This window comes from Chelatococcus albus (assembly GCF_030067675.1).
Classification (GTDB): domain Bacteria; phylum Pseudomonadota; class Alphaproteobacteria; order Rhizobiales; family Beijerinckiaceae; genus Chelatococcus_A; species Chelatococcus_A albus.
This window is the reverse complement of record NZ_JASJEV010000006.1, coordinates 222,246-304,073: the sequence shown is the minus strand read 5'-3', so window position 1 is coordinate 304,073 and position 81,828 is coordinate 222,246. Positions and strand designations below refer to the sequence as shown.

Here is an 81,828-nt window from a genome sequence, read left to right as displayed (position 1 = left end):
GCTTCGACGACAACAGGGCCGAGGGTCGCGCGGCGACAGCCACCGACCGGGCAGGGGCCGGCAGGGGCCGATCCGCCCCGAAAGAACGACCGTGGCCGCAGAGGGGGAGGGCTCATGAGCTTCGCGCTGACCGAGGAACAGATCGCCATCCGCGATATGGCGCGCGGCTTCGCAGACGAGAAGCTCGCACCCGAGGCCGTGCGCTGGGACGAGGAAAAGCACTTCCCCGTGGACGTGATGCGCGAGGCGGCCGCGCTCGGCATGGGCGGGGTCTATGTCCGCGAGGACGTGGGCGGTTCCGGCCTCTCGCGCCTCGACGCGGCGCTGATCTTCGAGGCGCTCGCCACGGGCTGCCCCACGATCTCGGCCTATATCTCCATCCACAACATGGCGACCTGGATGATCGACCGCTACGGCTCGGACGAGCAGCGGCACCGCTTCGTCCCCAAGCTCGCCACGATGGAGCATCTGGCGAGCTACTGCCTGACCGAGCCGGGCGCCGGTTCCGACGCCGCCGCCCTCAAGACGCGCGCGGTGCGTGATGGCGACAGCTATGTCGTCAATGGCGTCAAGCAGTTCATCTCCGGCGCCGGAACGGCCGACATCTACGTCGTCATGCTGCGCACGGGCGAAGGCGGAGCGGCGGGTATCTCGACCCTCGTCGTCGAGAAGGACACGCCCGGCCTTTCCTTCGGCGCCAACGAGAGGAAGATGGGCTGGAACGCCCAGCCGACGCGGCAGGTGATCTTCGAGGACTGCCGCGTGCCCGTCGCCAACCGCCTCGGCGAGGAGGGCGCGGGCTTCAAGATCGCCATGGCCGGCCTCGACGGCGGACGGCTCAACATCGGCGCCTGCTCGCTCGGCGGGGCGCAGGCGGCCCTCGAGAAGTCCATTGCCTACATGGCCGAGCGCAAGGCCTTCGGCAAACGTCTGTCCGACTTCCAGGCCCTGCAGTTCAAGCTCGCCGACATGGCGACCGAGCTCGAAGCCGCGCGCACCTTCCTGTGGCGGGCAGCGGCGGCGCTCGATGCCAAGGCGCTCGATGCGACGCGGCTCTGCGCCATGGCCAAGCGCATCGCCACCGACACCGGCTTCGAGGTGGCGAACGCAGCGCTGCAGCTCCACGGCGGCTACGGTTACCTCGCCGACTACGGCCTCGAGAAGATCGTGCGCGACCTGCGCGTGCACCAGATCCTCGAAGGCACGAACGAAATCATGCGCCTCATCGTGGCGAGAAGCCTCGTGGGGCGGGGCAACTGAGCGCGGCAGCGGATGCGAGCCTCATGGCTGCCGGCGCGAGACGGGCACGACGGGAAGGAACGCACGCATGACCACCATCGCCTTCATCGGCCTCGGCCACATGGGCGGCCCCATGGCCGCCAATCTCGTCAAGGCCGGGCATGAGGTCCTGGGCTACGACCTCGTGGCGAGCCTGCGCGACGCCTCGGCGCAGGACGGGGTGAGCATCGCCGCCTCGGCCAAGGAGGCCGTGGCGCGGGCCGAGGTCGTCATCACCATGTTGCCCATGGGCAAGCACGTCCTCGCGGTCTGGGCGGACGTGCTGCCTGCCGCTCGGAAGGGCACATTGTTCATCGATTCCTCGACCATCGACGTGGAAAGCGCGCGCAAGGCCCATGCGCTCGCGGCGGAAGCCGGCATGGCCTCGCTCGACGCCCCGGTGTCGGGCGGTGTGGGCGGGGCCAAGGCGGCAAGCCTCACCTTCATGGCCGGCGGCTCGGATGAGGCCTTCGCCAGGGCCAAGCCCGTGCTCGAGGCCATGGGCAGGAAGATCGTGCATTGCGGGCCGGCCGGAAACGGCCAGGCGGCGAAGATCTGCAACAACATGATCCTCGGCATCTCGATGATCGGGGTCTGCGAGGCCTTCGCCCTCGGCGAGAAGCTCGGGCTGTCGCATCAGGCGCTGTTCGACGTGGCCTCGACCTCGTCGGGCCAGTGCTGGTCCCTGACGAGCTACTGCCCGGTGCCGGGACCGGTGCCGACCTCGCCGGCCAACAACGACTACAAGCCGGGCTTCGCCGCCGCGCTCATGCTCAAGGATCTCAAGCTGTCGCAGGAGGCGGCGCTCGCCGCCGGCGCCGCGACGCCCATGGGCGCGGAGGCGGCGCAGCTCTATGCGCTCTATGCCGGCGCCGGCCACGGCGAGGCGGATTTCTCCGGCATCATCCACTTCCTGCGCGGCCTCGGCGCCGTGGAAGCGACGAAGGCCTGAGGCACGGACTCAGAAGAGGGCCACGAGGCCCGCGACCGCGAGGTAGCGCAGGAGCTTCGCCACACCAACGACGAGGACGAAGAGCGGCAGGGGCGTGCGCAGCACGCCCGCGACGACGGTGAGCGGATCGCCGACGACCGGCGCCCAGGACAGAAGGAGCGACCACACGCCCCAGCGCCGATACCAGCTGACGGCACGCTCGAAGTGTTCGGGCCTAACAGGAGAGCGCCGATGCTCGCGGTAGCCGGCGAAAAAGCGGCCGATCCCCCAGTTGACACAGGAGCCGAGCGTGTTCCCGAAGGTCGCGACGGCGACGGCCACCAGGGCGGGGGCGCCGCCGAAACCGACGACCGCCGCCAAGGCTGCCTCCGACGAACCCGGCAGGAGGGTGGCCGACAGGAGGGCCGCGAGGAACAGACTGACGAGTTCGGTCATCTCGCGGCGCCGGCCGGCACTCCCTGATCATCGTCGCCGAGGTCGCCCCCAAGGGCAGGGCGCCCCAGCCAAACCACCAGCGGTGCGACGAGGCCAGAGCCGGGCCGCCCCCTGCGACCAAAAGCCTCTTGCCGGCGCTTCCGCTGCGTGGCGCCTACAGTGTTGCATTCCCCCTACAGATTCCAAGGGCGCGCCGGGCTAGCGTGCGGGCGCCGCGCCATCGGCGTGCAGGGGGCACGCCAGCGCCGAGACAGATTGCGGGAGAAGTTGCCTGTCCATGGTGACCCGATCGCCCACGACACCGCTCGACCCCGCCGCCGACGCGGCGACGCTCCTGCGCCGGATCGGCTTCGCCACGCTCGTCGTGGCGGTGCCGGTGGCGGCCGTCGTGGCCCGGCGCGCGACGGTCGTGCTCGTGCCGCTCGGTGCGGCGCTCCTCGTGATCGCGGCCCTCCTCGACGGCGCCAGCCCCGGTCTCGGCACGACGCTCAGGCGCATCGTGCCGTCGCGCGGCGGCCTCCTCGCCCTCGCCCTGATCGGCTGGGCGGCGCTGTCGATCCTGTGGTCGCCCTTCCCGGCAACTGCCGGCGACAAGATCGTCAACGTGCTGGGAGCCGTGCTGGTAACCCTGGCGGGCGTCGCCGCGCTGCCCGAGCGCATGCGCGCCTCCAATCTCTACCTCACCGGCATCGGCGCCGGCGCCGCCGCGGTGTTCGCCATCGCGGTCGCCCTAGCGATCTCGGCCGCAGACGAGGCCGAGCATGCCGACGCGAGCCTCGACCGCGGCCTCGTCAGCCTCGCCGTCACCATCTGGCCGGCGATCGCCTGGCTCGTCTCCCGCGACCGACGCATGATGGCGCTGACGCTCGCCGCGGTCGCGGCGGCCGCCGTTCTGCTCGGGCCCTCGCCCACGCCCGCCTTCGCCCTTGCCCTGGGCGGGCTCGCCTATGCCGCGACGACGATCCGCCCCGCGGCGGTCGCCAAGGCGTTGGCGGCCGGCATCGCCGGCCTCATCCTGGCCGCGCCCCTCCTGCCGTTCGTGCTGCGCCCCTTCGCCAAGGCGATCTTCGGCCTGACCCATCCCACGACCGCCGCCGTGCGCGCCTGGGCCGACGTGGTCCGCAGCGAGCCGATGCGCCTCGTCACCGGCCACGGCCTCGACACCGCCCTGCGTGGGCGCTCCGTCGGCCTCCTGCCGACGGATGCACCGATGAGCCTCCTGTTCGAGGTCTGGTACGAACTCGGGCTCGTGGGCGCGGCCGCTCTCGCCGCCCTCTTCTACCTCACGGTGCGGGCGGCCGCCGGCGTGCAGGGCCTCCTTCTCCCCGCCCTCATGGCAGCGTTCGCCGCCGTCTTCAGCCTCGGCTGCCTCGGCATCGGCATGGCGCAGAGCTGGTGGCTGTCGACGCTCGGCATCGTCGCCATCGCCTTCGTCGCCGTCGAGCGCGGCCAGTTCCGCACCACGCGCCCGAAGGCGCGGCTCTGGCAGGCGGCGAACGACCGCTAGGCCGGCGAGGCGGCTCAGGCCGCCACCGGCCGCCCTTCCCGTACTGCGTGGCAGGCGACGCCCTCCTCGAGCGGCGGGGCCTCGCGCCGGCAGCGGTCGAAGACGAAGGGGCAGCGCGGGTGGAAGGTGCAGCCCGAGGGCGGATTGATCGGGTTGGGGATCTCGCCCTTCACCGCCTCGCGCATGCGCCCCGTCATGGCGATGTCGGGCACGGCGTTCAGCAGCATGCGCGTGTAGGGGTGGCGCGGCCGCGCGAAGAGCGTCTTGCCGTCGGCGATCTCGACGATGCGGCCGAGATACATGACGCCGATGCGGCTTGCCATGTGCCGCACCACGGCGAGGTTGTGGCTGATGAAGAGGTAGGTGAGGCCGAAGCGGTCCTGCAGGTCGCGCATCAGGTTGAGGATCTGCGCCTGCACCGAGACGTCGAGCGCCGAAGTCGGCTCGTCGCAGACGATGAACTCGGCCTTGGAGGCGAGCGCCCGGGCGATGGCGATGCGCTGACGCTGGCCGCCGGAGAACTCGTGCGGGTACTTCCTGCCGTCGGCGGGATGGAGGCCGACGAGGGACAGGAGCTCGCCCACCCGATCGGCCACCTCGCGTTCGCTCTCGGCCAGGCGCAAGGCGCGAATCGGCTCGGCGATGATGCGCTCGACCCGCCAGCGCGGATTGAGGCTGGCGTAAGGGTCCTGGAAGATCATCTGGATGCGGCGGCGGAGCCTGCGCACCTCGGCTGCGCGCGAGGTGTCGGCAATCGGCACGCCGTCGATGATCACCTCGCCGCCGCTCGCCGGCAGCAGGCCGACGACCATGCGCGCGACCGTCGACTTCCCTGAACCCGATTCGCCGACGAGGGCGAAGGTCTCGCCGCGGCGGATGTCGAAGGTGATGCCGTCGACCGCCTTGAGGAACTGCTTCGGCGCCCCCTCTATGACGCGGTTGAGCCAAGGCTTCGACACGTCGAAGGTGCGCTTGAGGTCGCGGATCTCGACAAGGGGCTTCTCGGTCACGGCAGGGCCTCCGCCTCGGCGGAATCATAGAGATGGCAGGCAACGCGATGGCCGGCGTCGGCGGGCGCCGCGGGAACGATCGGTTCCGGGCGATCGAGGCGGCAGCGGGCGAAGGTGCGGTCGCAGCGCGGATTGAAGGCGCAGCCCGGCGGGATGGCGGAGAGCCTCGGCATGGCGCCGGGGATCTGCACGAGGCGGTCGGCATCCGTCTCGAGCGAGGGGATCGCACCCATGAGCCCGCGTGCGTAGGGATGCAGGGGGTGCTTCACCACATCGGCCACCGGGCCGATCTCGGCGATGCGCCCGGCATACATGACGGCGACGCGGTCGGCCGTCTCGGCGATGACGCCCATGTCGTGAGTGACGAGCATCACCGCTGTGCCGCGCTCGGCGCACAGGCGCTTGATGAGGGCGATGATCTGCGCCTGCACCGAGACGTCGAGGGCCGTCGTCGGCTCGTCGGCGATCACGAGGTCGGGCTCGGCGCAGAGCGCGAGCGCGATGACGACGCGCTGGCGCATCCCGCCCGAGAACTCGTGCGGATAGCCGTCGATACGCTTCTCGGGCGCGGGAATGCCGACCTCGGCGAGAAGCTCGATCGCCCGCTCGCGCGCCTGGCGCGGCGACAGGTCGAGATGCGTGCGGATCGTCTCCGTGAGCTGGTCGCCGACCCGGTAAAGCGGGTTGAGGCTCGTCAGCGGATCCTGGAAGATCATGCCGATGCGCTTGCCGCGGATGTGGCGCATGGCCTGTGGCGACAGGTTGTCGATGCGCTCGCCGGCGAGGCGGATCTCGCCGCCGGCGATCCGCCCGGGCGGCTCGATCAGACCGATGACGGCCGAGCCCGTCACCGACTTGCCGGCGCCCGACTCACCCACGACGCCGAGCACCTCGCCCTCGGCGATGTCGAAGGATATGCCGTCGATGGCCTTGAGGATGCCGCGGCGGGTGGCGAACTCGACCCGGAGGTCGCGTACGGAGAGGACGGGTTCGGTCATCGGCTCACCCTCATCTCAGCTTCGGGTTGAGCGCATCGCGCAGCCAGTCACCGAGGAGGTTCACGGCCAGCACGAGGCCCGCGAGGGTCACGCCCGGAAAGGCCACGATCCACCACTCGCCCGAGAACAGGAATTGCTGGCCGATGCGGATCAGCGTGCCGAGCGAGGGCTGGGTGGGCGGCAGGCCGACACCGAGGAAGGAGAGCGTCGCCTCCGTGATGACGGCGAGGCCGAGGTTGATGGTGAGGATGACGAGCACCGGCCCGACGACATTGGGCAGGACGTGCCGCATCATGATGAGGACCGGCGACAGGCCGACGAGACGCGCGGCCTGAATGTAGTCCTTGTTCTTCTCGACCAGCGTCGAGCCGCGGATGGTGCGAGCGTATTGCACCCAGAAGGACAGGCCGATGGACAGGACGAGCACGCCGAAGGCCGTGTCCTCCCGGCTCGCGCCCTTGAGGAGGGCGTGGACGACGCCGTCTACGAGCAGGGCGATGAGGATCGCCGGGAAGGTGAGCTGCACGTCGGCGATGCGCATGATGACGGCGTCCACCCGCCCGCCGACATAGCCGGCGACGAGGCCGAGCGTGATGCCGATGGCTGCGGCAAAGGCCACACCGAGCGCTCCGATGAGGAGCGACACACGCAGGCCATAGAGCACGGCCGAGAAGAGGTCGCGCCCCTGGTCGTCGGTGCCGAGGAGGAAGCGCGCCTCGCCCCCCTCCACCCAGCGCGGCGGCAGGTGCGAATCGAGAAGGTCGACCTTGGCCGGGTCGAAGGGATCGGTCGGCGCGATCCAGGGCGCGAAGAGCGCCGCGGCGACGAGCACCACCGTCACGACGGCCGCGACCATGGTCATCTTCGAGGCGAGGAAGCTCGCCACGAGATCGTTGTCCTTCAGGCGGGCGACGAGCCCCGGCGCCCCTTCTGCCGGTGCCGGCGCGGACGCTGCCTCGGCCGGCGATTCTGCCTTTTCTCCGGTCGTGAACGGCATGGCGGACCTCAGGATGCGGTGACCGTCGACTTCAGGCGCGGATCGACGGCCGCGTAGAGGAGGTCGACGACGAGGTTGATGACGACGAAGAGGAAGGCGATGAACAGGAGATAGGCCGCCATGATGGGGATATCGACGTTCTGCACCGCCTGCAGGAAGAGGATGCCCATGCCGGGCCACTGGAACACCGTCTCCGTGATGATGGCGAAGGCGATGACCGAGCCGAGCTGCAGGCCGGCGATGGTGATGACGGGAACAAGCGTGTTCTTGAGCGCGTGGCCGAAGTGGATCGCCCGCTGCGACAGGCCGCGGGCGCGGGCGAACTTGATGTAGTCGGTGCGCAGCACCTCGAGCATCTCGGCCCGTACCAGCCGCATGATCAGCGTCATCTGGAAGAGGCCGAGGGTGATTGCCGGCAGGATCAGGGCGCGCAGACCCGTCCAGGTGAGGAGGCCTGTCGTCCACCAGGAGCCGACCGCGACCACGTCGCCGCGGCCGAAGGACGGCAGCCAGCCGAGCAGCACCGAAAAGACGTAGATGAGCAGGATGCCGGTGAGGAAGGTCGGCAGGCTGACGCCGACGAGCGACACCGCCTGGAACACCTGCGCCAGCCAGCCGTTGCGCCTGAGCGCCGTATACACGCCCATGGCGATGCCCACGGCAAGCGCAAAGGCCGAGGAGACGAGCGCGAGTTCGAGCGTTGCCGGCATGCGCTCGGCGAGGAGTTTCGTGACGGGCTGGCGGAACTGATAGGAGATGCCGAAATCGAGGGAGGCCGCCTTGGCGACGTAGCGGCCGAACTGTACCACCACCGGATCGTCGAGGCCGAGGCTCTTGCGGATCTGCTCGCGCTCGGCCGCCGAGGTCTCGACGCCGACCATCTGGTTCACCGGATCGCCGACGAAGCGGAACATGGTGAAGGCGATGAGGGCCACCGCCAGGAGCACGCCGATCGACTGGATCAGGCGGCGGATGATGAAGGCGATCATGCGAAGTCCGTTCGACGCTCACTGAGGGACGCCGGCGCCGCCCCGCAGGGGACCGGCGCCGGCGCGCGCTCATTCCTTGCGGATCCAGGAGAGGATCAGCTGGTTGTCGGCGCGCTGCACGAGCTTGACCGTCTTCGCGACGCCCCACACCAGCGCCTGCTGATGCAGCGGGATGTAGCCGACGTCCTCGACGAGGGCGACGCGATAGGCCTCGGCGATCAGGTCGTCGCGCTTCTTCTTGTCGGTCTCGGCGCGGATCTTGCCGATCAGCGCCTCGACCTTCGGGTTGCAGTAGTTGCCGTAGTTGGTAAGGCCGCCGTTACCCTTCTCGTCCCGGCAACCCATGATCTGCGTCAGCACGTTGAGGCTGTCGAGGGTCGAAGGCGTCCAGCCGAGCAGGTAGAAGGACGTGTCGTAGCCGCCCGTCTGGCCCGCCTTGGCGAAGTACTTCGCCTTGGGCTGGGCATTGAGGCTCACCTTCACGCCGATGCGTGCCAGCATGCCGACGACCGCCTGGCAGATGCGCTCGTCGTTCACGTAGCGGTCGTTCGGGCAGTCCATGACCACCTCGAAGCCGTTCGGATAGCCCGCCTCGGCAAGGAGCTTCTTCGCCGCCTCCGGATCGTAGGGGAAGCGCTTGAACTCGCCGGCGCGGTCGAAGAGCAGCGGCGAGATCATCAGGGCGGCGGGCGTGGCGAGGCCGCGCATCACCTTGTCCCTGATCGCGGCGATATCGACGGCCTGGTAGAAGGCCTTGCGCACCCGCGCGTCCTTGAAGGGGTTCCTGCCCTTGACGCTTGCCCCGCGCAGTTCGTCCCGGTTCTGGTCAAAGCCGAGGAAGATGGTGCGCAGCTCCGGCCCCTGCATGACCTCGGCGATGCCGCTCGCGTTGACGCGCTGGATGTCCTGCAGCGGCACGGGGTCGATCCAGTCGACCTCGCCCGAGAGGAGGGCGGCGACGCGCGTCGCGTCCGAGCCAATGGGGGTGAAGACGACTTCCGTCAGGTTGTGCCTGGGGCTATCCCACCAGTTCGGGTTCGGTCGCCACACGGTCTTGACGCCCGGCTGGTGGCTGACGACGACGAAGGGCCCGGTGCCGTTCTCGTTGAGCGCGGCGTAGCTCGGCGTTTCGGCCGCCTGCGGCGTCGGCGCCACCGCGTTGTTCGCCTCGGCCCACTTCTTCGACATCATGGGCCAATTGTCCCACTCGGCGATGAGCATCGCGTCGGGGGCCGTGAGCAAGAAGTCGACGGTGTGGTCGTCAACCTTCACCACCTTGGCGTCCTTCGGCACGATGGGCAGGAAATTCGAGCCCTGGGTGCGCACGCGCTGGGCGGAGAAGATCACGTCATCGGCGGTAAAGTCCTCGCCGCCGTGGAACTTGACGCCCCTGCGCAGGTAGAAGCGCCAGCGCAGTCCATCCTCGGATACCTCCCAGCGCTCGGCGAGCGCCGGCTCGATCTCGAGTTTCGGCCCGCGGCGCACGAGCCCTTCGTACACCGCCTTGTGCAGGCCGTTGGTGAAGCTCTCGTTGAGCGTATAGGGGTCGAGCGACTTGTAATCGCCCTGGAAGGCGAAACGGAAGGTCTTGGCCTCGGCGCCAGCGGCGGTCAGGGCGAGCCCCATGGCTGCGGCGGCGAGAAACCGGCGAAACGGCCTCACCATCATCGGATCCACTCCTCCCTCATGACATTCACGACGTTCGCCGCAGGACGATGGCCATGGCTGCCGCTCCCGCCCCTCCCGCGGCGGCCGGCACCGCGGGAGGCACAAGAGTGGCACGGCCGGTGCGGCCCGCCCGAGCATGGGTTCGCGGGTGGCATGCCTCCCGGCGGATATCCGCCGGGAGGCATGCGCTCACTCCTTCGTCACCCAGTAGAGGTGGAACTCGTTGTCGGCGCGCTGTACGAGCTTGACCTTCTTGGAGACGCCCCAGGCGAGCGCCTGCTGGTGCAGCGGAATGTAGCCCGCCTCCTGGTTCTGGACGATGTCGTAGACTTGGGCGATGAGCGCGTCGCGCTTCTTCTTGTCCGTCTCCATGCGGACCTGCTTGGTGAGCTCCTCGACCTTGGGATTGCAGTAGTTGCCGAGGTTGTTGTTGCCGCCATTGCCCTTCTCGTCGCGGCAGCCGTAGAGGTTCACGAGGATGCTGAGGCTGTCGAAGCTCGAGGGCGTCCAGCCCAGCAGGTAGAGCGAGGTATCGTAGCCGCCGGAGGCGAGCACCTTGGCGAAGTACTTCGCCTTGGGCTGGGCATTGAGGTTCACCTTCACGCCGACGCGCGCCAGCATGCCGACGACGGCCTGGCAGATGCGCTCGTCATTGACGTAGCGGTCGTTGGGGCAATCCATGCCGACCTCGAAGCCGTTCGCATAGCCCGCCTCGGCGAGGAGCTTCTTGGCGCCCTCCGGATCATAGGGGAAGCGCTTGAACTCGCCGGCGCGGTCGAAGAGCAGCGGCGAGATCATCAGAGCCGACGGCACGGAGGCGCCGCGCATGACCTTCGTCTTGATCGCCTCGATGTCGATGGCCTGGTAGAAGGCCTTGCGCACCCGCACGTCCTTGAAGGGGTTCTTGCCCTTCACGCTCGAATACTTGAGCTCGTCGCGATACTGGTCGAAGCCGAGGAAGATGGTGCGCAGCTCCGGGCCCTGCAGCACCTGGGCGTTGGCGCTGGCATTGACGCGGTCGACGTCCTGCAGCGGCACGGGATCGATCCAGTCCACCTCGCCCGAGAGCAGCGCGGCGACGCGCGTCGCGTCCGAGGCGATGGGGGTGAAGATCACTTCCGTCAGGTTGTGCTTCGGCTTCTCCCACCAATTGGGATTGGGCTTCCAGACGGTCTTCACGCCGGGCTGATGGCTCTCGATGATGAAGGGCCCGGTGCCGTTCTCGTTGAGCGAGGCGTGGCTCGGCGTCGAGGCGGAGGCCGAGGTGGGCTTGGCGGAATTGTTCGCCTCCGCCCACTTCTTCGACATGATGTACCAGTTGTGCCACTCGGCGTTCAGCGTCGGGTTCGGCGAGGTGAGCACGACGTCAACAGTGTGATCATCCACCTTGACGAACTTGGCGTCGGCAGGCACGCGCGTCTTCAGGTCCGAGCCGTCGGCGCGCACGCGCTCGGCGGAGAAGATCACGTCGTCGGCGGTGAAATCCTCGCCGTTGTGAAACTTTACACCCTTGCGCAGGGTGAAGCGCCAGCGCAGGCCGTCCTCCGACACCTCCCACTTCTCGGCGAGGCCGGGCAGAATCTCGAGGTTGGGCCCGCGCTTGGTCAGCCCCTCGTAGACCGCGGCATGCATGCCGAGGGTAAAGGTCTCGTTCAGCGAATAGGGATCGAGGGACTTGTAGTCGCCCTGGAAGGCGAAGCGGAAGGTCTTGGCCTCGGCCGTGCTCGCCACGAGGGCGAGGCCGACGGCTGCGGTGGCGATCAAACGCCGGATGGATCGCGACATGGGTACCCCTCTGGTGCGCCCCCGTCTTGCGCGGGGTCTTGTTCGTCTGGTCACGACGGATGGCATGTGCGGGGCGGCCGCCCCGCGAAGGGGGCAGCATAGACAGTCCTTGTCGCGCCGGTCCAGCGCGGTGATATGCGCCTGAGTTATGGCCTATAACGTCGACAAAGGGCAGCCGGCGGGTGTCACGGCATGAAATGGGCGCGTGCCATGCGCATGAAGCCGTTGACCGGCGGACGCGCCTCCTCTTTGCTTCAGTTTCTCGACGCGCACCCCTGCGTGCCGCGCAATGCTCCAGAGAGGACCACATGCCATCCGCCGACCGCATCGCCGCCATGACGGACGAGATCTCCGCCTGGCGCCGCGATTTCCACGCCAATCCCGAGCTTCTCTACGACGTGCACCGCACGGCGGGCATCGTGGCCGAGAAACTGAAGAGCTTCGGCTGCGACGAGGTGGTGCCGGGCATCGGCCGCACCGGCGTCGTCGGTGTCATCCGCGGCAGGACGAACGCCTCCGGCAAGGTCATCGGCATGCGCGCCGACATGGACGCCCTGCCCATCGAGGAGCAGACCAACCTTCCCTACCGTTCGAAGGTCGCGGGCAAGATGCACGCCTGTGGCCATGACGGCCACACGGCCATGCTGCTCGGCGCCGCGAAGTATCTCGCCGAGACGCGCGACTTCGACGGCACCGCGGTCGTCATCTTCCAGCCCGCCGAGGAGGGCGGCGCCGGGGGCGAGGCCATGGTCAAGGACGGCATGATGGAGCGCTTCGGCATCCAGGAGGTCTACGGCATGCACAACATGCCGGGCCTGCCGGTCGGTGCCTTCGCGCTCCGGCCGGGCCCGCTGCTCGCGGCCGCCGACCGTTTCATCGTGACGATCGAGGGCCGCGGCGGCCATGCCGCCAAGCCGCACGAGACCATCGACACCGTCCTCGTGACGACGCACATCATCACGGCGCTGCAGTCGATCGTGTCGCGCAACGCCGACCCGCTCGAGGCGGCCGTCGTGTCGGTGACCTCCATCCATGCCGGCGAGACCTTCAACGTCATTCCGCAGACCGCGCAGATCAAGGGCACGGTGCGAACCCTGACTCCCGCCATGCGCGACCTGTGCGAGGAGCGCTTCCGCGCCATCGTCACGACCGTCGCGCAGGCTTTCGGGGCGAGTGCCGCCATCGAGTACAACCGCGGCTATCCGATCACCTGGAACCACCCGGAGCAGACCGCCTTCGCCGCCGGCGTCGCCGGCGAACTCGTGGGCGCCGAGAAGGTCGACACCGCCGTGCCACCGACCATGGGCGGAGAGGACTTCTCCTTCATGCTCGAGGCACGGCCGGGCGCCTTCATCTTCGTCGGCAACGGCGATACAGCAGGGTTGCACCACCCGGCCTACGACTTCAACGACGACGTCATCCCCGTCGGCGTCGGCTACTGGGCGCGCCTCGCCGAGACGGCGATGCCGCTGCGCTGAGGCTGTGGCGGAGCGGGGCCCGGCCGCGCTCCGCCACCCATGCGAGGGGCGGTGGCCGTCGAGGCCGAGCTTGCGCGTGGTCGCCGTCAGGACGGCAACGATCACGGCGGTCGACCAGCCGGACAGCATGATGCCGTTCAGCGCCGTCAGCGGCCCGACGACGCGCCATTCGGGCCACGGAACGACGTCGCCGCAGCCGAGCGTCGTGTAGTTGACGAAGGCGAAATAGAAGGCGCCGACCTCGCGCGGCACGACGCCGGCGAGATCGTAGGTAGAACAGCGCCCACAGCGCCACCTCCACGGTGTGCGCCGCCATCAGCACCGCCACCGTCCCCATCATCACGGCGATCAGCGTCGGCACCGGCCGCTGCCTGCCCGCCGTGACCGCCGGCCGGCGCAGGGCAAAGAGCGCCATCATGGCAATGGCGTGCACCGCGATATTGGCGAGGCTGCCCCCCCGCCGAAGACGAGCTGCCGCAGCATGAACCCTGCCCCCGCGATCCGGCGAGCCTGTCGCGCCACGGCACTCTCGACAAGCCCGACGGTCCCGTCGGGTTCGAATGGCGGCGGCAGCGACGGCATCCCTGCCTCAATCCCCGCCGTGGGGCAGGGTGAAGGACAGGGTCGCATGCAGGCCGAGCTTGTCGACCTCCCTGTTCCCGGTCGTCGGCACGGAGGCGGAGACTGCGAGGACATTGAGGCCGTCGTTGCGCAGGACGATGACCGCCTTGCCGTCCTTGTCGGTCCTGAAGGACGTGCCGTGGCCCTCGTTGACGTAGTCGGCGAGGACGTTCGCGCCGGCGAGCGGCTTGCCGTCCATGAGCACCCGCACGGGCAGGTCGTCGCCCATCCTGAGCGTCAGCGGGTCGGCGAGGGGCACGATCTCGAGCGGCAGGCCCTGTGGGGCGAGAGGGCCGCCGGTCGCGGCGAGGACCGTCGTGTTGAACTTCAGCGAATGTTGGGCGGTCTCGGCATCGGCGACCTCGCTCCTGCCCTTGTTGATCCACTTGCCGGCCCTTGTCTTCGACCAAAAGCCGCCGTCGAAGGTGACGGAGAGGACAGCCGCCTCCCGCGCCGGCTCGACGAGAACATATTTCTCCTGCGGCTTGAGGCTCACGGGAACCGGCTCGCCCCCGGCACTGCGGGCGGTGGCCTCCTTCACCTTCTCCGGCGCGTAGGCGTCGTCGGCGGCCCCGTGGCCGTAGACGACCGCGAGGTCGCCGTGGCGTTGGGCGACGAAGATGCCATGGGCCCGGGCGGCACCGGGGACGAGCGCCAGGGCGGCGGCGAGGGCGGCATGAACGGTCTTGATGCGAACGGCTTTCACGAACGACTCCTCCTGTCGGCTGGTCGAAATGGCCGGCTTCAGGCGGCGACGGCCCGCCGCCAGCACGGGAAGGGATCGGGCAGGCCGGCGTAGTGCGCCGGGTCGAAGCGCAGTGCCGTGGCGCTGCCCACGAGGCAGGCATCGAGGGCCGCGCGGATCGCCGCCTCGTCGAGGCCCAGGCCGATGAAGACGAGCTCCTGCCGCCGGTCGCCCCAGACGGGATGCCAGTGGCGCGCGATGAGCCGGCGCCACCCGGCTTCCGCTGGCCACTCGGCCTTCGGCACGGCTGCCCACCAGAAGCCCATGGGCCCGGTGCGGCAGACGGCCCCGGCGAGGCTCATTTCGCCCACCCACTCCGGCCGCGTGGCGAGCCAGAAATGGCCCTTGGCGCGCAGGAGGCCCGGCCAGGTGCCGCCGAGGAAGGCGGCGAGTCTCTTTGGGTGGAAGGGCCGGCGGGCGCGATAGACGAAGCTTGCGATGCCGCATTCCTCCGTCTCCGGGATATGCGCGGCGTGGCCGTGGAGTTCCTTGAACCAGAGGGGATGGGTCATCGCCTTCGCCTCGTCGAAGAGGCCGGTGTCGAGCACGGCCTCGAGGGGCACGCGGGCGAAATCCGCCTCGAGGAGGCGCGCCTCGGGGTTGAGCGCCTTGACGAGCCTGCGCACCTCGGCCCGCCGCTCGGCGGACACGTCCGCGACCTTGTTGACGACGATCACGTCGGCAAACTCGATCTGCTCCACGAGGAGATCGACGAGCGTGCGCGCATCCGCCTCCCCCGCCGTCTCGCCGCGGTCGCGCAGGAAGTCGCGGCTCGCATAGTCACGCAGGAGATTGACGGCGTCGACGACGGTGACCATGGCGTCGAGCCGCGCCACGTCGGAGAGCGAGCGCCCGTCCGCATCGCGGAAGGAGAAGGTTGCAGCGATCGGCAGGGGCTCGGCAATGCCCGTGCCTTCAATGACAAGATGGTCGAAGCGCCCGGCCTCGGCGATGCGGCGCACTTCGGCGAGCAGGTCGTCGCGCAGCGTGCAGCAGATGCAGCCGTTCGACATCTCCACCAGCCGCTCGCCGGTGCGGGCGAGGTCGGCATCGCCCGCACGCAGCAGGTCGGCGTCGATGTTCACCTCGCTCATGTCGTTGACGATGACGGCGACGCGGCGCCCGGGGCGGTTGTTGAGGATGTGGTTGAGGAGCGTCGTCTTGCCGGCGCCGAGGAAGCCGGAGAGCACGGTGACGGGCAGGCGGCGGTCACAAGGCATGGTGAGACCCTTTAATGAAACGATATAACGTTGCATATACAGGAAGCGACGCGGACGCAACGGGTCTCGCCGCGGCATCAGTGCCTTTCGGGCGGACTGGCCCCGGCCGTCCTTTCCGCAAAGGGAGAACGACGGCCGGAAGAACCGCAGCCCGGCTCCACAGGCTCGCGCCCATGGCGCCGGGCCGCAGGCCGCCGCCGGAGTCCGCAGGGGCGGCGGCTCATTCGCCAGGGCTCATCAGCCTGTGGCGAAATCGATGATCAGCTTGACATTGAGGACGATGATGACGGCGGCGATGAGAGCGGCGAGCACGGTCAGCCAGCGCGGGGCGACGAGCGGCCCCATCTTCCGCCGGTCGGCCGTGAACAGGACGAGCGGCACGACGGCGAAAGGAAGCTGCAGGCTGAGCACCACCTGCGACAGGATGAGGAGCTTCGCCGTGCCGCTCTCGCCATAGGCGATGGTGACGACGGCCGCCGGCACGATGGCAACGGCGCGCGTGACAAGCCGGCGCAGCCACGGAGCGAGGCGGATGTCGAGGAAGCCCTCCATGACAATCTGCCCCGCCATGGTGGCGGTGACCGTTGGATTGAGGCCGCAGCACAGGAGCGCAACCGCGAACAGCGTGGGCGCGAGAGCCGATCCGAGGAGCGGCGCGAGCAGCGTATGCGCCTTGTCGAGCTCTTCCACGCCCGTATTGCCGGTGCGGTTGAAGGCCGCCGCAGCGAGAATGAGGATCGAGGCATTGACGGTGAGCGCGAACATGAGCGCAAGCGTCGAGTCGATGGTGGCGTAGCGGATCGCCTCGCGCTTCTCGCTCGGGCTGTCGCCATAGGCGCGTGTCTGCACGATGCCGGAATGCAGGTAAAGGTTATGCGGCATCACGGTGGCGCCCAGGATACCCAGGGCGAGATAGAGCATGTCCGGGTTGGTGATGACGTCGGTCGTCGGCGCGAAGCCGCGGATCACGCCGCCCCAATCGGGATTCGCCATGACGATCTGCACCAGGAAGCAGACGGCGATGACGCCGAGCAGCGCGATGACGAAGGCCTCGATCCACCGGAAGCCCTTGTTCTGCAGCCACAGGATCAGGAACACGTCGAGCGCGGTGACGAGCACGCCGATCTCAAGCGGGATGCCGAAGAGCAGGTTGAGGCCGATCGCCGTGCCGATCACCTCGGCGAGGTCGGTGGCGCAGATGGCGATCTCGGCCAGGAACCAGAGCGGCCAGGCCACGGTTCGTGGAAAGGCGTCGCGGCAGGCCTGTGCCAGGTCGCGCCCCGTGGCGACCGCAAGGCGCGCGCAGAGCGCCTGCAGCACGATGGCCATGATGTTCGAGACGAGCGCGATGACGAGGAGCCCGTAGCCGAATTTCGCTCCACCCGCGAGCGACGTCGCCCAGTTGCCGGGGTCCATATAGCCGACGGCGACGAGATAGCCGGGGCCGAGGAAGGCGAGGAGCCGGCGCCAGACCGGTCCGCCACGCCGCACCGCGATGGACCTGTGCACGTCGGACAGGGACGGGTCGCGCCGCTCGCGCAGCCAGCCGGACGCTCCCTGCGTCACGAACTCCGACACCTCTGTCCCGCGCATGCCCCGGGGACCTCCGTGCAGTTGCAAATCATTTGCATGACGGGGACATAGGGCGATACCGTCAAGGCGGCCCTTGCCCGGCCGGGTGCAGGCGCATGACGGAGCGTGGAGTGATGTCGAGATGCCCGGCCCTCAAGAGCCTACCGCCCTTCCCGAGCACGCTGCCGGCTTGAGGCGGAGTACGGCTGCGCGGCCACCCCTGGACGAATCACGCACCGGACATTACGCAGCGGAACCCGCCGCCCTCGACATAGTCCGCGTTTTCTCCTGGCTGCCACTCCGGTGGCTGCCACCCAGGCCACGACCGTCACTCTCAGCGTTTGCGAACGACTCATTGGCACGGATATCGCTTTGCACGGAGCTTTTCATGCCGGACATGACCTTTCGTGTCGTCCATTACCAGGACATCTGGGGCTTTCGTCTGAACAACCACTATTTCGGGCCCTTTCGGGACAGGCAGGCAGCCATCGACGCGGCCTTCGCCGAGGCGCGCAGGCGCCGTGCCGAAGGCCGCACCGTGGAGGTCCTGATCCAGGGAAGCGACGGCGGCTTCCGGGCCGTGCCGTTCCACCAGCAGGAGGAGCGCGCAGGCGCCCGGCGCTCCGCCTGACGGGCGCTGCGCTACCGCGTCACGATGCGCACGACCTCGCGCGTCGCCGGGTCGACAATGACGATCTTGCGGTCGCGCGAAACGAAATAAGCGTAGGAATGCGGCGACGGCGGCGACATGCGCGTGATCGGCCTGAGCACGATGTAGTCGGGCACGATACTGCCATGGCGCACGATGCCGGCGCTCTCGCCCGCGTCGGCGTGCTCCTCGACGACGTAGCGGCGCACGACCGTCTCCTCATCCGGGATCAGGTCAGGCTCGGCCGGTTCGGTGACGATGGTCTCGGTGATCGTCCTGGTCGTGGTCTGGGCCGGCGCGGGGATGGCACCGAGGGCGATGCCGGCCGCTGCGGCACTCGCGAGGAAGATGGCCTTCAGTCCCTTCTCCTTGCCGTGTCAGCCCTGGAGGGAACGTGCGCGACGAGAAACGGTTCCACGTCGTCCGGTGGACGTGTCTTTGATCTAGTCCGGCTTTCCCCGGCGCGAGAGCTGTGGTAAGCGGAGGGTGATTGCAGGAGTCCATTCGCCTGATGCGCTCGTTCCGCCGCTGGAACAGCCTTGTCGCGCTCTTCCTCGCCTATGTGATCGCCGCCCAGGCGATTCTGGCGGGACCGGCGTCGGCTGGGCATGTCGCACTGGCAAGCGAGGCGTTTGCAATCCTCTGCGCCTCCTCTGCCGGCGGCGACGACGCGCCGCAGGCGCCGGGCGAGACGCGGCACGACCCCTGCTGCCTCGCCGCCTGCAACGCGGCCCCGGCCGGGATGCCGGCAGGGGAGGGATCAGTGCTCGTCGTGCCGGTGTCCCGGATCGACGCCCGTCCCCTGCCCAACCCGCTCATCCTGCGCGCAGTGCCCCCGCTCCTGCCCCTCGGGGCGCGGGCACCTCCGTCCCTGGCCTGATCACCCGTTCAACCGGCCCGCAGCAGCAGCCGCGGCGCCACGATCAGATCCGTGTCACGGAGACCAGGATGTCCCGCATGTTCATCGCGGCCACGGCCGCGCTCTGCCTCACCGCCAGCGCCGCCGCCGCCCATGTCACGCTCGAGACGCGCGAGGCGCCCGTCAATTCCACCTACAAGGGGGTGCTGCGCATCGGCCACGGCTGCGACGGCGCGGCGACCCGGACAGTGCGCGTGCGCATCCCCGAGGGCGTCATCGCGGTCAAGCCGAGCCCCAAGGCCGGCTGGACGCTGACAACCACCAAGGGGCGTTACGCCAAGACCTATGACTACTACGGCACGCCGATGAGCGAGGGCGTGACCGAGATCACCTGGACGGGCGGGCCCCTCCTCGACGAACACTATGACGAGTTCGTCTTCCGCGCCCGCCTCACCGACAGCCTGAAACCCGGCAGTGTCGTGTACTTCCCCGTCGTGCAGGAATGCGAAAAGGGCGTGCACCGCTGGATCGAGATCCCGGCGGAAGGCAAGTCCGCCGACGATTACAAGGAGCCTGCTCCCGGCGTGAAGCTCACGCCCGCTCAGGCCACGCACTGAGCGAGCGGCCCGGGGTCGGATTTTCGCGCTCACTTCGGTCCCGGGCACTCGCAGCACCGGCAGCGGGCCACGACCCATCCGTCGCGGAGAAGCCGATGCAGCCTCTCGTCACCCTCGTCATCGCCCTGTTGGTCGCCGTCGCCCTGCCAGCGGCGGCGCGTGCCCATGCGAGCCTCGTCGGTGCGGAACCGGCGGACGGCGCCGTCCTGGCCCAGACGCCCGAGACACTCCGCCTGACCTTCAACGAGCCCGTGGCACCGCTCGTGCTCACCCTCGTCGATGCCGCCGGCGTCCGGCACCAGCTCGCGGGCATGCCTGCCGGCGACGGGCTTCTCGAGGTGCCCCTGCCGGCCTCCCTCGGCACCGGCACCCACGCCTTGAGCTATCGCGTCGTCTCGGCCGACGGGCACCCCGTCGGCGGCACGCTCGTCTTCTCCGTCGGTGAGCCGGGCGCCGTGCCTGCGCCCTCCCCTGCCGGCACGGGCGACCTCGGCCTACGCATCGCCGTGTGGCTCGCGCGCGTCGCACTCTCGGTCGCCCTGTTCATCGGTGTCGGCGGCGCCTTCTTCACCCTCTGGATCGCGCGCCGGGCCGATCCCCCCGCCGGCGCCGCCGTGCGTGGCGCACTGGGGCTTGGCCTCGTGGTGCTGCCGATTGCCGTCGGGCTGCAGGGCCTCGACGCGCTCGCAGCCCCCTTCGACGCCCTGACGCAAGGCGCCACCTGGCGCGCGGGCCTCGGCTCGAGCTTCGCCCTCACGGCGCTCGCGGCGGGGTGCGCCTGCGCCCTCGCGCTCGGCGCCCTGGCAGCGCCTCCCTGCCGTGGCCGATGGCTCGCCCTCGCCGCCCTGCTCGTGGCGGCGGCGGCGCCCGCCCTCAGCGGCCATGCGAGCGTGGCCGCACCGCAATGGCTGACGCGCCCGGCGGTCTTGGTGCACGCACTAGGCCTTGCCGTCTGGCTCGGTGCGCTTGCGCCCCTCTTCGCCGTCCTGCGGCGGGTTGGCGCGGAGCAGACGGCCGTCCTCGCCCGTTTCTCGCGCCTCATCCTGCCGACGGTCGGCGCCCTCGCGGCGGCCGGTATCGTCCTCGCCATCGTGCAACTCGGGCGCACCGACGCCCTGTGGACCACAGCCTACGGCGCAGTGTTCATCGCCAAGCTCGCTCTGCTCGTGCCGCTCCTTGGCCTCGCCGCGCTCAACCGGCTGCTGTTTGCGCCACGCCTCATGCGTGGAGGGGAGGAGGCGGCGACGGCCTTCGCCCGCTCCGTCGCTGGCGAGATCGCGCTCGTCCTCGCCATCCTCGCCACCGCCGCCCTATGGCGCTTCACGCCGCCACCCCGTGCGCTCGCCCTCGCCGGCGCGGCGCCGGCCACCCTGCACATCCACACGCCGGCTGCCATGGCCGACGTGACGGCCGTGCCAGGACGCGCCGGGCGGCTCACGGCCACCATTGTGCTCACGGGGGGCGACTTCCGGCCTCTCGCCGCGCGGGAGGTGACCCTCGTGCTCGCCCAGCCCGCAGCCGGGATCGAGCCCATCGAGCGGCGCGCACATCCGACGCCGGACGGCGTCTGGCGCGTCGAGGACCTCGTCGTCCCCCTGCCCGGGCGCTGGCGCGTGCGCGTCGACGCGCTCGTTGGCGATTTCGACAAGGCCATGCTCGAAGGCGACATCGACATCCGGCAATGATGCCGCTGCCCGCTCACCGGTCCGCCGCAGCCCGGTAAGGACGCGATCGCCGAACCCTTGCGGGCCTCACATGATGGCGGCAGGCGCGGCGCCCTCACGGCACGACACCTCTTCGGCCCTGAGGGCGCGATTGAAGACCGGCTGTCTGGTGGACACGCTGCGCATCTCGAACTCGCTCTCGCCGGGCTTGAGGCGATACCGGATCTCCACCCGGCACGCCTCGTCACCTCCCTTGGTGAGGACGAGCGTTTCGATGTGACGCGACCAGAGGGCGTCGCGCCGGTAGCTGTCCGGCACGCCGCGATACCACCGCACGACGGAGATGCCCCGGTGGAACGCCTCGGCGAGCGGCACCGTCGTCATGGACCCCACTGGTTCTTGCTGGATCGCCGCCAGTCGGTATCCGTGACGCGGCCGTCCGCGTTGAGGGAGAACATGATCGTGCGCGACTGCCGGAACAGGCGGCGCGTCGGTCTGACCCGATCCTGCACTTCGGTGAAGCGCACAATGGCGCTCTTCGACCCCGGCTCAGCCTCCGCGCCTCCCTCCTGCGCGGCAGCGCCACTGCCGGCGCCGTCCGACAGGATCATGCCAAGGAGCAGCACCGCATGCGCGCCCGCCGCTCGCGCGCCGGGAGGGCGACCGCCGAAGGCAGCGCGGCTTGTGGCTGAGGGCATGGACCATCGAACAGGCTTCGACGCGCCCACGCCAGCCGTCCCCGGGCCGAGGCGCAACGCGATACCGCTGGCTCCTTGCGCGACGGCGCGGGCCGGGCGCCGGCGCAACCGCCCCGCGTCCCGCGTCAGTCCTTGGCGCGCTCGACGTAGGAGCCATCGGCCGTCATGACGACGATGCGCGTGCCGACGGAGATGTGCGGCGGCACCATGGCGCGCACGCCGTTCGACAGGATCGCCGGCTTGTAGGACGAGGAGGCCGTCTGGCCCTTGACCGTCGGCTCGGTCTCCACGACCTCCAGCACGACGCGCTGCGGCAGCTCCACCGCGACGGCGACGCCCTCGTGGATCGACAGGATGCAGGCCATGCCTTCCTGCAGATACACGGCCTGGTCGCCGAGCACGTCGGCGGCGACGTGGATCTGCTCGTAGCTCTCGGGATTCATGAAGACGTAGCTGTCGCCGTCCTGATAGAGGTAGGTGTGCTCGCGGTCCTCGACGAAGGCGCGCTCGACCTGCTCGGTGGTCTTGTAGCGCTGCGTCGTCTTCACGCCGTCCGAGAGCCGGCGCATGTCGATCTGGGTGGTGGGCGTGCCCTTGCCGGGGAAGAAGCTCTCCGCCGAGAGGACGACATAGAGATTGCCCTCGACCTCGAGGATGTTGCCCTTGCGCACGGAGCTGGCGATGACCTTCACGGATGGAACCTCGGTTGTGTGTGACCCGAACGCGGCGAGGTCCAGCCTTCAGCAGCACCCCACGCCTCGCGAATATCGGCGCGCACCATAGCGATCTTGACACGGAGCGCCAGTCATCTTCTCACAGCCCCGCCCTTTCGGGACCCAAGGACCGCCATGACGACACCCTCCCCCTGGTGGCATCCGCATGTGCATGCCGATCGCCGCCCCTTCCTCGCGGCGCGCGGCCGCATCCGCACCCGGCTGCGCCGCTTCTTCGAGGACCAGGACTTCGTGGAGGTGGAGAGCGCGGCCCTGCAGATCTCGCCGGGCAACGAGGCCCATCTCAACGCTTTCGCCACGGAGCTGCACGGCCTCGACGGCTCGCGCACCCGGCTCTATCTCCACACTTCCCCCGAATTCTCCTGCAAGAAGCTCCTCGCCGCCGGCGAGCGGCGCATCTTCGAATTCGCCCGCGTCTTCCGCAACCGCGAGCGCGGCGCCCTGCATTCGCCCGAGTTCACGCTGCTCGAGTGGTACCGCACGGGTGAGCCCTACGAGGCGCTGATGGCGGACTGTGCCCGCATCCTCGCGCTCGCGGCCGAGGAGACCGGGACGAGGAGCTTCAGCTTCCGCGACCGCGCCTGCGACCCCTTCGCCGAGCACGAGCGGCTGACGGTGGCCGAGGCCTTCGCCACCCACGCGGGCGTCGACCTTCTCGCGACGGTTTCCGGCGGCGAGGGCGACAGGGACGCGCTCGCCGCCGCGGCCGAGGCCATCGGCGTGCGCATCGAGGAGGAGGAGGGGCAGGAAGATACCTGGTCCGACATCTTCAGCCGCATCCTGGTGGAACGGGTCGAGCCGAGGCTCGGCCTCGGCCGCCCCACCATCCTGTGCGAATATCCCGTCTGCGAGGCGGCGCTCGCTCGACCCAAGCCCGGCGACCCGCAGGTGGCCGAGCGCTTCGAGCTCTATGCCTGCGGCGTCGAGCTCGCCAACGGCTTCGGCGAGCTGACCGACCCGCACGAGCAGCACCGCCGTTTCGAGATCGAGATGGCGGAGAAGGAGCGGGTCTACGGCGAACGCTATCCGATCGACGAGGATTTCATCGCCGCCCTCGCCCACATGCCGGAGGCGAGCGGCATCGCGCTCGGCTTCGACCGTCTTGTCATGCTCGCCACCGGCGCCGGGCGCGTCGACCAGGTGATGTGGACGCCCGTCGCCGAGCCGCAGCCGGGCGAAGGGGTCCAGGATTGAACGGCAATGCCCTGCAAGGACCTGTGACAGCGCGCAGGCGGCGTCACGGGCGAAACGAGACGACATGACTTCCGCAGCCAAGACCCTGCGCAGCCCCGCCGACCTCCACGCCGCCGGCCTCGTGCCGGGCGAGGCGCTGGCGCGGCTTGAAGCCGTGGCGGCGCGCTATGCCGTGGCGATCACGCCGACCGTGGCCGATCTCATCGAGGCGGCCGATCCTGACGATCCCATCGCCCTGCAGTTCGTGCCCGACGCCACCGAACTGGAGACGACCCCGGAGGAGCGCGCAGACCCCATCGGCGACCATGCGCACAGCCCGGTCGAGGGCATCGTGCACCGCTATCCCGACCGCGTGCTCGTCAAGCTCGTGCACGTCTGCCCGGTCTACTGCCGCTTCTGCTTCCGGCGCGAGATGGTCGGGCCGGGCCAGCCGCACGCGCTCTCGGGGGAGGCGCTCGCACGGGCCCTCGCCTATGTCGCCGAGCATCCCGAGATCTGGGAGGTCGTCGTCACCGGCGGCGATCCGCTCGTCGTCTCGCCCCGGCGGCTCGAGGAACTGATGCGCGGCCTTGCCGTGATCGGGCATGTCAGAATTGTCCGGTTCCATACGCGTGTGCCGGTCGTGGCGCCGGAGCGCGTGACGCCCGCGCTGATCGAGACGCTGCGGATCGGCGGCAAGGCGACCTACGTCGTCGTGCACGCGAACCACGCGCGCGAGTTCAGCGCGGCCGCGCGCGCCGCCATCGCGCGGCTCGCCGACGCCGGCATCCCGCTCCTCGGCCAGTCCGTGCTGCTCAGGGGGGTCAACGACGACGTGGCCACGCTCGGCGCGCTGATGCGCAGCTTCGTCGAGAACCGCATCAAGCCCTACCACCTGAACCACGGCGACCTCGCGCCGGGCACGGCCCGCTTCCGCACCACGATCGCGGAAGGCCAGGCGCTGATGCGCGGCCTGCGCGGCGACTTTTCCGGGCTCTGCCAGCCGACCTACGTGCTCGACATCCCCGGCGGGCACGGCAAGTCGCCGATCGGGCCCGGCTACGTCGTCGAGGCCCGTGGCACGGGCACAGGCGGCCCATCCCACTACGTCACGGACTACCGCGGCGCGGTGCATGCCTATCCCCCGCCCGGGGACCATCTCGACCAGGATACCGGCGCTGCGGTATCTTCGTAATGTTGGCGTAATCCTCGCGGTTCCTGTGCGAGCGTGGGGGGCACAGCAGAACCGGGGAATCATGCGCGTTCTGATCATCGAAGACGATCGCGAGCTGGCGGCCTGGCTGCAGGAGACGTTCGAGAAGGCAATCGGCACGACGGACAGCGTCGGTTGTCTGGACGAAGCGCGCGCCGCGCTCGCGGTCAGCACCTTCGATCTCGTCGTCGTCGACCGGCGCCTGCCGGACGGCGACGGCCTCAGCCTGCTGCCGGAGCTGAAGGCGCTGCAGCCGCAGCCGGCGACGCTGATGCTGACTGCGCTCGACGATCCCGAGGACATTGCCGCCGCCCTCGACCGGGGAGCCGACGAATATGTCGGCAAGCCCTTCGAGCCGGCCGAGCTCATCGCCAGGGCAAGGGCCGTGCTGCGGCGCTTCTTCCTCGACAAGGGCACGATGGTGCAGGTCGGCAACCTGCGCTTCGATGTTGTGCACCGCTCGGCCTTTCGCGACGGCGAACCGCTGCTCCTGCCGCGCCGCGAGCTCGCAATCCTGGAGCTGCTCATCCGCCGTGTCGGCCGCGTTGTCCTGCGCGAATCGCTGGAGGCCTCCGTCTACGGCTTCGACGACGAGATCCAGTCGAACGCGCTCGATTCACACGTGTCGCGCCTGCGCCGCAAGTTGCGCGAGGCGCAGTGCAGCGCCACCATCAAGTCGGTCCGCGGGGTTGGCTACCTCATGAGCGCCCAATGAGGCTCGGGCGCTCGATCACGTTTCTCGCCACCATCGCCATCGCCACCGTCTCGGCCCTCGTCATGGTGGGCGCCACCATCGTGACCATCGTCGTCGTGATGGCCATGGACGAGGACAATTCGAGCATCGGCGCAACCAGTGCCGTGCAGACGCTGAAGGAGGCCATCGCGCGCGACGCGCAGGGCCGCCTGATGGTCGAGCCCAACGGCAAGCTCGCGGCGCTCGCGCGCAACTATCCCTCCTTCTGGTACGTCGTCAGCGACGACCGCACGACCCTGTTGTCGGGGGAGGTGCCCGGGCAGAACTCGCAGGAGACGCCCGTCCGCCAGAGCCGAATCAAATATGCCCAGTTCGAGTTTCTCTCTGACGAAAAGCGCCTCGTCGGCGTCGCCGTGTCGGAGGAGACGCGCGCCGGCCAGGTGCTGATCGAGGCCGGCGGCCTGCCCCTCTCGATGCTCGAGAACACGCTGATCGTGCTGAGCAACAACGGGCCGCTCCTCGTCCTCTACGGGCTGATCCTCCTCGCCACCATCGCCAGCGCCGTCCTCGTCATGCCGCGCCTCATCGCCCGCCCCGTGCGTCAGGCAGCGGCGGAAGCCGAGGCGATCGACGGCGTGCCCGGCGGCCGCCGCCTCGCCGACGCCGGCACGCCGGCCGAGCTCAAACCGCTCGTCGGTGCCTTCAACCGCGCCCTCGAGCGCATCGATGCCGCTGCCGCCTCGCAGCGCAATTTCCTCTCCAACGCCGCCCACGAGCTGCGCACCCCGCTCACCAAGCTGCGCATGAAGCTCGAAGGCGTGCCGGACGAAACCATCCGCGCGAGCCTCGTAGCCGATGTCCAGCATCTGTCGGCCACGGTCACCACGCTCCTGCATCTCGCCCGGCTCTCGGGCCAGCCGCTCGCCTTCGCGCCCGTCGACCTCGTGGCGCTGTGCCGCGCCGCGGTGGCGGAAGTCGCGCCGACAGCGCTCGACCGGGACATCGACATCGATTTCCGGGCGGACGACCCCGTCGTCGTCGTGCGCGGCGCGGAGGCGGCGATCCGCGCCGCCGTGACCAACCTCATCGAGAATGCGCTGCGCCACGCCAAGGCGACGCCCTCCATCGTCGTCGAGGTGACGGCGCCCGGGCGCATCCGCGTCATCGATTCGGGATGCGGCATCGCGGTCGAAACGCGCGACGTGGTGCTGCGCCCCTTCATCCGCGGTGGCCACGACGACACCGAAGGGGCGGGCCTCGGGCTTGCCATCGTCGCCCAGGTCATGAGCATGCACGGCGGCTCCGTGACCATCGACGAGACGCCGGGCGGGGGCGCCACCTTCACCCTCACCTTTCCCGCGTGAGGTTCTCCGTTACCGGTAATGATGGGGCAATGCTCACCGGCGAGAACCACCCCGTCACGTTCGGCCTCCGGTCTCGCCGGTCGCCGGCTTCGCCTCGGGAACGGGTCAACGCTCACTCCCCCAGATGCTCGGCGTCTTCCCTGGAGGCGCCTCTCGGGCCGAAGCGGCGCCGGCCGCCGAGGCCGGACGTGACAGCCTCGCGCCTCGCGGCGTGACAATCACGTTCGACAAGTTTCGGAGCCTCTCGATGACGTTCACGCGTCCCCTGACCCTCGCGGCGGCGGGCATCCTCGCCGCGGCGCAGGCTTTCGCCGCCGACCTGCCGCGCCGCACGACCTATGTCGCTCCCGCCTATACGCCGCCGGTGTTCACCTGGACGGGCGGCTACGCCGGTCTGCACGGCGGCTTCGTGCAGAAGCGCGCCACCGGCCTGAAGAACCAGAACGGTTTCGCCGGCGGCGCCCAGCTCGGCTATAATTACCAGATGGGCGGTTTCGTCGTCGGCGGCGAGCTCGAAGCGAGCTACCTCGGCGGCGGCAAGTCCAAGCGCAATGCGGCTTCGCTCGTCTCCATCGAGCAGAAGTGGCTCGGCGCCGCCAAGCTGCGAGCCGGCGTGGCGCTCGACCGCACGCTCATCTTCGCCACTGCCGGTGTCGCGACGAGCAAGTTCGACGTGCAGGGCGTGGGCAACAAGGACAAGTGGAAGACGGGCTACCTCCTCGGCGCCGGCGTCGAACACGCCTTTACCGACAACCTGACGCTCAAGGCCGAGTACAACTACCTGCGCTTCGGCGACCAGAAGGTGGCGCTCGCAGGCGGCGGCGTGCGCAAGAGCGAGCTTTCCGACCACGTCGTCAAGGCCGGCCTGAACTACAAGTTCTGAACCGGATGGATTGACGGCCGGGCTTCTTTCGGTGTCAACGGCGACAACGCCCGCGCCCGAAGGGAGCCCGACCGCCGTGAACGCACCGACGCAGGACCGCGCTGCCGGACAGGACGCCCCTGGCAAGGCGGCGGCCGCTGCGGCGCGGCCGGAAGTCGCCGTCATCGGCGCGGGGCCCGCCGGCCTGATGGCTGCGGAGATGCTCGCCGCCGCGGGGCTCGGCGTCACCGTCTACGAGCGCATGCCCTCGCCCGCGCGCAAGCTCCTCATGGCGGGGCGCGGCGGGCTCAACCTCACCCACAGCGAAACCGCCGAACCGTTCCTCGCCCGCTACGGGGCGGCGCAGCAGCGGCTCGCGCCCGCGATCCGCGCCTTCCCGCCCACAGCGCTCAGGGCCTGGTGCGAGGGACTCGGGCAGGAGACCTTCGTCGGCACGAGCGGGCGCGTCTTTCCCCGCGCCTTCAAGGCCTCGCCGCTGCTTCGCGCCTGGCTTGCCCGCCTCGGGGCGCTCGGCGTGCGACACGCCTCGGGTCACCGCTGGGTGGGGTGGACAGCGGCGGGCGAGCTCGCCTTCTCAACCGCCGAAGGCAGCAAGACCGCGCGCCCCGATGCAACCCTGCTCGCGCTCGGGGGAGGGAGCTGGCCGCGCCTCGGCACGGACGGCGGCTGGACCGCCATTCTCAGCGCCGCAGGCATCCCCATCACGCCACTCGCGCCCGCCAATTGCGGCTTCACGGTAGACTGGTCGCCCGTCTTTCGGGAGCGCTTCGCCGGTGAGCCGCTGAAGCGCATCGCGCTTGCCTTCGGCGGGGCACACGTGCGCGGCGAGGCGGTCATCACCGCCCAGGGCCTCGAAGGCGGCGCCGTCTATGCCCTGTCGTCCGTGCTGCGCGACGCCATCGCCCGCGACGGAGAGGCGGTGCTTTACGTCGACCTGCGGCCGGACCTCGATCTCGGCGCACTCGCGCGGCGCCTCGGCCGGGCGCGCGGCGGGCAGTCCACCGCGACCTTCCTGCGCAAGGCTGCCGGCCTGCCGCCGGTCGGAGTCGGCCTCCTGCGCGAGGCCGCGGGCCCGGCCCTGCCGCAGGGGGCGCAGACGCTCGCCGCCCTCGTGAAGGCAGCGCCCCTGCATCTGTCGGGCCCATGCCCCATCGAGCGGGCGATCTCGACGGCAGGCGGCATCCGCTTCGACGCCGTCGACGATGCCTTCATGCTGCGCGCGCGGCCCGGCGTCTTCGTCGCGGGCGAGATGCTGGACTGGGAAGCGCCGACCGGCGGCTATCTCCTGCAGGGCGCCTTCGCCACGGGGGTCGCTGCGGCGCGCGGCATCCTCGCCCATCTCGGCCGCCCCGTGCCGCCGGCCGCGAACCCGCCCTGGTGATGCCGGGGGTTTTGCGAATCAGCGACCGAGCCGCTCGATGAGGGCCATCGCTGCGGCCGGGGCACGCACCTTGGCGCCGTTGATCATGAAGATGAAGCAGTCGCGCGCCTGCACGACCGCCGGCGTCCCCTCGTCGACGCGCGGCAGGTCGGCGGGCTCCCCGCCTGCGCCCCAGGCCCGGGCGCGCTCGGCCCAGGCGTCGAGCACGTCGGGCGCGTAGCCTGTCGGCTCCTCCTCGCGGGCCCGCTGCAGCCGGGCATAGACGAAATCGCCCGTCACGTCGGCGATGGCCGGGTACTTGTCCGAATCGGCGTAGACGACCGGCGTCCCGTAGCGGCGCAGCAGGGCGACGAAGGCCGGCGTGCAGAAGCTCTCGTGGCGCACCTCGACCGCATGGCGGACGGCAAGGCCGTCGACGTTGCGCGGCAGGAGCGCGAGGAAGGCCTCGAAATCCTCGGCGTGGAAGGCCTTGGTGGGGGCGAACTGCCACAGGACAGGGCCGAGCTTCGCCCCGAGCTCGGTAACGCCGCTCGCAAAGAAGCGCTCGATCGAGGGGCCCGCCTCGGCGAGCACGCGGCGGTTGGTGGTGAAGCGCGGGCCCTTCAGCGAGAAGACGAAACCGTCCGGGCTCTCGGCCGCCCAGCGGCGGAAGCTCTCGGGTTTCTGCGAGCCGTAGAAGGTGCCGTTGATCTCGATGGCGGTGACGTGACGGCTCGCATATTCGAGCTCGCGCGCCTGGGCGAGGCCCGGCGGATAGAAGGTGCCCCGCCAGGGCTCGAAGGTCCAACCGCCGATGCCGACCCGAATTGCGTTCGCGGCCATGTGCGCCACCTCCCCGGTCGGAGGCTAGCTGAGGCGCACGGCCGCCGGAAGCCACCCGATTTCTGCGATCGCGGCGGCGCTCAGCCGATCTCGGCCGCCATGATGCGCTTCACGCCGGCGGCTTCCATGTCGGCCCAGGCCTTGGCCAGCGAGCCGTCGACGTCGATCGCGCGGCAGGCGTCCTCGACGACGAAGGTCTCAAAGTTCTCGCGGCGGGCGTCGAGCGCGCTCCAGGCCACGCAGAAATCCGTGGCGAGGCCGGCGAGGAAGAGGCGCGCGAGGCCGCGCTCGCGCAGGTAGCCCGAAAGGCCCGTGGGCGTCCTGCGGTCGGCGGCGTAGAAGGCAGAATAGCTGTCCACCTCGCGCTGATAGCCCTTGCGCAGCACGAGTTCGGCGTGAGGCACGTCGAGGTCCGGGTGCAGCGCCGCGTCCCGCGTGCCCTGCACGCAATGGTCCGGCCACAGCACCTGATCGCCGTAAGAAAGGTGCAACACCTCGAAGGGCTTGCGGCCCGGATGCGAGGAGGCGAAGGAGGAATGTCCGGGCGGGTGCCAGTCCTGCGTCAGGATGACGTGGGCGAATCGCTTGGCGAGCGCGTTGATCACCGGCACCACGGCATCCCCCTCCGGCACCGGCAGGTTGCCACCTGGGACGAAGCCGTTCTGCACGTCGACCACGAGGAGCGCGTCGCTCTCACCGGGCTTGATCATGGCGTCCTCCCGCCCCCCCTCATTCGAATTCTAGCGCCGGAGGACGGGGTGCGGCAAAGCTCCGCGGCGCGGCCGGACTACGCCGTCAGACCGTCTTGCCCTCGAAACGGCAGAGGTCGGCGATGAGGCAACGGGGACACTCGGGCCGGCGCGCCTTGCAGACGTAGCGCCCGTGCAGGATCAGCCAATGGTGCGCGTGGCGGCGATACTGCTCCGGCACGATGCGTTCGAGGCCGAGCTCGACCTCGAGGGGCGTCTTGCCGGGCGCGAGCGGAATGCGGTTGGCGACGCGGAAGAGATGCGTGTCGACCGCGATCGTGTGCTCACCGAAGGCGATGTTGAGCACGACGTTCGCCGTCTTGCGGCCGACGCCCGGCAGCTCCTCGAGGGCCGCGCGCGAGCGCGGCACCTCGCCGCCGTAGCGCTCGACGAGCTGGCGCGACATGGCGATGACGTTTCTCGCCTTGTTGCGGTAGAGGCCGATCGTCTTGATGTAGTCGCGCAGGCGCTCCTCACCGAGGGCAAGCATCTTCTGCGGCGTGTCGGCAACGGCAAAGAGCGCCCGCGTCGCCTTGTTGACGCCGACGTCGGTCGCCTGCGCCGACAAGGCGACGGCGACAAGCAGCGTGTAGGGATTGACGTATTCGAGCTCGCCCCTTGGCTCGGGATTGGCGGCGTGGAAACGGCGGAAGACCTCGGCGACCGTCGCGGCGTCGGCCACCGACGGGCCGCCGCCCGGCGCACGCGTCTTGCGCGCCGCGGCCTTGCGCCCGGCACTCCCAGCGCCAGCGGAGGCCTTCGGCGCGGCCCTTCGTCCCGATGTGGCGTTCACGGAGGCTTGTGTTCTTCGCGGCAATGTCGCTCGCCATATAATGAGGAGCCATGACGACGAGCAAGCGGCACGACGGCGGATTGTATCCCCTGCCCGAGGAGGCGGTGTTCGCGGCGCTCATCACGCCGAATCGCTCCCTCGATCCCAGGATGCTGCGACGCGTGCTCACCCTCATCTGCCTGGCGAGTGTGGCGGCGAGCGTTCCCTTCATCCTCGCGGGGGCGTGGCCGGTCGCGGGCTTCTTCGGCCTCGACCTTCTCGCGCTCTATGTTGCCTTCCACGTCAACATGCGGCGGGGCGGAGCCTTCGAGCAGGTCGTCCTCACCCGGCTCGACCTCCTCCTGCGGCAGGTCTCGCACCGCGGCGAGGCGCGCGAATGGCACTTCAACCCCTCCTGGACGCGCCTCGTGCGCGAGACGAACGAGGACTTCGGCGTGCAGCGCCTCACCCTCGTGTCGCGCGGGCAGCGTGTCGTCGTCGGCGCCGCCCTGTCGGCGGAGGAGAAAGCCTCCTTTGGCGACGCGCTCTCCGCCGCGCTGGCGAAGGCAAGACACCGCTGAGGCAACAGCCTTGCGCAGGGGCAGCTTTCGGGTGTCGCGTGCCGCGGGCGAGGCTTAAGTTCGACCATGGAGGATCACCCCATGCTCGATACACTCGCCGCTCTGCCCGAGGCCGCCGCCACACCGGCGACCGCGAGCCCGACCGCCGACTACGAGCGCGTGCGGCGCATATTGGCCTACATCACCGAGCACTGGCGCTCGCAGCCCTCGCTCGAGGCGATCGCCGACCATGTCGGCCTGTCGACGACGCACGTGCACCATCTCTTCCGACGCTGGGCCGGGCTCTCGCCCAAGGCCTTCCTGCAGGCGATCACCCTCGACCATGCCAAGGCGCTGCTCGCCGATTCGGCGAGCGTCCTCGACACGACCTACGAGGTCGGCTTGTCGGGGCCCGGGCGCCTGCACGACCTCTTCGTGACGCACGAGGCCATGAGCCCCGGCGATTGGAAGGCGAGGGGCGAAGGGCTCGTGATGCGCTACGGCTTCCATCCCTCTCCCTTCGGCGAGGCCATCCTGGTGGCGACCGACCGCGGCCTTGCCGGCCTCGGCTTCGTCGACGGCGGCGACCGCGCCGCGGCGCTCGCCGACATGAAGGGCCGCTGGCCGCGCGCGCATTATGTGGAGGATGCCGGTGCGACCGCGCCGCTTGCCCGGCGCATCTTCGACCCGACGCTGTGGCGCCCGGAGCATCCCCTGCGCGTCGTCCTCATCGGCACCGATTTCGAGGTGCGCGTGTGGCAGGCGCTGCTCAGGATCCCGCTCGGGCGTGCCACCACCTATTCCGACATCGCCTGCAGGCTCGGCAAGCCCGCCGCCTCGCGCGCGGTCGGCGCCGCAGTCGGCAAGAACCCGATCTCCTTCGTCGTGCCCTGCCACCGCGTGCTCGGCCGCTCCGGCGCGCTCACGGGCTACCACTGGGGCCTCACGCGCAAGCAGGCGATCCTCGGCTGGGAGGCGGGCAAGGCCGCAGGCGGCGGCGCCTGACGGCAGGCGGCTCACCTCCGCAGCGCCCCCGGCGAACCCGCCTGCGCTACTGCGTCTTGCCGGGCTCCGTCGCCTCGGGCTCCGCCGTCTCCGGCTGGGCAGCTTTTGGGGCCGGCGTCTTCGGCACCACTTTCCGCGGGACCGCCCTCCCCGGTTCCGGCGTGGCGGCGAGGCGCGCCTTCAGGGCCGCCGCCCGCGCCTCGGTATAGCGCGCCGCGCAGAAGCCGTGCGCCGCCTCCTGCGCGTAGTCCCGGCAGAGCATCTCGCGCTCTGACGAGAAGGCAGCCTGTTCGCCGGCGACCGTCTTGACCTCCTGGCCGGACAGGCGCGCCTGCAGGCGGCGAAAGCTCTCGTGCAGCGCGGCCTCCGCCCGCGACCGCTCGCGCTCGACCTCTGCAGCCCTCGCGGCGAGCGCGGGGCCGTCCGGCCCCCACAGGCCGCCGACGTCGGCACGGCAATCGGCCAGCTCGAAGGTGCAGGTCTCCGTCTGCGCCGACACGAGCACCGCACCCGACAGCACGTCGAAGACGACCGGACAGACCGGCGCTTCGAGAACATAACGCGGCAGGCCCGCGGGGCGGCCGAGGCTCTTCAGCGGCACGGGCTCGTCGACGCCGAGCGCGACGGCGCAGGGCTCCAGCGGGTTCGAGATGGCCCGGCCCTCGAGCGTCAGGCGCAGGGTGAGCGTCGCCTTGTCCCTGCGCTCGACGAGAAGGCGGCCCTGCGTGCCGTGGCGCAGCAGTTCCCGGCCGATCAGCGCCGCCTCCGCCGGCGGCCGGCGGGGAGCGGAAGCGCCCTTGCGGGCAGGCAGCGCCTGCGTCTCGCCCGCAGGCGTGGGCGCCTGCGCGCCGGGCAGGGTGAGCTGTGCTTCGGCGGCCGCCGGCAGCCAGAGCGCCACGCCGACCGCCCATGCGAGCCGCCGCCGGCGCCCGGCCCTGTCGCCGCGCCGTCCCGCCGTGACATCGACGCTGCGCATCACATGCTCGCCCCCAACATGGCGCCTCGCCGGCCCAGCCGAAGCGGAATGCGCCTCGATCTCCTTGAGAACAGAGCCTTTTCCCAGCCGAACCGGCATCCGCTTCGGCGGAAGGCGCCCTAGACGGCTGCACGGAATGCGAGCGTAACATGAGCCCGGCAACCTTGCGAACGCAGCCGCGCGCAACCACCTGTCGAAGCAAGACATCCAGCGCTGCCCGCCGGCATTTCGGCGGCTTGCGACCCTCGGGGCCGGTCCTTATATACGCGCCCGACGTGCGAGCATCGCACCACGGACGGTCCGGCCCCGCTCTTCGCGGCGCGCGGGCCGGACGGCGTTGAGTAAGCATTGAGTAAGCCATGGGCCGGGTCGCTTCGGGGCCCGGCACGGCGGTCTGCTTGAAAGTGAGGGATCACTCCATGGGTAAAGTCATCGGTATCGACCTCGGCACCACCAACTCCTGCGTCGCCGTCATGGAAGGCACGACGCCGAAGGTGATCGAGAACGCGGAAGGCGCGCGCACCACGCCTTCGATCGTCGCCTTCACCGACGACGGCGAGCGCCTCGTCGGTCAGCCGGCCAAGCGCCAGGCCGTCACCAATCCCGAGCGCACCTTCTTCGCCATCAAGCGCCTCATCGGCCGCACCTTCGACGATCCGATGACGAAGAAGGACATGGGCCTCGTGCCCTACAAGATCGTGAAGGCCAACAACGGCGACGCCTGGGTCGCCGCCGACGGCAAGGAATATTCGCCGTCGCAGATCTCGGCCTTCACCCTGCAGAAGATGAAGGAGACGGCGGAGGCCTATCTCGGCCACAAGGTCGAGCAGGCGGTCATCACCGTTCCCGCCTACTTCAACGATGCTCAGCGCCAGGCCACCAAGGACGCCGGCCGCATCGCCGGCCTCGAGGTGCTGCGCATCATCAACGAGCCGACCGCGGCGGCGCTCGCCTACGGCCTCGACAAGCGGGCCTCCGGCACGATCGCGGTCTATGACCTCGGCGGCGGCACCTTCGATATCTCGATCCTGGAGATTGGCGACGGCGTCTTCGAAGTGAAGTCGACCAACGGCGACACCTTCCTTGGTGGCGAGGACTTCGACATGCGCCTCGTCGAATATCTCGCCGACGAGTTCAGGAAGGAGCAGGGTATCGACCTGCGCAAGGACAAGCTCGCCCTCCAGCGCCTCAAGGAGGCGGCCGAGAAGGCGAAGATCGAGCTGTCCTCGGCGCAGCAGACCGAGATCAACCTGCCCTACATCACGGCCGACGCCTCGGGGCCGAAGCACCTCGCCCTCAAGCTCACCCGCGCCAAGTTCGAGGCGCTCGTCGACGATCTCATCCAGAAGACCGTCGAGCCTTGCCGCAAGGCGCTGAAGGACGCGGGCCTCTCCGCCGGCTCCATCGACGAGGTCGTCCTCGTCGGCGGCATGACGCGCATGCCGAAGGTGCAGGAGATGGTGAAGCAGTTCTTCGGCAAGGAGCCTCACAAGGGCGTCAACCCGGACGAGGTCGTCGCCATCGGCGCGGCGATCCAGGCGGGCGTCCTGCAGGGCGACGTCAAGGACGTGCTGCTTCTCGACGTGACGCCGCTGTCGCTCGGCATCGAGACGCTCGGCGGCGTGTTCACCCGCCTCATCGACCGCAACACGACGATCCCGACGAAGAAGAGCCAGGTCTTCTCCACCGCCGAGGACAACCAGAGCGCCGTCACCATCCGCGTTTTCCAGGGCGAGCGCGAGATGGCGGCCGACAACAAGCTGCTCGGCCAGTTCGACCTCATGGGCATTCCGCCGGCGCCGCGCGGCATGCCGCAGATCGAGGTGACCTTCGACATCGACGCCAACGGCATCGTCAACGTGTCGGCCAAGGACAAGGCCACCGGCAAGGAGCAGGCGATCCGCATCCAGGCGTCGGGCGGCCTGTCGGAGGCCGACATCGAGAAGATGGTGAAGGACGCCGAGGCGCACGCCGCCGAGGACAAGAAGCGGCGCGAGCTCGTCGAGGCGAAGAACCAGGGCGAGAGCCTCATTCACTCGACCGAGAAGTCGCTGAAGGAATACGGCGACAAGGTTTCGCCGGCCGACAAGGGCCTGATCGAGGCGAGCATCGAAGCCCTCAAGACGGCGCTGAAGGGTGACGACACCGAGGCGATCAAGGCCCGGAGCAACGAGCTCGTGCAGCATGCGATGAAACTCGGCGAGGCCATGTACCAGGCGGCCCAGGCGGCAGACGGTGCCGGCGAGGGCGCCGGGGCCTCGGGCGAGGCCAAGAAGGACGACGTCATCGACGCCGACTTCCAGGAAGTCGACGACGACAAGAAGAAGCGGGCGTAATCGCTCCGCGTATCCGTCCCCCGGGGCTCGCTCCCCGGGGGAAATTCGATCGGGAGCCGGCGCGCGTCTTTCTCCACTGCGCGCAGTCCGGGTGAGCGTTCAGGGCCGACCATACAGCGACCATGTCGAAGCGCGACTACTACGAGATACTCGGCGTCGACCGGACCGCGACCGAGGTCGAGCTCAAGAGCGCGTTCCGCAAGCTCGCCATGCAGTACCACCCGGACCGCAACCCGGGCGACCACACGGCCGAAGCGCGCTTCAAGGAAATCAACGAGGCCTACGAGGTCCTGAAGGACGGGCAGAAGCGCGCCGCCTACGACCGCTTCGGCCATGCCGCCTTTGACCAGGCGGGCGCCGGCGGCCCCGGCTTCGGCGCCGACTTCGCCTCGTCGATGGCCGACATCTTCGACGACCTCTTCGGCGACTTCATGGGCCGGGGGCGCAGCCGCGCCGGCGGCGGGCGCGAGCGCGGCTCCGATCTGCGCTACAACCTCGAGATCGGCCTCGACGAGGCCTTCGCCGGCAAGACGGCGACCATCAGGATTCCGACCTCCGTCACCTGCGAGGCCTGTAGCGGCTCCGGCGCCAAGGCCGGCTCCAAGCCGCGCACCTGTCCGACCTGCGGAGGCCACGGCCGCGTGCGGGCGACGCAGGGGTTCTTCGCCATCGAGCGCACCTGTCCCAACTGCCACGGCCGCGGCGAGATCATCGACGATCCCTGCGGCGCCTGCGGCGGCGCTGGGCGCGTCACGCGCGAGCGCACGCTCTCGGTCAACATCCCGGCCGGCGTCGAGGATGGGACGCGCATCCGCCTCGCCGGCGAGGGCGAGGCCGGCACGCGCGGCGGGCCGAACGGCGACCTCTACATCTTCCTCTCGGTCAGGCCGCACCCCTTCTTCCAGCGCGACGGCGCCGACCTGTTCTGCCGCGTGCCGATCTCCATGGTGACGGCGGCGCTCGGCGGCGAGATCGACGTGCCGACCATCGACGGCGACCAGGAGAAGCTGAAGATCCCCGAGGGGACGCAGACCGGCAAGCAGTTCCGCCTCAAGGGCAGGGGCATGCCGATTCTGCGCACGCGCGATTTCGGCGACCTCTACATCCAGGTGGTCGTCGAGACGCCACAGAAGCTCACCAAGCGCCAGCGCGAGCTGCTCATGGAATTCGAGCTCGAATGCTCGAAGGAGACGCATCCGGAAAGCGCGGGATTCTTCACGCGCGTGAAGGACTTCTTCGAGGGTCTGGGCGGCAATCCCGCCTGAGGCGACCGGCCGCCGCGACATGCGGGCGCGCCGGCGCCTTGACCTCAGGGCGAGGCTGATCAACCTATTGGAACGATCCGAGGAAACGCGCCCCGTGTTCGAGCCCACCCGCCGCCGCGACGACAAGCCAGTCCGCATCGAGGACGAAGCCCGCTTTCTGAAATCCTGGGTTGAGCGACCGCTGGTGACCGGCGCGGTCACTCCGTCAGGGCGCATGCTCGCCCGCACCATGGCAAGCTACATCGACCCGACGAAGCCGGGCCCCGTCATCGAGCTCGGCCCGGGCACCGGCCCGGTCACCGAGGCCATCGTGCGCCGCGGAGTCGATCCGCACCGCCTCGTCCTCGTCGAGTTCAATCCCGATTTCTGCAAGCTCCTGCACCGCCGCTTCCCGGCCGCCACCATCGTTCACGGCGACGCTTACGGCCTGGGCAAGACCCTGCGCGGCGTCGTCCATGAAGAGGCGGCCGCCGTCGTCTCCAGCCTGCCGCTCTTCACCAGGCCGCTGCCGCAGCGCCTCACCCTGCTCGAAGCCGCCTTCGACCTCATGCACGCCGGCGCACCCTTCATCCAGTTCACCTACGCCGTCGTGCCGCCGATCCCGAAGAATGCAACGCGCTACGCCGTGAGCGCATCCAACCGCGTGTGGTGGAACCTGCCTCCAGCCCGCGTCTGGGTCTACCGCCGGCACACGGGCTGAGTCCCGGGGCCGACGGAATCGCCGCCCGGCAGGCAGGCCCGACATCCTTCCCGACATCGAGCTCATCCGGCGCCGACACGCCATCCGCATCGAGAGGTACTCCATGGCCTTGCCTAGGATTCTCGTCTTCTCCGGCTCCGTCCGCTCCGGCTCGCTGAACGGAAAGCTCGCGGCGCTCGCCGCCCGGCGGCTCCGGGAAGCGGGAGGCGAGGTGAGAGAGGTTTCCCTCAAGAATTATCCGCTGCCGATCTACGACGGCGACGACGAGGCGCGCGACGGCGTTCCGGCCAACGCCCGGGCGCTGCATGGCCTCTTCGCGAGCCATGCCGGCATCTTCATCGCGAGCCCGGAATACAACGCCGGCGTCGCGCCGATCGTGAAGAACACCATCGACTGGGTATCGCGCGTGAAGGATGGCGGCGGGGCAGCTGCGGCCTTCGCGCGGCCGGTCTTCGGCATCGGCGCAGCCTCGCCCGGCGGCTTCGGCGGCTACCGCGGCCTGACCGCGCTGCGCCACAGCCTCGTGCTCGGCCTGAGCGCCCTGGTTCTGCCCGAGATGGTGAGCGTGGGCGCGGCGCAGGACGCCTTCGACGAGGCGGGCGAACTGAAGAACGAGCGGTCCGCGGGCCTGCTCGCCACCCTGGCGAAGCGCCTCGTGGAGGAGGCGTCGCGGCGCGGCGCCTGAGACGCCGGCCGCGGCCGAGGGCCGGTCACGCACCGGCCGTGCATGAGGCCCCCCGGCGATTTGCCTTTGACAGCCGGGTCCCTCGCGTGCTCCACCGGCGGCGTTCCCTCGCCCACCGCTCAATCGGAGAAGCCGCATGAACGCCGGACCGGACGCGCGCGACCGCCTCATCGTCGCCCTCGACACCCCCACCGTCGCCGAGGCCGAGGCGCTCGTCGCGCGACTCGGCGATGCCGTGACCTTCTACAAGATCGGCATGGAGGTGGTGTACGGGGGCGGCCTCGCGCTCGCCGAGCACCTCGTCGGCGCCGGCAAGAAGGTGTTCCTCGACCTCAAGCTGCACGACATCCCGAACACGGTCGAGCGCGCCACGGCGCAGGTGGCGCGCCTCGGCGTCACACTGCTGACCGTGCACGGCTATCCGCAGACCATGAAGGCCGCCGTCCGCGGCCGGGGCGAGAGCGCCCTCAAGCTCCTTGCCGTGACCGTGATGACCTCCTGCGACGACGCCGACCTCGCGGAGGCCGGCTATGCCGCTGGCGTCCGCGACACCGTGCGCCGGCGCGCCCTGCAGGCGCGCGAGGCGGGCATCGACGGGCTCATCCTGTCGGCCGAGGAGGCGGGCGCCATGCGCGCGCTGCTCGGGGCGGGAATGCTGCTGGTGACGCCCGGCATCCGGCCTGCAGGCAGCGCGGTCGGCGACCAGAAGCGCGTCATGACACCCGCCGAGGCCATCCGCGCGGGGGCCGACCACCTCGTCGTCGGCCGTCCGGTGACGGCCGCGGCCGATCCGCGCGCCGCTGCAGAAGCCATCGTCGCCGAAATCGCCGACGCCGTCGTCAGCGTGTAAGGCTTAAGGAGAAGAACGATGCCCAAGGGTTACGTCATCGCCCGCATCACCGTCACCGACCCGGAGCAATATGCCGTCTACGCCCGGCTCGCGACCGAGGCCATCCGCAAATATGGCGGCCGGCCGCTGGTGCGCGGCGGCCGCTGCGAGCATGTGGAAGGCGACGGGCGGCCGCGCAACGTCGTCATCGAGTTCGAGTCCTTCGATCGCGCCCTCGCCTACTATCATTCGCCGGAATATCAGGCGGCGAAGAAGGAGCGCGAGACCGCCGGCGTGGGCGAGTTCGTCGTGGTCGAAGGCGCCGAATGAGGAGCAAGCGGATGCCCAAGGGATATTGGATCGGCCGCGTCGATGTGACCAATCCGGACGGCTACAAGGCCTACGTCACCGGCAACGGCCCGGTGTTCAAGAAGTTCGGCGGGCGTTTCCTGGTGCGCGGCGGCGCCTTCGAGACGGTGGAGGGCGGCGCGCGCTCGCGCAACGTCGTCATCGAATTCCCCAGCTACAAGGACGCGATCGGCTGCTGGAACTCGCCGGAGTACCAGGCGGTGAAGGCCCTGCGCGACGGCTGCGGCGTGGCCGACATCGTCGTCATCGAGGGCTACGAGGGCCCGCAGCCCTCGGACGGCTGAACCGGCCGCCCGTCGGACGCCCCGGGCGGCCCTAATCCAACCGTCGAGATCCCATCCCGCCGCATGCCTTGACAAGCATGCGGCGCGAGCGAAGCTCGTCATGATCGCCTATCTTCCTTCGGGCCGCGGCAGCGCTCATGCGGGAATGCCCGCGGGGCCGGTGCGCGGGGCAATCACGGAGGGAGCGGCGGCCGCCGTCGCGCGGCCATCACCGCGAGGGGCGCGGGTCCGGCGAAGCGCAGGCCGTGGCCTCGATGTGCCGTAACGGACCGCCGCAGGGCGAGGGCAGAGGCGTCGCGCTCGCGAAACGGATCGAGACCCGCCGGGAACCGCGAGCCCGCCGCCCCTACGATGGGAGGAACGTCATGGCTCGCCGCGTCCTGCATCCCAGCCGCATCATGCCCGGCCGGCCGAGGCTCGGCGCAATGCTCGGCCTCGTCGGCATTGCCCTGGGCCAACCCGCACTCGCGCAGCGGAGCGCCCTGCCGTCGGCCTTCGACGTCAAGCCCGTCCTGAAGTCGAGCAAGACCGCCGACGGTGACGTGCTGCAGCTGCCGAAGACCGACAAGCCCGAGATCATCTCGGTGATCGGGACCCTGCAGCCCGGCGGGCGGACGGCGCGCCACCAACACCCGATCCCGGTCTACGTCTACGTCATGGAGGGCGACCTCGAGGTGCAGACGGACGGGGCGGAGGCGCGGCACTACAAGGCGGGCGAAGCCTTCCTCGAGAGCGTCGGCAAGTGGCATCAGGCCTTCAACAAGGGGAGCACGCCGGCGCGCATCCTCGTCGTCTTCTTCGGCGAGGAAGGCAAGCCCACGACGGTCAACGCCCCGTAGCCACGTCGGCTCTCAGTCTTCCGCCGCGCGCAGGCTCTTGAGGCGGTAGAGCGCCTCGAGTGCCGCCCGCGGTGTCAGATCGTCGGGGTCGATGGCGTCGAGCGCCTCGCGCAGGCCGTCGCGCTGCGGTCCGGCTGCCGGAGCGGCCGGCGCGGACCGCACACTCGCGGCAAAGAGCGGCAGATCGTCGATCAGCGCCGAGACCGGCTTCTCGCGATCGCTCTTCTCGAGCTCGTCCAGGATCGTGCGGGCACGGGCGATCACCGCCGGAGGCAATCCCGCGAGCTTCGCCACCTGGATGCCGTAGCTGCGGTCGGCGGCGCCGGCGACGACCTCGTGCAGGAAGACGACCTCGCCCTGCCATTCGGTGACCCGCACGGTGACGTTGCCGAGCCGGACGAGCCGTTCGGCGAGCGCCGTCAGCTCATGGTAGTGCGTGGCGAAGAGCGCGCGGCAGCGGTTCACCTCGTGCAGGTGCTCGATCGCCGCCCAGGCGATGGAAAGACCATCGAAGGTCGCCGTGCCGCGGCCGATCTCGTCGAGGATGACGAGCGAACGCGCCGTGGCCTGGTTGAGGATCGCCGCGGTCTCGATCATCTCGACCATGAAGGTCGAGCGCCCGCGCGCCAGATCGTCGGCGGCACCGACGCGCGAGAAGAGGCGATCGACGAGGCCGATATGGGCGGCCCGGGCCGGCACGAAGGAGCCCATCTGGGCGAGCACCACCATCAGCGCGTTCTGGCGCAGGAAGGTCGACTTGCCGGCCATGTTGGGACCGGTGACGAGGGCGATGCGCCCGGCCGCCGCGCCCTCCGGTGCGGAGAGGTCGCTGTCGTTGGCGACGAAGGCAGCCCCGTCGCGCTTCAAAGCAGCCTCCACGACCGGATGGCGGCCGGCTTCGATGCGGAAGGCAAGGCTCGTGTCGACCTGCGGCCTGACCCAGCCGAGGTCGGCGGCGAGCTTGGCGAGCGCGGCGGTGACATCGACGACCGCAAGCCCTTCCGCCGCCGCCTTCACCGCCTCGGTCGCGGCAACAACCTCACCGAGAAGCGCATCGAAGATCGCGAGCTCGATGCCGAGCGCCCGTTCGCCGGCGGAGGCGATTCTCGCTTCGAGCTCGCCGAGCTCGACCGTGGAGAAGCGCATGGCGCCCGCCATGGTCTGGCGGTGCACGAAGGTCTCGTTGAACGGCGGCCTGAGGAAGTCCTCGCCCGTCGCCTGCGGCACCTCGACGAAATAGCCGATGACGTTGTTGTGCTTGACGCGCAGGGTGCGGCAGCCGGTCTCGGCGGCATAGCGGGCCTGGAGCGCGGCGATGAAGCGGCGCGAATCGGCCTGCAATGCCCGCGCCTCGTCGAGGGCGGGGTCGTACCCCTCCCGGACGAAGCCGCCGTCGCGCTTCAGGAGCGGCAGATCGTCGGCAAGCGCCGCAGCCAGCCGGCCGGCGAGCGCCGGATCGGGCGTCTCGAGGGCGGCCCGCGCCGCCGCGAGCTCCTCCGGCAGGTCGCCAGAGGCCGCGAGCAGACGAGCGAGCGCCCCAGCGGCGGCAAGGCCGTCGCGCAGGGCCGCGAGGTCGCGCGGGCCGCCGCGGCCGAGGGTGAGGCGGGCGAGCGCGCGGGCAATGTCGGGTGCCGCGGCGAGGGCCTGGCGCAGGCGCTCGTGCAGGAGCGAATCGCCGACGAGGAAAGCAACCGCCTCCTGGCGGCGCGCGATCGCCGCGATCTCGGTCAGGGGGCCGGCCAGACGCTCGGCGAGGAGCCGGCCGCCGCCCGGCGTCACCGTGCGGTCGATGGTGGCGAGGAGGCTGCCAGGCCGCTCGCCGGAGAGCGTGCGCGTCAGTTCCAGATTGGCGCGCGTCGCGGCGTCGATGGCAAGCGTGCCGCCCGCGGCCTCGCGCGAAGGCGGCGACAGGGGCGGACGCGAGCCGAGCTGAGTACGCTCGACATAGGCGAGGGCAGCGGCCGCGGCGGCAACCTCGCTGCGCGTGAACTGGCCGAAGGCGTCGAGCGAGGCGACGCCGAAATAGTCCTTCACCCGCCGTTCCGCCGAGGCCGGGTCGAGCCCCTCGCGGGCGAGCGGCGTCACCGCCGCCCGCGTCTCGCGCCACAGGCCGGCGAGATCCGCGTCGTCGTAGACGGCGTCGGGCACGACGAGCTCGCGCGGCTCGAGGCGGGCGATCTCGGCGGCGAGGCCCGCGGCCGAGACCTCCGTCACCGTGAAGCGGCCGGTCGAGATGTCGACGGCGGCGAGACCATAGGCCCACTCCGTGTCCGACAGGCGCCGGCGCGCCACCGCGACGAGCAGGTTCGCGCGAGCCGGATCGAGCAGATTGTCCTCGGTGATGGTGCCGGGCGTGACGAGGCGGATGACGCCGCGCTGCACGACGGACTTGCCCCCTCGCTTGCGCGCCTCGGCCGGGTCTTCCGTCTGCTCGCACACGGCGACCCGGTGGCCTGCGGCAATGAGGCGCTGCAGGTAGTCCTCGGCGCGCTCCACCGGCACGCCGCACATGGGGATGTCCTCGCCGAGATGCTTGCCGCGCTTCGTCAGCACGATGCCGAGGGTGCGCGAGGCAATCTCCGCGTCGGCGAAGAAGAGCTCGTAGAAGTCGCCCATCCGATAGAAGAGGAGGCAGTCGGGATGGGCGGCCTTGATCTCGATATACTGTGCCATCATCGGCGTGACGCGATGCGCCTCGCCGTCGGGCGCCTTCCGACGGCCGTCGCTGCGCGCCGGCGCGCTGTCTCCGGGCGTGGCGCCCGCTTCCTCGAAGTCAGCCGTGGGGATGGTCGTCGCGTCTCGGCTCATGGCCGCCGGACGCTAGCAGAGCAGCCTTGCGCTTTCACCCGTCCGGCAGAGCAGTGTTGCACGAAGCGGTGGAGAACGCCGCTTGGCGCGGAGCCGGCCGGTGCCGTAAGGTCGTTACCCCTTCCGGAAGCGCCTCACGAGAGCAAGCAACACAGTCATGGACACGTCCAAGCGCCGCGCCCGCCCGACCTTCACCGACCAGGAAGCGCTGCAGTTCCACGCCCAGGGCAAGCCCGGCAAGCTCGAGATCGTACCGACGAAGCCCATGGCGACGCAGCGCGACCTCTCGCTCGCCTATTCGCCCGGCGTCGCCGTGCCGGTGAAGGCGATCCACGAGGACCCGACCCGCGCCTTCGACTACACGGCGCGCGGCAATCTCGTCGCAGTCGTCTCGAACGGCACGGCGATCCTCGGCCTCGGCAACCTTGGCGCGCTGGCCTCCAAGCCGGTGATGGAGGGCAAGTCGGTCCTCTTCAAGCGCTTCGCCGACGTCGATTCGATCGACCTCGAGGTCGCGACCGAGGACGCGGACGAATTCGTCAACTGCGTGCGCTACCTCGGCCCGTCCTTCGGCGGCATCAACCTAGAGGACATCAAGGCGCCCGAGTGCTTCATCATCGAGGAGCGCCTGCGCGAGCTCATGGACATCCCGGTGTTCCATGACGACCAGCACGGAACGGCGATCATTGCCGCGGCCGGTCTCGTCAACGCCCTGCACCTGACCGGCCGCGACGTCACCTCGACGAAGCTCGTCATCAACGGCGCCGGGGCCGCGGGCATCGCCTGCGCCGAGCTCATCAAGGCGATGGGCTTCGCGCCCGACAACGTCATCCTCTGCGACACCAAGGGCGCCGTGTACAAGGGCCGCATCGAGGGCATGAACCAGTGGAAGTCGGCGCACGCCGCCGACACCGAGGCGCGCACGCTCGCCGACGCCGTGAGGGGGGCTGACGTCTTCTTCGGCCTCTCGGCCAAGGGAGCGCTGACACCCGAGATGGTCGCCTCCATGGCACCGAACCCGATCATCTTCGCCATGGCCAACCCCGACCCGGAGATCCTGCCCGAGGAGGTGGCCGCGGTCCGCGACGACGCCATCATGGCGACCGGCCGCTCCGACTATCCGAACCAGGTCAACAACGTCCTCGGCTTTCCCTACATCTTCCGCGGCGCCCTCGACGTGCGCGCGACGACCATCAACATGGAGATGAAGATCGCCGCGGCGAAGGCGCTCGCCGAGCTCGCGCGCGAGGACGTGCCGGACGAGGTCGCGGCCGCCTACCAGGGCGCGCGCCCGCGCTTCGGCCGGGACTACATCATCCCCGTGCCCTTCGATCCCCGCCTCATCCACGTGGTGCCGGCAGCCGTGGCGCAAGCGGCGATGGACACGGGCGTCGCCCGGCGGCCGATCGTCGACATGCGCGGCTACAAGGCGCAGCTCTCGGCCCGGCGTGACCCTGTCGCCGGCACGCTCAACCGCATCTTCGAGCGCGTGCGGCGCTATCCCAAGCGCGTCGTCTTCGCCGAGGGCGAGGAGGAGCAGGTCATCCGCGCCGCCGCGTCCTTCGTCAACCAGGGGCTCGGCACCGCGATCCTCGTCGGCCGTGAGGACCGTGTCTACGAGACCGCCGAGCTCGCCGGCATCGACCTCGAGGGCAAGGAGGGCATCGAGGTCCACAACGCCCGGCTGTCACACCGCAACGCCACCTATGCGCAGTTCCTCTACGAGCGGCTGCAGCGCAAGGGCTTCCTCCTGCGCGACTGCCAGCGGCTCATCAACCAGGACCGCAATCACTTCGGCGCCGCCATGGTGGCGCTGGGCGATGCCGACGCCATGGTGACGGGCGTGACGCGCAACTATTCCACCGCGCTCGAGGACGTGCGCCGCGTCATCGACCACAAGCCCGGCCACCGCGTCATCGGCGTGTCCATCGTGCTGGCCCGCGGGCGCACCGTGCTCGTCGCCGATACCGCCATCACCGAGATGCCCGGCGCCCAGGACCTTGCCGAGATCGCGGTGGAGGCCGCCGGCGTCGCGAAGCGCCTCGGCTACGAGCCGCGCGTCGCCATGCTCGCCTTCTCGAATTTCGGCCAGCCGCCGGGCGAGCGCTCGCAGCGCGTGCAGGAGGCGGTGCGCATCCTCGACGGCCGACGCTGCGACTTCGAGTACGACGGCGAGATGGCGGCCGACGTGGCCCTCAACCGCGACCACATCGCCGCCTATCCCTTCTGCCGCCTGACGGGCCCGGCCAACGTCCTCATCATGCCTGCCTTCCACTCGGCCTCCATCTCGACGAAGATGCTGCAGGAGCTCGGCGGCTCCACCGTCATCGGTCCGCTGATCGTCGGCCTCGACAAGCCGGTGCAGATCGTGCCGCTCGGCGCCAAGGATTCCGACATCGTCAACATGGCCGCCCTCGCCGCCTACAACATCGGCGGATGACGGCCGGCGGAACGCCCTCTCCCGCTCCGCGGGAGAGAGGGCCCGTGCGTGCGGCGTCGCGCCCGCGGAAAGCCATATAAAGACTTCTTTATGTCTTTATTGCCTCGCCTCGCGCGGGCTGCTATAGACCGCGCGACTTCGTGAACAGCAGCGGATCGTCGAACCATGTCGCAGGATTTCGTCGTCAAGGATCTCGGGCTCGCCGACTGGGGCCGCAAGGAGATCGCCATCGCCGAGAGCGAGATGCCCGGCCTCATGGCCGTACGCGAGGAATATGGCCCCTCGCAGCCGCTCAAGGGTGCGCGCATCGCCGGCTCCCTGCACATGACGATCCAGACGGCGGTGCTCATCGAGACGCTCGCCGCGCTCGGCGCCGACATCCGCTGGGCCTCGTGCAACATCTACTCGACGCAGGACCACGCCGCCGCCGCGATCGCCGCCCGCGGCATCCCGGTCTTCGCGGTGAAGGGCGAGACGCTCGAGGATTACTGGAACTACACCCGCCGCATCCTCGAGTGGCACGATGGCGGCACGCCCAACATGATCCTCGACGACGGCGGTGACGCGACGCTCCTCGTGCACCTCGGCCTCAGGGCCGAGCAGGGCGACACCGCTTTCCTCGCCGAGCCGGGCTCGGAGGAGGAGGAGATCCTCTTCGCGCTCATCAAGCGCACGCTCGTGGAGAAGCCCGGCTGGTTCGCCGAGCTCGCGAAGAACATCCGCGGCGTCTCGGAGGAGACGACGACGGGCGTGCACCGCCTCTACATCATGGAGAAGGAGGGCAAGCTCCTCTTCCCGGCGATCAACGTCAACGACTCGGTGACGAAGTCGAAGTTCGACAATCTCTACGGCTGCCGCGAATCGCTCGTCGACGGCATCCGCCGCGGCACCGACGTGATGATGGCCGGCAAGGTCGCCATGGTCGCGGGCTTCGGCGACGTGGGCAAGGGCTCCGCCGCCTCGCTGCGCAACGCCGGCTGCCGCGTCATGGTGTCGGAGGTCGACCCGATCTGCGCCCTGCAGGCGGCGATGGAGGGCTACGAGGTCACGACCATGGAGGACGCGGCGCCGCGCGCCGACATCTTCGTGACGGCGACCGGCAACAAGGACGTCATCACCGTCGAGCACATGCGGGCGATGAAGGACCGCGCCATCGTCTGCAACATCGGCCACTTCGACAACGAGATCCAGGTCTCGGGCCTGCGCAACTTCAAGTGGCACAACATCAAGCCGCAGGTGGACGAGGTCGAGTTCCCGGACGGCAAGCGCATCATCCTCCTGTCGGAGGGCCGGCTCGTGAACCTCGGCAACGCCATGGGCCACCCCTCCTTCGTCATGTCGGCGTCCTTCACCAACCAGACGCTGGCGCAGATCGAGCTGTTCACCAGGAACGGTCAGTACGGCAAGAAGGTCTACACCCTGCCCAAGCAGCTCGACGAGAAGGTGGCGCGGCTCCACCTCGCCAAGATCGGCGTGAAGCTCACCAAGCTGCGCGAGGACCAGGCGGCCTATATCGGCGTGTCGCCGGAAGGCCCGTTCAAGCCCGAGCACTACCGCTACTGATCGGCGCGCAGGACGCGCCCCGCAAGCCGCCCGGTTGAGCCGCGCCGGGCGGCCTTGCCGTTTCGTTAACCACTTCCTGCGGGAGTCTCGTAACCGCTATTGTGGGGCTGATTCGGCGGCCGCGGGCCCATCCCGCGCGGGCCGGCGGCGACGGGGGTGACGAGGAGCGGCAATGGCGAGGGCGGATGCGAGGCGCGCCACCGAGCGCTCAGGGCGGGCTGCCGCCGCCTTGCGCCGCGCCCTGCGGTGCTCGGCGGCGCCGGCAGCGCTCCTCCTCTCCGGCGCCGCGCTGGCGCAGACCCCGCCGGCGACCCAGCCGGCGCCCCTGCTCGTCTCGTCCCTGTCGCTCATCGATCCCTACAATGCGACGGGGCTCGCCGTCTTCATCGGCCTCGTCATCTTCTCGACGACGACGGCCCTCCTCCACCTGCGCGAGCGCAAGCGCTGGACGCAGCGCGAAGCGGCCCTCGCCCGCGAGCTCGCCGATCTCAGGGCCCGCAGCGACTGCGCCGACGTGATCCTGGCCGCCGAGCCGCAGATCGTCGTGAGCTGGAGCGGCCGCGACGAGGAGCCGGTCATCGAGGGGGATACCGCCATCGTCGCCGATCGCGGCCCGCCCCGCCGCGTGCTCGCCTTCGGCTCCTGGCTGCCGGCACCCAACGCGCAGGCGCTGGAGGCGGCCCTCGACCGCCTGAAGGAACGGGGCGAGGGATTTCGTCTGCTCCTGCGCTCGCTCGCCGGGCGCTATCTCGACATCGAAGGCCGGGCCGTCGGCGCGCGCGCCGTGATGCGCCTGCGCGAGGTGACGGGCGACCGCCTGGAGCTCATCCGCGCGCGCGAGGAGCTGACGGCCGCACGCGGCGAGCTCGACACGCTCAACGCCATGCTCGACGCCGTGCCGCAACCGGTGTGGCTGCGCAACGCCGACGGCGTGCTGACCTGGACGAACGCGGCCTATGCCCGCGCCGTCGAGGCCGAGGACGGCCGCGACGCCGTGCGCCGCGGGCTCGAATTGCTCGACAGGACGGTGCGTGAGGCGGCACGGCGCATCCGCGCCTCCGGCCAGCCCTATGTGGCGCGCGTCGCCGCCGTCATGGCCGGGAACCGCCGCGCTGTGGACGTGGTCGAGACGGCGGCCGCCGGCGGCAGCGCCGGCATCGCGGTCGACGTGTCCGACCTCGAGGCGGCCCGGGCCGACCTCGCGCGGCAGAAGGATGCGCACGTGCGCACCCTCGACCAGCTGTCGACGGCGGTGGCGATCTTCGACGCCAGGCAGCATCTCATCTTCCACAATGCCGCCTATCGCCAGCTCTGGAACCTCGACCAGGCCTTCCTCGACGGCGGGCCGAGCGACGGCGAGATCCTCGACCGGCTGCGCACCGCCCGGCGCCTGCCCGAGCAGGCCGACTTCCGCGGCTGGAAGGCCTCCGTGCTCGCCGCCTACCGCGCGGTCGAGGCCCAGGAGCAGTGGTGGCACCTGCCGGACGGCCGCACGCTCCGCGTCGTCGCCAATCCCAACCCGCAAGGGGGCATCACCTATCTCTTCGACGACGTGACGGAGCGCTTCCACCTCGAATCGCAGTTCAACACGCTCATCCGTACCCAGGGCGAGACGCTCGATTCGCTGCGCGAGGGCGTCGCGGTCTTCGGGACCGACGGCTGCCTCAAGCTGTCCAACCCGGCCTTCGCCACTCTGTGGGGTATGGCGGGCGACTTCACCGCCGGTCGGCCGCACATCGACGCCGTCATCGCCGCCTGCCGCCGCCTCGCCCCCGACGAAGAGCCCTGGAACGACATCCGCGGCGCTGTCGCCGGCGTGCACGATATGCGCACGGGCCTCGCCTGCCGCATGCGGCGAGCCGACGGCGTCGTGCTCGATTGCGCCGCGGCGCCGCTGCCCGACGGAGCCACACTGCTCACCTTCACCGATGTGACCGCGAGCGTGAACGTGGAGCGGGCCTTGACCGAGCGCAACGAGGCGCTCGAGAACGCCTCGCGCCTGCGTGACGACTTCGTCCATCACGTGTCCTACGAGCTGCGCTCGCCGCTCACCAACATCATCGGCTTCGTGCAGCTCCTCGGCGACGAGACGGTCGGCCCGCTGAACGCCAAGCAGCGCGAATACGCCACGCACATCATGCGCTCCTCGGCGGCGCTGCTCGCCATCATCAACGACATTCTCGATCTCGCCAGCATCGACCAGGGCGCCATGGAGCTCGCGCTCGAAGAGGTGGACATCCGCGAGACGATCACGGCCGCCGTGCGCGGGCTCGAGGACCGCCTGGCCGAGTCCGCCATCCGCCTGGAGATCGACACGGCGCCGGACATCGGCACCTTCCGCGCCGACGGCAAGCGCGTGCGGCAGGTGCTGTTCAACCTCCTGTCGAACGCCATCGGCTTCTCGTCGGAGGGCCAGACGGTGCGCCTCAGCGCGCACAAGACGGACGCCGAGGTCGTCTTTGCGGTCGCGGATCAGGGGCGAGGCATACCGCCGGAGGTGATCGCCAAGGTGTTCGAGCGCTTCGAGAGCCACACGCTCGGCTCGCGCCATCGCGGCGTCGGCCTTGGTCTCGCCATCGTTCGCTCGTTCGTGCAGCTGCACGGCGGGCATGTCGAGCTCGACTCGACGCCCGGGCGCGGCACGATCGTCTCCTGTTACTTCCCCGCCGAGGGCACGGCAGCACGCGAGGCCGCCGAATGATGGAAGCATTGGCACGCATGAGCAACGAGCTCTCGACCGACGGCGGCCCGCCGGCGGCCGCCCTCGCGGCGGAGGCCGCCGCCGGAGCGGCGAGCGGGTGGACGATGGTGCTGCCCGACGAAGCGGCAACCCTGCGCCTCGCCGGCGTCCTCGCCGGCGAGCTGAAGGCGAACGACCTCGTCACCCTGTCGGGCGACCTCGGCGCCGGCAAGACGACCTTCGCCCGCGCGCTCGTCCGCGCCCTCGCCGGCGACCCGGAGCTCGAAGTGCCGAGCCCCACCTTCACCCTCATGCAGCTCTACGAGATGGCCTGGGGCACGGTGGTGCACGCCGATCTCTACCGCATCGGCGGGCCGGAGGAGCTCGAAGGCCTCGGCTGGGACGAGGCGGCGGACGGCGCCCTCGTCCTCGTCGAATGGCCTGATCGGGCGGGCGGCGAACTCAACGCCGACAGGCTCGACATCGCCTTCCGCCTCATGCCGCAGGCCGGCAGCACGCAGCGCCTCGTGGTGCTCACGGGCCACGGCGCCTGGGTGCCGCGGCTCGAACGGCTCAAGGGGATTCGCACCCTCCTCGACCGCACGGGCTGGGGCGATGCCAGCCGCGTCGTCATCCAGGGCGATGCCTCCACCCGGCAGTTCGAGCGCCTGACGAAGCCGAGCGGCGAGACCGCAATCCTGATGATCGCGCCGCCGCGTGTGCCGGGACCGCCGGTGCGGCGGGGCAAGCCCTACCACGTCATCGCCCGGCTCTCCGACACGGTCCATGCCTTCATCGCCATCGACAAGGGGCTCAGGGCGCTGGGCTTCAGCGCGCCGCGCATCTACGGCGCCGATCCGGACGCCCATCTCGTTCTCGTCGAGGACCTCGGCACCGAGCCCATCGTCGGCCCCGACGGACCGATCGCCGAACGCTACGGCGAGGGCGTGCTGGCGCTCGCCAAGCTGCACACGACGACGCTCCCCGACGTCCTGCCCGTGACGGAAGGGCGCGACCATGTCATTCCGCCCTACGATCTCGAGGCGCTCCTGATCGAGGCGGAGCTTCTCCTCGAATGGTACGCGCCGCACATGGCGCAGAAGCCCGTTTCGGCGGTCGCCCGCTCCGAATTCGTCAGCCTCTGGACGCGCCTGCTCGCCGAGGTCGTCGCCGCGCCCGCCACCTGGACGCTGCGCGACTTCCACTCCCCCAACCTGTTCTGGCTGCCCGAGCGCGAGGGCGTCGCCCGCCTCGGCATGATCGACTTCCAGGACACGGTCCTCGGCCACCCGGCCTATGACCTCGTGTCCCTCCTGCAGGACGCCCGGGTCGACGTGCCGGTCGAGCTCGAACTGAAGCTGCTGGCGGCCTACGCCCAGGCGCGGCGCGCGCACGACTCCGCCTTCGACCTGGCCGCCTTCACCCGCGCCTATGCCGTCCTCGGTGCCCAGCGCGCCACCAAGATCCTCGGCGGCTTCACCCGCCTCGACAGGCGCGACGGCAAGCCGGCCTACCTGCGCCACATGCCGCGCATCGAAGGCTACCTCGGGCGCAACCTCGCGCATCCGGCGCTCGCCGACCTGAGGCGGTGGTACGAAACCCACCTGCCGCAGCTCGTCGCCGACGCCTGAGCCCCGCCGTGCCGCCATGACAGACCCCCGCCAGGCCCGCCTTCCCGACAGCGCCATGGTCCTTGCCGCCGGCCTCGGTACGCGCATGCGCCCGCTCACCGACAGGCTGCCGAAGCCCCTCGTCGAGGTCGGCGGCCGGGCGCTCATCGACCATGCGCTCGACCGCCTCGCCGAGGCCGGCGTCGCGCGCGCCGTGGTCAACGTCCATCACCTCGCCGACCTCGTTGAGGCCCACGTGCGGCGGCGCCGCGCGCCGGCGATCGTCATCTCCGACGAGCGCCCGCACCTCCTCGAAACGGGCGGCGGCACGAAGAAGGCCCTGCCGCTCCTCGGCCCGGGCCCGTTCCTGCTGTTCAACACCGACGCCTTCTGGATCGAGGGCCCGCAGCCGAACCTGCCGCGCCTCGGCGAGGCCTGGGACGCCGAGCGCATGGACATCCTGCTCCTCGTCGCCCCGGCCGCGACGAGCATCGGCTACGACGGGGCCGGCGATTTCCTCATGGACGAGGCGGGGCGGCTCGAGCGCCGCGGCGAGCGGGCCGTCGCGCCCTTCGTCTATGCCGGGGTGGCGGTCCTCAAGCCCGAGCTCTTCGCCGACACGCCGGAGGAACCCTTCTCCCTCAACCTCCTCTTCGACCGCGCCATCGCGCGCCGGCGCCTCTACGGCCTGCGCCTCGACGGCCAGTGGCTGCACGTGGGCACGCCGGAGGCCATCGCCGAGGCCGAGGCGACGCTCGCCGCGAGCGTGAAGTGATGACGGCGCGCCCGTCCGAGCCGCGCGTCTTCACCATCCCGCCGGGCGTACCGTTCCTGGCGACCCTCGCCGACGCGCTCCTGTCCGGAACGCTTCTGTCGGGCTTCCCGGACCGGGACGATCCGCTCGCGCTCGCCGCCGCGACCATCTACCTGCCGACGCGACGCGCGGCGCGGGCGTTCGCCACCCATCTCGCCGAGCGCTTCGCGCCGAAGAGCGTGCTCCTGCCGCGCATCGTGCCCCTCGGCGACCTCGACGAGGCGGAACTCGCGCTCGCCGCCGATCTCGGCTCCTTTCCCGAGAGCTTCGGCACGGGCCTGCCGCCGGCCATCGCCGACGGCGAGCGGCGGCTTGTCCTGACGCGCCTCGTGCTCGCCTGGGCGCGGGCCGTGGATCGGGCGCTGCTGCGCCTCGGCGAGCACGAGCCCCTGCTCGTACCCGCCTCGCCCGCGGACGCCTACGCGCTCGCCGGCGACCTCGCCCGCCTCATGGACGCTCTCGCCACCGAGGGCGTGCCGTGGGACGCGCTCGCGACCCTCGTCGAGGAGCGCCATTCGCGCTACTTCGCCATCACTCTCGCCTTCCTGAAGATCGCGGCCGAGCAATGGCCGGCGATCCTCGCCGAGCGCGGGGTGAGCGATCCGGCGGCGCGCCGCAACGCCCTCGTCCTCGCCGAAGCGGCGCGCCTCGAACGCGAGCGGCCCAGAACGCCCATGATCGTCGCCGGCTCGACCGGCTCCGTCCCCTCCACCGCACGCCTCATCGCGGCCATCGCGCGGCTGCCCAACGGCGCGCTCGTGCTGCCGGGCCTCGATCGGGATCTCGACGCGACGAGCTGGGAGGCGATCGGCGGCGACGAGCGGGAGGCCGCGGCCCCGAGCCATCCGCAGGCGGCGCTCAACCGGCTTCTCGCCACCCTCGGCCTGGCGCGCGAGGCCGTGCCGAGCCTCGGCGCGCCGCCGGCGGCGGCATGCGCCCGCAGCCGCTTCCTCAGCGAGGCGCTGCGCCCGGCGGCCACCACCCAGCTCTGGGCCTCGCCCGCGCATCGGCCCGACGCAGAGGCCGTGCGCGCCGCCCTCGATGGGCTCGCCATCGTGGAGGCAGCGGACGAGCGCGAGGAGGCGCTCGCCGCCGCGCTCGCCCTGCGTGAAGCCCTGGAGGAGCCGGAGCGCACGGCGGCTCTCGTCACGCCCGACCGCACGCTTGCCGAGCGCGTCGCCGCCGAACTCGCGCGCTGGGGCATCGCCGTCGAGGATTCCGCCGGCCTGCCCCTCGGGCGCAGCCTGCCCGGGCGCCTGGCGCGGCTCGTGGCCGAGGCGGCGAGCACCGACTTCGCCCCCGGCCCCCTGCTGGCCCTCCTCGCCCATCCGCTCGCGACCTTCGGCCTGCCGCGCGCCGCCGCGGAGCGCGCGGCAGCGGCGCTGGAGATCGGCCTCCTGCGCGGCCCTGCTCCCCCGCCCGGCCTCGCCGGCCTCTTCGCCGTCCTCGACGAGCGGCGGACGGAGGCGCAGGAGCGCCACGCGCCGCGGCCACTGAAGCGTCTGGGCAAGGCGGACTGGGAGGGGGTCGCTGACCTCCTCAAGCGCATCGAGGCCGCCTTCGCGGGCTTCGATCCGGGCAACCATGCGGAGGCGGCGGTGGACCTCGTGGCTCTCGTCGGCCGGCATGCCGAGGTGCTGCGCGCCGTCTCGGGCGGGGCGGCGGAGGAAGCCGCGCCGGCGGCCTTCGCCGGGGAGGCCGGCGAGGCGCTGAGCGCCCTCTTCGACGACATCGCCGCGGCCCATGCCGCCGGCATTACCGGCCGCTTCGCGGATTATCCCGCCTTCTTCGCCGCGCTGATGGAGGGGCAGGTGGTGCGCCGCGCCGGCCCGGTGCATCGGCGCGTGAAGATCTGGGGCCTGCTGGAGGCCCGCCTGCTCGAGACCGACCGCATCGTCCTCGGCGGGCTCGACGAGACGGTGTGGCCGCCGGCGACGCGCACAGACGCCTTCCTCAACCGGCCCATGCGGCTCGCCCTCGGCCTGACGCAGCCCGAGCGGCGCATCGGCCAGACGGCGCACGACTTCGTGCAGGCCCTCGGCGTGCGCGATGCCGTCGTCACGCGCGCCCAGAAGCGCGACAGCGCGCCGACCGTGCCCTCGCGCTTCCTGCAGCGCATGCGGGCGCTCGCCGGCGAGGTGGCCTGGGGGCGTGCGCTCGCGGCAGGCGAGCGCTACCGCCGGCTCGCCGCCGCCCTCGAGAGGCCGCGCCCGGTCGCGGCCTTGCGCCGCCCGGCGCCGAAGCCGCCCCTCGACCTCGTGCCGCGCTCGCTTTCGGTCACCGAGATCGAGACCCTGATCCGCGACCCTTACGCGATCTTCGCCAAACACGTGCTGAAACTCGACCCGCTCGACGATCTCGCCGTGCCACCCGGCGCCGCGGACCGCGGCTCGATCATCCATGACGCCCTCGGCCGCTTCGCCATGGCTCACCCGGGCCAGTTGCCGGCGGACGCGCGCGAGCGCTTCCTCGCCATCGGCGAGGAGGCCTTCCGCCCGCTCGCGCCCTATCCCGACGTGGCGAGCCTCTGGTGGCCGCGCTTCCTGCGCTTCGCGGAAGCCTTCCTCGCCTGGGAACGGGCGCGACGCCCGCAGATCCTGCGGGTCCACGCTGAGTGCCCGGGGCGCATTTCCATCCCGATGCCGGAGGGCGAGCCCTTTGTCCTGCGCGCCCGCGCCGATCGCATCGAGGAGCGGCGCGACGGCGGCGTCACCATCGTCGACTTCAAGACCGGCCAGCCGCCGAGCGCCCCGCAGGTCGTCACCGGCTTCTCGCCGCAGCTCACGCTGGAGGCCGCCATGCTCGTCCGGGGCGGCTTCCCGGGCATCGCCGCCGTGCCCGACGTCGACCTTCTCTACGTGCGGGCCGGCCAGCCGGAGATCGCGCCGGACAGGCCCGTCCGCGACGCGGGGGAAGCGGCGCGGCCGATGCGGGACGTGATCGAGGAGCATTTCACCAAGCTCGCCCGACTCATCGCCCGCTACGCCATGGGCGAGCAGGGCTTTGCCTCACGGCCCTTCGCGGAATTCGCGCGGCGCTTCGGGCCCTACGATCACCTCGCCCGCATCAAGGAATGGTCGGCCACCGGCGGGACCGGGGATGCGGGAGGCGAGCCGTGAACGATCTCGTCGTCCCGCGGAAGACCCTCGAGGACCAGCGCCGCGCTGCCGATCCCGGCGTCTCCGCCTGGGTGTCGGCCAATGCCGGTGCCGGCAAGACCAAGGTGCTCGCCGACCGGGTGCTGCGCCTGCTGCTCGCCGGCACGGACCCGTCGCGCCTCCTCTGCCTCACCTTCACCAAGGCGGCGGCCGCCAACATGGCAAACCGCGTCTTCGCCGAGCTCGGCCGCTGGGTCGGCCTCGACGACACCGGCCTCGCCGATGTGCTCACCCGCCTCGAAGGCGAGCGGCCGTCCCGCCAGAAGCTCGAGGCCGCGCGCCAGCTTTTCGCCCGGGCCGTCGAAACGCCGGGCGGGCTCAAGATCGAGACGATCCACGCCTTCTGCGAGCGGATCCTGCACCTCTTCCCCTTCGAGGCCAACGTGCCGGCGCGCTTCGAGGTTCTGGACGACACGGCGAGCGCCGACCTTCTCGCCCGCGCCCGGGCCGAGGTCATGGCCGCGGCGGCCCTCGGCACGGACCCCGCGCTCGCCGAGGCGCTCGCGGTGGTTGCGGCGCAGACGGGCGACGACGGCATCGCCGAGGCCATCGCGGCGGCACTGAAGGAGAAGGACTTCCTGCGCCGGCACGCACGCCGGCCCGAGGATCTCGCTGCCGTCATGAAGGCGCTCGCCGGCGCCCTCGGCCTCGCGCCGGGCGAGACGGCGACGGGCATCGAGCGCGCCATGCTGGAGGAGGGGCTCCCGCCGGCGGAATGGCCGGCGATCGCGGCGCGGCTGCGCACCGGCAAGGCGACGGACGAGACGCGGGCCGGCGACCTCGCCGCCGCCGCGGCGGCGGCCGATCATTCCGCGCGGCTCGCCCTCTATCGCGCCGTCTTCTTCACCAGGGAAGGCACACCCCGCAGCGACCGGGCCTTCGTGACGAAGGCCGTAGACGAGGGCCTTGCCGCCCGCCTGCGCGACGAGCGCGACCGGCTCGCCGCCCTCGACGAGCGCCTGAAGGCGGCCGCGGCGGTGGCGCGCACAGCGGCGCTGCTGACCCTGGCGCAGGCCGTCTTCACCCGCGTCGAGGCCCTGAAGAACGCGCGCGGCGCACTCGACTTCGACGATCTCATCGCCCGCACCGTCGCACTCCTCGAGCGCGCCGACGCAGCCTGGGTGCTCTACAAGCTCGACGCCGGCGTCGACCACGTGCTCGTGGACGAGGCGCAGGACACGAACCCTCAGCAATGGGCGATCCTGAAGCGCCTGACGGAGGAGTTCACCGCCGGCGAGGGTGCGGGCATCAAGGCCCGCACGCTCTTCGCCGTGGGCGACCCCAAGCAGTCGATCTACGGATTCCAGGGGGCCGAGCCGCGCGAGTTCGAGGGCTCGGGCCGGCATTTCCGCGACCGGTCGCGGCAGGCCGGGCTCGCCTTCGACGAGATCAGCCTCACCCTCTCCTTCCGCTCGGCCGCCGAGGTGCTGAGCGCGGTCGACACCGTCTTCGCCGATCCGGCGCATTTCAAGGGCCTGTCCTTCGAGAGCGGCGCCATGGGCACCGTGCACCAGAGCGCCCGGCTGACCGCGCCGGGCCTCGTCGAGCTGTGGGAGACCGTGCGCCCGAGCGAGCGCGCCGAGCCCGAGGCCTGGGTACTGCCGCTCGACGAGCCGGAAGCGAGCGCGCCGTCGGTACGCCTCGCGCAGCGCATCGCGCGCACCGTCAGGCACTGGACCACGAGCGGCGAGGAGAGCGGCCGGCGCGTGCCGCCGAGCGACATCCTCGTGCTCGTGCGCAAGCGCGGCGGCTTCTTCGAGGCGGTGATCCGCGCCCTGAAGACGGCGGGCGTGCCCGTGGCCGGCGCCGACCGCCTGCGCCTCGGCGAGCACATCGCGGTGCTCGACCTCCTCGCGGCCGGGCGCGCCGCGCTGCTGCCCGACGACGACCTCACCCTGGCGGCGGCGTTGAAATCCCCCCTCGTCGGCCTCACCGACGAGGATCTCGTGCGGCTTGCGGCGCGACGGCCCGAGGGGCAGGGCCTCGCCGCAGCGCTGGGCGAGCGCGTGGCGGAGGATGCCGCGGCCGCGCGCGCCGTCGCCGCGCTCGACAGCTGGCGCGCGCTCGCGGGCCGGGGCGGGCCCTTCGCCTTCTACGCGACGCTGCTCGGCCCCGGGGGCGGGCGGCGGGCGCTCGTGTCGCGGCTCGGGGCGGAAGCGGGCGATGCCATCGACGAGTTCCTCTCCCAGGCGCTCGCCTTCGAGCGGCGGCGCATCCCCTCCCTCTCCGCCTTCCTCCTCGACTTCGCCCGCACCGAGATCGAGGTGAAGCGCGACATGGACGCCGCGCGCGACGAGGTCCGGGTGATGACCGTGCACGGCGCCAAGGGGCTGGAAGCGCCGGTCGTCATCCTCGCCGACGGCTGCGAAGCGCCGAACGGGCGCAACGACCCGCCGCTCCTGCCCCTCGCGCTCGGGCGCGGCGAGGAGGCGACCAAGGTGCCGGTCTGGTCGCCGCGCCAGGACTTCGACCCGCCGGCGGTGGCGGCAGAGCGGGATGTGCTGCGCGAGCGCGCCGCCGAGGAGCACAACCGCCTGCTCTACGTGGCGATGACGCGCGCCAGGGACCGACTCGTCGTCGCCTCCTACACCAATCTCGGGCGCGACAAGGACGACATGCCGAAGCCGCTGCCGCAGATGTGCTGGTCGCAGATGATCCGCCGCAGCCTCGAGGCCGCCACGCCCGGCCTCGTCGAGGGCACGGACGTCTGCGGCGCGCCGGTATGGCGTTGGCACGATCCGGGCAAGGCGCCCTGCGCGGCGGAGAGCCCGCCAGCCGCGCCGGTCGCCGCCGTTGCCGAGCCCGACTGGCTCCATGCGCCGGTCTTCGCGGAGCCGGAGGCGGCGCCGCCCCTCAGACCCTCCAGCGCGCTCGGCGCGGCGGATGCTGTGGCGCGCCCGGGCGACGGCCCCTTCGTCGCCGAGGCGCGGCGCATCGGCACGCTCGTGCATGCGCTCGTCGAGCATCTGCCCGGAGTGCCTCCCGAGGGCCGTGCCGCCGCCGCGCTCGCCTATGTGGCGGCGCGCGGGGCCCGTCTTGCCGGTGAGCAGCAGGCGCGCATCGTCGCGGATGCGCTCGCCCTCCTCGCCGAGCCCGAGCTCGCGGCCCTCTTCGGGCCGGCCGGGCGGGCGGAAGTGCCGATCGCGGGCACGCTCGCGCTGCCGGGCGGCGAGGTGCCGGTCTCCGGCCAGATCGACCGCCTCGCGGTCCTGGCCGAGGCTGTGCTCGTCGCCGATTTCAAGACGACGGCCGCAGCGCCTTGCGATGTCGCGGACCTGCGCCGCGAGCACGTGGCGCAGCTTTCGGCCTATCGGGCGCTGCTCATGCAGCTCTATCCGGACCGGCCCGTGCGCGCCTTCCTCGTCTTCACTGCTGGTCCCCGGGTCTTCGAGATTGCGCCCGATGTGCTCGACGAAGCGCTTCTCGCCCTCGCGGGACGCAGGCCAGCCTTGCCTTGACCGGCCGGCGGGCGCTTCCTACCTTCGCTTCCGACTCGTGAGGCGCTCCACGCGCCTCCCCCGGTGAAAGGATTGGATCATGGCGACCGCCAAGGTGACCGACGCGAGCTTCGAAGCCGACGTCCTGAAATCCTCCGAGCCCGTCGTCGTCGACTTCTGGGCGGAATGGTGCGGCCCCTGCCGCATGATCGCGCCGGCGCTCGAAGAGATCGCCGCGGAGATGGCCGGCAAGGTCAAGGTGGTGAAGCTCAACGTCGACGAGAACCCGAACGTCGCGGCGCAGTTCGGCATCCGCTCGATCCCGACCTTGATGCTGTTCAAGGACGGCAAGCTCGCCGGCCAGAAGGTGGGCGCGGCACCGAAGAGCGACCTGTCGAAGTGGATCACCGCCTCGGTCTGACCGAGATCGACAGCGCGCAAGGGAAAGGGCCCGTTCGGGGCCCTTTTTCATGCCGCCGCCGTCCGGCGGCGGGACAGGCAGCCGCATGCGCCCTGTCGCGGCCCTCCGGCGTCCTTATCTCCGCCGCCCTTTCGGGCGCGGAGGGCTCGGGGCGGGGCGGGAGCCACGCTGCGCTCGGCCCCGGGATGACCGGAAGTGGTTGCCGCGAGTCCTGACCGGTCGTTCGGCACGCTGCATGCGCGAGCGCGCCCCTGCCGCTCAGCTGTCCATCTTCAGGGCGGCGATGAAGGCTTCCTGCGGGATCTCCACCTTGCCGAACTGGCGCATGCGCTTCTTGCCCTCCTTCTGCTTGTCGAGGAGCTTGCGCTTGCGCGTCACGTCGCCGCCGTAGCACTTGGCCGTCACGTCCTTGCGCAGGGCGCGGATCGTCTCGCGGGCGATGATCTTGCCGCCGATGGCCGCCTGGATCGGGATCTGGAAGAGATGCTGGGGGATGAGATCCTTCAGCTTCTCGCACATGGCGCGGCCGCGCATCTCGGCGCGCGTGCGGTGCACCAGCATGGAGAGCGCGTCCACCGGCTCGCCATTGACGAGGATCGACATCTTGACGAGGTCGCCGGGGCGGTAGTCGGTGATGTGGTAGTCGAAGGAGGCATAACCCTTCGAGATCGACTTCAGGCGATCGTAGAAGTCGAAGACCACCTCGTTGAGCGGCAGGTCGTAGACCACCATGGCGCGCTTGCCGACGTAGTTGAGGTCGACCTGCTCGCCACGGCGGTCCTGGCAGAGCTTCAGGATGCCGCCGAGATAGTCGTCCGGCGTCATGATGGTGGCGCGGATCCAGGGCTCGGCAATCTCCGCAATGCGCATCACCTCGGGCATGTCGGCCGGGTTGTGCAGGTCACGCTCCGAGCCGTCCGTCATCTTGAGGCGATAGACGACCGAGGGCGCGGTGGAGATGAGGTCGAGGTTGAACTCGCGCTCCAGCCGCTCCTGGATGATCTCGAGATGGAGAAGGCCGAGAAAGCCGCAGCGGAAGCCGAAGCCGAGCGCGGCCGACGTCTCCATCTCGTAGGAGAAGCTCGCGTCGTTGAGCCTGAGCTTGCCCATGGCAGCGCGCAGGTTCTCGAAATCCGCCGCGTCGACGGGGAAGAGGCCGCAGAAGACGACGGGCTGCGCCGGCTTGAAGCCCGGCAGGGGCGTCGCCGTCGGCCGCTTGTCCTCCGTGATGGTGTCGCCGACCGCGGTGTCGGCCACCTCCTTGATGGAGGCGGTGAGGAAGCCGACCTCGCCGGGGCCGAGCTCACCGACGTCCTGCATCTTGGGGCGGAAGACGCCGACGCGGTCGACGCCGTAGGTCGCCCCCGAGCCCATCATGCGGATGGTCATGCCCTTCCTCAGCACGCCGTCGACGATGCGCACGAGCACGACGACGCCGAGATAGGCGTCGTACCAACTGTCGACCAGCATCGCCTTGAGCGGCGCCGTCTCGTCGCCCTGCGGCGGCGGCAAGCGGGTGACGATGGCCTCCAGCACGTCCTCGATGCCGAGGCCGGTCTTGGCCGAGATGAGCACGGCGTCCGAGGCGTCGAGGCCGATCACCTCCTCGATCTGCTCCCTGACACGGTCGGGCTCGGCCGCCGGCAGGTCGATCTTGTTGAGGACGGGCACGATCTCGTGGTTGGCGTCGAGCGCCTGGTAGACGTTGGCGAGCGTCTGCGCCTCGACGCCCTGGGAGGCGTCGACCACGAGGAGCGAGCCCTCGCAGGCGGCGAGCGAACGCGACACCTCGTAGGCGAAGTCGACGTGCCCGGGCGTGTCCATCAGGTTGAGGACGTAGGTCTTGCCGTCCCTGGCCGGATATTCGAGGCGCACGGTCTGCGCCTTGATGGTGATGCCGCGCTCGCGCTCGATGTCCATCGAATCGAGCACCTGCTCCTGCATCTCGCGCTCGGACAGCGCTCCCGTCGTCTGGATCAGCCGGTCGGCGAGCGTCGACTTGCCATGGTCGATGTGGGCGACGATGGAGAAGTTGCGGATGTTGTCGATCGAGTGCGCGGTCATTCCTGGCCCGAGGCGGCATTAACCTTGTCGCGCGGGCATAGCAGCGCGGCGACGCTTCGCCAAGCGGCGTCAGGGACGCGGCGCGGAACGAGCGCCGCCGTGACGCTGCCCAAACAACGGGCACGGTGCCCGCCATTCGGGCTTGTCGCTCCATGATCGTGGATGAATTCTACTATCATGGAATCAGCCGCTCTTGCCGACAACCTCGACATCCGCCTCGGCCGCCGCCTCAAGGCCATGCGCACGGCCGCCGGCCTGACCCTCGACGAGCTCGCCGGGCGCGCCGGCATCAGCCGCGCCATGATCTCCCGCATCGAGCGCGGCGAGTCGAGCCCGACGGCAGCCCTCCTCGGGCGGCTCTGCGCCGGGCTCGGCATCAGCCTGGCTGCCGTCTTCGCCGACGACCGGCGCAGCGGCGATCCCCTGTCGCGCGCCGCGGCCCAGCCCGTCTGGCGCGATCCGGCGAGCGGCTACCTCCGCCGCGACGTGACGCCGCCCGGCACCGGCTCGCCGGTCGAGATCGTCGACGTCACCTTTCCGCCCGGCGCCGACGTGCGCTTCGACAATCCCTGGACGATGCGCACGATCGACCAGCACGTGTGGGTGCTCGACGGCGAGCTCGAGCTGACGGTGGGCGCGGCCGCGCACCGGCTCGCCACGGGCGACTGCCTGCACATGCGCCTCGACGGCCCCATCCGTTTTCGCAACACGAGCGGGCGCCCGGTCCGCTACGCCGTGGTGCTCACCATGACCGACCGGTGCCTTCCATGAGGACGATGATGAATGATGTGACGACGCCGCCGACGACAGTCGGCGTGATCGCGATCAGGGCCCTCGGCGCGGTCGAGGCGGAGCGGCGGTTGCCGGAGCTCGCCGCCGTCCTCGTCGACGCGGTCGCCCACGGCGCCTCGGTGAATTTCATGGCCGGCTTCACCGAGGCCGAGGCCACTGCCTTCTGGCGCGGGCAATTGCCGGAGATCACGGCGGGCGGCCGCGTCCTCCTCGTGGCCGAGGCCGCGGGCAGGCTCGTCGGCACCGTCGTCGTCACCTTCGCGCATCAGCCCAACGCCCCGCACCGGGCGGAGATCGGCAAGATGCTCGTCCATTCCGGCCTGCGCCGGCAGGGGCTCGGCAAGCGCCTCCTCACCGCCGCGGAAGAGGCGGCGCGCCAGGCGGGGCGCACGCTCCTCCTCCTCGACACCGAGAAGGGTAGTGCCGGCGACCGGCTCTACCGCCATTGCGGCTGGATCGAGGTCGGCACCGTGCCGAACCACGCCTTCACACCCGACGGGCGCCGCGCCCCCACGGTGATCTTCTACAAGGAGCTCGGGCAGCCGTGACCGCGATCCGCCCGGCCGCGGAGGCCGACCTGCCGGCGATCCTCGCCATCCACAACCACCACATCGCCCACACCCTCGCCATCTGGCGCTACGAGCCCGCGGATCTCGCCGAACGGCGCGCCTGGTTCGCCGGGCGGGAAACCCAAGGCTTCCCCGTCCTTGTGGCGGAGGAGGCGGGCGAGATCGCGGGCTTCGCCTCCTTCGGCGACTTCCGCGCCGGCGCCGGCTATCACCGCACGGTGGAGCACTCGATCTACGTGCGCGAGGACCGCCAGCGGCGCGGCATCGCCCGCCGGCTGATGCTGGCCCTGTTCGACGAGGCGCGCGCCGCGGGCAAGCACGTCATGGTGGCAGCCATCGGCCTGCCCAACGACGCCTCGGTGGCGCTGCACGCCTCGCTCGGTTTCGAGGAGGCGGGCCGCCTGCGCGGCATCGGCTGGAAGTTCGACCGGGCGCTCGACCTGCTGATGATGCAGAAGGCCCTGTGACGCGGCCGGCGATCCCTACCGGCTGCCTTCGATGAGCTTCGACACCACCTTCGCCGTGTAGTCGACCATGGGCACGATGCGGGCGTAGTTGAGCCGCGTCGGGCCGATGACGCCGACGACGCCGACAATGGTCTGCGAGGCGTCGCGGAAGGGGGCGGCGATCATGGAGGAGCCGGACAGCGAGAAGAGCTTGTTCTCCGAGCCGATGTAGATGCGCACGCCCTCGCCCGCCTCGGCCCGGGTGAGCAGATCGATGACGTCGTGCTGCGTCTCCAGATCGGCAAAGAGCAGGCGGATGCGCTCCAGGTCCTCGGCGGCCTTCAGATCCTCGAGCAGGTTCGCCTGTCCGCGCACGATGAGGTGGCGGCCGTCCTCGGAGCCCGCGGGCGTGGCGAGGCCCGCCTCCACGAGGCGGGCGGTGAGCGCATCGAGCTCGCGCTCCATCTCGGTGCGGCGCGCCTCGAATTCGCTTCTGAGCTCGCCGAGAGTCTTGCCGCGGATGCGGGCGTTGAGAAAATTCGTCGCCTCCGTCAGCGCCGACGGCGGCAGGCCGGGCGGCAGATCGAGGAGCCTGTTCTCCACCGTCCCGTCCTCGGAGACGAGCACGACGAGCCCGCGCCGGGCATCGAGCTGCACGAACTCGATGTGCTTCAGGCGCAGGTTCTGCTTCGTCGTCACGACGACGCCGGCGCTGCGCGACAGGCCGGAGAGGAGCGCCGTCGCCTCGGCGAGGGCGCTTTCGAGCGAGTGACCGACGGCGGCCGCCCGCACCTGCGTCTCGATGCGGGCACGGTCCTCGGCCGTGAGGTCGCCGATCTCCAGCATGGCGTCGACGAAGAAGCGCAGGCCGAGTTCCGTCGGCAGCCGGCCGGCGCTCGTATGCGGGGCATAGATGAGTCCCGCCTGCTCGAGGTCGGCCATGACGTTGCGCACCGAGGCGGGCGAGAGCGTCATGGAGATGAGCCGCGACAGGTTGCGTGAGCCGACGGGCTCGCCCGTGGCGAGATAGCTGTCGACGATCTGGCGAAAGATCTCGCGCGAACGCTCGTTGAGATCGAGCAGCATGCCGCTGCCGGCACGGTCGGAACTGGACTTCACAGGGGCGCTCATGCGCGTCGCATCCTCCATCCGCTCCATAATGTGAAGCCCCGGGCGCCTGTTTCAAGCGCCGCGCGGGCCGGCAGGCGAGCGGAGCGCGGGATCACGGCCACCCCGAAGCCGATGCCGCCCCTTCGCGACCGCCTCCCCGCGGCGCGGGGGGACGGCGCCGGCCGGGACACGGGTCCGCGCTGGCGAAAAGCGCTTCACACCCTTCGCCCTGATGCTCTAGAAGCGTTCCTCCCTTCCCGATCAGAGGACGATAGCGATGCGGCCCTCCAAGCGCGCCCCGGACGAGTTGCGCAAGGTCACCCTGGAGCGCGCCGTGGCGCGCTACGCCGAAGGCTCCTGCCTCGTCAAGTTCGGCGACACGCATGTTCTGTGTACGGCCTCGCTCGAGGAGCGCGGCCCGGCCTGGCTGCGCGGCACCGGCAAGGGCTGGGTGACGGCCGAATATGCCATGCTGCCGCGCGCCACGCTGGAGCGCACGCGCCGCGAGGTGAACGCCGGCAAGCCCTCCGGCCGCACGCAGGAAATCCAGCGCCTCATCGGCCGTTCGCTCAGGGCCGTCGTCGACCTCACCGCCATCGGCGAGCGGCAGATCGTCGTCGACTGCGACGTCCTGCAGGCCGACGGTGGCACGCGCACGGCCGCCATCACCGGCGCCTGGGTGGCGCTGCACGACTGCCTCACCTGGATGAAGGCGCGCGACATGCTCAAGGGCCCCGCCCTCAAGGACCATGTCGCCGCGATCTCCTGCGGCATCTACAACGGCACGCCGGTGCTCGACCTCGACTATGCGGAGGATTCCGCTGCCGAGACGGACGCCAATTTCGTCGTCACCGGCACCGGCGGCCTCGTCGAGGTGCAGGGCACCGCTGAGGGAAGGCCCTTCTCCGAGGAGGAGCTCCTGTCGCTGCTGCGTCTGGCCAGGCTGGGCACGACGAAGCTCGTCGACCTGCAGAAGATGGCCGTGATGTGAGGGCCGCCATGACCGCGCCCCTGAGGAGCACCAGCCCCGTGCATCGCCCGCTGACCGGCCGCCTCGTCATCGCCACGCACAATGCCGGCAAGCTGCGCGAGATGCGCGAGCTCCTCGCGCCCTTCGGCGTCGAGGCCGTGTCCGCCGGCGAACTCGACCTGCCGGAGCCGGAGGAGACCGGCACCACCTATGCCGAGAACGCCGCGCTCAAGGCCCATGCCGCGGCCAGGGCCACCGGCCTGCCGGCCTTCGCCGACGATTCCGGCATCGCCGTGCATGCGCTCGACGGCGCACCCGGCATCTTCTCGGCGCGCTGGGCGGGGCCCGGCAGGGACTTCGGCCTCGCCATGCGGCGGGTGCACGAGGAACTCGCGAGGCGTGGCGCCGAGAACCCGGCCGACCGGCGCGCCCATTTCGTCTCGGCCCTCGTCATCGCCTGGCCCGACGGCCACGAGGAGCTGTTCGAGGGTCGCGTCTTCGGCACGCTCGTCTGGCCGCCGCGCGGCGACAAGGGCTTCGGCTACGACCCGATGTTCCAGCCGGATGGGCACGAGCGCACCTTCGGCGAGATGACATCGGACGAGAAGCACGGCTGGGCGCAGGGAAGCGGGCTCTCGCATCGCGCGCGGGCCTTCGCCAGGCTCGCCGCCGCCTGTCTGAAGAGGATGTGAGAGCCGCGGCCGCCGCCCCCCTTGCGCTCGCCCGCGAGGCGCGTCAAACCGTTCACCATGAACGCTCATCCGACGGCCGACGCCGGGTTCGGGGTCTATGTCCACTGGCCCTTCTGCGCGTCGAAGTGCCCCTATTGCGATTTCAACAGCCACGTGCGCCACACGCCCGTGGACCAGGCGCGCCACGTTGCCGCCTTCAGGCGCGAGATCGCGCACCGGGCGGCGCTCGCACCGGGCCGCACCGTCACCACCGTCTTCTTCGGCGGGGGAACACCGTCGCTGATGCAGCCGGAGACGGTCGGCGCCATCCTCGATGCCATCGCCGGGCACTGGACCGTCGCTCCCGACGTCGAGGTGACGCTGGAGGCCAATCCGACGAGCGTCGAGGCCGGCCGCTTCCGCGGCTACCGTGCCGCAGGCGTCAACCGCGTGTCGCTCGGCGTGCAGGCCCTCAACGACGCCGACCTGCGCCGCCTCGGCCGCCTGCATTCGGCGGAGGAGGCGCTCGCGGCGGTCCGTATCGCGGGCGCGATCTTCGCGCGCCATTCCTTCGACCTGATCTATGCCCGCCCCGGCCAGACCCCCGAGGCCTGGGCGGCGGAGCTGCGCCAAGCGATCGCCCATGCCGTCGAGCACCTGTCGCTCTACCAGCTCACCATCGAACCGGGCACCTGGTTCGAGAAGCTCCACGCCGCGGGCAAGCTCCCGGTGCCCGACACCGACACGGCCCGCGCGCTCTACGACGTGACGCAGGAGGTCACGGCCGCCCACGGCCTGCCGGCCTACGAGATCTCCAACCACGCCCGGCCGGGTGCCGAGAGCCGGCACAACCTCCTCTACTGGCGCTACGGCGAATATGCCGGCATCGGCGCCGGCGCCCACGGCCGCCTCGTCACCGACCGGGGCCGCCTCGCCCAGGCGACCGAGAAGCATCCCGAGACCTGGCTCGAGAAGGTCGAGCGCGACGGCCACGGGCTCGTCGAGGAGGAGGTGCTGTCGGCGGAGGCACAGGGCGACGAGTTCCTGCTCATGGGCCTGCGCCTCGTCGAGGGCATCGACCCGCACCGCTACGAGCGGCTCGCCGGCCGTCCCCTGAGCGAGGGCCAGATCCGCGATCTCCTCGGCTACGAGTTCATCAGCCGCACGGCGCGCGGCCGCCTGCGCGTGACGCCGGCGGGCTTTCCCGTGCTCGACGCCGTGGTGGCGGACCTCGCCGCCTGACCCGCGCGCCGCGCGAGGGGCGTCATTGCGGCGGGGTGCCGTTTGCCGCCAGCACGTCGCCCGCGAGATAGAGCGAGCCGGTGATCAGGATGCGCGGCGGACGCTCCCAGACGAAGCCGTTGAGGGCGGCGAGCGCCGCCTCGACGCTGGCGTGCACGGTGGCCGTGAGGCCGACGTTGCGCGCGATCTCGGCCACCTCCTCTGCGGGGCGGGCGGCGAGCTGGCTCGGAATGGGCACGGCGAGAAGCTCGCGCGCGAGACCGGCGAAGGGCTTCAGGAAGCCGTCGGCGTCCTTGGTGCCCAGCATGCCGACGACGAGGACGAGCGGGGCGGGGCTGCGCTCCTCGAGCTCGGCCATGGCGCTGGCGACGACGCGCCCACCGTCGGGATTGTGCGCGCCGTCGAGCCAGATCTCGGCACCGGCCGGCGCCAGTTCCGGCAGCTGGCCACGCGCGAGGCGCTGCATGCGCGCCGGCCACTCGGCCTTGAGGAGCCCCGTCTCGAAGGCCGAGACCGGCAGGCGGCCGAAGCCCGCCGCCCTGAGCGCCGCGATGGCGGTGCCGGCGTTGATCTGCTGATGGCGCCCGACGAGGCGCGGCAGGGGCAGATCGAGCAGGCCGTGCTCGTCCTGATAGACGAGCCGGCCGCCCTCCTCATGCACGGAAAAATCCTGCCCGCCCATGAGGAGGCGTGCGCCGATGCGGTCGGCATGGGCCTCGAGGACGGCCCCCGCCTCGAGCTCCTGCGGCGCCACGATCGCGGGCACGCCGGGCTTGAAGATGCCCGCCTTCTCGGCGGCGATGAGCGCGACCGTGTCGCCGAGATAGTCGGCGTGATCCATCGAGACGGGCGTCACCACGGCCGCCGCGGGATCGTCGACGACGTTGGTCGCGTCATACCGGCCGCCGAGGCCCACCTCGAGCAGCAGCACGTCGGCGGGCGTCTCGGCGAAGAGCACGAAGGCCGCCGCCGTGGTGATCTCGAAGACGGTGATCGGCTCGCCGGCATTCACCTCCTCGCAGCGGCGCAGCACGGCGACGAGGCGCTCCTCGTCGACATAGCGCCCGCCGCCCGGCCGGCCGAGGCGGATGCGCTCGTGGAAGCGCACGAGATGGGGCGAGGTGTAGACATGCACCACGAGGCCCGCCGCCTCGAGGATCGCGCGCATGAAGGCGATGGTCGAGCCCTTGCCGTTGGTGCCGCCGACATGGATGACCGGCGGCAGGCGCCGCTCGGGATGGCCGAGCGCGGCGAGCAGGCGCTCGATGCGCCCGAGCGACAGGTCGATCGTCTTCGGATGCAGCGCCAGGAAGCGCGCCAGCAGGGCGTCGGAGGACTCCATCGGCGCCACCGTCCGTCGGAGGGAAGTCGGGATCGAAGCCCGGCCGTCACTCGGCCGCTGCGTCGAGGAGGGGCAGATCCGCAGTACGGCCGGTGAGCGCTGGCTTCGGCTGCTTCATGAACAGCCGGCACAGACGGGCGATGGTCGGGCGCAGGTCGTGCCGGTGCACCACCATGTCCACCATGCCGTGATCCTTGAGATATTCCGAGCGCTGGAAGCCCTCGGGCAGCTTCTCGCGGATGGTCTGCTCGATGACGCGCGGGCCGGCGAAGCCGATGAGGGCACCGGGCTCGGCGATGTGCACGTCGCCCAGCATGGCGTATGAGGCCGTGACGCCGCCCGTCGTCGGGTTGGTGAGCACGACGATATAGGGCAGCCGCGCCTCGCGCAGGCGACGCACGGCGACCGTCGTGCGCGGCATCTGCATGAGGGACAGGATACCCTCCTGCATGCGCGCCCCGCCGGAGGAGACGAACAGCACGAAGGGCGTGCGCCGGGCAACCGCCGTCTCCATGCCGGTGATGATCGCCTCGCCCGCCGCCATGCCGAGCGAACCGCCCATGAAGTCGAAGTCCTGCACGGCCGCCGTCACCGGCGTGCCCTCGACCGTGCCGACGCCGACCTTCACCGCATCCTGCGCCCCCGTCTTGGCGCGCGCGTCGCGGATGCGGTCGGCATAGCGCTTCTCGTCGCGGAACTTGAGCGGATCGGCCGGCACCTCGGGAAGGGCGACATCCTCCCACTTCGCGTCGTCGAAGAAGGCGCGCAGGCGCGGCAGCGCCCCCATGCGCAGGTGGTAGTTGGAGCCCGGAATGACGAAGAGGTTCTGCTCCACGTCCTTGTGGAAGACCATCTGCCCGGTCTCCGGGCACTTGATCCACAGGTTCTCCGGCACCTCGCGCTTGAACAGCGTCTTGATCTTGGGCCGGACGACGTCGGAGATCCAGTTCATGACATTCGATCCTGATCGAGCCGCGGCACGAGGCGCGTTCCGCGGCACATGGGGTCGCTTCCGACGGCCTGCTCGCCTCCGCCGGGACCGACCCGTGAGTTCAACACGTCGCCGTCAGACCTCTTCCAGCAGATGCGAGCCATCCGCCGGCGGCTGACCGTTGCCGCCCGCCACCGAACGCACGCCTGCGGCGAGTTCGGCGACGAGCGTGGTGACGGCCGGCACCGTGCCCGCCGTCGCGCGCTCCTCGCCGTCCAGCGAACGGCGCAGCGCCTCGACGAGGGCGGAGCCGACGACGACGCCGTCCGCCCCGCGGGCGACGGCGGCCGCATGCGCACCGCTCTTGACGCCGAACCCGACCACAACGGGAAGGTGGGTATGGCGCTTGATCCGGTCAACGGCGGCCGCCACTTCGGTGAAATCCGGCGTGCGAGCCCCGGTGATGCCGGTGATCGAGACGTAATAGACGAAACCGCTCGTGTTCGCGAGCACGGCGGGCAGGCGCAGGTCGTCGGTCGTCGGCGTGGCGAGGCGGATGAAGGAAAGGCCCGCCCGCAGCGCCGGCAGGCACAGCTCCTCGTCCTCCTCGGGCGGCAGATCGACGACGATGAGCCCGTCGACGCCGGCGGCCCGGGCGTCGGCGAGGAAGCGCTCGACGCCGTAGATGTAGATGGGATTGTAGTAGCCCATCAGGATGACCGGCGTGTCGCCGTCGCCGCCGCGGAAGGCGCGCACCAGGTCGAGCGTCCTGGCGAGCGTCGTGCCCTGCTTCAGCGCGCGCAGGCCTGCGGCCTGGATCGCCGGCCCGTCGGCCATGGGATCGGTGAAGGGCATGCCGATCTCGATGATGTCGGCGCCCGCCGCCGGCAGCGCCTTGACGAGGGCGAGCGAGGTCGCGAGGTCAGGGTCGCCGCCCATGACGAAGGTCACGAGCGCGGCCCGGCCCTCGGCGCGGACGGCGGCGAAGCGGCGGTCGATACGGCTCATCACAGGCTGCTCCCCAGGATCTCCGCCACCTGCGGCACGTCCTTGTCGCCGCGGCCGGACAGGTTCACGACCATGAGGTGGTCCTTCGGTTTCTGCGGCGCGAGCGTCACCACCTTGGCGAGCGCATGGGCGGATTCGAGCGCCGGAATGATGCCTTCGAGCTTCGACAGAAGCTGGAAGGCCTCGAGCGCCTCCGCATCGGTCGCCGAGAGATAGGTGGCGCGGCCGGTCTCGTGCAGCCAGGCGTGCTCCGGGCCGATGCCCGGATAGTCGAGGCCGGCCGAGATGGAGTGGGCTTCCGTGATCTGCCCGTCGCCGTCCATGAGGAGATAGGTGCGGTTGCCGTGCAGGACGCCCGGCCGCCCGCCGGTGAGGGAGGCTGCGTGCTGCCCGGTCTCGAGGCCGTGGCCGGCGGCCTCGACGCCGTAGATCTCGACGCTGCGGTCGTCGAGGAAGGGATGGAACAGCCCCATGGCGTTGGAACCGCCGCCGACGCAGGCGACGAGGCTGTCCGGCAGGCGACCCTCGACCGCCTGGAGCTGCTCGCGCACCTCGCGGCCGATCACCGCCTGGAAGTCGCGCACCATGGCCGGATAGGGATGCGGCCCGGCCACCGTGCCGATGCAGTAGAAGGTGTTGGCGACATTGGTCACCCAGTCGCGCAACGCCTCGTTCATGGCGTCCTTCAGCGTCTTCGAGCCGGACTGCACCGGCACGACCTCGGCGCCGAGCATCTTCATGCGGAAGACGTTGGGCTTCTGCCGCTCGACGTCGACGGCGCCCATGTAGACCACGCAGTCGAGGCCGAAGCGGGCGCACAGCGTCGCCGTCGCCACGCCGTGCTGGCCGGCGCCTGTCTCGGCGATGATGCGCCTCTTGCCCATGCGCCGCGCCAGCATGATCTGGCCGAGCACGTTGTTGACCTTGTGGGAGCCGGTGTGGTTCAGCTCCTCGCGCTTCAGGTATATCTTGGCACCACCGTCGCGGCCCTGCCCCGCCGCGACGGCACGGACATGCTCGGTCAGGCGTTCGGCGAAATAGAGCGGGCTCGGCCGGCCGACATAGGTCGCGAGATGGGCGTCCATCTCCGCCCGGAAGGCCGGGTCGGCCTTGGCGGCGGCATAGGCCTTCTCGACCTCCAGGATGACGGGCATCAGCGTCTCGGCGACGAAACGGCCGCCGAAGATGCCGAAATGCCCGCGCTCGTCGGGCCCGGTCCGATAGGAGTTCGGCGCAAGACTGTTCACGCGACCCGACCTTTCCGTGTTTCTCCGCGCGCCGCATCCGCCGCGCGGACGGCGGCGACGAAGGCGCGAATGCGCTCGGGATCCTTCTGCCCGGGCGCGCTCTCCACCCCCGACGACACGTCGACGCCAGCGAAGGAGGCGCTCGTCCCGACGAGACGGATGGCTTCGGCCACGTTCTCGGGCCGCAGTCCCCCTGACAGCATGAAGGGCTTTTCGAGGTCAAGGCCCGCCACGAGCCGCCAGTCGAAGGGCAGGCCGTTGCCGCCGGGAAGCTCGCCCCCCGGCGGGGGCTTGGCGTCGAGGAGCAGGCGGTCAGCCGCGACCATGTAGCTGTGCACCACGGCGACGTCCTCGGCGGTCGCGATGCCGACGGCCTTCATCACGGGGATGCCATGAACGGCGCCAATGGCGGCGACGCGGTCGGGCGTCTCCCGCCCGTGCAGCTGCAGCCAGTCGGGATGCACGGCCTCCACGATATCGCCGAGCGTGGCGTCGTCGGCATCGACGGTGAGCGCCACCACCTCGGCGCGCTCGCGCGCCCGCGCCGCGAGCATGCGGGCCGCCTGCAGGTCGACGTGGCGGGGGCTCTTCGGAAAGAACACGAGCCCGATGAGATCGGCACCGGCGTCGAGCGCGGCATCGACGGCCTCGGCGGTGTTCAACCCACAGATCTTGACGAGAAGCGACATTGGGCCAGCAGGTTGCACGACGCGCGCGGCTTGTCCACCACGCGCAATGCCTCAGTTCGCGGCTTCAGCAGCCTGCCCGAGCCGCTGCCAGACCAGCATGGCGGCGGCGAGATCCTCGATCGCCGTGCCGACAGACTTGAACAGGGTGATCTCGTCGGCCAACGCCCTTCCGCGATGCCGCCCGCGGCAGAGGGCGAAGAGGTCGGCGCAAACATCCGCGTCGGTGATGGCGCCCGCCTCGAGGCCGAGCGCCACGTCGCCGCCCTCCGTGCGCGCGGCGTCCGTATCGATGAAGACATTGGCGCATTGCAGCGCGGTGGCGTCCGCCTCGCGCATCTTGAGGTTGAACGCGCCGACGAGGTCGAGATGGGCGCCCGGCTTCAGCCATGCCCCGCGCACGATCGGCTCCGTCGACAGCGTGGCGCAGGAGATGACATCGGCCTGGCGCACCGCCGCCTCGAGATCGTCGGCGACCGAAACGGCGAAGGCCTCGCCCGCGAACCTGGCGGCGAGCTGTTCGGCCGCCTCGCGCCGCCGCGTCCACAGCGTCACCCGCTCGATCGGCCGCACTGCGGCATGCGCCCGCACCATGAAGGGGGCGAGCGCACCCGCCCCGACCATGACGAGATGGCGCGCGTCGGCGCGCGACAGGTAGCGGGAGGCAAGCGCCGACGCACAGGCCGTGCGCCACAGCGTCAGGCGCGTGCCGTCGAGGGCGGCGAGGGGCCTGCCCGTCTGCCCGTCCATGAGAAGATAGGTGCCGAGCACGCTCGGCAGGCTGCGCGCCGCGTTGTCGGGGAAGACGGTGACGATCTTGACGCCGAGATAGGCCTCGGAGGCGGCCGCCCCCGTCCAGGCCGGCATCAGGAGCAGCGTGCCGTGCGCGCCCCTGCTCTCCACCTCGTGATGGTGGCGCACCGGCGTGACGACGTCCCCGGCGAAGGCCGCGCCGAGCGCATCGATGAGGACGGGAAAGGTGAGCGCACGATCGATCTCGTCCGCGCTGACGACGCGCATGGCAATCTCCCGGTTACTGATGGCGTGACGCGGCCGGCCAGGCGGCGCGCCTCGGTGACGAGGGTTTCGGACCGGCCCGCCTGGCGCCGACCTCGAGCGCCGGCGCAACCGGCTCCGGCCTCCCGGGCGCGCCGATCAGGGGTGCGGCCGGGCGGGCGGCGCCGCGCCGGCGGCTGCCCGGAGCCGCTCCGCCTCGGCCCGCAGGCGCTCCATGTCGCGCCGGCCGGCGCGTGCGGCCCGCCGGTGCTTGCTCTGGGCGAGCCAGGCGGCCACCCCGCCGACGAGCACGCCGAGCATGACTGCGGCGAAGAGGAGGAGGAACAGGGGAAGGGTGAGGCTGAGCGCCGGCGCCTCGGCGGAGAAGGGGTCGAGCGAGAGGACCACCGGCGCGCGGTTCGCCACCGCGAGCAGGACGATCACGAGCCCCAGGGGCACGAGCACCAGCGCCTTGACGAGACTCTTCACCGACCGCTCCGTCTCACGCTCCGGCGGCCGTCGCCGAAGAGCGAGACGCCTTCGGCTTGGCGCCCGACTTGCCGGCGAGGCCCTCGTTGTTGAGGCGCAGGCGCATCTCCTTCCCCGTCTTGAACACCGGAATCACCTTCTCGGCCACCTCGACGGCCTCGCCGGTCCGCGGATTGCGGCCGGTGCGCGCCTCCCGCTTCTTCACGGAGAAGGCGCCGAAGCCGCGCAGCTCGACACGGTCCCCGCGCGAGAGAGCCTTGGCGATCTCGTCGAGGATGGCGTTGACGATGTTCTCGACATCGCGCTGGTAGAGATGCGGATTCTGCTCGGCGATGCGCAGAACGAGTTCCGATTTGATCATAGCCCCGCCTAGCTCATTGATAATTCAATGCTTTTTCAAGCGAAGGGTGCCAGACCGCCAAGAGCCCGTCAAGGCGCCCCAGGTCGCTCGCCGCCGCGGCCCGATCGAGGGCGGCGGCGAGGTCGGGATAGCCGAGGACCGCGGCTCCGGCGGCGAGCGACGACCACAGGCCGATGCCCGATCTGTCGGACCTCGGCTTCCATTCGCGCACGGGCAGGTCCTTGGCGATCCCCTTCTCGCGCTCCAGCCAGGCGATGGCCTCGCGCTCGCCGCCGATCTCGTCGACGAGCCTCAGCCCGAGCGCCTGGCGGCCGGTGAAGATGCGCCCGTCCGAAACGCTGGCAAGGCCGGTGTCATCATAGCTGCGGCGCTCCCGGACCAGTCGCTTGAACCACTCGTAGGTGTCCTTGACGATGCTCTCGAGCGCCGCCCGCGCCTCGGGCGAGGTCGGCTCGAAGCCGCTCGGCGCGGCCTTGAGGGGGCTCGACTTCACGGCCTCGACCGTGACGCCGATGGTCTCGAGCAGCCTCGCGACATTGGGATATTGGAACAGCACGCCGATTGAGCCGACGAGCGCGGTCTCGCGCGCCACGATGCGGTCCGTGCCGAGGGCGGCGATGTAGCCGCCGGAGGCGGCCATGCCGTCCACCACGGCGACCGTCGGCTTCTTCTCGGACAGGCGGCGCAGGGCGTCGTAGAGGGCCTCGGCGCCCGTCGTGGTGCCGCCGGGGCTGTCGATGGTGACGAGGACCGCCTTCGCGCCCTGCGCATCGCGCAGGCTCTTGAGCAGGTCGAGCGTGCGCCGGTCGCCGGCGATGAAGCCCGAGATCCTCACGCGCGCGATCTGGCTCTGGGCTGCCGTGATGGTGCGGCCGCCGAGCGCCCAGCCGCCGGCGACCACGAGGGCGATGAGGGCGGCGAAGGCGACGACGCGCCACAGCGACAGCTTGCGCCGCAAGCGGCGGCGGTCCGCGAGAAGGTCGGCGTCGAGAGACATCGGGGACTCCGTCGAGAGGCCGGGACACTACTCCCGGCGGGCCCCGAGCGGCAACCCGGAGTGGCCACGAAAGACGCCCGCACGAAGAAAGCCCGCGCGGGGCTCCGCGCGGGCCTTGTGAGGGAACCGGCCCCGCGGCTCAGGCCGCGGACCGGCTGTCACGCTGCAGCACTTCCCGATTCACGTGCATCGGGAAGTGTGTCCATCTTCGCGAGAATGGAGCATTCTCTTCGCCGAACCGCGTCCACTTCGGCGGAGAATGCTCCGGCGACGCGTCACTTCTTCTCGTTGGCGCGCTTGAGGGCGGCGCCGAGGATGTCGCCGAGCGAGGCACCCGAGTCGGTCGAGCCGTACTGGGCGATCGCCTCCTTCTCCTCCGCGACCTCGAGGGCCTTGATGGAGAGCTGGATGCGGCGCGCCTTGCGGTCGAACTGGACGACGCGAGCGTCGACCTTCTCGCCGGGGGCGAAGCGCTCGGGGCGCTGCTCCGAGCGGTCACGGGCGAGCTCGGCGCGGCGGATGAACGAGGTGAGGTCCGTGTCGACGATCTTCACCTCGATGCCGGAGTCCTTCACCTCGAGCACCTCGCAGGTCACGACGGCGCCCTTCTTGACGTCGCCGGCATCGGCGAAGGGGTCACCCTCGAGCTGCTTGATGCCGAGGGAGATGCGCTCCTTCTCGATGTCGACGTCGAGAACGACCGCCTTGACCACGTCGCCCTTCTTGAACTCCTCGATGACCTGCTCGCCCGGACGGTTCCAGTCGAGGTCGGAGAGATGGACCATGCCGTCCACGTCGCCGTCGAGACCGATGAACAGGCCGAACTCGGTCTTGTTCTTGACCTCGCCCTCGACCACGGAGCCCGCCGGATACTTCTCGGCGAAGGCATCCCACGGGTTCTGCAGGGTCTGCTTGAGGCCGAGCGAGATGCGGCGCTTGACCGGATCGACCTCGAGGATCTGCACCTCGACCTCCTGGGAGGTCGACACGATCTTGCCGGGATGGACGTTCTTCTTCGTCCAGGACATCTCGGAGACGTGGATGAGTCCCTCGATGCCCGGCTCGAGCTCCACGAACGCGCCGTAGTCGGTGATGTTCGTGACGCGGCCCTTGAAGCGGGCGTTGACCGGGTAGCGGGAGGCGATGCCCTCCCACGGATCGGCCAGCAGCTGCTTGATGCCGAGCGAGATGCGGTGCGTCTCGTGGTTGATCTTGATGATCTTGACCTTGACGGTCTGGCCGATGTTGACGACCTCGCTCGGGTGGTTGACGCGCCTCCACGCCATGTCGGTGACATGGAGCAGGCCGTCGATGCCGCCGAGGTCGACGAAGGCGCCGTACTCGGTGATGTTCTTGACGACGCCGTCGATGACCTGACCTTCCTCGAGGTTGGCGACGAGCTCGGAACGAGCCTCGGCGCGCGTCTCCTCGAGCACCGTACGGCGCGACACGACGATGTTGCCGCGGCGACGGTCCATCTTCAGGATCTGGAACGGCTGCGGCACGCCCATGAGCGGGGTGACGTCGCGCACCGGACGGATGTCGACCTGGCTGCGCGGCAGGAACGCCACGGCGCCGTCGAGGTCGACCGTGTACCCGCCCTTGACCTGGTTGAAGATGACGCCGTTGACCTTCTCGTTGGCCTCGAAGGCCTTCTCGAGCTTGACCCAGCTCTCCTCGCGGCGCGCCTTGTCGCGCGAGATCACCGCCTCGCCGAGCGCGTTCTCGACACGCTCGAGATAGACCTCGACCTCGTCGCCGACGTTGAGCGTCTGGTCACGGCCGGGGCCGACGAATTCCTTCAGCGCCACGCGGCCTTCGGTTTTCAGGCCGATGTCGATGACGGCAACGTCCTTCTCGATCGCGACCACCGTGCCCTTGACGACGGTGCCCTCGTAGGCCGCGGACGCGTTGAAGGATTCCTCGAGCAGCGCCGCAAAATCCTCACGGGTCGGGGCGCGATTGACGGATACGGACATGAGTTCTCCTAACGCCACAGATGGCGTGCGCCGGCGGCTCGCGTTGCGGGCCGCCCCCGCCGATCGGCGCCGCACGGTGGGAAGAACCGTGCGGGCTTCCGCTTCCGGCCCACGGCATCGTGCCGTGGGCAGCTCTCGAAAGCGGGCCGGCGCATCGAACCGATGGTCGGGGACGTGTCATCCTCGGCGGACGCCGCACGGCAGCACGAAACGGGCGCGTCACCCGCACCCTCTTCCGCGCCGCCCCCCGCGCGGCATCTCCTCGGATGCCGCGTCATAGTGCAAAGTCTCTTGCCCGGCAAGCGTTTCGCTTCATCGGAACGGCTCGGGTCCGGCCGGAGGGAAGGCGGGGCGGGCGGAGGCCTGCCCACGGTACCGGCCCGTGCGGACGAGACGAGCCCTCAGCGCATGCCGCCGGGCCGCTCGCCTGCGGCCCAGGCCAGCGCCTCCTCGAGACGATCATTGCCCCAGAACATCTCGCCGTCGGCGGTGAGGAGGGTCGGCGCGCCGAAGAGGCCGCGGGTGCGGGCTTCCTCGGTCTCGGCCCTGAGGCGGGCCTTCACCGCTGCGCCCTGCGCCGCTGCCATGACCCCGGGGGCATCGAGACCGAGCTCTCGCAGAAGGGCGAGGATCACCGCCGGATCGGCGATGGCGCGGCCCTCCGCGAACTCGGCGCGGAAGACGGCGCGGGTGAAGGCGGGCGTCGCTCCCTGCTCACGCAGGCTGAGCGCGACGCGCGCCGCGAGGAGGCCGTTCTGCGGGAAGGGGTCGGGCCTCACGAGCGGGAGGCCGAGGCGGGCCGCCTGCCGCTCGATGTCGCGCCACATGTAGCGGCCCCTGGCGGGGTAGAGGTTGAAGGGCGCGGTGGTCCAGCCCTGCGCGGCGAAGATCGGGCCGAGCAGGAAGGGGCGCCAGCGGACCTCGACCTCGGCCCCTTCGGCGAGGGCCTCGATGCGCGCGGCGGCCAGATAGGAATAGGTGGAGGAGAACTCGTACCAGAAGTCGAGGACAGGACGACGGCTCAAGGGAGGGCTCACGCGCGGATGGGAAAGCGGACAGGGAGGAGCACCGGGAGGGGCTTCCTTACCCCATGAACCGTAAAGACGGCAGCGGCATGACGGAGCCGCACGGCGCACCCATCGCGACGGCCTCCCCCATCCATCACAATCTCTCGGTTGCGCCGCCCGGCGCGGCCACTATAGTCCGCCCGCCTTTCGGAACCGGCGCTCGACGGTTTCCTGGCCGCTCCCTCCCGTCTGAACGAGATCCTTGTCCATGTCCGAAAAGCGCGTGAAGAAGGTCGTCCTCGCCTATTCCGGCGGCCTCGACACCTCGATCATCCTGAAGTGGCTGCAGACGACCTACGGCTGCGAGGTCGTCACCTTCACGGCCGATCTCGGCCAGGGCGAGGAGCTCGAGCCCGCGCGCCAGAAGGCGCTGCTCCTCGGCATCAAGCCGGAGAACATCTTCATCGAGGACCTGCGCGAGGAATTCGTGCGGGACTACGTGTTCCCGATGTTCCGGGCGAACGCGCAATACGAGGGGCTCTATCTCCTCGGCACCTCCATCGCGCGCCCGCTCATCGCCAAGAAGCAGATCGAGATCGCCGAGAAGGTCGGCGCCGACGCGGTGGCCCACGGCGCCACAGGCAAGGGCAACGATCAGGTGCGCTTCGAGCTCGGCTACTATGCGCTGAAGCCCGACGTGACCGTCATCGCGCCGTGGCGCGAGTGGGACCTCACCTCGCGCACCAAGCTCCTCGAATTCGCCGAGCAGAACCAGATCCCGATCGCCAAGGACAAGCGCGGCGAGGCGCCCTTCTCGGTCGACGCCAATCTCCTGCACGCCTCCTCCGAGGGCAAGGTGCTGGAAGACCCGGCCCAGGAAGTGCCGGACTACGTCTATTCGCGCACCCTCGACCCCGAGGCCGCGCCCGACACGCCGACCTACATCACCATCGACTTCGAGAAAGGCGACGCGGTGGCGATCGACGGCGTGAAGATGTCGCCGGCGACGCTGCTCGCCAAGCTCAATGAGCTCGGCCGGGCCAACGGCATCGGCCGCCTGGACCTCGTCGAGAACCGCTTCGTCGGCATGAAGAGCCGTGGCATGTACGAGACGCCCGGCGGCACGATCCTCTACGTGGCGCATCGCGGCATCGAGTCGATCACGCTCGATCGCGGCGCGGCACATCTCAAGGACGAGCTGATGCCGAAATATGCCGAGCTCGTCTACAACGGCTTCTGGTTCTCGCCCGAGCGCGAGATGCTGCAGGCCCTCATCGACAAGAGCCAGGAATTCGTCACGGGCCGCGTGCGCCTCAAGCTCTACAAGGGCGGCGTCCACCTCGTCGGGCGCGAGAGCCCCTTCTCGCTCTACGACCAGGAGCTCGTCACCTTCGAGGAGGGCGCCGTCGCCTACGACCACCGCGACGCGGCAGGCTTCATCCGCCTCAACGCCCTGCGCCTGCGTACGCTCGCCCAGCGCAAGAAGAAGCTCGGGCTCTGAGCCCGAGCGACCGGCGGCCCGCCCGACCTCGACGGCTTCGGAGCAAAGCAGCCCGGAGCCGTCCCGGACGGTGACGGGCGGGCAGGCTCCGGCGGAGGGACGAGACCCCGCTTCGCCCCCGCCGGAGGCGCCTCGCGGCCGGGGCCGCTGCCGGCTTCGTCAATCGCGCGCGGTACGTGCGTCGACGTTGCACGCTGGACCCGGGCGCCGGCGAGTGCCACGGTGGCTCGACGGACCCATCCACGCGAAGGAGGCCGCGCGACTATGCTCTGGTCGTTCAGGATCGGCACCATCGCCGGTACGGCGGTGCGCATCCACGTCACCTTCCTGCTGTTCCTCGTCTGGATCGGCGTCGTACAGTACCAGGTGGGCGGCGCCAGCGCGGCCCGCGACGGCATCCTCTTCATCGTGCTCCTGTTCCTCTGCGTCGTCCTGCACGAGTTCGGGCACGTCATCGCGGCGCGGCGCTATGGCGTGCGCACGCCGGATGTGACGCTCTTTCCCATCGGCGGCGTGGCGAGCCTGGAGCGCATCCCCGAGAAGCCGCGGGAGGAGCTGGTCGTCGCCCTGGCCGGACCGGCGGTGAACGTGGTCATCGCGCTCGCCCTCGTCCTGGCCCTGGGCGCGGCGGTCGATCCCTCCGATCTCGCCCGCCTCGAAGACCCGCGCGTCAACCTGCTGGTGCGGCTGGCCGGCGCCAACATCATGCTGGTGGTCTTCAACCTGATCCCGGCCTTCCCCATGGACGGCGGGCGCGTGCTCCGGGCGCTCCTCGCCATGCGGCTCGGCTTTTCGCGCGCCACGCAGCTCGCCGCCAGCATCGGCCAGGGCTTCGCCTTCGTGCTCGGCTTCATCGGGCTCCTGACCAACCCGCTGCTCATCTTCATCGCCATCTTCGTCTATCTCGCCGCCTCGTCGGAGGCTCAGCACGTCGCCTTCCGCGAGGTGGCGCGTGGCCTGCCGACGGGCGAGGCGATGATCGTCAGCTTCGAAGCGTTGTCGCCCGCCTCGACCCTGGACGATGCCGTCGAGACGATGATCCGCACCTCGCAGAAGGAGTTTCCCGTCGTCGACGGCGGCGGGCGTCTGCGCGGCGTGCTGACGCGCGACCGTC

At 70.5% G+C, this 81,828-nt stretch carries 71 protein-coding genes and 2 pseudogenes (1 of these 73 cut by a window edge); 40 read left to right on the top strand and 33 right to left on the bottom strand.

From position 1 onward, the window contains the following. The first annotated feature begins 114 nt into the window (after window positions 1-114). Entirely contained in the window at window positions 115-1,260 is a 1,146-nt protein-coding gene (locus QNA08_RS11950; protein WP_283740936.1) for an isobutyryl-CoA dehydrogenase, read from the top strand. A 46-nt stretch (window positions 1,261-1,306) separates the two neighbouring features. Continuing rightward, a pseudogene (gene mmsB, locus QNA08_RS11945) lies at window positions 1,307-2,230 on the top strand (3-hydroxyisobutyrate dehydrogenase); the annotation flags it as partial. Between the two features lie 9 nt (window positions 2,231-2,239). Here the strand turns inward: mmsB and QNA08_RS11940 are convergent. Beyond that, on the bottom strand, window positions 2,240-2,665 hold the full coding sequence (locus QNA08_RS11940) for a YqaA family protein (protein WP_283740935.1): 426 nt from the start codon (window positions 2,663-2,665) through the stop codon (window positions 2,240-2,242). 277 nt (window positions 2,666-2,942) lie between these two features. Here QNA08_RS11940 and QNA08_RS11935 point away from each other — a divergent pair, with 277 nt between their 5' ends. Next, a complete protein-coding gene (locus QNA08_RS11935) occupies window positions 2,943-4,172 on the top strand; it encodes a peptide ABC transporter permease (protein WP_283740934.1) in 1,230 nt (409 codons plus the stop codon). 14 nt (window positions 4,173-4,186) lie between these two features. Here QNA08_RS11935 and QNA08_RS11930 read toward each other — a convergent pair whose 3' ends face one another. The 6 genes from QNA08_RS11930 to QNA08_RS11905 all read right to left on the bottom strand — a co-directional run bounded on the left by QNA08_RS11930 (window position 4,187) and on the right by QNA08_RS11905 (window position 11,619). Next, window positions 4,187-5,182 (bottom strand): ABC transporter ATP-binding protein, encoded by a 996-nt coding sequence (locus QNA08_RS11930; protein WP_283740933.1) that lies wholly within the window; start codon window positions 5,180-5,182, stop codon window positions 4,187-4,189. Further along, entirely contained in the window at window positions 5,179-6,180 is a 1,002-nt protein-coding gene (locus QNA08_RS11925) for an ABC transporter ATP-binding protein (RefSeq protein WP_283740932.1), read from the bottom strand. The genes QNA08_RS11930 and QNA08_RS11925 overlap by 4 nt, the downstream gene beginning before the upstream one ends. A gap of 10 nt (window positions 6,181-6,190) precedes the next feature. Continuing rightward, window positions 6,191-7,177: an ABC transporter permease gene (locus QNA08_RS11920; RefSeq protein WP_283740931.1), complete on the bottom strand. Its 987-nt coding sequence runs from the start codon at window positions 7,175-7,177 to the stop codon at window positions 6,191-6,193. Window positions 7,178-7,185: 8 nt separating this feature from the next. After that, entirely contained in the window at window positions 7,186-8,166 is a 981-nt protein-coding gene (locus QNA08_RS11915) for an ABC transporter permease (RefSeq protein WP_283740930.1), read from the bottom strand. A 69-nt stretch (window positions 8,167-8,235) separates the two neighbouring features. Beyond that, complete coding sequence (locus QNA08_RS11910) at window positions 8,236-9,831, bottom strand: ABC transporter substrate-binding protein (protein ID WP_422679909.1); 1,596 nt, start codon at window positions 9,829-9,831, stop codon at window positions 8,236-8,238. 192 nt (window positions 9,832-10,023) lie between these two features. Continuing rightward, window positions 10,024-11,619 carry an ABC transporter substrate-binding protein gene (locus tag QNA08_RS11905; RefSeq protein WP_283740928.1) on the bottom strand — a complete coding sequence of 532 codons (1,596 nt, stop codon included), beginning with the start codon at window positions 11,617-11,619 and terminating at the stop codon, window positions 10,024-10,026. A gap of 308 nt (window positions 11,620-11,927) precedes the next feature. On the opposite strand from QNA08_RS11905, the gene QNA08_RS11900 reads away from it, so the two are divergent. Beyond that, entirely contained in the window at window positions 11,928-13,097 is a 1,170-nt protein-coding gene (locus QNA08_RS11900) for a M20 aminoacylase family protein (protein WP_283740927.1), read from the top strand. A 144-nt stretch (window positions 13,098-13,241) separates the two neighbouring features. Here QNA08_RS11900 and QNA08_RS11895 read toward each other — a convergent pair. The 4 genes and pseudogenes from QNA08_RS11895 to QNA08_RS11880 form a co-directional block, all read right to left on the bottom strand. Beyond that, window positions 13,242-13,349: pseudogene (locus QNA08_RS11895) on the bottom strand (ion channel); the annotation flags it as partial. Window positions 13,350-13,686: 337 nt separating this feature from the next. Next, the gene (locus QNA08_RS11890) at window positions 13,687-14,424 is read right to left on the bottom strand and encodes a DUF4198 domain-containing protein (RefSeq protein WP_283740926.1); all 738 of its coding nucleotides are present in this window, start codon (window positions 14,422-14,424) and stop codon (window positions 13,687-13,689) included. 38 nt (window positions 14,425-14,462) lie between these two features. Continuing rightward, entirely contained in the window at window positions 14,463-15,683 is a 1,221-nt protein-coding gene (locus QNA08_RS11885; protein WP_283740925.1) for a GTP-binding protein, read from the bottom strand. 237 nt (window positions 15,684-15,920) lie between these two features. After that, window positions 15,921-17,276 (bottom strand): Nramp family divalent metal transporter, encoded by a 1,356-nt coding sequence (locus QNA08_RS11880; protein WP_283740924.1) that lies wholly within the window; start codon window positions 17,274-17,276, stop codon window positions 15,921-15,923. Window positions 17,277-17,643: 367 nt separating this feature from the next. On the opposite strand from QNA08_RS11880, the gene QNA08_RS11875 reads away from it, so the two are divergent. Then, a complete protein-coding gene (locus QNA08_RS11875; protein ID WP_283740923.1) occupies window positions 17,644-17,886 on the top strand; it encodes a hypothetical protein in 243 nt (80 codons plus the stop codon). An 11-nt stretch (window positions 17,887-17,897) separates the two neighbouring features. Here the strand turns inward: QNA08_RS11875 and QNA08_RS11870 are convergent, their stop codons facing one another. Beyond that, the gene (locus QNA08_RS11870) at window positions 17,898-18,113 is read right to left on the bottom strand and encodes a DUF1236 domain-containing protein (RefSeq protein WP_283740922.1); all 216 of its coding nucleotides are present in this window, start codon (window positions 18,111-18,113) and stop codon (window positions 17,898-17,900) included. Window positions 18,114-18,394: 281 nt separating this feature from the next. Between QNA08_RS11870 and QNA08_RS11865 the strand changes: the two genes are divergently transcribed. The 3 genes from QNA08_RS11865 (at window position 18,395) to QNA08_RS11855 (ending at window position 21,065) form a co-directional block, all read left to right on the top strand. Continuing rightward, window positions 18,395-18,784: a hypothetical protein gene (locus QNA08_RS11865; protein WP_283740921.1), complete on the top strand. Its 390-nt coding sequence runs from the start codon at window positions 18,395-18,397 to the stop codon at window positions 18,782-18,784. A gap of 68 nt (window positions 18,785-18,852) precedes the next feature. Beyond that, a complete protein-coding gene (locus QNA08_RS11860) occupies window positions 18,853-19,380 on the top strand; it encodes a YcnI family copper-binding membrane protein (protein ID WP_283740920.1) in 528 nt (175 codons plus the stop codon). A gap of 95 nt (window positions 19,381-19,475) precedes the next feature. Next, window positions 19,476-21,065, top strand: coding sequence for a copper resistance CopC/CopD family protein (locus QNA08_RS11855; RefSeq protein ID WP_283740919.1), 1,590 nt, complete (start codon window positions 19,476-19,478; stop codon window positions 21,063-21,065). Between the two features lie 66 nt (window positions 21,066-21,131). On the opposite strand, the gene QNA08_RS11850 is transcribed toward QNA08_RS11855, so the two are convergent. The 3 genes from QNA08_RS11850 to efp all read right to left on the bottom strand — a co-directional run bounded on the left by QNA08_RS11850 (window position 21,132) and on the right by efp (window position 22,434). Continuing rightward, a complete protein-coding gene (locus QNA08_RS11850; RefSeq protein ID WP_283740918.1) occupies window positions 21,132-21,428 on the bottom strand; it encodes a hypothetical protein in 297 nt (98 codons plus the stop codon). After that, complete coding sequence (locus QNA08_RS11845; protein ID WP_283740917.1) at window positions 21,425-21,742, bottom strand: hypothetical protein; 318 nt, start codon at window positions 21,740-21,742, stop codon at window positions 21,425-21,427. The genes QNA08_RS11850 and QNA08_RS11845 overlap by 4 nt, the downstream gene beginning before the upstream one ends. Before the next feature lie 125 nt (window positions 21,743-21,867). Continuing rightward, window positions 21,868-22,434, bottom strand: a complete 567-nt coding sequence (gene efp, locus QNA08_RS11840; RefSeq protein WP_283740916.1) for an elongation factor P — start codon at window positions 22,432-22,434, stop codon at window positions 21,868-21,870. A gap of 156 nt (window positions 22,435-22,590) precedes the next feature. On the opposite strand from efp, the gene epmA reads away from it, so the two are divergent. The 6 genes from epmA (at window position 22,591) to QNA08_RS11810 (ending at window position 29,184) form a co-directional block, all read left to right on the top strand. Further along, complete coding sequence (gene epmA / locus QNA08_RS11835) at window positions 22,591-23,670, top strand: EF-P lysine aminoacylase EpmA (RefSeq protein ID WP_283740915.1); 1,080 nt, start codon at window positions 22,591-22,593, stop codon at window positions 23,668-23,670. 64 nt (window positions 23,671-23,734) lie between these two features. Further along, the gene (locus QNA08_RS11830; protein ID WP_283740914.1) at window positions 23,735-24,844 is read left to right on the top strand and encodes a lysine-2,3-aminomutase-like protein; all 1,110 of its coding nucleotides are present in this window, start codon (window positions 23,735-23,737) and stop codon (window positions 24,842-24,844) included. Window positions 24,845-24,905: 61 nt separating this feature from the next. After that, window positions 24,906-25,577, top strand: coding sequence for a response regulator transcription factor (locus QNA08_RS11825; protein ID WP_283740913.1), 672 nt, complete (start codon window positions 24,906-24,908; stop codon window positions 25,575-25,577). Then, the gene (locus QNA08_RS11820) at window positions 25,574-26,920 is read left to right on the top strand and encodes a sensor histidine kinase (RefSeq protein ID WP_283740912.1); all 1,347 of its coding nucleotides are present in this window, start codon (window positions 25,574-25,576) and stop codon (window positions 26,918-26,920) included. Before QNA08_RS11825 ends, QNA08_RS11820 begins: the two co-directional genes overlap by 4 nt. Before the next feature lie 247 nt (window positions 26,921-27,167). After that, the gene (locus QNA08_RS11815; RefSeq protein WP_283740911.1) at window positions 27,168-27,803 is read left to right on the top strand and encodes an outer membrane protein; all 636 of its coding nucleotides are present in this window, start codon (window positions 27,168-27,170) and stop codon (window positions 27,801-27,803) included. A 187-nt stretch (window positions 27,804-27,990) separates the two neighbouring features. Next, entirely contained in the window at window positions 27,991-29,184 is a 1,194-nt protein-coding gene (locus tag QNA08_RS11810) for a TIGR03862 family flavoprotein (protein ID WP_422679908.1), read from the top strand. 18 nt (window positions 29,185-29,202) lie between these two features. Here QNA08_RS11810 and QNA08_RS11805 read toward each other — a convergent pair whose 3' ends face one another. The 3 genes from QNA08_RS11805 to nth all read right to left on the bottom strand — a co-directional run bounded on the left by QNA08_RS11805 (window position 29,203) and on the right by nth (window position 31,548). Further along, window positions 29,203-30,006 carry a DUF72 domain-containing protein gene (locus QNA08_RS11805; protein ID WP_283740910.1) on the bottom strand — a complete coding sequence of 268 codons (804 nt, stop codon included), beginning with the start codon at window positions 30,004-30,006 and terminating at the stop codon, window positions 29,203-29,205. 80 nt (window positions 30,007-30,086) lie between these two features. Continuing rightward, window positions 30,087-30,716 (bottom strand): bifunctional nicotinamidase/pyrazinamidase, encoded by a 630-nt coding sequence (gene pncA / locus QNA08_RS11800; protein WP_283740909.1) that lies wholly within the window; start codon window positions 30,714-30,716, stop codon window positions 30,087-30,089. An 85-nt stretch (window positions 30,717-30,801) separates the two neighbouring features. Beyond that, the gene (nth, locus tag QNA08_RS11795; protein ID WP_283740908.1) at window positions 30,802-31,548 is read right to left on the bottom strand and encodes an endonuclease III; all 747 of its coding nucleotides are present in this window, start codon (window positions 31,546-31,548) and stop codon (window positions 30,802-30,804) included. Window positions 31,549-31,598: 50 nt separating this feature from the next. On the opposite strand from nth, the gene QNA08_RS11790 reads away from it, so the two are divergent. Together QNA08_RS11790 and QNA08_RS11785 are read left to right on the top strand one after the other, a co-directional pair. Beyond that, window positions 31,599-32,108 carry a DUF2244 domain-containing protein gene (locus tag QNA08_RS11790; protein WP_283740907.1) on the top strand — a complete coding sequence of 170 codons (510 nt, stop codon included), beginning with the start codon at window positions 31,599-31,601 and terminating at the stop codon, window positions 32,106-32,108. An 81-nt stretch (window positions 32,109-32,189) separates the two neighbouring features. After that, window positions 32,190-33,092 carry a methylated-DNA--[protein]-cysteine S-methyltransferase gene (locus QNA08_RS11785; protein WP_283740906.1) on the top strand — a complete coding sequence of 301 codons (903 nt, stop codon included), beginning with the start codon at window positions 32,190-32,192 and terminating at the stop codon, window positions 33,090-33,092. A 46-nt stretch (window positions 33,093-33,138) separates the two neighbouring features. Here the strand turns inward: QNA08_RS11785 and QNA08_RS11780 are convergent, their stop codons facing one another. Continuing rightward, complete coding sequence (locus QNA08_RS11780) at window positions 33,139-34,068, bottom strand: hypothetical protein (RefSeq protein ID WP_283740905.1); 930 nt, start codon at window positions 34,066-34,068, stop codon at window positions 33,139-33,141. 419 nt (window positions 34,069-34,487) lie between these two features. Between QNA08_RS11780 and dnaK the strand changes: the two genes are divergently transcribed. From dnaK to QNA08_RS11740, 8 genes are all read left to right on the top strand, one after another. Next, on the top strand, window positions 34,488-36,404 hold the full coding sequence (dnaK, locus tag QNA08_RS11775) for a molecular chaperone DnaK (protein WP_283740904.1): 1,917 nt from the start codon (window positions 34,488-34,490) through the stop codon (window positions 36,402-36,404). 122 nt (window positions 36,405-36,526) lie between these two features. Continuing rightward, window positions 36,527-37,669: a molecular chaperone DnaJ gene (gene dnaJ, locus QNA08_RS11770; RefSeq protein WP_283740903.1), complete on the top strand. Its 1,143-nt coding sequence runs from the start codon at window positions 36,527-36,529 to the stop codon at window positions 37,667-37,669. A 94-nt stretch (window positions 37,670-37,763) separates the two neighbouring features. Continuing rightward, window positions 37,764-38,369: a class I SAM-dependent methyltransferase gene (locus tag QNA08_RS11765; protein WP_283740902.1), complete on the top strand. Its 606-nt coding sequence runs from the start codon at window positions 37,764-37,766 to the stop codon at window positions 38,367-38,369. A 103-nt stretch (window positions 38,370-38,472) separates the two neighbouring features. Then, window positions 38,473-39,054 (top strand): NADPH-dependent FMN reductase, encoded by a 582-nt coding sequence (locus tag QNA08_RS11760; RefSeq protein WP_283740901.1) that lies wholly within the window; start codon window positions 38,473-38,475, stop codon window positions 39,052-39,054. A gap of 136 nt (window positions 39,055-39,190) precedes the next feature. Continuing rightward, on the top strand, window positions 39,191-39,904 hold the full coding sequence (gene pyrF / locus QNA08_RS11755) for an orotidine-5'-phosphate decarboxylase (RefSeq protein WP_283740900.1): 714 nt from the start codon (window positions 39,191-39,193) through the stop codon (window positions 39,902-39,904). Window positions 39,905-39,922: 18 nt separating this feature from the next. Then, a complete protein-coding gene (locus tag QNA08_RS11750) occupies window positions 39,923-40,213 on the top strand; it encodes a DUF1330 domain-containing protein (RefSeq protein ID WP_283740899.1) in 291 nt (96 codons plus the stop codon). Window positions 40,214-40,224: 11 nt separating this feature from the next. Then, a complete protein-coding gene (locus QNA08_RS11745) occupies window positions 40,225-40,536 on the top strand; it encodes a DUF1330 domain-containing protein (protein WP_283740898.1) in 312 nt (103 codons plus the stop codon). A gap of 365 nt (window positions 40,537-40,901) precedes the next feature. After that, window positions 40,902-41,375 (top strand): cupin domain-containing protein, encoded by a 474-nt coding sequence (locus tag QNA08_RS11740; protein WP_283740897.1) that lies wholly within the window; start codon window positions 40,902-40,904, stop codon window positions 41,373-41,375. Between the two features lie 12 nt (window positions 41,376-41,387). Here the strand turns inward: QNA08_RS11740 and mutS are convergent, their stop codons facing one another. Further along, complete coding sequence (gene mutS, locus QNA08_RS11735; RefSeq protein ID WP_422679905.1) at window positions 41,388-44,183, bottom strand: DNA mismatch repair protein MutS; 2,796 nt, start codon at window positions 44,181-44,183, stop codon at window positions 41,388-41,390. 157 nt (window positions 44,184-44,340) lie between these two features. Between mutS and QNA08_RS11730 the strand changes: the two genes are divergently transcribed. The 8 genes from QNA08_RS11730 to trxA all read left to right on the top strand — a co-directional run bounded on the left by QNA08_RS11730 (window position 44,341) and on the right by trxA (window position 60,306). Continuing rightward, on the top strand, window positions 44,341-46,623 hold the full coding sequence (locus tag QNA08_RS11730; RefSeq protein ID WP_283740896.1) for an NADP-dependent malic enzyme: 2,283 nt from the start codon (window positions 44,341-44,343) through the stop codon (window positions 46,621-46,623). 165 nt (window positions 46,624-46,788) lie between these two features. After that, window positions 46,789-48,186, top strand: coding sequence for an adenosylhomocysteinase (gene ahcY / locus QNA08_RS11725; protein WP_283740895.1), 1,398 nt, complete (start codon window positions 46,789-46,791; stop codon window positions 48,184-48,186). A 172-nt stretch (window positions 48,187-48,358) separates the two neighbouring features. Beyond that, a complete protein-coding gene (locus tag QNA08_RS11720) occupies window positions 48,359-50,887 on the top strand; it encodes a sensor histidine kinase (protein ID WP_283740894.1) in 2,529 nt (842 codons plus the stop codon). 17 nt (window positions 50,888-50,904) lie between these two features. Further along, window positions 50,905-52,497 carry a tRNA (adenosine(37)-N6)-threonylcarbamoyltransferase complex ATPase subunit type 1 TsaE gene (tsaE, locus tag QNA08_RS11715; RefSeq protein WP_340322038.1) on the top strand — a complete coding sequence of 531 codons (1,593 nt, stop codon included), beginning with the start codon at window positions 50,905-50,907 and terminating at the stop codon, window positions 52,495-52,497. Window positions 52,498-52,513: 16 nt separating this feature from the next. After that, entirely contained in the window at window positions 52,514-53,251 is a 738-nt protein-coding gene (locus tag QNA08_RS11710) for a nucleotidyltransferase family protein (protein ID WP_283740893.1), read from the top strand. Beyond that, a complete protein-coding gene (gene addB / locus QNA08_RS11705) occupies window positions 53,251-56,409 on the top strand; it encodes a double-strand break repair protein AddB (protein ID WP_283740892.1) in 3,159 nt (1,052 codons plus the stop codon). The genes QNA08_RS11710 and addB overlap by 1 nt, the downstream gene beginning before the upstream one ends. Beyond that, window positions 56,364-59,906 (top strand): double-strand break repair helicase AddA, encoded by a 3,543-nt coding sequence (addA, locus tag QNA08_RS11700; protein ID WP_422679904.1) that lies wholly within the window; start codon window positions 56,364-56,366, stop codon window positions 59,904-59,906. The genes addB and addA overlap by 46 nt, the downstream gene beginning before the upstream one ends. Before the next feature lie 79 nt (window positions 59,907-59,985). Beyond that, on the top strand, window positions 59,986-60,306 hold the full coding sequence (gene trxA / locus QNA08_RS11695; RefSeq protein ID WP_283740890.1) for a thioredoxin: 321 nt from the start codon (window positions 59,986-59,988) through the stop codon (window positions 60,304-60,306). Between the two features lie 258 nt (window positions 60,307-60,564). On the opposite strand, the gene lepA is transcribed toward trxA, so the two are convergent. Continuing rightward, the gene (lepA, locus tag QNA08_RS11690; protein ID WP_283740889.1) at window positions 60,565-62,370 is read right to left on the bottom strand and encodes a translation elongation factor 4; all 1,806 of its coding nucleotides are present in this window, start codon (window positions 62,368-62,370) and stop codon (window positions 60,565-60,567) included. A gap of 177 nt (window positions 62,371-62,547) precedes the next feature. Between lepA and QNA08_RS11685 the strand changes: the two genes are divergently transcribed. The 3 genes from QNA08_RS11685 to QNA08_RS11675 are packed head-to-tail and all read left to right on the top strand — an operon-like array spanning window position 62,548 to window position 64,198. Next, window positions 62,548-63,141: a helix-turn-helix domain-containing protein gene (locus tag QNA08_RS11685; protein ID WP_283740888.1), complete on the top strand. Its 594-nt coding sequence runs from the start codon at window positions 62,548-62,550 to the stop codon at window positions 63,139-63,141. Beyond that, window positions 63,138-63,710, top strand: a complete 573-nt coding sequence (locus QNA08_RS11680; protein WP_283740887.1) for a GNAT family N-acetyltransferase — start codon at window positions 63,138-63,140, stop codon at window positions 63,708-63,710. Before QNA08_RS11685 ends, QNA08_RS11680 begins: the two co-directional genes overlap by 4 nt. Then, entirely contained in the window at window positions 63,707-64,198 is a 492-nt protein-coding gene (locus QNA08_RS11675) for a GNAT family N-acetyltransferase (protein ID WP_283740886.1), read from the top strand. The genes QNA08_RS11680 and QNA08_RS11675 overlap by 4 nt, the downstream gene beginning before the upstream one ends. A 15-nt stretch (window positions 64,199-64,213) precedes the next feature. Here QNA08_RS11675 and hrcA read toward each other — a convergent pair whose 3' ends face one another. Beyond that, window positions 64,214-65,308: a heat-inducible transcriptional repressor HrcA gene (gene hrcA / locus QNA08_RS11670; protein WP_283740885.1), complete on the bottom strand. Its 1,095-nt coding sequence runs from the start codon at window positions 65,306-65,308 to the stop codon at window positions 64,214-64,216. 256 nt (window positions 65,309-65,564) lie between these two features. Between hrcA and rph the strand changes: the two genes are divergently transcribed. The 3 genes from rph to hemW are packed head-to-tail and all read left to right on the top strand — an operon-like array spanning window position 65,565 to window position 68,170. Continuing rightward, the gene (gene rph / locus QNA08_RS11665; protein WP_283740884.1) at window positions 65,565-66,278 is read left to right on the top strand and encodes a ribonuclease PH; all 714 of its coding nucleotides are present in this window, start codon (window positions 65,565-65,567) and stop codon (window positions 66,276-66,278) included. An 8-nt stretch (window positions 66,279-66,286) separates the two neighbouring features. After that, window positions 66,287-66,949 (top strand): RdgB/HAM1 family non-canonical purine NTP pyrophosphatase, encoded by a 663-nt coding sequence (rdgB, locus tag QNA08_RS11660; protein WP_283740883.1) that lies wholly within the window; start codon window positions 66,287-66,289, stop codon window positions 66,947-66,949. A gap of 57 nt (window positions 66,950-67,006) precedes the next feature. Then, window positions 67,007-68,170: a radical SAM family heme chaperone HemW gene (gene hemW / locus QNA08_RS11655; RefSeq protein WP_283740882.1), complete on the top strand. Its 1,164-nt coding sequence runs from the start codon at window positions 67,007-67,009 to the stop codon at window positions 68,168-68,170. A gap of 22 nt (window positions 68,171-68,192) precedes the next feature. Here hemW and QNA08_RS11650 read toward each other — a convergent pair whose 3' ends face one another. The 11 genes from QNA08_RS11650 to QNA08_RS11600 all read right to left on the bottom strand — a co-directional run bounded on the left by QNA08_RS11650 (window position 68,193) and on the right by QNA08_RS11600 (window position 79,231). Then, on the bottom strand, window positions 68,193-69,512 hold the full coding sequence (locus QNA08_RS11650; protein WP_283740881.1) for a bifunctional folylpolyglutamate synthase/dihydrofolate synthase: 1,320 nt from the start codon (window positions 69,510-69,512) through the stop codon (window positions 68,193-68,195). Window positions 69,513-69,558: 46 nt separating this feature from the next. Beyond that, a complete protein-coding gene (accD, locus tag QNA08_RS11645) occupies window positions 69,559-70,464 on the bottom strand; it encodes an acetyl-CoA carboxylase, carboxyltransferase subunit beta (protein WP_283740880.1) in 906 nt (301 codons plus the stop codon). Window positions 70,465-70,578: 114 nt separating this feature from the next. Then, complete coding sequence (gene trpA, locus QNA08_RS11640) at window positions 70,579-71,451, bottom strand: tryptophan synthase subunit alpha (RefSeq protein WP_422679903.1); 873 nt, start codon at window positions 71,449-71,451, stop codon at window positions 70,579-70,581. Next, entirely contained in the window at window positions 71,451-72,698 is a 1,248-nt protein-coding gene (trpB, locus tag QNA08_RS11635) for a tryptophan synthase subunit beta (RefSeq protein WP_283740878.1), read from the bottom strand. The genes trpA and trpB overlap by 1 nt, the downstream gene beginning before the upstream one ends. Further along, window positions 72,695-73,387, bottom strand: a complete 693-nt coding sequence (locus QNA08_RS11630) for a phosphoribosylanthranilate isomerase (RefSeq protein WP_283740877.1) — start codon at window positions 73,385-73,387, stop codon at window positions 72,695-72,697. Before QNA08_RS11630 ends, trpB begins: the two co-directional genes overlap by 4 nt. 51 nt (window positions 73,388-73,438) lie before the next feature. Beyond that, on the bottom strand, window positions 73,439-74,404 hold the full coding sequence (gene lhpI / locus QNA08_RS11625; protein WP_283740876.1) for a bifunctional Delta(1)-pyrroline-2-carboxylate/Delta(1)-piperideine-2-carboxylate reductase: 966 nt from the start codon (window positions 74,402-74,404) through the stop codon (window positions 73,439-73,441). A gap of 135 nt (window positions 74,405-74,539) precedes the next feature. After that, entirely contained in the window at window positions 74,540-74,869 is a 330-nt protein-coding gene (locus QNA08_RS11620; protein WP_283740875.1) for a lipopolysaccharide assembly protein LapA domain-containing protein, read from the bottom strand. Window positions 74,870-74,882: 13 nt separating this feature from the next. Beyond that, window positions 74,883-75,230 (bottom strand): integration host factor subunit beta, encoded by a 348-nt coding sequence (gene ihfB / locus QNA08_RS11615; RefSeq protein ID WP_283740874.1) that lies wholly within the window; start codon window positions 75,228-75,230, stop codon window positions 74,883-74,885. Window positions 75,231-75,243: 13 nt separating this feature from the next. Continuing rightward, window positions 75,244-76,227, bottom strand: coding sequence for a signal peptide peptidase SppA (sppA, locus tag QNA08_RS11610; RefSeq protein WP_283740873.1), 984 nt, complete (start codon window positions 76,225-76,227; stop codon window positions 75,244-75,246). 275 nt (window positions 76,228-76,502) lie between these two features. After that, entirely contained in the window at window positions 76,503-78,206 is a 1,704-nt protein-coding gene (gene rpsA / locus QNA08_RS11605) for a 30S ribosomal protein S1 (RefSeq protein WP_283740872.1), read from the bottom strand. A 401-nt stretch (window positions 78,207-78,607) separates the two neighbouring features. Further along, the gene (locus QNA08_RS11600; RefSeq protein WP_283740871.1) at window positions 78,608-79,231 is read right to left on the bottom strand and encodes a 2-hydroxychromene-2-carboxylate isomerase; all 624 of its coding nucleotides are present in this window, start codon (window positions 79,229-79,231) and stop codon (window positions 78,608-78,610) included. A gap of 250 nt (window positions 79,232-79,481) precedes the next feature. Here QNA08_RS11600 and QNA08_RS11595 point away from each other — a divergent pair, with 250 nt between their 5' ends. After that, a complete protein-coding gene (locus QNA08_RS11595) occupies window positions 79,482-80,714 on the top strand; it encodes an argininosuccinate synthase (RefSeq protein WP_283740870.1) in 1,233 nt (410 codons plus the stop codon). A 264-nt stretch (window positions 80,715-80,978) separates the two neighbouring features. Further along, window positions 80,979-81,828: the 5' portion of a site-2 protease family protein gene (locus QNA08_RS11590; protein ID WP_283740869.1), read on the top strand. 257 nt of this gene lie beyond the right edge of the window; 850 of the gene's 1,107 nt are visible here — the first part of the coding sequence; it begins with the start codon at window positions 80,979-80,981; its stop codon lies beyond the right edge, outside the window.

What these genes read in the sequence shown, in the direction of transcription:
- QNA08_RS11950 (WP_283740936.1), top strand. Translation starts at nt 115, where the DNA reads ATGAGCTTCGCGCTGACCGAGGAACAGATCGCCATCCGCGATATGGCG.
- QNA08_RS11940 (WP_283740935.1), bottom strand. Translation starts at nt 2,665, where the DNA reads ATGACCGAACTCGTCAGTCTGTTCCTCGCGGCCCTCCTGTCGGCCACC.
- QNA08_RS11935 (WP_283740934.1), top strand. Translation starts at nt 2,943, where the DNA reads ATGGTGACCCGATCGCCCACGACACCGCTCGACCCCGCCGCCGACGCG.
- QNA08_RS11925 (WP_283740932.1), bottom strand. Translation starts at nt 6,180, where the DNA reads ATGACCGAACCCGTCCTCTCCGTACGCGACCTCCGGGTCGAGTTCGCC.
- QNA08_RS11920 (WP_283740931.1), bottom strand. Translation starts at nt 7,177, where the DNA reads ATGCCGTTCACGACCGGAGAAAAGGCAGAATCGCCGGCCGAGGCAGCG.
- QNA08_RS11915 (WP_283740930.1), bottom strand. Translation starts at nt 8,166, where the DNA reads ATGATCGCCTTCATCATCCGCCGCCTGATCCAGTCGATCGGCGTGCTC.
- QNA08_RS11910 (WP_422679909.1), bottom strand. Translation starts at nt 9,831, where the DNA reads ATGGTGAGGCCGTTTCGCCGGTTTCTCGCCGCCGCAGCCATGGGGCTC.
- QNA08_RS11905 (WP_283740928.1), bottom strand. Translation starts at nt 11,619, where the DNA reads ATGTCGCGATCCATCCGGCGTTTGATCGCCACCGCAGCCGTCGGCCTC.
- QNA08_RS11900 (WP_283740927.1), top strand. Translation starts at nt 11,928, where the DNA reads ATGCCATCCGCCGACCGCATCGCCGCCATGACGGACGAGATCTCCGCC.
- QNA08_RS11885 (WP_283740925.1), bottom strand. Translation starts at nt 15,683, where the DNA reads ATGCCTTGTGACCGCCGCCTGCCCGTCACCGTGCTCTCCGGCTTCCTC.
- QNA08_RS11880 (WP_283740924.1), bottom strand. Translation starts at nt 17,276, where the DNA reads ATGCGCGGGACAGAGGTGTCGGAGTTCGTGACGCAGGGAGCGTCCGGC.
- QNA08_RS11875 (WP_283740923.1), top strand. Translation starts at nt 17,644, where the DNA reads ATGCCGGACATGACCTTTCGTGTCGTCCATTACCAGGACATCTGGGGC.
- QNA08_RS11860 (WP_283740920.1), top strand. Translation starts at nt 18,853, where the DNA reads ATGTCCCGCATGTTCATCGCGGCCACGGCCGCGCTCTGCCTCACCGCC.
- QNA08_RS11855 (WP_283740919.1), top strand. Translation starts at nt 19,476, where the DNA reads ATGCAGCCTCTCGTCACCCTCGTCATCGCCCTGTTGGTCGCCGTCGCC.
- QNA08_RS11850 (WP_283740918.1), bottom strand. Translation starts at nt 21,428, where the DNA reads ATGACGACGGTGCCGCTCGCCGAGGCGTTCCACCGGGGCATCTCCGTC.
- QNA08_RS11845 (WP_283740917.1), bottom strand. Translation starts at nt 21,742, where the DNA reads ATGCCCTCAGCCACAAGCCGCGCTGCCTTCGGCGGTCGCCCTCCCGGC.
- epmA (WP_283740915.1), top strand. Translation starts at nt 22,591, where the DNA reads ATGACGACACCCTCCCCCTGGTGGCATCCGCATGTGCATGCCGATCGC.
- QNA08_RS11830 (WP_283740914.1), top strand. Translation starts at nt 23,735, where the DNA reads ATGACTTCCGCAGCCAAGACCCTGCGCAGCCCCGCCGACCTCCACGCC.
- QNA08_RS11825 (WP_283740913.1), top strand. Translation starts at nt 24,906, where the DNA reads ATGCGCGTTCTGATCATCGAAGACGATCGCGAGCTGGCGGCCTGGCTG.
- QNA08_RS11820 (WP_283740912.1), top strand. Translation starts at nt 25,574, where the DNA reads ATGAGGCTCGGGCGCTCGATCACGTTTCTCGCCACCATCGCCATCGCC.
- QNA08_RS11815 (WP_283740911.1), top strand. Translation starts at nt 27,168, where the DNA reads ATGACGTTCACGCGTCCCCTGACCCTCGCGGCGGCGGGCATCCTCGCC.
- QNA08_RS11810 (WP_422679908.1), top strand. Translation starts at nt 27,991, where the DNA reads ATGGCTGCGGAGATGCTCGCCGCCGCGGGGCTCGGCGTCACCGTCTAC.
- QNA08_RS11805 (WP_283740910.1), bottom strand. Translation starts at nt 30,006, where the DNA reads ATGGCCGCGAACGCAATTCGGGTCGGCATCGGCGGTTGGACCTTCGAG.
- pncA (WP_283740909.1), bottom strand. Translation starts at nt 30,716, where the DNA reads ATGATCAAGCCCGGTGAGAGCGACGCGCTCCTCGTGGTCGACGTGCAG.
- QNA08_RS11790 (WP_283740907.1), top strand. Translation starts at nt 31,599, where the DNA reads ATGACGACGAGCAAGCGGCACGACGGCGGATTGTATCCCCTGCCCGAG.
- QNA08_RS11785 (WP_283740906.1), top strand. Translation starts at nt 32,190, where the DNA reads ATGCTCGATACACTCGCCGCTCTGCCCGAGGCCGCCGCCACACCGGCG.
- QNA08_RS11780 (WP_283740905.1), bottom strand. Translation starts at nt 34,068, where the DNA reads ATGCGCAGCGTCGATGTCACGGCGGGACGGCGCGGCGACAGGGCCGGG.
- dnaK (WP_283740904.1), top strand. Translation starts at nt 34,488, where the DNA reads ATGGGTAAAGTCATCGGTATCGACCTCGGCACCACCAACTCCTGCGTC.
- dnaJ (WP_283740903.1), top strand. Translation starts at nt 36,527, where the DNA reads ATGTCGAAGCGCGACTACTACGAGATACTCGGCGTCGACCGGACCGCG.
- QNA08_RS11760 (WP_283740901.1), top strand. Translation starts at nt 38,473, where the DNA reads ATGGCCTTGCCTAGGATTCTCGTCTTCTCCGGCTCCGTCCGCTCCGGC.
- pyrF (WP_283740900.1), top strand. Translation starts at nt 39,191, where the DNA reads ATGAACGCCGGACCGGACGCGCGCGACCGCCTCATCGTCGCCCTCGAC.
- QNA08_RS11750 (WP_283740899.1), top strand. Translation starts at nt 39,923, where the DNA reads ATGCCCAAGGGTTACGTCATCGCCCGCATCACCGTCACCGACCCGGAG.
- QNA08_RS11745 (WP_283740898.1), top strand. Translation starts at nt 40,225, where the DNA reads ATGCCCAAGGGATATTGGATCGGCCGCGTCGATGTGACCAATCCGGAC.
- QNA08_RS11740 (WP_283740897.1), top strand. Translation starts at nt 40,902, where the DNA reads ATGGCTCGCCGCGTCCTGCATCCCAGCCGCATCATGCCCGGCCGGCCG.
- mutS (WP_422679905.1), bottom strand. Translation starts at nt 44,183, where the DNA reads ATGAGCCGAGACGCGACGACCATCCCCACGGCTGACTTCGAGGAAGCG.
- QNA08_RS11730 (WP_283740896.1), top strand. Translation starts at nt 44,341, where the DNA reads ATGGACACGTCCAAGCGCCGCGCCCGCCCGACCTTCACCGACCAGGAA.
- ahcY (WP_283740895.1), top strand. Translation starts at nt 46,789, where the DNA reads ATGTCGCAGGATTTCGTCGTCAAGGATCTCGGGCTCGCCGACTGGGGC.
- QNA08_RS11720 (WP_283740894.1), top strand. Translation starts at nt 48,359, where the DNA reads ATGGCGAGGGCGGATGCGAGGCGCGCCACCGAGCGCTCAGGGCGGGCT.
- tsaE (WP_340322038.1), top strand. Translation starts at nt 50,905, where the DNA reads ATGAGCAACGAGCTCTCGACCGACGGCGGCCCGCCGGCGGCCGCCCTC.
- QNA08_RS11710 (WP_283740893.1), top strand. Translation starts at nt 52,514, where the DNA reads ATGACAGACCCCCGCCAGGCCCGCCTTCCCGACAGCGCCATGGTCCTT.
- addB (WP_283740892.1), top strand. Translation starts at nt 53,251, where the DNA reads ATGACGGCGCGCCCGTCCGAGCCGCGCGTCTTCACCATCCCGCCGGGC.
- addA (WP_422679904.1), top strand. Translation starts at nt 56,364, where the DNA reads ATGGTCGGCCACCGGCGGGACCGGGGATGCGGGAGGCGAGCCGTGAAC.
- trxA (WP_283740890.1), top strand. Translation starts at nt 59,986, where the DNA reads ATGGCGACCGCCAAGGTGACCGACGCGAGCTTCGAAGCCGACGTCCTG.
- lepA (WP_283740889.1), bottom strand. Translation starts at nt 62,370, where the DNA reads ATGACCGCGCACTCGATCGACAACATCCGCAACTTCTCCATCGTCGCC.
- QNA08_RS11685 (WP_283740888.1), top strand. Translation starts at nt 62,548, where the DNA reads ATGGAATCAGCCGCTCTTGCCGACAACCTCGACATCCGCCTCGGCCGC.
- QNA08_RS11680 (WP_283740887.1), top strand. Translation starts at nt 63,138, where the DNA reads ATGAGGACGATGATGAATGATGTGACGACGCCGCCGACGACAGTCGGC.
- hrcA (WP_283740885.1), bottom strand. Translation starts at nt 65,308, where the DNA reads ATGAGCGCCCCTGTGAAGTCCAGTTCCGACCGTGCCGGCAGCGGCATG.
- rph (WP_283740884.1), top strand. Translation starts at nt 65,565, where the DNA reads ATGCGGCCCTCCAAGCGCGCCCCGGACGAGTTGCGCAAGGTCACCCTG.
- rdgB (WP_283740883.1), top strand. Translation starts at nt 66,287, where the DNA reads ATGACCGCGCCCCTGAGGAGCACCAGCCCCGTGCATCGCCCGCTGACC.
- hemW (WP_283740882.1), top strand. Translation starts at nt 67,007, where the DNA reads ATGAACGCTCATCCGACGGCCGACGCCGGGTTCGGGGTCTATGTCCAC.
- QNA08_RS11650 (WP_283740881.1), bottom strand. Translation starts at nt 69,512, where the DNA reads ATGGAGTCCTCCGACGCCCTGCTGGCGCGCTTCCTGGCGCTGCATCCG.
- accD (WP_283740880.1), bottom strand. Translation starts at nt 70,464, where the DNA reads ATGAACTGGATCTCCGACGTCGTCCGGCCCAAGATCAAGACGCTGTTC.
- trpA (WP_422679903.1), bottom strand. Translation starts at nt 71,451, where the DNA reads ATGAGCCGTATCGACCGCCGCTTCGCCGCCGTCCGCGCCGAGGGCCGG.
- QNA08_RS11630 (WP_283740877.1), bottom strand. Translation starts at nt 73,387, where the DNA reads ATGTCGCTTCTCGTCAAGATCTGTGGGTTGAACACCGCCGAGGCCGTC.
- lhpI (WP_283740876.1), bottom strand. Translation starts at nt 74,404, where the DNA reads ATGCGCGTCGTCAGCGCGGACGAGATCGATCGTGCGCTCACCTTTCCC.
- ihfB (WP_283740874.1), bottom strand. Translation starts at nt 75,230, where the DNA reads ATGATCAAATCGGAACTCGTTCTGCGCATCGCCGAGCAGAATCCGCAT.
- sppA (WP_283740873.1), bottom strand. Translation starts at nt 76,227, where the DNA reads ATGTCTCTCGACGCCGACCTTCTCGCGGACCGCCGCCGCTTGCGGCGC.
- rpsA (WP_283740872.1), bottom strand. Translation starts at nt 78,206, where the DNA reads ATGTCCGTATCCGTCAATCGCGCCCCGACCCGTGAGGATTTTGCGGCG.
- QNA08_RS11595 (WP_283740870.1), top strand. Translation starts at nt 79,482, where the DNA reads ATGTCCGAAAAGCGCGTGAAGAAGGTCGTCCTCGCCTATTCCGGCGGC.